Annotated in this window: 96 protein-coding genes (1 of these 96 running past the window's edge); 40 read left to right on the plus strand and 56 right to left on the minus strand. The window is 66.4% G+C overall.

The genetic code is table 11. The annotated features are described in order from the left end of the window. Positions 1-295: 295 nt before the first annotated feature. The 5 genes from ACYVJ8_RS11280 to aceE form a co-directional block, all read right to left on the minus strand. The gene (locus tag ACYVJ8_RS11280) at positions 296-1,015 is read right to left on the minus strand and encodes a hypothetical protein (RefSeq protein WP_460712397.1); all 720 of its coding nucleotides are present in this window, start codon (positions 1,013-1,015) and stop codon (positions 296-298) included. Between the two features lie 262 nt (positions 1,016-1,277). Beyond that, positions 1,278-1,835 carry a hypothetical protein gene (locus ACYVJ8_RS11285; RefSeq protein ID WP_460712399.1) on the minus strand — a complete coding sequence of 186 codons (558 nt, stop codon included), beginning with the start codon at positions 1,833-1,835 and terminating at the stop codon, positions 1,278-1,280. Between the two features lie 352 nt (positions 1,836-2,187). Further along, positions 2,188-5,361 carry a DEAD/DEAH box helicase gene (locus ACYVJ8_RS11290; protein WP_460712401.1) on the minus strand — a complete coding sequence of 1,058 codons (3,174 nt, stop codon included), beginning with the start codon at positions 5,359-5,361 and terminating at the stop codon, positions 2,188-2,190. Next, positions 5,358-6,140 (minus strand): hypothetical protein, encoded by a 783-nt coding sequence (locus ACYVJ8_RS11295; RefSeq protein WP_460712403.1) that lies wholly within the window; start codon positions 6,138-6,140, stop codon positions 5,358-5,360. The genes ACYVJ8_RS11290 and ACYVJ8_RS11295 overlap by 4 nt, the downstream gene beginning before the upstream one ends. Positions 6,141-6,365: 225 nt before the next feature. After that, positions 6,366-9,059: a pyruvate dehydrogenase (acetyl-transferring), homodimeric type gene (gene aceE / locus ACYVJ8_RS11300; RefSeq protein ID WP_460712405.1), complete on the minus strand. Its 2,694-nt coding sequence runs from the start codon at positions 9,057-9,059 to the stop codon at positions 6,366-6,368. A 546-nt stretch (positions 9,060-9,605) separates the two neighbouring features. Between aceE and ACYVJ8_RS11305 the strand changes: the two genes are divergently transcribed. From ACYVJ8_RS11305 to ACYVJ8_RS11315, 3 genes are all read left to right on the plus strand, one after another. Then, positions 9,606-10,004 (plus strand): DUF2946 family protein, encoded by a 399-nt coding sequence (locus ACYVJ8_RS11305; protein WP_460712407.1) that lies wholly within the window; start codon positions 9,606-9,608, stop codon positions 10,002-10,004. Continuing rightward, entirely contained in the window at positions 9,926-10,906 is a 981-nt protein-coding gene (locus tag ACYVJ8_RS11310) for a hypothetical protein (RefSeq protein WP_460712409.1), read from the plus strand. Before ACYVJ8_RS11305 ends, ACYVJ8_RS11310 begins: the two co-directional genes overlap by 79 nt. Positions 10,907-11,209: 303 nt before the next feature. Then, positions 11,210-11,626, plus strand: a complete 417-nt coding sequence (locus ACYVJ8_RS11315) for an endonuclease domain-containing protein (RefSeq protein ID WP_460712411.1) — start codon at positions 11,210-11,212, stop codon at positions 11,624-11,626. A 78-nt stretch (positions 11,627-11,704) separates the two neighbouring features. Here ACYVJ8_RS11315 and ACYVJ8_RS11320 read toward each other — a convergent pair whose 3' ends face one another. The 6 genes from ACYVJ8_RS11320 to ACYVJ8_RS11345 form a co-directional block, all read right to left on the minus strand. After that, a complete protein-coding gene (locus tag ACYVJ8_RS11320; RefSeq protein ID WP_460712584.1) occupies positions 11,705-13,837 on the minus strand; it encodes a copper-transporting P-type ATPase in 2,133 nt (710 codons plus the stop codon). 149 nt (positions 13,838-13,986) lie between these two features. Then, complete coding sequence (locus tag ACYVJ8_RS11325; RefSeq protein WP_460712413.1) at positions 13,987-14,385, minus strand: heavy metal-responsive transcriptional regulator; 399 nt, start codon at positions 14,383-14,385, stop codon at positions 13,987-13,989. Positions 14,386-14,631: 246 nt separating this feature from the next. Continuing rightward, positions 14,632-15,396, minus strand: coding sequence for a c-type cytochrome (locus ACYVJ8_RS11330; RefSeq protein ID WP_460712415.1), 765 nt, complete (start codon positions 15,394-15,396; stop codon positions 14,632-14,634). Positions 15,397-15,409: 13 nt separating this feature from the next. Continuing rightward, the gene (locus tag ACYVJ8_RS11335; RefSeq protein ID WP_460712417.1) at positions 15,410-16,375 is read right to left on the minus strand and encodes a copper resistance protein B; all 966 of its coding nucleotides are present in this window, start codon (positions 16,373-16,375) and stop codon (positions 15,410-15,412) included. After that, on the minus strand, positions 16,372-18,228 hold the full coding sequence (locus ACYVJ8_RS11340) for a copper resistance system multicopper oxidase (RefSeq protein WP_460712419.1): 1,857 nt from the start codon (positions 18,226-18,228) through the stop codon (positions 16,372-16,374). The genes ACYVJ8_RS11335 and ACYVJ8_RS11340 overlap by 4 nt, the downstream gene beginning before the upstream one ends. A 115-nt stretch (positions 18,229-18,343) precedes the next feature. After that, on the minus strand, positions 18,344-18,802 hold the full coding sequence (locus ACYVJ8_RS11345) for a CopL family metal-binding regulatory protein (protein WP_460712421.1): 459 nt from the start codon (positions 18,800-18,802) through the stop codon (positions 18,344-18,346). 212 nt (positions 18,803-19,014) lie between these two features. On the opposite strand from ACYVJ8_RS11345, the gene ACYVJ8_RS11350 reads away from it, so the two are divergent. From ACYVJ8_RS11350 to ACYVJ8_RS11360, 3 genes are read left to right on the plus strand one after another with little or no spacing between them, the layout of a single operon-like run. Continuing rightward, entirely contained in the window at positions 19,015-19,953 is a 939-nt protein-coding gene (locus ACYVJ8_RS11350) for a UDP-glucuronic acid decarboxylase family protein (protein ID WP_460712423.1), read from the plus strand. Position 19,954: 1 nt separating this feature from the next. Continuing rightward, entirely contained in the window at positions 19,955-20,869 is a 915-nt protein-coding gene (locus ACYVJ8_RS11355; protein ID WP_460712425.1) for a glycosyltransferase family 2 protein, read from the plus strand. Between the two features lie 31 nt (positions 20,870-20,900). Beyond that, positions 20,901-22,025, plus strand: a complete 1,125-nt coding sequence (locus ACYVJ8_RS11360; RefSeq protein WP_460712427.1) for a glycosyltransferase family 4 protein — start codon at positions 20,901-20,903, stop codon at positions 22,023-22,025. 99 nt (positions 22,026-22,124) lie between these two features. Here ACYVJ8_RS11360 and ACYVJ8_RS11365 read toward each other — a convergent pair whose 3' ends face one another. From ACYVJ8_RS11365 to rsgA, 3 genes are all read right to left on the minus strand, one after another. Next, positions 22,125-24,398, minus strand: a complete 2,274-nt coding sequence (locus ACYVJ8_RS11365) for an NADP-dependent malic enzyme (protein ID WP_460712429.1) — start codon at positions 24,396-24,398, stop codon at positions 22,125-22,127. Between the two features lie 247 nt (positions 24,399-24,645). Then, entirely contained in the window at positions 24,646-25,908 is a 1,263-nt protein-coding gene (locus ACYVJ8_RS11370) for a flavohemoglobin expression-modulating QEGLA motif protein (RefSeq protein WP_460712431.1), read from the minus strand. A 3-nt stretch (positions 25,909-25,911) separates the two neighbouring features. After that, positions 25,912-27,033: a ribosome small subunit-dependent GTPase A gene (rsgA, locus tag ACYVJ8_RS11375; RefSeq protein WP_460712433.1), complete on the minus strand. Its 1,122-nt coding sequence runs from the start codon at positions 27,031-27,033 to the stop codon at positions 25,912-25,914. A 203-nt stretch (positions 27,034-27,236) separates the two neighbouring features. Between rsgA and ACYVJ8_RS11380 the strand changes: the two genes are divergently transcribed. The 3 genes from ACYVJ8_RS11380 to ACYVJ8_RS11390 are packed head-to-tail and all read left to right on the plus strand — an operon-like array spanning position 27,237 to position 29,837. Further along, positions 27,237-28,487 (plus strand): aminotransferase class I/II-fold pyridoxal phosphate-dependent enzyme, encoded by a 1,251-nt coding sequence (locus ACYVJ8_RS11380; protein WP_460712435.1) that lies wholly within the window; start codon positions 27,237-27,239, stop codon positions 28,485-28,487. 19 nt (positions 28,488-28,506) lie between these two features. After that, complete coding sequence (locus ACYVJ8_RS11385) at positions 28,507-29,139, plus strand: SGNH/GDSL hydrolase family protein (protein WP_460712436.1); 633 nt, start codon at positions 28,507-28,509, stop codon at positions 29,137-29,139. Between the two features lie 26 nt (positions 29,140-29,165). Further along, positions 29,166-29,837, plus strand: coding sequence for a methyltransferase domain-containing protein (locus ACYVJ8_RS11390; protein ID WP_460712586.1), 672 nt, complete (start codon positions 29,166-29,168; stop codon positions 29,835-29,837). A 79-nt stretch (positions 29,838-29,916) separates the two neighbouring features. Here the strand turns inward: ACYVJ8_RS11390 and ACYVJ8_RS11395 are convergent, their stop codons facing one another. Continuing rightward, entirely contained in the window at positions 29,917-30,786 is an 870-nt protein-coding gene (locus ACYVJ8_RS11395; RefSeq protein WP_460712437.1) for a polysaccharide deacetylase family protein, read from the minus strand. Positions 30,787-30,865: 79 nt separating this feature from the next. Here ACYVJ8_RS11395 and grxD point away from each other — a divergent pair, with 79 nt between their 5' ends. Further along, a complete protein-coding gene (gene grxD, locus ACYVJ8_RS11400) occupies positions 30,866-31,795 on the plus strand; it encodes a Grx4 family monothiol glutaredoxin (RefSeq protein ID WP_460712438.1) in 930 nt (309 codons plus the stop codon). Positions 31,796-31,830: 35 nt separating this feature from the next. Here grxD and ACYVJ8_RS11405 read toward each other — a convergent pair whose 3' ends face one another. The 5 genes from ACYVJ8_RS11405 to ACYVJ8_RS11425 form a co-directional block, all read right to left on the minus strand. Continuing rightward, a complete protein-coding gene (locus ACYVJ8_RS11405; protein WP_460712439.1) occupies positions 31,831-33,216 on the minus strand; it encodes a cryptochrome/photolyase family protein in 1,386 nt (461 codons plus the stop codon). 16 nt (positions 33,217-33,232) lie between these two features. Beyond that, entirely contained in the window at positions 33,233-33,772 is a 540-nt protein-coding gene (locus ACYVJ8_RS11410; RefSeq protein WP_460712441.1) for a DUF924 family protein, read from the minus strand. A 13-nt stretch (positions 33,773-33,785) separates the two neighbouring features. Next, a complete protein-coding gene (locus tag ACYVJ8_RS11415) occupies positions 33,786-34,361 on the minus strand; it encodes a lysozyme inhibitor LprI family protein (protein WP_460712442.1) in 576 nt (191 codons plus the stop codon). An 81-nt stretch (positions 34,362-34,442) separates the two neighbouring features. Next, positions 34,443-34,850, minus strand: coding sequence for a GFA family protein (locus tag ACYVJ8_RS11420; RefSeq protein WP_460712447.1), 408 nt, complete (start codon positions 34,848-34,850; stop codon positions 34,443-34,445). Positions 34,851-34,872: 22 nt separating this feature from the next. After that, positions 34,873-35,649, minus strand: coding sequence for an AMP nucleosidase (locus ACYVJ8_RS11425; protein ID WP_460712450.1), 777 nt, complete (start codon positions 35,647-35,649; stop codon positions 34,873-34,875). Positions 35,650-35,840: 191 nt separating this feature from the next. On the opposite strand from ACYVJ8_RS11425, the gene ACYVJ8_RS11430 reads away from it, so the two are divergent. Next, positions 35,841-37,274 (plus strand): amidohydrolase, encoded by a 1,434-nt coding sequence (locus tag ACYVJ8_RS11430; RefSeq protein ID WP_460712588.1) that lies wholly within the window; start codon positions 35,841-35,843, stop codon positions 37,272-37,274. Further along, a complete protein-coding gene (locus ACYVJ8_RS11435; protein ID WP_460712452.1) occupies positions 37,271-38,575 on the plus strand; it encodes an amidohydrolase family protein in 1,305 nt (434 codons plus the stop codon). Before ACYVJ8_RS11430 ends, ACYVJ8_RS11435 begins: the two co-directional genes overlap by 4 nt. A 243-nt stretch (positions 38,576-38,818) precedes the next feature. Here the strand turns inward: ACYVJ8_RS11435 and ACYVJ8_RS11440 are convergent, their stop codons facing one another. Continuing rightward, a complete protein-coding gene (locus tag ACYVJ8_RS11440; protein ID WP_460712454.1) occupies positions 38,819-40,513 on the minus strand; it encodes a GGDEF domain-containing protein in 1,695 nt (564 codons plus the stop codon). Positions 40,514-40,619: 106 nt separating this feature from the next. Here ACYVJ8_RS11440 and ACYVJ8_RS11445 point away from each other — a divergent pair, with 106 nt between their 5' ends. The 4 genes from ACYVJ8_RS11445 (at position 40,620) to ACYVJ8_RS11460 (ending at position 43,143) form a co-directional block, all read left to right on the plus strand. After that, positions 40,620-41,015, plus strand: a complete 396-nt coding sequence (locus tag ACYVJ8_RS11445) for a DUF1761 domain-containing protein (RefSeq protein WP_460712456.1) — start codon at positions 40,620-40,622, stop codon at positions 41,013-41,015. Between the two features lie 5 nt (positions 41,016-41,020). Beyond that, positions 41,021-41,650, plus strand: a complete 630-nt coding sequence (locus ACYVJ8_RS11450) for a DsbA family protein (RefSeq protein ID WP_460712459.1) — start codon at positions 41,021-41,023, stop codon at positions 41,648-41,650. A 100-nt stretch (positions 41,651-41,750) separates the two neighbouring features. Further along, entirely contained in the window at positions 41,751-42,698 is a 948-nt protein-coding gene (locus ACYVJ8_RS11455; protein WP_460712461.1) for a DegV family protein, read from the plus strand. A gap of 100 nt (positions 42,699-42,798) precedes the next feature. Continuing rightward, complete coding sequence (locus ACYVJ8_RS11460; protein ID WP_460712463.1) at positions 42,799-43,143, plus strand: hypothetical protein; 345 nt, start codon at positions 42,799-42,801, stop codon at positions 43,141-43,143. A 34-nt stretch (positions 43,144-43,177) separates the two neighbouring features. On the opposite strand, the gene ACYVJ8_RS11465 is transcribed toward ACYVJ8_RS11460, so the two are convergent. After that, positions 43,178-43,813, minus strand: a complete 636-nt coding sequence (locus ACYVJ8_RS11465; RefSeq protein WP_460712465.1) for a LuxR C-terminal-related transcriptional regulator — start codon at positions 43,811-43,813, stop codon at positions 43,178-43,180. A 254-nt stretch (positions 43,814-44,067) separates the two neighbouring features. Between ACYVJ8_RS11465 and ACYVJ8_RS11470 the strand changes: the two genes are divergently transcribed. Beyond that, positions 44,068-45,900 (plus strand): hypothetical protein, encoded by a 1,833-nt coding sequence (locus tag ACYVJ8_RS11470; RefSeq protein ID WP_460712467.1) that lies wholly within the window; start codon positions 44,068-44,070, stop codon positions 45,898-45,900. Between the two features lie 93 nt (positions 45,901-45,993). Here ACYVJ8_RS11470 and ACYVJ8_RS11475 read toward each other — a convergent pair whose 3' ends face one another. Further along, positions 45,994-47,724: an NEW3 domain-containing protein gene (locus ACYVJ8_RS11475; RefSeq protein WP_460712469.1), complete on the minus strand. Its 1,731-nt coding sequence runs from the start codon at positions 47,722-47,724 to the stop codon at positions 45,994-45,996. Between the two features lie 276 nt (positions 47,725-48,000). On the opposite strand from ACYVJ8_RS11475, the gene ACYVJ8_RS11480 reads away from it, so the two are divergent. Beyond that, positions 48,001-48,675, plus strand: coding sequence for a Dph6-related ATP pyrophosphatase (locus ACYVJ8_RS11480; protein ID WP_460712471.1), 675 nt, complete (start codon positions 48,001-48,003; stop codon positions 48,673-48,675). A gap of 31 nt (positions 48,676-48,706) precedes the next feature. On the opposite strand, the gene ACYVJ8_RS11485 is transcribed toward ACYVJ8_RS11480, so the two are convergent. Beyond that, positions 48,707-49,120 carry a hypothetical protein gene (locus tag ACYVJ8_RS11485; protein WP_460712473.1) on the minus strand — a complete coding sequence of 138 codons (414 nt, stop codon included), beginning with the start codon at positions 49,118-49,120 and terminating at the stop codon, positions 48,707-48,709. A 150-nt stretch (positions 49,121-49,270) separates the two neighbouring features. Between ACYVJ8_RS11485 and ACYVJ8_RS11490 the strand changes: the two genes are divergently transcribed. Then, entirely contained in the window at positions 49,271-50,026 is a 756-nt protein-coding gene (locus tag ACYVJ8_RS11490) for a tetratricopeptide repeat protein (RefSeq protein WP_460712475.1), read from the plus strand. Positions 50,027-50,184: 158 nt separating this feature from the next. Here the strand turns inward: ACYVJ8_RS11490 and ppc are convergent, their stop codons facing one another. Together ppc and ACYVJ8_RS11500 are read right to left on the minus strand one after the other, a co-directional pair. Next, positions 50,185-52,935, minus strand: a complete 2,751-nt coding sequence (gene ppc, locus ACYVJ8_RS11495) for a phosphoenolpyruvate carboxylase (protein ID WP_460712477.1) — start codon at positions 52,933-52,935, stop codon at positions 50,185-50,187. A gap of 247 nt (positions 52,936-53,182) precedes the next feature. Continuing rightward, complete coding sequence (locus ACYVJ8_RS11500; protein WP_460712479.1) at positions 53,183-54,547, minus strand: glutamate--cysteine ligase; 1,365 nt, start codon at positions 54,545-54,547, stop codon at positions 53,183-53,185. A gap of 274 nt (positions 54,548-54,821) precedes the next feature. Between ACYVJ8_RS11500 and ACYVJ8_RS11505 the strand changes: the two genes are divergently transcribed. Continuing rightward, a complete protein-coding gene (locus ACYVJ8_RS11505) occupies positions 54,822-56,699 on the plus strand; it encodes a glycoside hydrolase family 13 protein (RefSeq protein ID WP_460712481.1) in 1,878 nt (625 codons plus the stop codon). Positions 56,700-56,734: 35 nt separating this feature from the next. On the opposite strand, the gene ACYVJ8_RS11510 is transcribed toward ACYVJ8_RS11505, so the two are convergent. Both ACYVJ8_RS11510 and yihA read right to left on the minus strand, forming a co-directional pair. Beyond that, entirely contained in the window at positions 56,735-57,475 is a 741-nt protein-coding gene (locus ACYVJ8_RS11510) for a tetratricopeptide repeat protein (RefSeq protein WP_460712483.1), read from the minus strand. 63 nt (positions 57,476-57,538) lie between these two features. After that, the gene (gene yihA / locus ACYVJ8_RS11515; protein ID WP_460712485.1) at positions 57,539-58,171 is read right to left on the minus strand and encodes a ribosome biogenesis GTP-binding protein YihA/YsxC; all 633 of its coding nucleotides are present in this window, start codon (positions 58,169-58,171) and stop codon (positions 57,539-57,541) included. Positions 58,172-58,344: 173 nt separating this feature from the next. On the opposite strand from yihA, the gene ACYVJ8_RS11520 reads away from it, so the two are divergent. The 4 genes from ACYVJ8_RS11520 to ACYVJ8_RS11535 all read left to right on the plus strand — a co-directional run bounded on the left by ACYVJ8_RS11520 (position 58,345) and on the right by ACYVJ8_RS11535 (position 61,560). Further along, positions 58,345-59,154 carry a c-type cytochrome gene (locus ACYVJ8_RS11520; protein WP_460712487.1) on the plus strand — a complete coding sequence of 270 codons (810 nt, stop codon included), beginning with the start codon at positions 58,345-58,347 and terminating at the stop codon, positions 59,152-59,154. Positions 59,155-59,291: 137 nt separating this feature from the next. Then, positions 59,292-59,927, plus strand: a complete 636-nt coding sequence (locus ACYVJ8_RS11525; RefSeq protein ID WP_460712489.1) for a thiol:disulfide interchange protein DsbA/DsbL — start codon at positions 59,292-59,294, stop codon at positions 59,925-59,927. A gap of 80 nt (positions 59,928-60,007) precedes the next feature. Next, positions 60,008-60,769 (plus strand): thiol:disulfide interchange protein DsbA/DsbL, encoded by a 762-nt coding sequence (locus ACYVJ8_RS11530; RefSeq protein WP_460712491.1) that lies wholly within the window; start codon positions 60,008-60,010, stop codon positions 60,767-60,769. 17 nt (positions 60,770-60,786) lie between these two features. Further along, complete coding sequence (locus ACYVJ8_RS11535) at positions 60,787-61,560, plus strand: endonuclease/exonuclease/phosphatase family protein (protein WP_460712493.1); 774 nt, start codon at positions 60,787-60,789, stop codon at positions 61,558-61,560. A 29-nt stretch (positions 61,561-61,589) separates the two neighbouring features. Here the strand turns inward: ACYVJ8_RS11535 and ACYVJ8_RS11540 are convergent, their stop codons facing one another. From ACYVJ8_RS11540 to ACYVJ8_RS11550, 3 genes are read right to left on the minus strand one after another with little or no spacing between them, the layout of a single operon-like run. Next, positions 61,590-62,861: an aspartyl/asparaginyl beta-hydroxylase domain-containing protein gene (locus ACYVJ8_RS11540; protein ID WP_460712495.1), complete on the minus strand. Its 1,272-nt coding sequence runs from the start codon at positions 62,859-62,861 to the stop codon at positions 61,590-61,592. Then, entirely contained in the window at positions 62,858-64,009 is a 1,152-nt protein-coding gene (locus ACYVJ8_RS11545) for a class I SAM-dependent methyltransferase (RefSeq protein ID WP_460712497.1), read from the minus strand. Before ACYVJ8_RS11545 ends, ACYVJ8_RS11540 begins: the two co-directional genes overlap by 4 nt. Before the next feature lie 3 nt (positions 64,010-64,012). After that, entirely contained in the window at positions 64,013-64,582 is a 570-nt protein-coding gene (locus ACYVJ8_RS11550; protein ID WP_460712499.1) for a 2OG-Fe(II) oxygenase, read from the minus strand. Positions 64,583-64,663: 81 nt separating this feature from the next. On the opposite strand from ACYVJ8_RS11550, the gene ACYVJ8_RS11555 reads away from it, so the two are divergent. Continuing rightward, positions 64,664-66,508 (plus strand): tetratricopeptide repeat-containing sulfotransferase family protein, encoded by a 1,845-nt coding sequence (locus ACYVJ8_RS11555; protein ID WP_460712501.1) that lies wholly within the window; start codon positions 64,664-64,666, stop codon positions 66,506-66,508. Positions 66,509-66,588: 80 nt separating this feature from the next. On the opposite strand, the gene ACYVJ8_RS11560 is transcribed toward ACYVJ8_RS11555, so the two are convergent. Beyond that, the gene (locus ACYVJ8_RS11560) at positions 66,589-69,519 is read right to left on the minus strand and encodes a TonB-dependent receptor domain-containing protein (protein ID WP_460712503.1); all 2,931 of its coding nucleotides are present in this window, start codon (positions 69,517-69,519) and stop codon (positions 66,589-66,591) included. 130 nt (positions 69,520-69,649) lie between these two features. After that, on the minus strand, positions 69,650-70,456 hold the full coding sequence (locus ACYVJ8_RS11565) for a sulfite exporter TauE/SafE family protein (protein ID WP_460712505.1): 807 nt from the start codon (positions 70,454-70,456) through the stop codon (positions 69,650-69,652). A gap of 204 nt (positions 70,457-70,660) precedes the next feature. Here ACYVJ8_RS11565 and ACYVJ8_RS11570 point away from each other — a divergent pair, with 204 nt between their 5' ends. Together ACYVJ8_RS11570 and ACYVJ8_RS11575 are read left to right on the plus strand one after the other, a co-directional pair. Then, complete coding sequence (locus ACYVJ8_RS11570) at positions 70,661-72,691, plus strand: lytic transglycosylase domain-containing protein (RefSeq protein WP_460712590.1); 2,031 nt, start codon at positions 70,661-70,663, stop codon at positions 72,689-72,691. 36 nt (positions 72,692-72,727) lie between these two features. Next, positions 72,728-73,954 carry a multifunctional CCA addition/repair protein gene (locus tag ACYVJ8_RS11575; RefSeq protein WP_460712507.1) on the plus strand — a complete coding sequence of 409 codons (1,227 nt, stop codon included), beginning with the start codon at positions 72,728-72,730 and terminating at the stop codon, positions 73,952-73,954. A 240-nt stretch (positions 73,955-74,194) separates the two neighbouring features. On the opposite strand, the gene ACYVJ8_RS11580 is transcribed toward ACYVJ8_RS11575, so the two are convergent. The 3 genes from ACYVJ8_RS11580 to ACYVJ8_RS11590 all read right to left on the minus strand — a co-directional run bounded on the left by ACYVJ8_RS11580 (position 74,195) and on the right by ACYVJ8_RS11590 (position 78,653). Next, complete coding sequence (locus tag ACYVJ8_RS11580) at positions 74,195-76,819, minus strand: TonB-dependent receptor plug domain-containing protein (protein WP_460712509.1); 2,625 nt, start codon at positions 76,817-76,819, stop codon at positions 74,195-74,197. Positions 76,820-77,019: 200 nt separating this feature from the next. Beyond that, complete coding sequence (locus ACYVJ8_RS11585) at positions 77,020-77,430, minus strand: VanZ family protein (RefSeq protein ID WP_460712511.1); 411 nt, start codon at positions 77,428-77,430, stop codon at positions 77,020-77,022. Then, the gene (locus ACYVJ8_RS11590; protein WP_460712513.1) at positions 77,430-78,653 is read right to left on the minus strand and encodes a class I SAM-dependent methyltransferase; all 1,224 of its coding nucleotides are present in this window, start codon (positions 78,651-78,653) and stop codon (positions 77,430-77,432) included. Before ACYVJ8_RS11590 ends, ACYVJ8_RS11585 begins: the two co-directional genes overlap by 1 nt. Before the next feature lie 55 nt (positions 78,654-78,708). Here ACYVJ8_RS11590 and ACYVJ8_RS11595 point away from each other — a divergent pair, with 55 nt between their 5' ends. Then, the gene (locus tag ACYVJ8_RS11595) at positions 78,709-79,449 is read left to right on the plus strand and encodes a pteridine reductase (RefSeq protein WP_460712515.1); all 741 of its coding nucleotides are present in this window, start codon (positions 78,709-78,711) and stop codon (positions 79,447-79,449) included. 144 nt (positions 79,450-79,593) lie between these two features. Here the strand turns inward: ACYVJ8_RS11595 and ACYVJ8_RS11600 are convergent, their stop codons facing one another. The 4 genes from ACYVJ8_RS11600 to tsaD form a co-directional block, all read right to left on the minus strand. Further along, entirely contained in the window at positions 79,594-80,421 is an 828-nt protein-coding gene (locus ACYVJ8_RS11600; protein WP_460712517.1) for a DUF6159 family protein, read from the minus strand. Positions 80,422-80,488: 67 nt separating this feature from the next. Next, on the minus strand, positions 80,489-80,971 hold the full coding sequence (gene folK / locus ACYVJ8_RS11605; protein WP_460712519.1) for a 2-amino-4-hydroxy-6-hydroxymethyldihydropteridine diphosphokinase: 483 nt from the start codon (positions 80,969-80,971) through the stop codon (positions 80,489-80,491). 8 nt (positions 80,972-80,979) lie between these two features. Next, positions 80,980-81,333, minus strand: coding sequence for a dihydroneopterin aldolase (folB, locus tag ACYVJ8_RS11610; RefSeq protein ID WP_460712521.1), 354 nt, complete (start codon positions 81,331-81,333; stop codon positions 80,980-80,982). A 38-nt stretch (positions 81,334-81,371) separates the two neighbouring features. Further along, positions 81,372-82,403, minus strand: coding sequence for a tRNA (adenosine(37)-N6)-threonylcarbamoyltransferase complex transferase subunit TsaD (tsaD, locus tag ACYVJ8_RS11615; protein WP_460712523.1), 1,032 nt, complete (start codon positions 82,401-82,403; stop codon positions 81,372-81,374). 172 nt (positions 82,404-82,575) lie between these two features. Between tsaD and rpsU the strand changes: the two genes are divergently transcribed. The 4 genes from rpsU (at position 82,576) to dnaG (ending at position 85,773) form a co-directional block, all read left to right on the plus strand. Further along, entirely contained in the window at positions 82,576-82,791 is a 216-nt protein-coding gene (rpsU, locus tag ACYVJ8_RS11620) for a 30S ribosomal protein S21 (protein WP_036170822.1), read from the plus strand. A gap of 155 nt (positions 82,792-82,946) precedes the next feature. After that, on the plus strand, positions 82,947-83,393 hold the full coding sequence (locus ACYVJ8_RS11625; protein ID WP_460712526.1) for a GatB/YqeY domain-containing protein: 447 nt from the start codon (positions 82,947-82,949) through the stop codon (positions 83,391-83,393). Positions 83,394-83,401: 8 nt separating this feature from the next. After that, on the plus strand, positions 83,402-83,926 hold the full coding sequence (locus tag ACYVJ8_RS11630) for a GNAT family N-acetyltransferase (protein ID WP_460712528.1): 525 nt from the start codon (positions 83,402-83,404) through the stop codon (positions 83,924-83,926). Between the two features lie 50 nt (positions 83,927-83,976). Next, positions 83,977-85,773: a DNA primase gene (gene dnaG, locus ACYVJ8_RS11635; RefSeq protein ID WP_460712530.1), complete on the plus strand. Its 1,797-nt coding sequence runs from the start codon at positions 83,977-83,979 to the stop codon at positions 85,771-85,773. 143 nt (positions 85,774-85,916) lie between these two features. Here dnaG and ACYVJ8_RS11640 read toward each other — a convergent pair whose 3' ends face one another. Beyond that, positions 85,917-87,647 (minus strand): phosphoethanolamine transferase, encoded by a 1,731-nt coding sequence (locus ACYVJ8_RS11640; RefSeq protein ID WP_460712532.1) that lies wholly within the window; start codon positions 87,645-87,647, stop codon positions 85,917-85,919. Next, entirely contained in the window at positions 87,644-88,426 is a 783-nt protein-coding gene (locus ACYVJ8_RS11645) for a phosphatase PAP2 family protein (RefSeq protein WP_460712534.1), read from the minus strand. Before ACYVJ8_RS11645 ends, ACYVJ8_RS11640 begins: the two co-directional genes overlap by 4 nt. A gap of 231 nt (positions 88,427-88,657) precedes the next feature. Between ACYVJ8_RS11645 and ACYVJ8_RS11650 the strand changes: the two genes are divergently transcribed. Further along, positions 88,658-89,362 (plus strand): response regulator transcription factor, encoded by a 705-nt coding sequence (locus tag ACYVJ8_RS11650; protein WP_460712536.1) that lies wholly within the window; start codon positions 88,658-88,660, stop codon positions 89,360-89,362. Next, a complete protein-coding gene (locus ACYVJ8_RS11655; RefSeq protein ID WP_460712538.1) occupies positions 89,352-90,650 on the plus strand; it encodes a sensor histidine kinase in 1,299 nt (432 codons plus the stop codon). Before ACYVJ8_RS11650 ends, ACYVJ8_RS11655 begins: the two co-directional genes overlap by 11 nt. Before the next feature lie 32 nt (positions 90,651-90,682). Here ACYVJ8_RS11655 and ACYVJ8_RS11660 read toward each other — a convergent pair whose 3' ends face one another. Genes ACYVJ8_RS11660 through ACYVJ8_RS11680 form a run of 5 tightly spaced genes read right to left on the minus strand, consistent with a single transcriptional unit; the run spans position 90,683 to position 95,449 of the window. Further along, a complete protein-coding gene (locus tag ACYVJ8_RS11660; protein WP_460712540.1) occupies positions 90,683-91,978 on the minus strand; it encodes a Xaa-Pro dipeptidase in 1,296 nt (431 codons plus the stop codon). Between the two features lie 60 nt (positions 91,979-92,038). Then, on the minus strand, positions 92,039-92,965 hold the full coding sequence (gene cyoE, locus ACYVJ8_RS11665) for a heme o synthase (RefSeq protein ID WP_460712542.1): 927 nt from the start codon (positions 92,963-92,965) through the stop codon (positions 92,039-92,041). Then, entirely contained in the window at positions 92,965-94,107 is a 1,143-nt protein-coding gene (locus tag ACYVJ8_RS11670) for a COX15/CtaA family protein (RefSeq protein ID WP_460712544.1), read from the minus strand. Before ACYVJ8_RS11670 ends, cyoE begins: the two co-directional genes overlap by 1 nt. A 12-nt stretch (positions 94,108-94,119) precedes the next feature. Beyond that, entirely contained in the window at positions 94,120-94,731 is a 612-nt protein-coding gene (locus ACYVJ8_RS11675) for a hypothetical protein (RefSeq protein WP_460712546.1), read from the minus strand. Continuing rightward, a complete protein-coding gene (locus tag ACYVJ8_RS11680) occupies positions 94,721-95,449 on the minus strand; it encodes an SURF1 family protein (protein ID WP_460712548.1) in 729 nt (242 codons plus the stop codon). Before ACYVJ8_RS11680 ends, ACYVJ8_RS11675 begins: the two co-directional genes overlap by 11 nt. 57 nt (positions 95,450-95,506) lie before the next feature. Between ACYVJ8_RS11680 and ACYVJ8_RS11685 the strand changes: the two genes are divergently transcribed. Then, the gene (locus tag ACYVJ8_RS11685; RefSeq protein WP_460712550.1) at positions 95,507-95,719 is read left to right on the plus strand and encodes a twin transmembrane helix small protein; all 213 of its coding nucleotides are present in this window, start codon (positions 95,507-95,509) and stop codon (positions 95,717-95,719) included. A 96-nt stretch (positions 95,720-95,815) separates the two neighbouring features. Here the strand turns inward: ACYVJ8_RS11685 and ACYVJ8_RS11690 are convergent, their stop codons facing one another. The 5 genes from ACYVJ8_RS11690 to coxB are packed head-to-tail and all read right to left on the minus strand — an operon-like array spanning position 95,816 to position 100,068. Then, positions 95,816-96,691: a cytochrome c oxidase subunit 3 gene (locus ACYVJ8_RS11690; RefSeq protein ID WP_460712553.1), complete on the minus strand. Its 876-nt coding sequence runs from the start codon at positions 96,689-96,691 to the stop codon at positions 95,816-95,818. 35 nt (positions 96,692-96,726) lie between these two features. Continuing rightward, positions 96,727-97,332 (minus strand): cytochrome c oxidase assembly protein, encoded by a 606-nt coding sequence (locus ACYVJ8_RS11695; RefSeq protein WP_460712555.1) that lies wholly within the window; start codon positions 97,330-97,332, stop codon positions 96,727-96,729. Then, complete coding sequence (locus tag ACYVJ8_RS11700; RefSeq protein WP_460712557.1) at positions 97,329-97,463, minus strand: hypothetical protein; 135 nt, start codon at positions 97,461-97,463, stop codon at positions 97,329-97,331. The genes ACYVJ8_RS11695 and ACYVJ8_RS11700 overlap by 4 nt, the downstream gene beginning before the upstream one ends. A 19-nt stretch (positions 97,464-97,482) precedes the next feature. Next, the gene (gene ctaD, locus ACYVJ8_RS11705; protein WP_460712559.1) at positions 97,483-99,114 is read right to left on the minus strand and encodes a cytochrome c oxidase subunit I; all 1,632 of its coding nucleotides are present in this window, start codon (positions 99,112-99,114) and stop codon (positions 97,483-97,485) included. A 21-nt stretch (positions 99,115-99,135) separates the two neighbouring features. Continuing rightward, the gene (coxB, locus tag ACYVJ8_RS11710) at positions 99,136-100,068 is read right to left on the minus strand and encodes a cytochrome c oxidase subunit II (protein ID WP_460712561.1); all 933 of its coding nucleotides are present in this window, start codon (positions 100,066-100,068) and stop codon (positions 99,136-99,138) included. Between the two features lie 447 nt (positions 100,069-100,515). Between coxB and putA the strand changes: the two genes are divergently transcribed. Continuing rightward, positions 100,516-103,737, plus strand: a complete 3,222-nt coding sequence (putA, locus tag ACYVJ8_RS11715) for a bifunctional proline dehydrogenase/L-glutamate gamma-semialdehyde dehydrogenase PutA (protein WP_460712563.1) — start codon at positions 100,516-100,518, stop codon at positions 103,735-103,737. 117 nt (positions 103,738-103,854) lie between these two features. Here putA and ACYVJ8_RS11720 read toward each other — a convergent pair whose 3' ends face one another. Further along, on the minus strand, positions 103,855-105,228 hold the full coding sequence (locus ACYVJ8_RS11720) for an OmpP1/FadL family transporter (RefSeq protein WP_460712565.1): 1,374 nt from the start codon (positions 105,226-105,228) through the stop codon (positions 103,855-103,857). A gap of 253 nt (positions 105,229-105,481) precedes the next feature. Here ACYVJ8_RS11720 and ACYVJ8_RS11725 point away from each other — a divergent pair, with 253 nt between their 5' ends. Together ACYVJ8_RS11725 and ACYVJ8_RS11730 are read left to right on the plus strand one after the other, a co-directional pair. After that, positions 105,482-106,174 carry a rhomboid family intramembrane serine protease gene (locus ACYVJ8_RS11725; RefSeq protein WP_460712592.1) on the plus strand — a complete coding sequence of 231 codons (693 nt, stop codon included), beginning with the start codon at positions 105,482-105,484 and terminating at the stop codon, positions 106,172-106,174. 96 nt (positions 106,175-106,270) lie between these two features. Continuing rightward, positions 106,271-106,588 carry a DUF1820 family protein gene (locus ACYVJ8_RS11730; protein ID WP_460712567.1) on the plus strand — a complete coding sequence of 106 codons (318 nt, stop codon included), beginning with the start codon at positions 106,271-106,273 and terminating at the stop codon, positions 106,586-106,588. Between the two features lie 28 nt (positions 106,589-106,616). Here the strand turns inward: ACYVJ8_RS11730 and ACYVJ8_RS11735 are convergent, their stop codons facing one another. From ACYVJ8_RS11735 to gpmI, 3 genes are all read right to left on the minus strand, one after another. Then, positions 106,617-107,966, minus strand: a complete 1,350-nt coding sequence (locus ACYVJ8_RS11735; protein WP_460712570.1) for a S41 family peptidase — start codon at positions 107,964-107,966, stop codon at positions 106,617-106,619. A gap of 166 nt (positions 107,967-108,132) precedes the next feature. Next, entirely contained in the window at positions 108,133-109,389 is a 1,257-nt protein-coding gene (locus ACYVJ8_RS11740) for a murein hydrolase activator EnvC family protein (protein ID WP_460712572.1), read from the minus strand. Continuing rightward, positions 109,386-111,002, minus strand: a complete 1,617-nt coding sequence (gene gpmI / locus ACYVJ8_RS11745) for a 2,3-bisphosphoglycerate-independent phosphoglycerate mutase (protein WP_460712574.1) — start codon at positions 111,000-111,002, stop codon at positions 109,386-109,388. Before gpmI ends, ACYVJ8_RS11740 begins: the two co-directional genes overlap by 4 nt. Before the next feature lie 132 nt (positions 111,003-111,134). On the opposite strand from gpmI, the gene ACYVJ8_RS11750 reads away from it, so the two are divergent. Next, positions 111,135-111,800, plus strand: a complete 666-nt coding sequence (locus ACYVJ8_RS11750) for a DUF4097 family beta strand repeat-containing protein (RefSeq protein ID WP_460712576.1) — start codon at positions 111,135-111,137, stop codon at positions 111,798-111,800. Between the two features lie 132 nt (positions 111,801-111,932). Then, on the plus strand, positions 111,933-112,826 hold the 5' portion of the coding sequence (locus tag ACYVJ8_RS11755; RefSeq protein ID WP_460712578.1) for a M28 family metallopeptidase. It continues 855 nt past the right edge of the window; only the first 894 of its 1,749 coding nucleotides appear in the window; the start codon lies at positions 111,933-111,935; its stop codon lies off the right edge, out of view.

The following is a 112,826-nucleotide window of genomic DNA, read 5'->3' on the forward strand; positions in this document are numbered from 1 at the left end:
GCCGATTCGACGGAGAACGTATCGCCCGGTTGCATGTAACGGGTGATGCGCAAGTTGCCGGATGTAGCATCTTTAGAACCGCCCATTGCTCGTACTCCTCGATCGGCGTGGGTTGCCCATTCGGGCGTCGCCTGAGACGTACTAATGCTGTCGGCGGTGCCGGCTTCGATCAACAGACCATGAATCTACTGTTTATACATCTCGCATGGCTGTCTCAACCCTGATGCATCGGTATGCCGCCCAATCTGCCTGACAGCCGGGTGGATGGCGGCGAGCTCCGCCAACTCTTGCGTCGCTAATCCCACCACGTTAGGAAATTCATAGCTTTTCTTCTCTCCACGCCCATCGTTATACCTTGCACCTTGATGTGGCTTGAGACGGCCTTATGGCATTGAATCACCATTTCCCGAGCGATGCCCTCGACAAAGTCGCAGTCCTTGGCGAACTTTTCGGGAGTTATCGCGATGCCGTCCCAGAACGCTCTAACCGGTTGGCCATCAGTGATGGTCTTTCGCGTCTGTCTGAGATACGAAGTTGTGTAAGTGCCGCCATGATGAACAAGCAGGTTTCGGTCGTGAAGAATCCTGTCGAAATTCTTCAGCTCCTTGGCAGAAAATGGAGTTATGGAAATAAGGGCCCCGAACAGGGAATTTACTTTTTGCGGCGTTCCAAAGTCGAACTTTTCAGACAAATAGAAGCCGATTCGGTGCTTCAGCTCGGTGGGGTCATTTGTAATAAGAGCAATGTCGATCGTCGTATCTTGACCCTTCTTCGCGAGATCTTTTGTAAGCGTCGGCGCAATGCTGATGAGAGATCCAAACTGATCCTTACAGAACGACTCAAAGTAGGCCGTTAGTCCAATGTACGCGAGTTCCAGAATGCTTTGCGCGCGCTGCTGATCGTAAAGACTCGCTATGTATCGCAGATCCTCAACGCGGGTCTTAAATATGGCGCCGGCTGGCACTCCGCCTGCAAAGTATTCGAGGGCGGTAACCTTGCTTGAGCGTGATCTCATGGTCTCTGTCACCTAAAAGCACGAATCTCGGAATCACTCTGGGCATTTCCCCACCAGCACTAGCTCGCTTGTCGAGCTGGCTACTCTCTCCATCCGCATTTAGCCGGCCACCATCTTCGACGCTCGGGCCGCATGTTTTCATCGATCCACGATAAAGCCTCCAGCGCGCGAGTCACGTCTTGCACACACACCCGCGCTGCGTTGCCGCCATGAAAGAGGTTGTTTCGATGCGATGGGAACCTGCCGCCTTATCACACTTCAATCACAAATTAATCACGCCAACATGATGGATATCGGCCATGGTCATCATGAAAGAGTTCCTAGCGGTGATCCGTGCGCGCCCAACAAACATTACGCACTTTTGGCGCAACTCAGTAATGTCACCTAACTGATATTTTTCTACTAACGCCACCAGTAGAGCATCGGCAAGCTCGACCCCTAGACTGCCACGTGGGCCAGCATTGAAAATCCGGACACCGTTCCAAAGATTCGTATATCTAGGAATTCCCCAGAACGCCCTAGTCGTGTCTACATGCCGCTCTCTATCAGCTGATTCTAAGGGCACAAAAAAGTCTCGTGCCGGTATCTCGCCGCGATCAGTTGAGATAAGAATTCCACTTCTTCGAAAAGGCTCTGACCCAACAACCATACGAAGAAGATTGTCCGGATTCCGCCGCATTTGAGTTCTTCGGGGCGCATCCCCGCCGACAAATCTCCTTCCACGGACATTTGCTTGATTCACATCTACTTGCGGATTTGCCACCGCCCCCGCTTGCCCCCCTCCAAGATTGAGGACAATGCGAGTTTCGTCCGCTTCCATGCGTTGCACCACATCATCGCCGAGCTCGCCCCATGGATCCTCGGTTCGCACAGCGAGAGCACAATTCTCATCGTGGGGCCTCGCACCAAAGCAAGCACCATGACCGCTCCGCGATGCCTTACGAAAGTAGCCAGGGCCTCCACATTCGGTGCAAACCAAATCGTTCCGCAATGCCGCAATTTGCGCAGCCGGAAGTCTTGCAAACTCTAGGGCGGTATAAACCTGGCCATCGATCGTGCAAAGAGCCGTATCCATTGCTCCCGCTTCCTCTTAGTTGAACCTCGTCGGCCGAGCGGGCTTTCAGAAATGCGACCGCTCCATTCCCTGTCCCAGACGCAGACGAATTCGTTGCCTATTGATCCAAACCTTCGAGTATTCGCCACACTCGCCGGTAAACCTCTCCCGGGCCGGCACCAAGTGATTGAGTCCAGAGACTCATGTCCGCTGTCCGAAGGACGCCCCTAAGCTCCGATGCGGATCTGTGCCCGTCTTCGCGTAGGCGTGCTGCTAATGGTTCTGCTGCTAAGCGAGGCACCCCCAATAGGCGCAAAGCGATTGCGTCCTCGCTCGACACTCCATAGAAGGCCTTCGATGCTAGGTTATTCAAACGAGCGAACTCATCGTCTTCCAGATCGCCGCCCGTAATCGACAGCAATGCACCTAGTCCCCAAGCGGCAGTTTGCGTTAGCTTGCCGAATAGGTTCTGCCCACAAACTGTCAATGTTGATACACCGTCACGATCTTCTCTCGCGAAATGATCGCTGGCGATCTCTGGAATGGGCCTGCCGTTTACCCAGTCCTTCAGAATACTGGCAAGTTTGTCTCCGTCGGCGCTCCTGCCGCCTGTTACCTCCTGCAGGTTCTCTCGAAGCTCGGGCACTTGGAGCAGCACTCCCATCATTCGCGGAAGCGCATCGTCTGCGTGCGCAAATAGATTGCTACTCCACGATTCGCGGCTTACGCCTTGCCCTCGCGCATTCACCATTGCAGACTTAATGCTCTGGAGGGAAAAGCCGGTGCTATCGACCAACTTGATGGGTTGATTAGGGCTAGCAAGCTCTTCCACATAACTGCGTATGCCAGCCAAGAGCCTATTCGCTATCGACGGATCGCTTGCCCGCAACTTTTCAAAGCCAAACGTGCCTCTCAGCACCTGCTCGACCTGGTCACCAAAAGAATCGGGGCGCCCCATCTCCTGATAAGTGTGCGTTAGATACTGCAAAAACGAAGACCACTCGGGCCGCAAAAAGACGATTCGCCCAAGATCATCGATCAAATCGCCAGCCTCACGGACGAGCAAAATTAGCGATGAATTGAGTTCTCCGGTCTGCCGGCTGATGAACGCACGCAGGGCATTTGAGCGAGCATCATTGGCAGCTGCCAGTGCCACAATACCAACCGCGTTCTGGTCCACTCGGCCGGCTCGACCAGCTATGTTCCAGAAGTCAGCCGACGGCATGTCTTCTTGACCAAAGCCCTTCCTGAAATATTGCGTAGCGGCCATAACAACGCCAGACACAGGAAAATTGACCCCCTGTGCAATTGTGGTCGTTGCAACGAGATAATCCAGTTCCCCGGCCTCAAAGAGCCACTCCATTAGCGACCTAGTATCGTCTGAGAGACCGGCGTGATGAACGCCAATCCCGTGCGACAGCAGCTCAATCAATGGGAAGTCTTGGCCCATCTCAAGCGACAGGAAGTCTTGCACCAGCCTGATATCAGCAGAGATCTGCGCCCTAGGTGTAGAAGTGCCTTTCAGCTTTGTGGCTAACGACCACACAAACGGAGGCGTGGAATGCATCACTATTACTGGGCCGCGCTTTGCCAGCGAGTGGGCAGCTGCGGCAGCGACGTCTCCCGGATTTGACATTTGGCTAAATGTCCCACAGTCAGCCTCTTCAACAAGCCTGATCTGGGAATCAATCGCCAAAGTAGCTCTCGTTGTATGGACGGTTTCCAACGTCAAGACGCAGCCAAAGCTATTTCTTTGGCGAGGGACACCCCTCTCCGGTCTTACGATCCCAATTACTCGATCATTGGGCTGCCAATCCACTGACAAACTTACGTCTTCGGAGTTTTGGCCGCCGAGCCATCTCGCAACATCTCTAGCGTTGCTAATAAATGGAGTGAGCAACAGAAACTGCGCGTTCTGACATTCAGAATTTATAGTCGATAAGAGGAGCTCGAGTTTTAACCCTCTACTCCCTTCTTGAAGGTTGTGCGCTTCGTCGACAACAACCAGTGTGAGTGGCCTGCCAATCTTGGCCTCCCAGTCTTGACGCAGCATTAGATCGAGCTTTTCAGGTGTAGTAACAAGCACTCTGAAGGCGGCGCCAGCGCCCGCCTTAAGCATTTCTGCTTCTACGCCATCAATTTCTAATGCAGGACTGACTTGTTCGACTATCACGCCGAGAGGATCAAAATCTCTCCTAAGTCTGCGGGCTACCTGTCGCACAAGTGTTCGAGTTGGGGCGAGGTACGCAACCCATCCTCTTTCTGAATCGTACTGATTCAATGCCTGCAGGATTCGGAACTGTGCGATAAGCGTCTTGCCGCTAGACGTTGGAAGACTTACAACTACAGCGCGACGACTTGAACCAAGCAGCCCTTGCTCCGCCAATGCTCTTCGCTGCGGCGGCAGGACATCGAAAATTGCTTTTTGTCCGCGCCCACGACCTACAAGCTCTCTCACGAAACGGGTTACGCGTGAATTAACTGCACGAGTAACTGTCCAGATCGCATTTTGTGCCAACTGCTTAGCAGTTGCGGCAAGCAGCCGAGTCAACGGTTCTAGACGAAAGTCCAGTGCAGGGCCACAAGCAGCGATAGCCCGGTCAAAGTGCATATCCAGTATTCGTTCGACTTGGTAGTTCCCATCGACCGCACCTTCGGTCACGTACAAAGCAAGGACTTCGGCTGCTCTGGCGATGTGATAAAGACACACAAGCTCAAGCGCCCCAGCCCTTGAGCTAGCAGGGCCGAGGCGACTTAAGTGTTCTGCCTCAAAAGCGGCTTGAGCGTCTCGCAGTGCTGCGATTCTCTCTAGCACCAAATCACGATCAGTCCAGCCATTCTTTCGAATGAGGCGTAGCCAGACATCAACTACCGTGCCGAAAGTACGCGCATACCAATCTTCCGAATCCAGATTTAGATTCGGCCAAGCAATCTCGCGCAAATAGCGGGCGACGTCAGCCCCTTGATCGCCAAGCACTGCGAGCGCACTTAGCCTGAGCAGTGTTTCAGCATTGCGATGACCCACAGCGCTTATAGGCAACGCGCGGTAGAGCCGGTAGGCATCGGATGCTGAGGAGCGCAGGACTTTTATTTGATCTTGATCATCTTGCCAATTGGAAGCAGAAAGCACGTCCATGACGACGGTCTCTAGCACCTGTGCAGTGCGTTCGACCAAGTCATCACTCGTAATGCCCTCTTCAGCACCAAATTCCTGCAGCACTTTAGCGCGCGTGGCGTGCCGCAACGCATCAACCCGCGAATCACCTAGCGCCTCAAGCATCCAATGGCTCATGGGATGCCACCTGTGGATAACGCTTGGGTTAGCTCAGCAATGGGACAAGGCAGGTAGAGCGCAATCAAACTGCACTGCGTGGGCCCGTCGACGATGCTCGAAAGGTGTGTGCCTCGACCGCGTAGATCCAAGACGTTCGGTTGAGTGTCACGAACTAGGACACCGAACAGAGAGATTTCTTTGTTCCCAGAGCTAATAAATACGGCGACTGCAGAGTTGAACAACTCCCTCGTTGAATCCGAGTTACACCTAACGTGCAGCCACCTCAACAATGTAAACAGCAGCCCTAGATCTTGCGCTAGCTCCTCAAGCTGATGAGTCATGCCGGTTCTGCCCGTCATTACTCCAGGAGGCGATATTCCTTGCGAGGAGCTCTTGACCTCACCCAAGACCAGCCGCACTTTTCCGTCGACTGTTATGAAGCCGATCAGGTCCGGCCCAGGGAGACTTGCCTTCGGCGTCCGCTTATCCAACGCCATGTTCCATGGCCATACGACGCCGTGGTCGAGCGAAAGCCATGCTTCAGCAAGCGCCTCGCCTGCTGCCCAATCTCGCTCTTCTTCGTATTCGGCGTTGAGAATCGCCTCAAGACTCTCAAGCGCAAACCCAGTGGTTGCCAAGCCACTCAGATGGTTCGAGAAATCCAATAACCCAGTCTTGTCATGAAGGCGCTCGGCAACACCATTAGACAAGAACTCATCGAACTCATTGCCTGCGGAGAGGCCAATGCCCGACCAGCGCGATACCCCGAGACTTTCCTCGTACTCAAGGCTCCTCATCGCGACATTCCATTGCTCTGCTGCATTTGCCCCCCTAGCAAATTGCCGTTTGCGAAACGGCCCGGCGCCCTATCTATATGCCCTCAGTATCCCAGGTTGCGACGCCCCCGCTATTCGGTTAGCCATTTCGCAGGAATCCGGAGGATAACTCATTGATTCTGCAGAAACTCGAACATTTTCAGCCCTCACGAAGGCGGCCTCTCGGCCGCCCTCCATCCAGCTTAGTCAAACCCCAACCGGATTCGGCTTCTCACTATCAATCTTGTACTGCTTGATAGCCCTCGCCACATCCTTCCCCGTCATCTTCCCTTCCGCCGCCAGCGCCGCGATGGCCGCGTGGGCGATGTAGTACCTGTCCACTTCGAAATGGCGGCGCAGGTTGGCGCGGGTGTCGCTGCGGCCGAAGCCGTCGGTACCCAGGACGGTGTACTTCGCCGGGACGTATTCGCGGATCTGGTTGGCGAAGGCGCGCACGTAATCCGTGGCGGCGATGACGGGGCCCTGGCGGCCTTCCAGCAGCTGGGTCACGTACGGCTTGCGCGGGGTCTTGGCTTCGGGGTTCATGCGGTTGAAGCGTTCCGCATCTGAGCCGTCGCGGGCCAGTTCGGTGTAGCTGGGGCAGGACCAGATGTCGGCGGTCACGCCGAAATCCTTGTCGAGCAGTTCCGCCGCGGCGATGGCTTCGCGCAGGATGGTGCCGCTGCCCATCAGTTGCACGCGCAGTTCGCCCTTCTTGGGCTTGCCGGCGTCCTTGAGCAGGTACATGCCCTTGATGATGCCCTCGGCCGCGCCTTCCGGCATGTCCGGGTGGGCGTAGTTCTCGTTCATCAGGGTGAGGTAGAAGTACTCGTCGCGCTGTTCGGCCAGCATGCGCTGCATGCCGTATTGCACGATCGTCGCCACTTCGAAGCCGAAGGTCGGGTCGTAGCTGCGGCAGTTGGGGATGGCGCTGGCCAGCAGGTGGCTGTGGCCGTCTTCGTGCTGCAGGCCTTCGCCGTTGAGCGTGGTGCGGCCGGCGGTGGCGCCGAGCAGGAAGCCGCGCGCGCGCATGTCCGCCGCCTGCCAGGCGCTGTCGCCGATGCGCTGGAAGCCGAACATCGAGTAGTAGATGTAGAACGGCAGCATCGGCAGGTCGTTGGTGCTGTAGCTGGTCGCCGCCGCCATCCAGGAGGAGAACGCGCCGCACTCGGTGATGCCTTCTTCCAGCACTTGGCCGGCGGAATCTTCGCGGTAGTACATCAGCTGGTCGCGGTCGACCGGCTTGTACTTCTGGCCGTAGGGCGCGTAGATGCCGAGCTGGCGGAACAGGCCTTCCATGCCGAAGGTGCGCGCCTCGTCGGCGACGATCGGCACGCAGCGCGGGCCGACCTGCTTGTCGCGCAGGATGATGTTGAGGGTCTGCACGAAGGACATCGTCGTGCTGATTTCGCGGTCGCCGCTGGACTTGAGCAAACGATCGAAGGTTTCCAGCGCCGGCACTTCCAGCGACTGCGTGCTCTTGCGGCGACGCTGCGGCAGGTAGCCGCCGAGGGCCTTGCGGCGCTCGTGCAGGTATTCGACTTCCGGCGAGTCCTTGCCCGGGTGGTAGAACGGCACCTGGTGGTTGTCCAGCTGCGCGTCGGTGACCGGGATGTTGAAGCGGTCGCGGAAGATCTTGATCTGCTCGTCGTCGAGCTTCTTGGTCTGGTGCGTGGGGTTCAACGCTTCGCCGGCTTGGCCCATGCCGTAGCCCTTCACCGTCTTGGCGAGGATCACGGTGGGCATGCCCTTGGTTTCGGTGGCGAGCTTGTAGGCGGCGTAGACCTTGTGCGGGTCGTGGCCGCCGCGGTTGAGGCGCCAGATGTCGTCGTCGGACATGTTGGCGACCATGGCCATGGTCTCGGGGTACTTGCCGAAGAAATGCTCGCGCGTGTACGCGCCGCCGAAGGCCTTGCAGTTCTGGTATTCGCCGTCGACGGTTTCCATCATCAGCTTGCGCAGGATGCCCTGCGTGTCGCGGGCGAGCAGCGGATCCCAGTAGCTACCCCAGACGTTCTTGATGACGTTCCAGCCGGCGCCGCGGAAGGAGCCTTCGAGTTCCTGGATGATCTTGCCGTTGCCGCGCACCGGGCCGTCCAGGCGCTGCAGGTTGCAGTTGATGACGAAGACGAGGTTGTCCAGGCCTTCGCGGCCGGCGACCGAGATGGCGCCGAGGGATTCGGGCTCGTCGGTTTCGCCGTCGCCCATGAAGCACCAGACCTTGCGGTCGGACTTGGGCATGAGGCCGCGGCCTTCCAGGTACTTCCAGTTGCGCGCCTGGTAGATGGCGCTGATCGGGCCCAGGCCCATCGACACGGTGGGCGTCTGCCAGTAGTCGGGCATCAGCCAGGGGTGCGGGTAGGAGCTGATGCCGCGGCCGTCGACTTCCATGCGGAAGTTGTCGAGCTGGTCTTCGGTGATGCGGCCTTCGAGGAAGCTGCGCGAGTAAATGCCGGGCGAGCTGTGGCCCTGGATGTAGAGCAGGTCGCCGGGGTGGTCATCGCTGGGCGCGCGCCAGAAGTGGTTGAAGCCGACGTCGTAGAGCGTGGCGGCGGACGCGAAGGACGCGATGTGGCCACCCAGGTCGCCGGGCTTGCGGTTGGCGCGCACGACCATGGCGAGCGCGTTCCAGCGGATGAGGGAGCGGATGCGCCATTCCATCGCGGCGTCGCCGGGGCTCTTGGCCTCCAGGTGCGAGGGAATGGTGTTGATGTAGTCGGTGGTGGGTTGGAAAGGCAGGTGCGCGCCGGCGCGGCGCGTGACTTCGACCATGCCGTCGAGCAGTTGGTGGGCGCGGCCTGCGCCTTCGCGGTCGATGACCGCCTGCATGGATTCGATCCATTCCTTGGTTTCGGTGGGATCGGGGTCGTTCTGCAGCAGCTCGTTCAGCCAGTTCGTCATGGGGGCTCCGCGCAGCGGCCGGCTGCGCTGTGGTTTCGTTGGATTAGAGCCGGGATTCTAGCAGGGGGGTCCAGTGGGGAGGATCGGGGTGGGTGGCGTGGATTCATGACGAAAACGGCTGCTTGGGCAAAGCCGGGTGGTGGTTACGATTTCATCGGGCGGGTGTGGGCGATGTGCGCGCGGGGTGTGCGAAGGGCGGTTGTTTTGGGTGTGCGCTTGGTTGGCTGGCGGTGAGGGTGCGGCGGCGGAGCCTCCCCTCACCCTGCGTTGCTGCGCAACGCTGTCCCTCTCCCCGCAAGCGGGGCGAGGGGGGCTTTTCCTTCTCCCCGCTTGCGGGGAGAAGGTGGCGCGCAGCGCCGGATGAGGGGCGGCCTTTTCCCTTCTCCCCGCTTGCGGGGAGAAGGTGGCGCGTAGCGCCGGATGAGGGGCGGCTTTTCTCTTCGCCCCGCTTGCGGGGAGAAGGTGGCGCGCAGCGCCGGATGAGGGGCGGCTTTTGACAGTAGTCAAGGCCAACACGCCAACCGCGCACGTAGAATGCCGCCGCCCATGCGCCACCCCCGCTTCCAACTTCGAATGAGCCTGCTGGCGTTGACCGCCGTGCTGCTGCTCGTGTTGGTACCCACGGTGGGCCGGGTGCTGTCTGCATCCGCGGACGGTGCGCGGGACGGCATCTGGGCGCAGATGTGCACGCTGGCCGGCTTGAAGCTAGTGAAGATCGCGCCGGATGACGCCGGCTCGGCCGCGCCCAAGCCCATCGGCGGCAGCGGTCACGCCGACTGCGACTACTGCCCGTTGCTCAACGCGATGGCGGCGCTGGTTCTGTGGGTCGTGTTTGCGTTTGCGCGTGCGGCCGACTCCGTCTTGCCATGGCGAAGCCCGCCGGCGCGACTCGTGCGCCGGTATCCGTGCGGGCTGGGTTCGCGCGGGCCGCCTTTGGCGTGCTGATCCGGGCGCCGTTGCATCGCCGCTTCACGGCGTTGACGGCATGCCCTGCACCATCGACTTCGATTCCCGTGCGCGCGCCTGGGCCGGCCGGCGTTCGTTCGCTGCGCCGTTTGTTCGGCGTAGGGGCGCGCACATTCGCAATTCACCGTCGCGGCTGCGTTTCGCGCTGCGCTTTCCTTCTTGGAGTTCTCATGTTTCGTTTTCGTTCGTTCTGCCTGGTGATTCTTTCCCTGCTGCCGTCGCTGGCCTTCGCGCATCACGGGCAGGATTTCCTGCTGGTCGAAAGCCCGGCCGTGCCGCATCCGCGCCAGGTCTATCTGCTCGCCAACACCCATGCCGCGCTGGAAGGCGATGCCGAGGAGCAGGCGGGTTTCGAGCCGGCCTTGCTGGTGGGCGTCACGCCGCGAGTGGCGTTCGAGCTGCACTCGCATATGGAGAAGCTTGCCGGTGAGGACTGGAACTACGAGGCCACTGCGCCGTCGTTGCATGTCCTGCTGACCGATCCGGAAAACCATCACGGCCTGAAGGTTGGGCTGAGCGCGGAGTACGAGATCGCCGCTGAGGACGATGCACCGGACAACGCCGAGGTGCGGTTGTCGTTCGAGAATGAAATCGGCGCGACGAAATGGGGCGCCAATCTGGTCGGCAGCCATGAAGAGCATGGCGAGTCGGATTGGGGCGCGGTGTTGGGGGTGCGGCGCGAGGTGCGTCCTGGCTTCGCGTTGGGACTGGAAGGTCAGAGCAGCTCCCGCCATGCCGAGGGCGCGGAGTTGCTCGCTGGCGCGTATTTCGAGCATGGGCAGACTTGGGCGCTGAAGCTGGGCCTCGGCGGGCAGCGTGAGGAAGATGGGCATGTCACGCCGGTGGCGCGGGTGGGGTTGGTGCTTCGGTTGAAGGGGTAAGCGGGCTGCATCGGCGCCGGAGCCTCGCCTCACCCTGCGTTGCTGCCGGAGCCTCCCCTCACCCTGCGTCGCTTCGCGACGCTGTCCCTCTCCCCGCAAGCGGGGCGAGGGGTTATGAGTAGCGCCTCTCTTTTCCTTCTCCCCGCTTGCGGGGAGAAGGTGGCGCGCAGCGCCGGATGAGGGGCCGCTTTTGATCGTCACTCACCGAAGCGGCATTTCCCTACAACCGGAAGAGCCGACAACCGACAAGCCGCACTGGACGACCGCATGAGCATGTCCTGACCTCAAACGGCAGGACATCCCATGCGCGGCAAGCAAGACTACTCGCGCGAGCGCGAGCTGCGGCGCAATCAGACGGAAGCCGAGCGGCATCTTTGGCGCTTTCTGCGCAATCAGCGGCTGCTCGGGTTCAAGTTCCGCCGGCAGCATCGCATCGGGCCGTTCTTCGCGGACTTCGTGTGCGCGGAGTACGGCCTGGTAGTGGAGCTGGATGGGAGCCAGCATCTCGACACCGCTGAGGCGGATGCGCGGCGGACGCGGGTGTTGGGGCGGATGGGATATCGCGTGGTGCGGGTTTGGAATGATGATGTGTTGGTTAGGACTGGGCTGGTGCTCGATGTGATTTTGATGGCGTTGCGGGAGGCGCCGCTGCGTGACGTCCCCTCACCCTGCGCCGCTGCGCGGCGCTGTCCCTCTCCCCGCAAGCGGGGCGAGGGGTGATGAGCGCTTTTCCTTCGCCCCGCTTGCGGGGAGAAGGTGCCCGAAGGGCGGATGAGGGGCCGCTTTTAGCGATGAACGCTAATGGCAGGATGCACCGGAAGACTGTGGGCGATGCTGCTCGACAGGCGCTTCCCGCACCGTCACCCGCCCCAATCGCAACGCATTGCTCACCACCGACACCGAACTCAAACTCATCGCCAGCGCGGCGATCATCGGGCTAAGCAACCATCCGAATACCGGATACAGCACGCCCGCCGCGATCGGCACGCCCAGGGCGTTGTAGAGGAACGCGAAGCCCAAGTTCTGCTTCATGTTCGCAACGGTGCTGTCGGAAATCTCGCGTGCCTGCACGATGCGGCGCAGGTCGCCCTTCACCAGCGTCACTTGCGCGCTAGACATCGCGACGTCGGTGCCGGTGCCCATGGCGATGCCGACGTCCGCCGCGGCCAGGGCTGGCGCGTCGTTGATGCCGTCGCCGGCCATCGCGACGCGGCGGCCTTCCGCCTGCAGGCGTTGTACCAGGGCGACCTTGTCCTGCGGCCGCACTTCGCCGTGCACTTCTTCGATGCCGAGCGTGTACGCCACGGCGGCGGCGGTCGCCTGCGCATCGCCCGAGGCCATGACGATGCGCAGGCCATCGGCGCGCAGGGCGTTCAAGGCCGGCAGCGTGGTCGGCTTGATCGGATCGGCTGCGGCCACCGCGCCGGCCAGGCGTCCGTCGACGGCGAGGAACATCACGCTCGCGCCTTCGCGTCGCAGTTGTTCGGCCGCGGGCAGCAGCGGTGCGGGATCGGCGCCGGCTTCGATCATCAGCGCCTGATTGCCCATCACGAGCAAGCGACCCTCAACATACCCGCGCACGCCGCGGCCGGTGATGGAGTCGAAATCCGCGGCGTCGTGCAGCGACAGGCCGCGTCGCTTGGCTTCGGCGAGGATCGCCTCGGCCAATGGATGCTCACTGCCCTGCTCCAGGCTGGCGGCCAGTTGCAGCACTTGATCGGCGGTGAAGCCTTCAGCGACTAGCGTGTCGCGATACGCGGGCCGGCCTTCGGTGAGCGTGCCGGTCTTGTCCACGATCAGCGTGTCGATGCGGCGCAGTTGCTCGATCGCTTCCGCATCGCGGAACAGCACGCCGGCATGCGCGGCGCGGCCGGTCGCGACCATGATCGACATCGGCGTGGCCAGGCCCAGCGCGCACGGGCAGGCGATGATCAGCACGGACACGGCGTTGAGCACGGCGTAGGTCCAAGACGGTTCCGGTCCGAACAGGCCCCAGGCGAAGAAGGTGATCGCCGCAACGGCGAGCACCGACAGCACGAACCAGAACGCCACCTTGTCCGCCATGCGCTGCATCGGTGCGCGCGAACGCTGTGCCTGCGCTACCAGCTGCACGATCTGCGAGAGCACGGTGGCCGAGCCGACTTGATCGGCGCGGATCACCAGGCTGCCGGTGCCATTGAGCGTCGCGCCGATCACTTTCGCGCCGGACTCCTTCGCGACCGGGATCGGTTCGCCGGTGAGCATCGATTCGTCGACGCTGGAGCGGCCTTCCAGCACGGTGCCGTCGACCGGGACCTTTTCGCCCGGGCGCACACGCAGGCGGTCGCCGACGTGCACGTGTTCCAGCGGGATGTCTTCGTCCGCGCCGCTGGCGGTGATGCGGCGCGCGGTCTTCGGGGCGAGGCCCAACAGTGCCTTGATCGCGGCCGAGGTCTTCGAGCGTGCGCGCAATTCCAGCAACTGGCCGAGCAAGGTGAGTGAGACGATCACCGCCGCCGCTTCGAAATAGACGCCGACGCGGCCGTGCTCGCGGAACGAGGCTGGGAATAGATCCGGCGCCAGCGTCGCCACCACGCTGTAGCCGAACGCGGCGCCCACGCCGATGCCGATCAGCGTCCACATGTTGGGACTGCGGTTGCGGATCGACTGCACGCAGCGCACGAAGAACGGCCAGCCCGCCCACAGCACGACCGGCGTGCTCAAGGCGAACTCCAGCCAGGTGCGCACTTCGGTCGAAAGGAAGCCGATGCGATGGCCGAGCATCGCCAGCGCGAGCACGATAAAAGTGAGCGGTAGCGTCCACCAGAAGCGATGGGTGAAGTCGCGCAGTTCGGGGTTGTCGTCGTCTTCCAGGCTCGGCATTTCCGGCTCGAGCGCCATGCCGCAGATCGGGCAGGTGCCCGGGCCGACTTGGCGGATCTGCGGATGCATCGGGCAGGTGTAGATCGTGCCGGCGGGCGCGACGGGTGCGGAGGCTGGCGATTGCGGCGCGGAGGCGTGATTGGCGCAGCAAGTGTTCGCTGGCGCTGGTGCGTCGTGGGTGTGCGTGCCATGCGAATGGCCGCCGTGCGAATGCGCGGTCATTGCGCGTCCTCCACCAGGGCGTTGAGGATCGGGCACTCGTCGAGCGCGCCATGGCCGGGGCAGGAAGCGACGAGGGTCTGCAAAGCGTCGCGCATGCGGTTGAGCTCGGCGAGCTTGGCGTCTACGTCGGCGAGCTTCTCCATCGCCGCCGTCTTCAGCGTGGCCATGTCGTCGTCGCGATGATCGGACAGCGCGAGCAGCTCACGGACCTCCGGCAGAGTGAAGCCCAGCGCCTTCGCGCGCCGCACGAAGCGCAGGCGGCGTACGTCGTGCGGGTCGTACACGCGATAGCCGGAAGCCAGGCGCTGGGCCTTGGGTAGCAGGCCTTCCTTCTCGTAGTAGCGGACGGTGTCGATGCCGACGCCGGCGCGTTGTGCTAGTTCACCGATCTTCATGGGGTTCACTTGGAGTGCTTTGCCGTGAAGCTTGCGGGCTGGACTATGGTCCAGAGTCAAGCGGTTATTGGAGCGTATACGGCTGGTTGCTGTGGGCGCTTCACGTCCCCTCACCCTGCGCCGCTGCGCGGCGCTGTCCCTCTCCCCGCAAGCGGGGCGAGGGGTGTGCTTCTCCTTCTCCCCGCTTGCGGGGAGAAGGTGCCCGAAGGGCGGATGAGGGGCAGCTTTTGACGTCACACCATGCACCTAATGCATGTGTTCGTGTTCGTCATGCGCTTCCGGCTCTGCCGGAGCAGCGGCGGGCGGCTCCTGCGCGGGTGCATGCACGTGACGCTTGCCATCGGCGTGGACGTGCGTGGTGGCCGCGCCCGCTTTATCGGAGTCGGTAGGCGGCGCTTCCCCTTCCGAATGCGCATGCTCCGCCTCGTCGTGGTCTGCGGCTTCGTCGGCTTCCGCATGGGAATGCCCGCCGGTCTCGCCACCGCCATGCGAATGACCGCCGCTGTGCGCGACCAGCGCCTGGTACTGCGCGGCGTCCAGCTTGGGCAGCTGTTGCAGGAACGCGACCAGGTTCCAGACATACGTGTCGTCCATGCTCTTGCCCCAGGCCGGCATGCCCGAGGCTTTGACGCCGTGCTTGATGGCCCAGAACGCTTCCGCGGCGGCCACCGTTTGCTGGCTCAGATTGGGCGGCGCCGGATACAAACCCTTGCTCAGCTCGGTGGGCGCCGCGCCCGGCTTCAGGTGGCAGCCGGTGCACATCGCGTCGTAGTTGCCGGCGCCTTGTGTGATTCGCGCGGGATCGCGCAGGTCCGGCACTTGCAGCTTATCGGCGCGCACAGCGATGGAACGCTCGCGCAGCGATTGCATGAGCGCGTAGACCGGACGCGTGTGCGGATCGTCGGCGCCGACGTTGTAGAGGCCGGACCAGACGAAGCCGGCGGCGCCGAGCACGGCGACACCCGACAGCACGGCCAGGGTGAACAGCGATTTGCGAGTGATGAATGGCATGTGATGTTCCCCTTTAGAACCAAATGCGCACGCCCGCGACGATGCGGGTGTCGTTGACGGTTTCGCCTTCCTCGCGGCGGAAGTCTGCCGTTCGGCCGAACGACCACTCGCGCACCACGCCGATGTACGGGGCGAATTGACGGGTGATCTCGTAACGCAGGCGCAGGCCCGCTTCGGCCGAACTCAGACCCGAGCCGATGCTGCGGCGCGCGTCGTTTTGTCCGTAGGCGTTCACCTCGACGAGCGGCTGCATGATCAGACGGTTGGTGAGCAGGGTTTCGTATTCGGCCTCCAGTCGCGCGGCGGTCTGACCGCCCTGCCCTACGTAAGCGGTGGCTTCGACTTCGAACTTGTACGGCGCCAGCCCCATCACGCCGATCGCGGCGAAGTCCTGCGATGCGCCGGGTTTGAAGTCGTGGCGCACGCCGGCGACGACGTCCCACCACGGCGTGATGGCGCGGCCGTAGAGCGCTTCGAGATCGGCGCTTTCGGTGTGGCCGTCGACGCGTTCGCCTTCGCTGCGTAGCCATAGCTTGTTGCGGTCGCGGCCGATCCAGGCCTGGCCTTCCCATTCCAGGCCGCGGCCGTCGTCCGCGTCGAAGGCTTCGAGGCGGTTGAACTGCACGAAGTTGAAGATGCCGTTGTCGTGCACCGGATGATCGTTCGGGGGTGCTTGTGCGGCGGCGCGGTCGGCGTCGGTCAGCGGAGGAATCGGTGTGACGGGTTGATCGGCGGTCGGCGGCATCGCGTGACCCATCGCGGCATGGTCGACGGGCGGTTGCTGGTGCTGCGAGTGATCCTCTTGGCTCGCGGGCTGCTGGTGCTGCGAGTGATCCGCTTTTGTCGCGGGCTTGTGATGCTGTGAATGATCCGGCTCAGTCGTCGGCATCGAGTGCTGCGAATGATCCTGTGCCGATGCGTTGAATGCCAACAGCAAGGCGGCGGCGAGCGGTGCGATCGAGAGTGCGCGCGTCTTCATTCTTCGACCCTCACGGTGCGCATCATTCCGGCTTCCATGTGATAGAGCAGATGGCAGTGGTAGGCCCAGCTGCCGAGCGCGTCGGCGCGCACGCGATAGCTGCGGCGGCTGCCCGGCGGCATGTCGATGGTGTGTTTGCGGACGTGGAAGTTGCCTTGCTCGTCTTCCAGGTCGCTCCACATGCCGTGCAGATGGATGGGGTGCGTCATCATCGTGTCGTTGACCAGCACGATGCGCAGGCGCTCGCCGTAGTTGAAGCGCAGGGGTTCCACTTCGGAGAACTTCTGTCCGTTGAAGCCCCAGGCGAAGCGTTCCATGTGGCCGGTGAGGTGCAGTTCGATGTCGCGGCCGGGGTCGCGGCCATCGGGATCGGCGAAGGTGCTCTTGAGCATGGAATAACTCAGCACCGTGCGACCGTTGTCGCGCAGGCCGATGCCGGGGTCGTCGAGCTTGGGTACGGGCGCCATGGTCTGCATGTCGACCAGCGGGTTGCCGGTCTCGCTCGCGGGATGCGTCGGCATCGCGTCGCCTTGTGCTGCATGCGCGCTGTGATCCATGCCCTGCATGTCGCCGCCCTGCATGCCCATGCTCGCGCCGCAGCCGCCCTCCATGCCTTTCATGCCCATGCTGGCGCCGCAACCGCCTTCCATGCCCTTCATGCCGGACATGTCGTGGCCCATGCCGCCGTGGCCCATGTCGGCCATGGTCAGCAGCGGGCGCGGATCCACCGCCGGCACCGGGGCGCGCAGGCCTTCGCGCACGGCGAGGGTGCCGCTGACGTAGCCGGTGCGGCCCATGTCCTGCGCGAAGATGGTGAAGGCGTCCTGGCCGCTGGGTTCGACGATGACGTCGTAAGTCTCCGCGGTGGCGATGCGGAATTCGTCGACGGTCACCGGATGCACGTATTGCCCGTCCGCGGCGACGACGGTCATCTTCAGTCCGGGAATGCGCACGTCGAAGTGCGTCATCGACGAGCCGTTGATGAAGCGCAACCGCACCTTCTCGCCGGAGCGGAACAGCGCGGTCCAGTTGCCCAGCGACGTGGTGCCGTTCATCAGGTAGGTGTAGGTGTGCGCGTTGACGTCGGACAGGTCGGTGGGCGACATGCGCATCTGGCCCCACATCTTCCGGTCGTCGAGCGTTGCTTCCATGCCCTTCTGTTTCACGTCGCGGAAGAAGTCGCCGACGGTGCGCTGGGAGTGGTTGTCGTACATCGACATCTTCTTCAAGCGCGCGAACAGCGCCGACGGATCGAGATCGGTCCAGTCGGACAGCAGCACGACGTAGTCGCGGTCGAAAGCGAACGGCTCGGGTTCGAGCGGATCGATGATGAGCGGCCCGTACAAGCCGACCTGCTCCTGGAAGGCGGAATGGCTGTGGTACCAGTAGGTCCCGCCCTGGTTCACGGTGAAGCGGTAGTGGTACGTATCGCCGGGATGGATGCCGGCGAAACTCAGACCGGGCACGCCGTCCATGTTTGCGGGCAACACGATGCCGTGCCAGTGGATCGAGGTTTCGTGGCCGTGGATGGAGCCCAAGGGCAGCGCGTTGGTGACGCGCAGGTTGACCGTGGTGCCTTCGCGCCAGCGCAACAACGGCGCGGGGATGGAGCCGTTGACGGTGACGGCGCTGCGGGTGCGGCCGGTGAAGTTCATCGGCGTCTCGCCGATGGTCAGGTCGAACTCGGTGCCCGAAAGCACGTTGGGATAGCCGGCGGACTTCAGCGCCCAACTGGCCTTGGGCCACAGGCCCAGGCTGGCGATGGCGCCACCGGCGGCCAGGCCTTGGACGAAGCGCCGGCGCGACGGCTTCGCCAAGCCATTGGCGTCGCGGCCGAAAACATCGGATGACATGGAAACTCCAGAAGTGAATGCCTACTGCGACGCGTGAGCGTCGAACGACATGCCACGCGACGGCTGTCGCCGTCATCCGGGCATGCGCTAGGGCGCCGTGGGCGCCAGGGACCGCTTAGCCGATGGGAGGTCGGATCGGGTGCGGCAAGGCGGGCGCCGCATGGCCGAGCGTCAGCGTGCGCACGCTGCGTTCATGCGCGGGCACCGCCGCGGGCAGCAGCATTGCGGGCACACCGACCTGGGCTACATGCACGCAGGCGCAGCGGCAGGTCCCGGATTTGCAGCAGTCGGGCGTGTGCCCAGGCCTGGAATGGTCCGGCTTGGACGCCTTGTCGTGCGAGGCATGCCCCATCGCCATCGGGTCCGCGGGCGACTGCATGGCCGCCGCTTCGTGATGGCCGCCGTGGCAAGGCATGGCGTCGGCCGATGCGCTGGCCGACGTCGTCGCCTCCGTGCCCAGCGGAGCTGACTCATGCTGCATCGGCATATGCGCCGACGCGGCCGCCGCCCCCGTCCCATTGAGGACGAGGCAGAGGCTGAGCAGCAGGCGCAGCAGGACGGAGCCGATGGACATGTGGCTACTTTACCCTTGGCGTGGGCGGCGGGCACCCTGAACCCACTCCAGGCTGCGCGCCGGCGCAAGCGCCCCTTAGCGCAAAGGCGACCCCGGTCCCAGCTCCATGAATAGGCCATAGCTTCTTGGCGCCGCCGCCTTCCTGCGGATGGCGCGGAACAGGCATCATCGCGGGTCGCACCGGCAAACGCGGTGCAATGAGAGAGCAGTCCATGCAAAAAATCCTGGTCACCGGAGGCGCAGGCTTCCTCGGCTCGCACCTGTGCGAGCGCCTGCTGCGCGAGGGCCACGACGTCCTGTGCGCCGATAACTTCTTTACCGGCAGCAAGCAGAACATCGCCCATCTGATGGGCAACCCGTACTTCGAGCTGATGCGTCACGACGTGACGTTTCCGCTGTACGTGGAAGTGGACCAGATCTACAACCTGGCCTGCCCGGCCTCGCCGATCCACTACCAGTTCGACCCCGTGCAGACGACCAAGACCAGCGTCCACGGCGCTATCAACATGCTAGGCCTGGCCAAGCGGCTGAAGGCGCGGATCCTGCAGGCCTCCACCAGCGAGGTGTACGGCGACCCGGAAATCCATCCGCAGACCGAGGACTACTGGGGCCGGGTCAATCCGGTCGGTATCCGCGCCTGCTACGACGAGGGCAAGCGCTGCGCGGAGACGCTGTTCTTCGACTACTACCGTCAGCACAACCTCGACATCAAGGTCGTGCGCATCTTCAACACCTACGGCCCGCGCATGCATCCCAACGACGGCCGCGTGGTGAGCAACTTCATCGTCCAGGCCCTGCGCGGCCAGGACATCACGATCTACGGCGACGGCAGCCAGACGCGCAGCTTCTGCTACGTCGACGATTTGATCGAAGGCTTCATCCGCATGATGGGCACCGAGCGCGGCTTCACCGGCCCGATCAACATCGGCAATCCCAACGAGTTCACCATGCTGGAGCTCGCCGAAGAGGTGCTGAAGCAGGTCGGCGGCCCATCCAAGCTCGCGTTCAAGCCGCTGCCGCCGGACGATCCGAAGCAGCGCCAGCCGGAGATCTCGCTGGCGCGCGACAAGCTGGGCTGGGAACCGAAGGTCCAGCTGGAAGACGGCCTGCGCGAAACCATCGCGTACTTCCGCCGCACGCTGGAGCTGTGACATGACGGCCGCCGCCAACACGACCTTCTCGGTCATCGTCACTTGCTACAACTACAAGAACTTCGTCGAAGAGGCCGTCGACAGCGCATTGGCGCAGACGCGCGCGCCGGCGCAGGTGATCGTGGTGGACGACGGCTCCACCGACGGTTCGACCGAATTGCTGCAGAAGCGCTACGGCAACGACCCGCGCGTCACCCTGCTGTGCGGGGAGAACGGCGGGCAGCTGGTGGCGTTTCAGCGCGGCGTGGCGGCGGCGCAGGGCGACGTGCTGTGCTTCCTCGACGCCGACGACCGCTGGGATGCGAATTACCTGGAAAAGATCGGCGCGGTGTACGACGCGCGCCGTGACGTCGGCTTCGTCTTCAGCGACATCGCCCTGTTCGGACAGGAGCAGCGCACGGTAGGTTTCGCCGACAAGGCCACCGACCTGGGTTACACCGCGATCAGCACCTACGTGCTGACGTACTGGTACGGCGCGCCAACCTCCGCCTTGTCGCTGCGTGCCGATTACGCGCGCCGCTGCTTGGAGCTGCCCCTCGATTACGCGCGCACCTGGCGCCTGTCGGCCGACAACTGCCTGGTCTACGGCGCCAGTGTGCTCGGCGCGCGCAAGTACTACCTGCCCACCGGCAGCGTGGGTTACCGCATCCACGGCAACAACGGCTGGTGGTCGAACCGCAGCCAGACGGCCAACTTCCTCAACCGCCTGCATTCGCGCGCATTGATCGGCCACTACGCGCGCATGGCGGGGATCGACGATTCATGCATCGAGCTGGCCAAGCTCGAATACAAGACCAAGCCGGAGCCGTCCTGGGCGGAAACCAAGCGCTACGCGACGCTGACCCTGCGTAGCGCGGCGCCGTGGTGGAAGCGCTACGAGCGCGCATTGAGCGTACTCGCCAGCCGGCGTCGCTGACGCAGCGCGCGGACGACCCGAAGGCTTACGGATGAAGCTGCTGTACACCAACTTCCACGATGGCGACGGCGGTGGGCACACGACCTATATCGTCGCGTTGGCCCGCGCGCTGGCCGCGCGGCACGAGGTGCACGTGGCGGCGCCGGCGAGCAGCCGCCTGTGGCGTGAGGCGTCGGCGCTGCCCGGCGTGCATGCGGTGGCGCAGGAATTTCCCAACGGCCTGAAGAAGATCATCGCGCGCCAGCGCGCGCGCCGCGCGCTCGCACGCCTGCTGCGCGAGCAGCGCTACGACGTGGTGCACGTGAACGGTTCGGCCGATCATCGCCTCGTGCTGTCCGCCTTGCGTGGGCTGCGCGAACGTCCGCGCATCGTGTGGACCAAGCACAACTCCAAGCCGATGCGCGGCCTCGGCCACGCGTGGCGGGCGCGGCGCACCGACCAGGCGATCGCGGTGTGCGACTACAGCCTGCGCGACCTGCAGCAATCCGCGTATCGCGGTTGCCGCCTCGCCACGGTGCACAACGGCATCGACATCGCGCATTACACGCCGTGGTCGGCCGAAGCGATGGCCGCCGAACGCGAACGCTGGGCCGATGGCGCACCGCTGCTGATCGGTAGCGTCGCCGGCACCGCGGATTACAAAGGCTGGATGGATCTGGTCGAAGCCATGGCGTTGCTGCCTGCCGATCTGCGCGCGCAGCTGCGCGTGCTGGTCGCCGGCAAGCCGCCGGGTGCGGAAAAACGCCAACGCATCGAAGCCCTTGGATTGACCGATCAAGTGGTGTTCCCGGGCCTGCTGTCGGACGTGCGGCCGGTGATCGCGGCACTCGATCTGGGCTTCGTGCTTTCGTACGACGTGGAAACGATCTCCTTCGCCTGCCGCGAAATGATGGCGATGGGCAAGCCGGTGCTGGTCAGCGACTACGCCGGCCTGCCGGAGAACATCGAGCCCGGCCGCGACGGCTGGGTGGTACCGGTGCGCAACGTTGCCGCCATCGCCGCCACGCTGCGTACGCTGCTGGAACCCGATGCCGTGGCACGACGCCGGCAACTGACCGCCATGGGCCAGGCCGCGCGTGCGCACGCGGAAGCCGAGTTCGGCCTGGACCGTTTCGTCGAACGGACCGAAGCGGTGTATCTGACTCTATTGGCCTAGACCTTTGTCATTCCCGCGAAGGCGGGAACAACAAAGTCCCTGGATTCCCGCCTTCGCGGGAATGACGAGCAAAGGCGGCGCAGCCCGCCTTCTCGGCAATTACTTGCGCGCCGCGCGAATCTGCGCGTCCACCGCCGCAATCGCGGTCATGTTGACCACGCGGCGCGGCGTCGACGCCGGGGTGAGGATGTGCGCCGGCTTGTCCAGCCCCATCAGGATCGGGCCGATGGCGACGCCGTCGGTCATCACCCGCACCATGTTGTAGGTGATGTTGGCTGCGTCGAGGTTGGGCATCACGAACAGATTCGGGCGGCCCTTCAGCGTGGTGCTCGGGAAGATGCGATGGCGCAGCTCCTCGTCCCACGCGGTGTCGGCCTGCATTTCGCCGTCCATCTCCAGCTTCGGCACGCGCTCCTTGATGATCTGGTAGACCTTGCGCATCTTCGCCGCCGACGCGTTGTCGTGGCTGCCGAAGTTGGAATGCGACAACAGCGCGACCTTGGGCTCGATGCCGAACAGCTTCATGCGATAGGTCGCCTGCAGCGTCGCCTCGGCGATCTGTTCCGCTGGCGGGTCGCACTGCACGTGCGTGTCGAGGAAGAACCACACGCCCTGGTCGTTGATCACGCCGGTCATCGCGGCGGTGCCGGTGACGCCCGGGTCGAAGTCGAACACGCTGCGCAGATAGCCCAGCTTCTTGTGGAAGCGGCCGACCAGGCCGCAGATCATCGCGTCGGCTTCGCCGCGCTCGACCATCATCGAGGCGATCAGGGTGGGACGCGAACGCATCAGGTTCTTCGCCGCTGCCGGGGTGACGCCGCGGCGTTCGGTCAGCGCGTGGTAGGTCTGCCAGTAGTCGTCGAAGCGCGGATCGGAATTGATGTTGGTCAATTCGAAATCGACGCCCGCCTGCATGCGCAGGCCCATGCGCTTGATCCGCTGCTCGATCACGTCGGGGCGACCGATCACGATCGGGTACGCCAGCTCCTCGTCGATCACCGTCTGCACGGCGCGCAGCACGGTCTCTTCCTCGCCTTCGGCGTAGACCACGCGCTGGCGGTCGGCGCGCGCGCGGTCGTAGACCGGCTTCATGATCAGGCCGGTGCGGTAGATGAACTGGCCGAGCTTTTCCTCGTACGCCTTCATGTCGAGGATCGGACGCGTCGCCATGCCCGAATCCATCGCCGCGCGCGCGACGGCCGGCGCCAGCAACACCAGCAGGCGCGGATCGAAGGGACGCGGGATCAGGTAGTCGGGGCCGAACTTGGGGATATCGCCGCCGTAGGCGCCGGCCAGGTCGGACGATTCCATGCGCGCGATCTGGGCGATGGCGCGCACGCAGGCGAGCTTCATCGACTCATTAATCTCGGTCGCGCCGACGTCGAGCGCGCCGCGGAAGATGTACGGGAAGCACAGCGCGTTGTTGACCTGGTTCGGGTAGTCCGAACGGCCGGTGGCGATGATGCAATCCGGGCGCACCTTCTTCGCGTCTTCCGGGAGGATTTCGGGATAGGGATTGGCGAGGGCGAGGATGATCGGCTTGTCGGCCATCGTCGCCACCATCTCCGGCTTCAGCACGCCGCCGGCGGAGAGGCCGAGGAACAGGTCGGCGCCGTGCATGATGTCGGCGAGCGTGCGCTTGTCGGTGTCGCGCGCGTAACGCTGCTTGTCCGGGTCCATGTGGCCGCGGCCGGTGTAGAGCACGCCGTCGCGATCCACCGCGAGGATGTTCTCCGGCTTCATGCCCAAGGCGACGAGCATGTCGAGGCAGGCGATGCCGGCCGCGCCGGCGCCCGAGGTCGCCAGTTTCACGTCGCCGATGTTCTTGCCGACGATCGCCAGTGCGTTGAGCACGGCGGAGCCCACGATAATTGCGGTGCCATGCTGGTCGTCATGGAACACCGGGATGTTCATGCGCTCGCGCAGCTTGCGCTCGACGATGAAGCACTCCGGCGCCTTGATGTCTTCCAGGTTGATGCCGCCGAAGGTCGGCTCGAGCGAGGCGATGATGTCGACAAGCTTGTCCGGGTCCTTCTCGTCGACCTCGATGTCGAACACGTCGATGCCGGCGAACTTCTGGAACAGCACGCCCTTGCCTTCCATCACCGGCTTGCCGGCGAGCGGGCCGATGTCGCCCAGGCCGAGCACGGCGGTGCCGTTGGAGATCACCGCGACCAGGTTGCCGCGCGCGGTGTAGTCGCTGGCGAATTTCGGGTCCCGGGCGATCTCTTCGCAGGCATAGGCCACGCCCGGCGAGTACGCGAGCGCGAGGTCGCGCTGGGTCACCATCGGCTTGGTCGCGGTGACCTTGATCTTCCCGCGCGGTTCCATGCGGTGGTAGTCGAGGGCGGCTTGCTTCAGGTCGTCGGACATCGGGGGCCTAGGTTCGGCGGGGCTTTGGATTGTAGCCCGGAGGGATTACGGGGGCTGGACGGGGGTCACACGGCCCCTCACTCTGCGTCGCTGCGGACGGCCCCTCACCCTGCGTCGCTGCGCGACGCTGTCCCTCTCCCCGCAAGCGGGGCGAGGGGTGGATGCAGCTCGGCGAGAGGCCTGCTTTTCCTTCTCCCCGCTTGCGGGGAGAAGGTGCCCGAAGGGCGGATGAGGGGCAGCTCTTCGCCTAAACGTCGAGAAAATCCTCACCCTGCGCCACCGCATCGAGGCGGATCCGGTTGGCGAACAGCGAGAACGCCAGCATCCCCGCCAGCCCGTTCGCGCGCACGATCCACGTCGGCAGCCAGCGCGGCGGCATGAGCACGCCCTGGTCGAACAGCGGTTCCCAGCGCTGCACGTCGCCCAGGGTCATCTTCCCGGCGAACAGGCGCCGGCACAGCAGCAGCTTGTTGGTGCGCAAGGCCCAGCGGAAGAAGGTGTGCACGCTGATCAGGCCGCGCAGGTACACGGTGTCCTTGGTGAAGGCCGCGCCACCGGTGGGCGGCACGCCGCGGAACACGCGCTGCGCCGAAGTGAAGCTGTCGGCGTCGTTCTGCCCGGCGTCGCGGAAGTAGTGGAACACCTGCAGGAAGTCGGCGCCGTCCAGCGCCATCGCCACCGCTTCGATGCGCAGGCTGATGCGCTTCATGCGCTCGATGTCGATCGCGCCGGTGATCTGTTCGGCGAAGGTCGCCAGGCCTTCCTGCGTCGCGGTGGTGCGCGGCGAAGACAGCGCCAGACTCGGCAAATGCGGCTGCTCGCGGCCGTTGAGCGCGGTCAGCGAGTGCACGAAGGCTTCGTGCTCGATCAGCTGGTGGCGGTCGTAGTCGCTGAAGGCGGCGCCGTGGCGCAGGCGGATGCGGGTCGCGCCGGCGGCGGCCTTGGCGATGAGGTCGGGATCGAGCACGACCTCGATCACGCGTTTGTCGAAGAAGTCGTCGAGCGCGGCCTGCAGTTGCAGCTGCAGGGCGGTGGCGGAAATGGCGACGCATTCGGACGGCGCCAGCAACTCGCGGTCGAGCTCGTTGGCGATGTCGATGAAGTGCCGCGCCGCTTCGCGCGTGGTCGGGCCGTTGCCGGGCAGCGGCTCGTCGGGACGGCCGAACAGGCGGATCGAATGGGTGGTGACCTCGGGCGTGCCCACGGCTTCGAGCAGTTCGGCCGCGATCGACCAGCTGCGCGCGGAATCGCACAGGTAGTGGCCGAGCGGATGATCCGGGTCGGCCTGCGCGATGATCGCGTCGAGCTCGCGGCGCGCCTCGCTGAAATCGAGCTTCTGATACTCGATCACCGGCATCGCGTAGCGGCCCTGCGCGGCTTCGTCGAGGAACCGCTTTTGCACGCTGGCCGGCCAGCTCACCTGCGCCAGCAGGCGGATGCCCTTCACGGCCTTGACCATGCGCGCGTCGAGCGCGGAGTGGTGCAGCAGATCGGGGCTCAGCTCGGTCATGGCTCAGTGCCGCCCATATTTCTCGTCCAGCCGCTTGTTGAGCGCCTTGCCCACCACTTTGTCTTCCTGCTTCTGCGCACGCCGGTTCGCGGCCTTGCCCGCCGCGGCGGTCACTTCGCCGCTGAGCTTGAGGTAATTGGCGAAGCGTTGCGGATCCAGCTTGCCCGCCTCGATCGCGGCCCGCACGGCGCAGCCGGGCTCGCGCTGATGCTTGCAGTCGCGGAAGCGGCACTGCTCGGCCAACGCTTCGATGTCGCTGAAGTTCTCGGCGACGTGCTCTTCGCCGGTCGGCTTGAGTTCGCGCATGCCGGGGGTGTCGATCAGGCAGGCGCCCGAGGCCAGCGGGATCAGCGCGCGGTACGTCGTGGTGTGGCGGCCGCGCGAATCGTGCTCGCGCACCTCGCTGGTCTTCATCTTCTCGATGCCCAGCAGGGTGTTGGTGAGCGTGGACTTGCCGGCGCCCGAGGAACCGACCAGCACCGCGGTGCGCCCCGGCTGCAGCCACGGGCCCAGCAGGCCGTTGACGCAGTCGGCGTCCTTGGCGTTGACCGCGCGCAGCTCGACGTCGATCGCGGCCAGCTCGAGCATGGCCGAGTCGCGCATCGGGTCGGCGATGTCGGTCTTGGTCAGCACTACCACCGGTTCCGCCCCGCTGCCGCGGATCAGCAGCAGGTAGCGCTCGATGCGGCGCACGTTGAAGTCGGCGTCCAGGCCGCAGACGACGAAGACGGTATCGACATTGGCCGCGATCAGCTGCTGCTTGTAGTGCTCGCCGGCGGCGGCGCGCTTGATCGCAGTGCGGCGCGGCAGCAGTTCGACGATCTTCGAATGCTTGTCGGAGCTGCCCTCGATCAGTACCCAGTCGCCCACGGCCGGACGTTCTTCCGGCGCGCTGGCGCCCTTGCGGTAGGTCGCAGGGCGCAGCCATTCGGGCAGGGATTCGACGGCGAAGCTGTGCTCGGGGCCGTCCGCGACGATATAGCCGCTGCGGTGCTGCTCGACGACCCGGGCCGGGCGGGCGTGCGGCCGCAGGACCATGGCTTCGCGCCAGGCGGATTCGGCCGGCAGGCCGTCGTCGGCCAGGGGCCAGCCGATGGCCTGCAGGGCGGTGAGTTCGGGGCTCAAACCGGGGCGTGAAGATGGGGCATGGGACCGATTCTAGTCGCCGCCCCTAGCCGCGTCTCCAGCCGCGTCGACGGCGCGGCCGGTGTCCGCCGCCACGCGCCTCGCCGCCGGGAAGCGTTTCCAACCGCGAAAACCGCGGCAGCTGCGCTGAATCGGGCGGTTTTTTCGGCTAGTCTGACCCGCCCAGTCCGATGCGCTGCACGATGTCCCTGCCCTCCGTGAAGACCCGCGAACGCCTGTCCGAAGTCCGTTACGAAATCCGCGGAGAGCTGGCCCGTCGAGCCCGTGAGCTGGAGGCCCAGGGGCGCAAGCAGATCAAGCTCAATATCGGCAACCCGGGCGCCTTCGGGTTCCGCGCGCCGGAGCATCTGCAGCGCGCGATCGCCGAGCGCATCGCCCAGACCGACCCCTACACCCACCAACAGGGCCTGCCGGCCGCGCGCGAAGCCATCGCCGCCTTCCACAAGCAGCGCGGCACGCCCAATGCGTCGCCCGAGCGGGTCTTCGTCGGCAATGGCGTGAGCGAGCTGATCGACCTGTCGCTGCGTGCGCTGCTCAACCCGGGCGACGAAGTGCTGTTGCCCTCGCCCGACTACCCGCTGTGGAGCGCGGCGACGATCCTCAACGACGGCCGCCCGGTCTACTACCAGTGCAAGCCGGAAAACGGCTTCCTGCCGGATCCGGAGGAGATCGAAGCGCTGGTCTCCGCGCGCACGCGCGCCATCGTGCTGATCAACCCGAACAACCCGACCGGCGCCGCCTACCCGCGCGAGCTGATCGAAAAGATCGTCGCGATCGCCGCGCGCCACAAGCTGCTGCTGATGTGCGACGAGATCTACGACTCGATCCTGTTCGACGAGGCGAGCTTCACCCCGGTCGCGCCGATCGCCGGCGACCTGCCCTGCCTGTCGTTCGGCGGCCTGTCCAAGGTGCACCGCGCCTGCGGCTGGCGCGTGGGCTGGGCGGTGCTGAGCGGCGATCCGCTCGCCAGCGGCGACCTGCACCACGCCATGGACCTGCTCGGTGCGTTGCGCCTCTGCGCGAACGTGCCGGGGCAGTTCGCGATCGAGGCGGCGTTGAACGGCGAGGACACCATCACCCCGCTGTGCGTCCCCGGCGGCCGTCTGTACGAAGCGCGCCGCGCGGTGACCGAAAGCGTGGCGGCCAGCCGCCATCTCGAACTGGTCGCCCCGGCCGGTGCGCTGTATGCGTTCCCGGCGGTAACCGGCGATGCCGCGATCGGTTTCGACGATCACAAGTTCGCGCTGGAGCTACTGGAAACCGAGGACGTGCTGGTGGTGCCCGGATCGAGCTTCAACGTGCCCTACCGCAATCACTTCCGCGTGACCCTGCTGCCGCAGCCGGACGATCTGCGCGAGGTGTTCCGCCGCATCGAGCGCGTGCTCGACCGCTACGCCGAGCAGGCCCAGGCCCGTCGCACCGCGGTGGCGTGACCCGTCCTACAATGCCTGCATGGACGCAGCCAACAGCGGCAGTACGCTCAGCTACCTCGCGCTCGGGGACAGTTACACCATCGGCGAAGCCGTGGCCGCGGACGGCCGCTGGCCGGTCCAGCTTGCGCGCGCACTGCGCGCGCAAGGCATCGCCGTCGGCGACCCGCGCATCATCGCCGCCACCGGCTGGACCACCGACGAGCTCGAGTGGGGCATCGATGCGGCCGAACCGCTGGGCACCTACGATTTCGTTTCGCTGCTGATCGGCGTCAACAACCAGTACCGCAACCGCAGCGCGGTGGGCTACGCCGGCGAGTTCCACACCCTGTTGCTGCGCGCCATCCAGCATGCGGGCGGGCATGCCAACCGGGTGCTGGTGCTGTCGATTCCCGACTGGGGCATCACCCCGTTCGCGGCCAATGACAAGCGCGATGCGGCGACGATCGGCAGCGAGGTCGATGCCTTCAACACCGCCGCGCGCGCCCAGTGCGAGAGGGAAGGCGTCGCCTTCGTCGACATCACGCCGATCTCGCGCGAACGCGGCGCGCAGGCGGAGATGATCGCCGAAGACGGCCTGCATCCCTCCGCGGCGATGTACACGCTGTGGACGCAGGCGGCACTACCGGTCGCGCAAAAGCTGCTGGTGCGATGAGCGACGCCGCCGTGGCGACGCGGCCGCTGCCGCGCGAACAGGTGCGCGCGATCGCGGCTGCCTTCCTTCCGCAACGACCGTGGGGCGGGTACTGGGACTATTGGTATACCCGCACCAAGCTCGGCAGCGATCCGCTCTATCCGGGCGTCTGCGATGCCTTGCGCGGCACGAGCGCGCCGGTGCTCGACCTGGGCTGCGGCCTGGGCCTGCTGGCGCATGCGTTGCGCGCGCAGGACATCGCGCTGCCGTATCGCGGCGTGGACAACGATGCGGCGAAGGTGTCGCGTGGGCAGCGTGCAGCGGTAGCGGCGGAGCTGTCCGATGTGCAGTTCGCCAGCGTCGACCTCACCCGTGAATATCCTGCCCATCGCGGCAGCGTCGTGCTGCTGGATGTTCTTCAGTTCATTCCTCCCGATGCGCAGGCACGCACATTGGATGCGGCGATCGCGATGCTGGTGCCCGGCGCGAAGCTGGTGATCCGTACCGGCCTGGCCGACGGCAGCCAGCGCGCCCATGTCACTCGCGCGGTCGACGTGATGTCACGCCTGCTGGGGTGGATGAATGCCGGGCCGTCGCGCTATCCCGATGCGGACGTGCTGCGCGCGCGCTTCGAGGCGGCTGGGCTGGTGTCTGAATTCACGCCGTTGTATGGCGATACGCCGTTCAACAACTGGCGGGTCGTCGCGACGAAGCCATGACCCTTCTCCCCGCTCAGCGGGGAGAAGGTGCCCCGAAGGGGCGGATGAGGGGCGCTCTTCGCAACGCGCCGACCACCCCTCACCCTGCGCCGCTACGCGACGCTGTCCCTCTCCCCGCAAGCGGGGCGAGGGTGAGCGCGGGAGCACTGGCTTCGAGATCCTCCGGCAGCACCGTGCCGTAACCCAGCGTATCCAGCCGCTGCAGCAGCAACGCCAGCGTTTCGACATTGCGCCCGTGCTTCGCCCCCTCGTGCAGCAGCACGATCGCCCCCGGAGCCAGGTCGCGCTCGATGCGTGCGACCACGGCTTGCGGATTCGAAGCCAATGCATCGAACCCGCGCGCACTCCAGGCCACGCGCGCCAAGCCTTGTTCGCGCAACGGTGCCGCGACGAAGGGATTGGCCATGCCGACCACGGCGCGGAACCAGCGTGGCGCTTCGCCGGTGATTGCCGTGAGCGTGGCCTGATTGCGCGCGATCTGTTCGCGCATCGCCCGCGGGCCCAGCGCCCAGAACCAGGCCTGCGGATGGCTCTGGCTGTGGTTGGCCACGGCGTGTCCGCGGGCGAGCATCTCGCGCACGAGCTCCGGGTGCTGCAGCGCCCGATCGCCGACTAGGAAAAACGTTGCGCGTGCGTGGTGACGATCCAGCAGATCGAGGATGGCCGGCGTATCCGCCGAGGGCCCATCGTCGATGGTCAGCCAGACCCGGGCATCGCCCGGCGTGGCCGGCAGTCGCCGCAATACAGGGCTGAATACGCGCGAATCGGGCTTGAGCGTGCCCCACCACACCGGCACATGCGACAGCAGCATGGCCGGCAGGCCCCATTTCCAGCCCAGCTCCCACCAGATCCAGGCCACGGCGAGCTGCGACAGCAGCAGCCAGCCGATCCAGGCATAGGGGAAGCGCGGGGGACGGTGCAACGGCGGCATAGGCGGTGATGATGCCATGCGGAACGCACCGTACCGCCCGGCGCGCGGCGGCAGGCGCGTAAAATACGGGCTTCCCTACACGTCGGATGAAGTCTCCATGTCGCTCGATCCCGCGCTGCGTTCGCGCATCGAATCCCTGTTGCAGTCGAACCAGGTCGTGCTGTTCATGAAAGGCGAGCCGCGCGCGCCGCAATGCGGCTTCTCGGCCAAGGCGGTTGCGGCGCTGTCGTCGCTGGACATCGACTACGCGCACGTCAACGTGCTCGCCGACCCGGAGATCCGCGAAGGCATCAAGGCCTACGGCGACTGGCCGACGATCCCGCAGCTGTACGTCGGCGGCGATCTGGTCGGCGGCAGCGACATCATCGAGCAGATGGTCAATTCGGGCGAACTGCACTCCCTGCTCGGCCTGCAGGCGCCCGACCGCACGCCGCCTTCGATCATCATCACGCCCGCCGCCGCGGCGATGCTGCGCGACGCGCTGACCAACGCCGGCGAAGGCTATGCCCTGCAGGTCGAGGTCGACGCGCGCTACAACGCCAAGCTGCAGCTCGCGCCGGTCGACGCGGCCGCGATCGCGATCGAACACGACGGCATCCGCGCGCAGTTCGACGTCGCCAGCGCGCGCCGCGCGCAGGGCCTGAGCATCGACTGGGTCGATGACGAACGCGGCCGTGGCCTGGTCATCGACAATCCCAACGCACCGCCGCAGGTGAAGTCGCTGTCGGTCGTGGAAGCCAATGCGCGTGCCGCGGCGGGTTCGCTCACCCTGGTGGACGTGCGTCCGGCCGACGAACGCGCGCTCGCCGCCGTGAACGTGCCGTTCTCGGTGTTCGACGGCGAAGGCCTGTCGCATCTGGAGAATCTGCCGAAGGACACGCCGCTGGCGTTCCTGTGCCATCACGGCGGCCGCAGCGCACAGGCGGCGGAGCACTTCCGCGGCCTTGGCTTCAGCGATGTGTCGAATGTCGAAGGCGGCATCGAGGCGTGGGCGCTGGAAGCGGACTCGCACGTCGCGCGTTATTGAGCGAGCGCATCACGTAGGGCGGGCTTGAGCCCGCCCTACCGCTTCGCGAATGCAGCGAGCGCCGCCTGCCGGCTCGCTGCCAGATCCACCATCGGCTTCACGTAACCGCTCGGAATCGCGCCCGTCCATGGCGCATGCCGCTGCGCGGGCGGCAGGTGCGCGAGTTCCGGCACCCAGCGCGCGATGTAATCGCCCTGCGGATCGAACTTCTGCGCCTGCAGCACCGGATTGAATACGCGGTGATACGGCGCGGCGTCCGCGCCGGTGCCGGCGACCCATTGCCAGCCCAGCGAATTGTTGGCCAGATCGGCATCCACCAGGGTGTCCCAGAACCAATGCGCGCCCTCACGCCAATGCACGCGCAGGTTCTTGCACAGGAAGCTGGCCACGATCATGCGTACGCGGTTGTGCATCCAGCCGCTGGACCACAGCTCGCGCATGCCCGCATCGACGATCGGAATGCCGGTGCGGCCTTGCTGCCAGGCCTGCAACTGTCGCTTCGTCGGTTTCGCCCAGGGGAAATCGTCGAAACGCGGACTGAAGTTGTCGTCGCTCGTGTGCGGGAAGTGGTGCAGCACGTGATGGGCGAATTCGCGCCAGCCCAGTTCGCGCACATGGGCGTCGCGATCGGCGACGGCATCCGCGCCATCGAGCAGGCGCACGACACGCCACGGCGCGATCTCCCCGAAGTGCAGGTGCGGCGAGAGTCGCGACGTGCCCCGTAGATCCGGCCGGTCGCGCTCCGCCGCGTAGCCATCGAGTGCGTTGGCGACGAAGGCGCTCGCCGCGGCCTGCGCGCCCGTTTCGCCTGGCGTCCATTCGTTCCAGAAATTCACATCCCAGCCCGGTGAAGGCGCGAGCCCGAGCGCGTCGATCGCGATGGCTTCCTGCAGCGACGGTGGCATCGGCAAACGCTGCGGTGCTTCCTGCTCCGTCGGCAAGCGCCATTGCGCCAGCGCGGTTCTCCAGAACGGCGTGAACACGCGATAAGGATCGCCGGCTTTGCTTTGCACCTGCCACGGCTCGAATAACAAGGCCGCGTTATGGCTCTCCGCGCGCAGGCCTTGTTGGCGCAGCACACGCTTGATCGCGGTATCGCGCGCTTCGATCGCCGGTTCGTAGCGCCGATTCCAGAACACCGCCTCCGCGCCTGCGTCCGCGACGAGGCGCTGCAGGGTCGGGAGTGTCGCGCCAGTGAACACCTGCAGACGCGAGCCGCGCGCCGTCACAGCATCCGCGAGGGCGTGCAACGAACGCTGCCGCCACGCTTCCGACGCCGCACCGGGCCTCCATGCGCCTTCCTCTTCGGGCGCATGGAGGTACACCGGCACCGGCTCGAACCCCGCACGCAGCGCCGCCTGCAAGGCCGGGTTGTCCGCCAAGCGCAGATCGTTGCGGAACCAGACGAGCGCGCGCGCCATGCGGCCGTGCCGGCGCTCAGCCGGAGAAGCCGCCTTCGGCGAGATAGGCGTGCTCCTCGCTCGTGCTGTCGCGACCCAGCGCCGAATTACGATGCGGGAAGCGGCCGAAGCGGCGAATGATGTCGTAGTGCAGCCTGGCCCAGCGATCGCCGTCCCCCGGCAGGCGCGCGTACAACTCCAGCGAGCGCTCCTGGTCGGCCAGCGCTTCGGAATGCTGGAACGGCAGATAGAAAAAGCTGCGCAGATTGAGCTCCACCTGAGTATCGAAGCCGAGCGTCAGCGCGCGATCCGCGTAATGCCGCGCCAAGCCATCGGTGGCGAACGCGTGCCCACTGCGGCGGAACACGTTGCGCGGGATCTGGTCGAGCAGCAGCACCAGCGCGAGGGCGCCTTCGGCGTCGTCCAGCCAGTGTTCGAACTCGCGCCGTGCCGCGAGCAGGTGCGCTTCCAGAAAGCGCGTGCGGCATTCGGCATCGAACGCATCGCCGCCGCCGAACCAGCGCTTCGGACCGGCATCGCGCCAGAAGCCGACGATGTCGCTGGGCATGACGCTCATTACGGCCTCTCCTTCAATCGAGCGCATCGGCATCATCGTCGCCGAGCTGGGTTTCCAGTTCCGCGATCCATGCGGCGGTGATGCTCTCCAGCGTGACCGCGTGGATCAGCGGCTGGATCGAGCCGCCAGAGTACGACTGCGCGATGAAGCGAGCGTAACGCTCGCGGAAGGACAACCAGGCCAGATGCACCTGCTCGAACGCGGCGAGGTTCTCGCCATCGAGCTGCTTGCGCAGATGCACGACCGCATCGTCGAGGCGCGCGTCCACGCGCTGGAAATCGGACACGGCCTGTGCGGTCATGTCGTCGTGCACGAGCAGCGCATCGCTGCGCCGCGCCACTTCACCGGCCTGGCTGACGTAGCGACCGGCGATCTTCACTGCCGCTTCGGCCTTGCCGATCAGGCGGTTCTCGAACAAGCGCAATTCCTCCAGGCTGGTGCTGGCCTGCTCCAGGCCCTGCTTCAGGGTCAGCAGCTTCTGGTTGCGCTCGATCGCTTCGGTGGTCTTGCGCCGTTCCAGGCGCCGCTGGATGAAGTACAACCCCCAGGTAATCGCGGCCCCGATCAACAGATAGACGATCTTTTCCATGCCTCTCCCTCTTGAGGACGCAGTGTGCCGGAAGGGGGTCGCAGGGGGTGCGACTACGCCCCCCGGCACGACGGAAATCGCCTACAAATGCCGTGTTTCGGCCGGGGTTTCCATCCAGTTGTTGTTGCGGCCGTCGCAGTAACGCACCGGCGCCGCGAGCAGTTCTTCCGGAGTGACGTCATCCAGGCAGGCGACCTGGATCGAGACATAGTGGCCGCCCACTTCCGGGATGTAGCCGCGGCCGAAGGGGCGCACGCCGCAGGTCTTGCAGAACAGCCAGTGCGCGCTCTGCGTGCCGAAGGAATAGTCGGCGATAGCCGCTTCGTCGGTCAGCAGGCGGAATCCCTCCGGCGTCGTCATCGCGCTCCAGTTGCGCGTCTTGGTGCAGATCGAGCAGTTGCACTTGCCGGTGCCCTCGCTCAGATCGAGATCGGCTTCGAAACGGATGGCGCCGCAGTGGCAGCTGCCGTGGTAGGTCTTCTTCGACATGGATCTTCCTTGAGTGGAGTGTTTATTCGTCGAACCGCAGATGCTTCACCGACTTGCCGTGCCGGCGGATCAGGCGCAGCGCCTCGATGCCGACCTGGATGTGGTTGTCGACGTAATCGGCGCTGACGCGGGCGTCGGAGGCCTCGGTCTTCACGCCTTCGGGAATCATCGGCTGATCGGACACCAGCAGCAGCGCACCGCAAGGAATGCGGTTGGCGAAGCCGGCGGCGAACACGGTCGCGGTCTCCATGTCGATCGCCATGCAGCGCAGCTTGCGCAGGTATTCCTTGAAGTTCTCGTCGTGTTCCCAGACGCGGCGGTTGGTGGTGTAGACGGTGCCGGTCCAGTAGTCGTGGCCCATGTCGCGGATCATGGTCGAGACCGCGCGCTGCAACGCGAAGGCGGGCAAGGCCGGCACTTCCGGCGGCAGGTAATCGTTGGAGGTGCCTTCGCCGCGGATCGCCGCGATCGGCAGGACCAGGTCGCCGAGCTGGTTCTTCTTCTTCAGGCCGCCGCACTTGCCCAGGAACAGCACCGCCTTGGGCATGATCGCGGTGAGCAGATCCATCATCGTCGCGGCGTTGGGGCTGCCCATGCCGAAGTTGATCATGGTGATGCCGTCGGCGGTGGCGCTGGGCATCGGACGGTCCAGGCCCACCACCTGCGCGCCGGTGAGGCGGGCGAAGGTGTGCAGGTAGCCGCCGAAATTGGTCAGCAGGATGTGTTCGCCGAACTGCTCCAGCGGCACGCCGGTATAACGCGGCAGCCAGTTGCCGACGATCTGTTCTTTGTCTTTCATGGGGGCCCCTTCTTGGGTCTTGTTGTGGTCTGTCGTTGGTTTGCCAATTCTGTCATGCCGACCATGACCATCGTCAGGGTTGGCGTGCGCGGCGCGGGAACGCTACGGTGCCGGTTTCCATGACTTTCCGCACGCCGGCTCAGGACGAGCGGCTTTCTTTTCTCAGGGGAACTCCAATGTCCTTACGACCCATGTGGGCCGGCAGCGTACTGACGCTGCTGGTCGGCGTTGCGCAGGCTGCCCAGCCTGCGGGCGCGCCGAAGCAGACCCGCTTTACCCAGGATCCGTATCCGAGCACCTATCAGGCCATCGCCTCCGCGCCGGTGCTGATCCAGCACGCGACCGTGCTCGACGGCACCGGCCGCCGCCTGGACGACGCCGACGTGCTGATGCGCGACGGCCGGATCGTCGCCGTCGGCACCGCGCTGGAAGCGCCGGCCGACGCGGTGCGCGTCGACGGCACCGGCAAGTGGGTGACGCCGGGCATCATCGACGTGCATTCGCACCTGGGCGTGTATCCGAGCCCGGGCGTGAGCGCGCATAGCGACGGCAACGAGGCAACCTCGCCGGTGACGCCGAACGTGTGGGCCGAGCATTCGATCTGGCCGCAGGACCCCGGCTTCGCCACCGCATTGGCCGGCGGCATCACTTCGCTGCAGATACTGCCGGGTTCGGCGAACCTGATCGGCGGCCGCGGCGTCACCCTCAAGAACGTGCCGGCAACGACCTACCAGGCGATGAAGTTCCCCGGCGCGCCGTGGGGCCTGAAGATGGCCTGCGGCGAGAACCCCAAGCGCGTGTACGGCCAGAAGGGCGGCCCGTCGACGCGCATGGCCAATGTCGCCGGCTACCGCGCGGCGTTCATCGACGCCAGCGAGTACCTGCGCAAGAACGCGCCGAAGAGCACGAAGCCGAAGAAGCGCCACTGGTGGCAGAGCGCGTCGAGCAACGGCAACGGCGCCGACAGCGAGAAGGACACCGGCGGCAAGCGCGATCTCAAGCTGGACACGCTCGCCGGCGCGATCAACGGCGACATCCGCGTGCACATCCACTGCTATCGCGCCGACGAGATGGCGACGATGCTCGACCTGGCCAAGGAATTCGGCTTCAAGATCGCCGCCTTCCACCACGGCGTGGAAGCCTACAAGCTCGCCGACCGCCTCGCCGCCGAGGGCGTGTGCGGCGCACTGTGGGCCGACTGGTGGGGCTTCAAGATGGAGGCCTTCGACGGCATCCAGGAGAACATCGCCCTGGTCGATCGTCCCGCCAACAGTTGCGCGATCGTGCACTCCGATTCGGAAGAAGGCATCCAGCGCCTGAACCAGGAAGCAGCGAAGGTGATGGCGCACGCCCAACTTGCCGGCATGGACATCGCGCCGGAGCGCGCGATCCGCTGGCTCACGCAGAACCCGGCCAAGGCGCTGGGCATCCTCGACCAGACCGGTACGCTGGAGAACGGCAAGATGGCCGACGTGGTGGTATGGAACCGCAGTCCCTTCAGCGTCTATGCGAAGGCCGAGCAGGTCTACATCGACGGCGCGCGCATCTACGACCGCAACGATGCGACGCGGCAGCCGAAGTCCGACTTCATGCTGGGCCAGGGCGTGACGGGAGGTGTGCGATGAAACGCTCCGCATTGAAGGCGCTCGCCGCCGCACTGCTGATGTCGATGGGCGTCGGCGCGCAGGCGCAAGACGTGCTGATCAAGAACGCCACCGTGCACACCGCCACCGCGCAGGGCACGCTGCAGAACAGCGACGTGCTGGTCAGCGGCGGCGTGATCCGCGCGGTAGGCAAGGGCCTGCTCGCCACGCCGAACGCGCAGGTGATCGACGCACAGGGCCGGCCGCTGACGCCGACGCTGTTCGGCGGCATCACCGAAATCGGCCTCGAAGAAGTCTCCGGCGAGAAGGCGACGGTAGACGCCGCAGTGGCGCTGGGCGCGGCCACCAAGCAGATGTCGGTGCGTCCGGAGTTCGACGTCACCCTCGCCTACAACCCGGATTCGGTGCTGCTTCCGGTGGAGCGCATCGAAGGCATCGGCTGGACGCTGCTGGGTGCGAACGCCACCGAAGGCGGCTCGATCATCGGCGGCCAGGGCGGCGTGGTCCGGCTCGACGGCAGTCCGGATCCGATCGGGCCGCGCGTGCTGTTCGTCAACCTGGGCAGCGATGCGTCGGGCCTGACCGGCAATTCGCGCGCGGCGCAGTGGATGCTGCTGGACCAGCTGATCGATGAAGTGCGCGGCCGCATCGCGCCGACGTCGAACATGGCCCTGCTCACGCCCGCCGGCCGCGCGGCCCTGGCCACGTACATCGACGGCGGCGGCCGCGTCATGGTCAGCGTGCACCGCGCCGCCGACATCCGTCAGCTGTTGCGCTGGTCGGCGAAGCACAAGGTGCGCGTCGCCATCGAAGGCGGCACCGAGGCATGGAAGCTCGGCCCGCAACTCGCCGCGGCGAAGGTGCCGGTGTTCGTCAATCCGCTCGCCAACCTGCCGGCCAACTTCGACGAGATCAACGCGACGATGGAGAACGCGGCACGACTGCGTGCCGCGGGCGTGACGGTGAGCTTCGCGCAGGACGGCGATGCCTCCCACAACGCACGCAAGATCCGACAGATGGCAGGCAACGCGGTCGCCAATGGCTTGCCATGGGAAGACGGACTGGCGGGGCTGACGCGCGTTCCTGCCGAGACCTTCGGCGTCAGCGACCGCCTCGGGACCATCGCGGTGGGCAAGCGCGCCGATCTGGTGCTGTGGAGCGGCGATCCGCTGGAAGTGAGCACGGTGGCGATGCAGGTGTGGCTGGATGGCCGCGCGATTTCGATGCGCAGCCGCCAGACCGAACTGCGCGACCGCTACATGCGCGCGGCGACACCGGCGCAGGCGGGCGGGATGCCGCGGGCGTATTCGCAAGGCGAGTAAGCAGTTCTCAAAAAAACGCGCCCAAGATGTGTGGGAGGGCAGGCGGTGCCGGTGGGTAGGCGCGACTGTCGGCGGCATGGATGCCGCTGACCAAGCCTCCATGGACGGATTCACGGCGTGTCGCGCCTGCCCACCGGTGCCGCCTGCCCGCGCCGAGAAGACAACAGCAACTCGCTGCGCTCGCCTCCCCTCATCTGCCCTTCGGGCATCTTCTCCCCGCAAGCGGGGAGAAGAAAAAGCAGGCTACGGCACCACCGCGCTCCGCCGCTCCGCATCGTCACGGCTGTCCAGCACCACTACGCGATTGCGGCCTTCGTGCTTGGCCCGGTACATCGCCGCATCCGCGCGCTGCAGCAGCGACGACGTGCTGTCCATCGCCTGGCACTCGACCACGCCGATGCTCAGGGTCAGATTCACCGGCGCGTTCTGCACCGTCTCGCAGCGCGCCGCCACCTGGATGCGAATGCGCTCGGCCAGATCGCGCGCATGCCTCCGGGCCGAGCCCGGCAGCAGCAGCAGGAACTCCTCGCCACCGATGCGGCCCAGCTCCTGCTCGGGCTGCATTTCCGCGCGGATCGCCACCGTCACCGCGCACAGGCAGGCGTCGCCGATCGCGTGTCCATGGGTGTCGTTGATGCGCTTGAAGTGGTCGAGGTCGAGAAACAGCACCGACAGCGGCACGCGGCGATGGCGGCTGTCGACGATCGCCCGATCGAGCCGGCGCATCATGCCCGCGCGGTTCAGCACTCGCGTCAATGCGTCGTGCTCCGCATCCTGCTGAGCCGCATCGCGCTCGCGTTGGAACGTGCGCATGCGGTGCGCCAGGCCCAGCACCAGCACGACCGCCGAAAATGCCTGCATCAACGGCAGGCCATATTCCAGCCAGGGAGCGAGCGGTTGACCCGCGCCGAGTTGCAGCGCGCGAGCGGTGGTGACGCTGACCAACGGCACCCAGGCGATCAACACGAAGCCGGCGTGGCGTCCGCCGCGCGACCACACCACCGCCAGCGTGACGATCGCGAGCAGATTGGCCAGCAGCAGCAGCCCGTTGCCGATCGGCGGAAACCACGCATTGCCGGACGAACCCGGCAGCAGCCCCGAAGCGACCAGCGCCACCAGCAACAGGCCCGGCAGCAGCGCACCCACCACCCACAGCGCGCGACTCAGCCGCGGTGCACGCGGCCGCAGTTCAGCGAAATCGAGCAGGAAGTACACCGTCACGATCGTCGAGCTCGTCGCGACGAACCAGATGCCCGGCGCGCCGAACCGTGCCAGCCAGGAGAGCAGGCCCAGCGCGTAGGCATCGCCGTAGGCCAGCAGCACGTACAGCATCTGCAACGCCATCGTCGCGGCGAACAGCAAGTACACGCGTTCGCGCAATTGCAGCCAGAACAGCAGCGTCACCAGCGAGACGCCGATGAGGATGCCCAAGCTCAGCCACAGCACGCGCACGTGGCCGTAATCCTCGACCGCGAACTCGCGCGGCGAGCGCACCGCAACCTGCAACGGATAGCGCGCGTCTTCGACACCGATATAGACCGGCTGCGTGGTGTCGAGCCACATGAACGCGAGCGCGCGGCGGGAGTGCCCACTGCGGACTTCGGTATCGAAGATCGAGCCGCGCCGCGGCCGATAGTCGGGCGGCGCCAGCACGGTGAGGCGGGCGCTGTAAGGGTGATAGACAAGCAGCAGGCGCGCTTCACCGACCGGCAGGGCATGCACCCGCCACCAGCCGCGGCCCTGCTGCGCACCGGCCAGCTGATGCGGCTCCGCCGTCGCGCTCCAGGCGCTTTCGGGCTGTCGGCGGATGTCCTGGGGCGCCACCGCCGCGTCCTGCAATCGTTCGATGCGAGCGACCCCATTGGCCGCATGCGCCTGCACGGCGGTTGGCAACGCCAGCCACGCGAACAGGCACATCGCCAGCCATGCTGCCCTCATGCCCTGTCTCCTGGCTGTACTGCAGTGTCCGTCCGGGCGGATGACATCGCAAGCCTGCGTGTGGCCTTATGCTGACCCTTCATCGGGGGATGGAAGGGGGATAGACATGTCGATGGACATCAATTGGCTGGCGGTGGTCGCCGCGGCCGTTTCGGCTTTCGCGCTCGGCGGTATCTGGTATGGGCCGCTGTTCAAGAACGCGTGGTGCCGTGAAGCCGGCGTCGATCCCTATTCGAAACCGCCGCACCCGGCACGGGTCTTCGGCAGCGCCTTCGTCCTGGCCCTGATCGCGGCCGTGGCGTTCGCCTGCCTGCTCGGCCACGCCCCGTCGCTGGCGCTGGGCCTGCATCACGGTGCGCTGGTCGGCTTCGCCTTCGTGGCCACCAGCTTCGGCATCAACTACGCCTTCGCGCAACGCAGCCTCAAGCTGTGGCTGATCGATGGCGGCTACCACCTGCTGCAGTTCGTCCTGTACGGCGCGATTCTGGGCCTGTGGCATTGAGCGCCATGCCGATCCGCTGGTACTTCGACTTCATCTCGCCGTTCTCCTATCTGCACTGGCAGAAGGTGCGAGCCCTGCCGGAAGCCGTCACGCCGGTGCCGATCGTGTTCGGCGCCGTGCTCGGTGCATGCGGGCAGAAGGGGCCAGCGGAGATCCCGGGCAAGCGCGAGTTCACCTATCGCCACGTGCTCTGGCAGGCGCGGCAGGAAGGCGTGAGCCTGCGGTTTCCGCCTGCGCATCCGTTCAATCCGCTCGCCGCGCTGCGCCTGTGCGTGGCGGCGGGCGCCACGCCGCAGTCGGTCGATGCCCTCTTCGACTGGATCTGGAAAGAAGGCCAGCCGGGCGACAGCTGGGAGGCACTGGCCCCGGTAGCGGCCGCGTTGGGTATCGACCGCGATGCCGCGCAGGGCGACGTCGCCAAGGCACAACTACGCGCCAATACCGAGGCCGCGATCGCGGCCGGCGTGTATGGCGTGCCCACCCTCGCCTTCGACGGCGCGCCCTTCAACGGCACGCTGTTCTGGGGCAACGACGCGCACGACTTCGCCCTTGCTGCACTGCGCAACCCGGCGCTGCTGGAGGACGCGGAAATGCAGCGCGTCAGCCAGCTGCCCGTGGGACTGCAGCGGCGCTGAAACGCCACAAGTCGCAACTCCCTTCATGCGCTAAAGCCCGTGCTCGGGCGTATGCTGCGCGGACTTTGATCAAAAAAGCGCCGCCACAGGGGAGGCCTTGATGCGCATCGGGATCGTCGTCGACTCGCCGTGCGACCTGCCGGAAAGCTATCTGCAGGCGCACAACATCTCCATTCTTCCGACCACCGTGCGCATGGGCTCGGCCGTGCTGGCCGATTACCGCAACCCGGAAGCGGCGCTGCAGTTCCTGCAGACCCACCTGGCCGAACGCGGCTGGGAAGCCGAGAGCAGCCCGTTTTCGGTCGAGCAGATCCGCGAGCTGTTCCTAAGCAAGCTGGTCATCGATTACGACTTCGTGTTCTGCCTGACGATCACCAAGACCCGCAGCCAGATCTTCGAAAACGCACAGCAGGCGAGCTTCGCGATTCTCAACGAATACAAGGAGCCGCGCGCGGCAGCGGGCAACCACTCGCCGTTCGCGTTGCGCGTGATCGATACGCAGAATCTGTTCGCCGCGCAGGGCGTGATGGCGGTGGAAGCCGTGCGCCTGCGCGATGCCGGCGAAGGCTCGCCGAAGATCCGCGCGCGCCTGGAGAACCTGGCTCTGCACACCCAGGGCTTCCTGATCCCGCGCGACCTCAACTACATGCGCGAGCGCACGCGCGTGCGCGGCGACCGCAGCGTGAGCTTTCTCGCCGCCAAGCTCGGCACCGCCTTCGACATCAAGCCGATCCTGCACTGCAACCGCGGCGAGACCGGCCCGGTCGGCAAGGTCAAGAGTTTCGAGAGCGCCGCGCAGAAGCTGTTCGACCACGCGATATCGCGCGTGGAGAAGCGCGAGCTGCTGACCCCGACGATGTGCGTCAGCTACGGCGGCGTCCTCGAAGAACTACGCGAGCTGCCCGGCTACACCTCGCTGCGCCAGGTCTGCGCCGCCCACAACATCGAGTTGTTCGAGACGGTGATGAGCCTGACCAGCATGGTCAACATCGGCAGGGGCGGCCTGGCCCTGGGCTATGCGGCCGAGACGCCACGGATCGAACTCTGACCGCGCGCTTGCCGGCCGGCAACGCGCGCGTCGCAATTCACAGTCGCGAAATAAAAGCGCGCCTAAGCTGCGATGAGACTCCAAGACAGGGACATCCGGGATGGCAACGCGCTACTACATCAGTCTGCCCGAGCCGACACTCGCACGCGGTAGCGATCCGGCCTTCTCGTTCCAAGCACATGGAGCCGAGGAATTCGCCGCGCAGCTGCAGGATGCGCTACGCACGACCTCGCTGTTCGATCGCTGGCGTAAACGCCAGGAAGACCCCGAGGGCGTCAACCCGGCCTATGGCGCGACCGATCCGGAGGCTTCCGTGCACGGCCAGCAGGACGACCTGCACGTCGTGCTGATCGTCACCAGTACGATTCCGGGCAACGTGCTCAAACATCGCCTGCGCTTGCTCGCCGGCAGCGGCTGGGAACTGCGCGACGTCACCGCGGCGTGAGGGTGGTGAAGCGGGAGTAGATGAGGCGCACGCACTAAACCAGCGAAGACTCGTCCACCTGCGCCTTGCGCTGTTCCGGCCGATGCAACGCCAGCAGCGCCACGCGGCCGCTGATGCCTTCGCGTTCGAAGACCTGGTGCAGATGGCTCTTCACCGTCTCGGGGCTGATCCCGAGACGGCGGCCGATCTGCTTGTTGCTCATGCCCATCGCGGCCCAGTGCACGATCTCGCGCTGGCGTTCGGTGAGATGGCCCAGGTTGCTGACCGGGGCTGGCGCGCGCCGTTCGGCGGCAAGGGCGCGGGCGAGCAGGCCGCTGTCGACGGCGAACAACCCCGATTCCACTGCACGCAGCGCGCGCAGTAGCACGTCGGGGGGCGCCATTTTCTCCAGACAGCCGCATGCACCCAGGCGCGCGCAGCTGCGCAGGCTGCCGACGTCCGGATTGCGGTAGCAGTAGATCCGCGGCGATTGCTCGTCGGGAGCGGACATGCGCGCGGTGCGCAGGTCGTCGCCGTCCAAGAGCCAGATCGCCGCCCGGGTCACCGGGGGCGCGCCATCTACGGTGAAGAAGCCGCTCCATTCGAGTTCGCCGCGCGGTGCAAGCACGCGCTGCAGGTGCGCGGCCCAACGCCGGTCGCGACCAAATGCTAGGACCGGCAGACCCGACATGGGACCTCCCCCCGCGGCGCGCGTCACGCGCACCTGTGTGGATGACAACGCATGCGGGGAGGCAAGGCGGCCACCCGATCGGGCGTCCCCCGCACGGGGCGTGTACCCGTGCGGGCGATTCCTCTGAATCAGGGGCGAGGAGGACGCTCCGGGGACCGCAGGCCGCACCCGGCTGTGGCCCTGCGCCTACCCCGCATCCGCGAAGGAGGTCTTTCATGTCCCCAAAAATTCCTAGCCGTCCCCGGCCTCATTGGATGAGCGCAGCCCTGGGGACCGTCTTTGGCGCCACCATCGTCGGCGCCAGCCTATTCACCATCGCATACGCCATCGGCTCATTCGACACGCCCTTGGAGCTCGACGGCAATGCCGTCGACAGCAGCGTATTGAGCGGCACCGACTGGAACGCCGAGTACACCGCAGGCCGCCTTTCCGGGTCCGGCGGCGCGTTCATCGACGATCCGATTCTGTCCTCGGCCGATCCCATCTTCACCGGCGGCGGTTCCAAGGACGACAACGACGTCACCGGCTGGAAAAACACTATCGGTTCGGTCCCCGACAAGGACAACATCAACACCGCCTATGCGCGGGCAATGACCGACACCAACGGCCACCAGCTCATCTATTTCGGTGCTGACCGCTTCGACGACTCCGGCGATGCACAGATGGGCTTCTGGTTCTTCCAGAACGAGGTCAAGCCCAGCGGCGCCGGCTTCACCGGCACGCATACCGACAAGGATCTGCTGATCCAGGTCGGCTACGACAACGGCGGCGCCCACGCGGTCATCCGCATCCTGAAGTGGCAGAGCGACGGCACCGGCACCTACGGTTCGCCGAAGAAAGTGCTCAAGGAACTGGGCATCGGCGACGGCGCCGGCGTGGTCTGCAATGTCGCAACCCCTGGCGAACCCGCACCTCCGGGCGCGGCCTGCGTGACCACCAACAGCAGCGACATCACCGTGGCATGGCCGTACTCGTCCAAGACATCGGGCGGCGCCACCACCACGACGGTCCCGACGCATCACTTCATCGAAGGCGTCGTCGACGTTACCGCGCTGGTCGGCAACGTGTGCATCACCAGTTTCATGGCGACCACTCGCTCCTCCGGCCAGACCGTGACTTCGCAGCTGAAGGACTTCGCGCTGGGCAACCTCAACACCTGCAGCATCACGGTGAGCAAGGCCTGCGACGCGTCGAAGAAGGGTTACGACGCGGCGACCGACACGTTCAAGACCGAACACGTCATCACCATCACCAACGATGGCGGCGGCAAGGTCTACGACGTGCAGTTCCAGGACAACTCCGTCAACAACACCACGATGTGCAACATCATCAAGATCGGCGGCGGCCCGGCTATCTCGGTGCCCATTTCCTCGGCTTCGGCCTGGAACAATGCGGTGAGCGAGCTGGCAGGCAACAACACGTCGGTGGATGTGCGCATCCTGTGCCTGTCGGAGGCGGGCTTCGCCAACCAGGTGACGGTGCGCGCGAGTTCGGCGGCAGGAGGTACGCCAATACCCGCCAACACGGACGACTCGGATACCGAGGACGCGGATAACGTCGCGGCCTGCGCTGTCGACATCGAACCTGCGGTCGATCTGACCAAGGACTGCAAGGGCCTGTCGCTGGTGGAAGGCAATGACGGGAAACTCGCGGCCAAGGTCTGCGCGACGATCAACGTGAGCAACCCGATCGCCTCGGGCCAGTTCCTGGACGTCACCGAGTTCAAGAACTATCCGGGAACCGGCGGTGTCTCCGGCACGGGTGCGAGCGTCCTGGCGGCGTTCACCACGGCCAACGCGGCACTGGGACAGATCCCGGATCCGAACGATCCGAGCAAGTTCAAGTACCCGGGCCATACCGGAGCGGTGCTGCCCAACGACGGCGTGCCGGTGTCGTTCGACATCTGCTACACGCCGACTGCCGCGGACAGCGGCGCGGGCAACCAGGACGGCACGCTGGATCCGAGCAAGGTGAAGTACAGCGACACGGTGCAGGTGAAGGGCACCGGCCGACTGGGGAACAAGTCCGTCCATGACGAGGACGACGCGTTCTGCAAGCTGTGTCCGGAATGTCCGGACTGCGGCTGAAGCTACAAGGCCTGAAAACAAGGGCCGATAAGACAAAGGGTGGCAGGCCAGGCCTGCCACCCTTTTTTATTCGCGACAACGCCGTCAGGCGAATCAGCGCACGCTGAAGCTCGAAGTCGCCGTGGCGCTGCCGCCGCTGCCGGTCGCATCGGCGCGCAACTGATACGTGCCGATGGCGGTCTTGGCCTTGCCGGTCTTGTAACTGGCACGGGCCACGCCATCGCTGCCGCTGGTGGCACTCACGGTCGTACTTGCGCCGCCCGGCAAGGTGATCACGAAGCGGACGCTCGCACCGGCCACCGGCGCGCCGGCGTTCGACACGCGTGCTGTCATCGCCACGGTCTCGGCGCGCACGTAGCTGGTCTTGTCGGTGCTGACGGTTTCGCTCAAGGACGAGGCCGCGACCGAATAGGTCGAGCCCGCATTGGCCGTGTGCACGCTGCCCGCACTGCTGCTGGCGCCGGCGCCGACACCGTAATTGCCCGCGGTAGCGGTCGCCGGCGAGGTCACCGCCAGCGTGGTCGTCCCCGAGGCGCCCGCGCTGAGCGTCAGGCTCGATGCGCCAAGCGCGCCGCTCCAGCCAGTGGGAACGCTGCGCGCCAGCGAGAAGGTGGTCGCCGCACAGCCGCCGCTGTCCTTGTTGCTCACGGTCAGCGTGTAGTTGTTGGCGCTGCCCGCCGCCACCGCAGCGGTCGGACCGGCAAGCGTCAGCACCGGCGCGGCGCGCGTGCAGGTCGTTTGCGCCGCACCCACGTTCACGTCGACAACCGCACCCGCCGCATTGGCGGAGACCAGGGTGATGGTGACGCCGGCCGTCGGATCGCTGTAGCTACGGCCGACACCTAGCGCGCCGTCGATCATGTCGTAGGCGTCGTTGCTGTTGCTGTTGGGCGTCATGTCGAGCAGCAGGCTGGTCGCGAAGGCGCTGCTGGTGACCGTGCCGGTGTGGATCAGCACACCCTGGGTCAGATTGCCCGGGTCCTCGATCAAGCTCGCGTCGAAGCCTGTCGGCTGACGGTATTCCACGTAGTACCAGGTCTTCTGGCCGGTGACCGGATCGGTGCTCTTGAGGATCTTCAGCCCTTTCACACCGGTAGTGGCGGTGCTGATCGGCTCGATCGTGTAGCGGCCGCTGCTGGCGACGGTGGTCAGGCTCGGCATGCCCGCCGCATTGAACCAGCCCAGGCGCTCCTTCTGGAAGGCATTGAAGTGGGCGCCACGGTTGCCCATGGTGTCGGCCTGATCGTTGTACGACTGCTGGCTGCAGCTCGTGCCCAGCGTGACCGCGCCGCAATCGAGCGCATCGGAATGGAACAGGCCGAAGCGATGGCCGATCTCATGCGCGATCACCTTGAAGGTGCGCGCGCCGTTGACGAAGACGAGGTTCTCGCCGCGATCGCCGCGATTGTTCGCGCCCGACCAGAAGCAGGCGCCGACATACGGGAACTGATAGATCACGAAGCCGTAGCTGGACAGGTCCACGCCGGCGCGCGCCGCGGCGGCGTTCGCCTCACGCGCGATGCCCGCTTCGTCGCACGTGGTCGAGTCGAGCGGCAGCGTGTAATAGCCGTAGGTGTCGCCGGTGAGAAAGGTCTTTTGATAAGACGCTTCCCAGAAGAAATCGCTGACCTGCCCGAACACCAGCGTGCTCGCGTCCGTGCGGCTGATGGGCTGGGAAGGATTGTCCTGGAAGTTCACCAGGATCACGGCGGTCTTCAGCTCACCGGTGGTCGCTGCGCGAGCCGTGGGCGCGACGAGCAGCAAGCACGCCAGGGAGAAGAGGCTCAGGAAGGCGGCACGCACAGCCGCGGCAGGGAAGTACATCGATCTAGACCTCGGAGGGGGACGAACAACCGCGTCCTGCGTCGCCGAGATCACCCGAGGGCGGCACGGCCATGGCGGCCGGCACGTCCCGTGTCGACCCGCACAGCGACTTCCCTCGAGCCGCTGTGCGGGGCGCATGTTGCTTATTCAGATGAACCGGTTCCGATACCGGGTCCACAGTTCGCCGATGCGCTGGACAAAACTTCGCCAGCGGATTTTCGCGATCGAAGCTATCCCCTGTTCAGGCTTTTCCGCGCGCCCAGGTAAGCTGCGCGCATGATCCCCATCCTCCTTTCCTGGAGCGGCGGCAAGGACGCGGCCTGGACCCTCCATGCACTGCGCCGCCGCCCCGACGTCACCGTCGTCGGCCTGCTGACCACCGTGACCGACGGCTACGACCGCATCGCCATGCACGGCATCCGCCGCGACATCCTGCTGGCGCAGGCGGCGGCGACCGGGCTGCCGTTGATCGAGGCGCGTATTCCGCAGCAGTGCGATAACGCGCAGTACGAGGCCGCGTTCGCCGCCGCGCTGGCGGAGGCGAAGACGCGCTGGCCCGGGCTGGACACGATCGCCTTCGGCGACTTGTTCCTCGAAGACGTACGCGCCTGGCGCGAAGCGCTGTGCGCGCGGCTGGGCTGGCGTGTCGACACGCCGCTGTTCGGCGCGGACACCACGGCCCTGGCGAGGGAGATGATCGCGGGCGGATTGCGCGCGACCCTGTGCTGCGTCGACACCACGCAACTCGCGGCCGGCTTCAGCGGCCGCGAGTTCGATGCGTCTTTGCTGGACGAGCTGCCCGCCGCGGTCGATCCCTGCGGTGAGCGCGGCGAGTTCCACACCTGCGTGCACGCCGGTCCGATGTTTACGCACGCGCTCGACCTGCAAACGGGCGAGCGCGTGCTGCGCGAGGAACGTTTCGCCTACACCGATCTGGCGCTGGCATCGTGATGCCAGCGCCGACGCGTTTGCCGCATGAACTTCAGCGCGGCTGCGGCACGCAGTGGTCGATGTCCATCAGGAAGCCCGGCGCGCACTGATCGCTGCTACGAACGATCGTGCGGCACAGGCCGCTGACCGGTTCGCAACCATAGCCCGAAGCCGCGCAGTCGTTGCGCTCACCGGCGCTATTGACGCTCAGCGTGGGCGTCTCGCAATAGGCATGCACCATGCTGCCGCCCTTGCGCGTCCAGGCCGCCAATTGCGACTGCAGATTCGCGTTCTCCTGGCGGAGCTGCTGGTTCTTCTCGCGTTCCTTTTCCCACTGCTGCTTGTAGTCGATCGCCATGGCGCCCACATTCGGCGCCATCATCGGCTTCACCTGGCTCACGTTCTGTGCGGCGAGCGGCGCGGACACCATCAAGGCCAGCAAGGCCCAGCGCGAAAGCTGCTTCATGATTTTCCCCAGTGGCATGTAGGCCGCCCCTCCGGCGGCGTAGCGGAGCATAGCGTCCATGGACGCCGATCACGCTTAACGCTGCCTAGCCGGTCGTGGGCACGGCTACACTCTACGGCCGGCGCGGGGAGCGCACTTCCGGGGATTCACATGCCCATCCTGGGTATCGGTCTGCACGTCATCATCGCCATCTTCTTCGCCATGCATGCCATGCGCACGGGGCAGGATCGGTATTGGCTGATGATCCTGTTCGCGTTCCCCGGCGTAGGCAGCCTGGTGTACGCACTGATGGTGTGGCTGCCGGAGATGCGCCATACGCGCCACGGGCATGCGCTGGTGCGCGGCGTGAAGCAGGTACTCGACCCGACCCGTGAGTTGCGCGCGGCGCAGGAAGCCTTCGAGGAGTCGGCGACCACCGGAAACCGCCTGCGCCTGGCCGATGCCCTGCTGGCGTCGTACCGCGCCTCCGAAGCCGTGCCGCAATACCAGGCCGCGCTGCGCGGTATCCACAGCGACGATCCGGACATCCAGGTGCGCCTGGCCCGTGCGCTGCTCGAATCCGGTCACGCCACGGCGGCGCGCGAAGTGCTCGACGAAGTCATCGGCAAGCGCCCCGACTTCCGCTCGCAGGACGGCCACATTACCTACGCGCGCGCCGTCGCCGCCGAGGGCAATCGCGCGAAGGCGCGCGAGGAATTCGAAACCCTGCTCGGCTACGCCAGCGGCTTCCAGGCCCATGTGCGCTACGCCGAAGTGCTGCAAGGCTGGGGGGAGACCGACAAGGCGCGCGGGCTGTGCGAGCAGGTGCTGTCGCGCGCCAAGCGCATGCCGGGGTATGCGCGACAGCTCAACAAGCCGGAGCTGGATCGGCTTAAGCAGTTGTCGGTGCAGTTGGCTAGGGGTTGAGTCGCTACGACGGCCCCTCACCCTGCGTCGCTGCGCGACGCTGTCCCTCTCCCCGCAAGCGGGGCGAGGGATCAAGCAATGCCCTTCTCCCCGCCTGCGGGGAGAAGGTGGCGCGAAGCGCCGGATGAGGGGGAGCGAGCGCGGCGAGCTGCTTTGAACTAGCCGGTGTTCTGAATCCCCGCCGCAATCCCATTCACCGTCGCGATCAGCGACTGCAGCATCGCCTCATCCTCGCTGCCGCCCGCGCGCCAGCGTGCGAGCAGATCGACCTGCAGCAGGCTGATCGGATCGACATACGGATTACGCAGGCGGATCGACTGACGCAAGCGCGGATCGTCCGCCAGCAGTTCACGGCTGCCCTTGATCGCGAACACCGCATCGCGCGTGCGCTCGAATTCCGCCGCGATGCCGGAATAGAAGCGTGAGTGCAACTCGCCGGCCAGCAGCGAGTAGCGCTCGAAGATGCCCAGATCGGACTTGGCCAGCACCATCTCGACGTCATCGACGAGCGTGCTGAAGAACGGCCAGTCGCGCGCCATCTCCGCCAACGCCTCGCGGCCGTGACGCTGCAGCGCGACCTGCAGCGCCGTGCCCACGCCATACCACGCGGTCAGGCCGGAGCGGTTCTGCGCCCAGGCGAACACCCATGGGATCGCGCGCAGCGAGGCGATGCCCGGCGGACGCGTCACGCCTTCGCCGCCGGCGCGCTTGCTAGGGCGCGAACCGATCCGCAGGCGCTCGATCACGTCGATAGGGGTGGCCGCACGGAAATACGCCGGAAAATCCAAGTCGTCGTGTACCAGCGCGCGGTAATGCGCGCGCGCGTCGTGAGCGAGTTCGGCCGCGATCGCGCGCCAGCGCTGCTCGCGCGGCTCGGCCACGCGCGGACGCAGGGTCGCGCGTAACACTGCGCCGGTCGCCTGTTCCAGATTGCGCAGCGCGATCGCGCGGATGCCGTATTTGCGATGGATCACTTCGCCCTGCTCGGTGAGGCGCAGGTAACCGTCGACCGAACCGCGCGGCATCGCGATCACCGCGCGCTCGGTCTTGCCGCCACCGCGGCTGATCGAGCCGCCGCGACCGTGGAAGAACGCGATCTGCACGCCGCTGTCGCGCGCCAGCTGCGTCAATGCCACCTGCGTTTGCTGCAAGGCCCAGCGCGATGCGAGCAGGCCACCGTCTTTGGCGCTGTCCGAATACCCCAGCATCACCACCTGGCGGTTGCCGCGCGTCGCCAGATGCGCGCGATATACCGGGTCGGCGAACAACGCCCGCAGCGTGTCCGCCGCCGCATCGAGATCGTCGACGGTTTCGAACAGTGGGGCGATGTCGAGCGGAACCTCGCCGTCCTGATGACATCCGCCCAGGCGCGCCAACGCCAGCACCGACAGCGCATCGGCCGCGCTGCGGCTCATGCTGATGATGTAAGGGCCGAAGGCGCGTGTCCCGTAGCGCGGGCGCAGCCGCGCGATCGCCTGGAACACGTCGAGCGTCGACTGCGACGTCGCGTTGCCGGCGGCGCCGGGGACTTCTTCACCGCGCACGAGGCGATGCAGGCGCTGCGCGCGTTCCTCGACACTGCGCGACGCCCAGGCGTCGTCGCCGAGCAGCGCTGCGATCGCCGCATCGTGCGTCGCCGAATCCTGGCGCAGGTCGAGGCCGGCCAAGTGGAAGCCGAAGCAGGCGATCCGGCGCCGCAAGCGACGCACCGCGAAGCCGCCGGCATGTTCGCCGCGGTGTTCGCGCAGGCTGTCGGCGATCAGCGCGATGTCGGCGTCGAACTCGGCGGCATCCTGATAGCCCTCGGGCTCCTCGTGCTGCGTGGCCCACAGCCGCTCGAAGATGAAGGTCAGCAGCTTGCGGTACGGCATGTCCGCGTGCCGAGGCTTGAGCTTGGCCGCGGCGGCGGGCATGCGTTCGCGGTAGTGATCGATGCGTGCCAGCACCGCGGCGCTTACACCGACACGCGTGAGCGACTGGCTCAGCGCCTCGCCCAGCGACAGCAGATCGCGCCGGTACGCGGCAAGCACCAGCGCGCGCTGGCCGGCCAGCGTCGCCGCGATCGTGTCGGCGCCGACGTTTGGATTGCCGTCCATGTCGCCGCCGACCCAGCTGCCGAAGCCGAGCACGTCGGGCACCGTGCCCTCGCCATAGGCATCACGCAGCGCGTCTTCGAACACTTCGTAGAACACGGGCAGCGCGCGGTACAGCACTTCCGACAGGTAGTAGCCGACGTGCTGAAATTCGTCGGCGACGCTCGGTTTCTCCGCCGGGCCTTCCGCGGTCTGCCAACTGGTCGTCAGTGCGAGACGGATACGCTCGCGATCGGCACGACGTTCCGCCGGTGTGCGGCCGCGATCGATGTCGGCGACCAGGCAGGTGACGATCTCGCGCTCCTTCTTCAGCAGCGCGCGGCGCACGGCTTCGGTCGGGTGAGCGGTGAACACGGGTTCGACGTGCAGGCGTTGCAGCAAGGCGAACAGCTCCTCGCGGCTGACGCCCTGTCGTGCCAAGTCGCGCAGCACGTCGCGCAATCCACCGGGCTGCGGCGAAGCCTCGGCGCGCTCGTAATCGCGACGGCGGCGGATGCGGTGCACACGCTCGGCCAGATTCACGGCCTGGAAGTAGGTGGAAAACGCGCGCACCAGGTCGTTGGCGTGTTCCAGCTCGATGCCTGCCAAGGCCTGCGCGAGTTCGATCGCCGGCGCCTGGCGTTCGCGGCGATTAATGGCGGCACGGCGCAGGCGCTCGACGGCTTCGAGGAATTCCGGCGAGCGCTGCTCGGCCAGGATGTCGCCGACCAGCGCACCCAGCATGTTGACGTCCTCGCGCAGCAAGGTGTCGGTGGGGGCGAATTCGACGGTGCGGAGAGGCATGGCCAGCATGGCCGCGGCGGCAAGCAGGTTCATGCAGCCGAGTCTAGGACTGAATCATGCTGCGTGGCAGCATGATTTCAGGTGTAACCAAAACTCCTTCTCCCCGCTTGCGGGGAGAAGGTGGCGCGAAGCGCCGGATGAGGGGGAGCGAGCGCAGCGAGTTGCTTGTGCCTTTGCACAACAACAGCAACAGCAGCTCGCTGCGCTCGCTCCCCTCACCCGCCCTTCGGGCACCCTCTCCCCGCAAGCGGGGAGAGGGATATCCCGCATGTGGTGCGGCTCAGTACGCGAACTCGCGGAACACCCGATCGATATCGCCCTGCCACTCGCCATGGAACAGCGCCAGCTTGCGCTCGGCCGGCGTTTCATTGGCTTCGGCGAATTCGATCAGCGGTTCGAGGAAGCGGCTTTCGTCGGTGCCGTTGCGGTTGAAGCGCGCGCGGCGCTGCAGGCCGGCGACTGAAATCTTCAGCGCTTCCAAGGCGAGGTCGCGCACGCTGCCGCCGCGGAAGGGCAACTTCAACGCATGCTTGGGCACCCCGTCGCGCAAGGCGTTGCGCTCGGCCAGACTGAAGTCCTTGACCAGATCCCACGCGGCATCGAGCGAAGCATCGTCGTACAGCAGGCCGACCCAGAAGGCCGGCAAGGCACACAGGCGATTCCACGGGCCACCGTCCGCGCCGCGCATTTCCAGGTACTTCTTCAGCCTCACTTCCGGGAAGGCCGTGGTCATGTGGTCGGACCAGTCGCGCAAGGTCGGCAATGTGCCGGGCAGCACGTCGAGTTCGCCCTTGAGGAACTTGCGGAACGACTTGCCGCTGGCGTCCACGTACTCGCCGTCGCGATACGAGAAGTACATCGGCACGTCGAGCAGGTAATCGACGTAGCGCTCGAAGCCGAAGCCGTCTTCGAACACGAAGTCGAGCATGCCGGTGCGATCCGGATCGGTGTCGGTCCAAATGTGCGAGCGGTAGGAGAGATAGCCGTTGGGCTTGCCCTCGGTGAAGGGCGAATCGGCGAACAGCGCGGTCGCGATCGGCTGCAGCGCCAGCGACACGCGGAACTTCTTCACCATGTCGGCTTCATCGCTGAAGTCGAGATTGACCTGCACCGTGCAGGTGCGGGTCATCATGTCCAGGCCGAGGTCGCCGCGCTTGGGCATGTAGGCGCGCATGATCTTGTAGCGCCCCTTGGGCATCCACGGCATCTCCTCGCGCTTCCACTTGGGCTGGAAGCCCATGCCGAGGAAACCCAGCTGCAATTCCTGCGCGACGCTCTTGACCTCGTCGAGGTGCGCGTTGGTTTCGCGGCAGGTCTCGTGGATGTTTTCCAGCGGCGCGCCGGAGAGTTCGAGCTGGCCCGCGGGCTCCAGCGTGACCGAGGCGCCGTCGCGGGTCAGGGCGATGGTGCGGCCATGTTCCTGCACCGGCTCCCAGCCGAAGCGCGTAAGCCCAGTGAGCAGCGCCTCGATGCCGCGCTCGCCATCGAAGGTCGGCGGGCGCAGGTCGTCCACGCGGAAGCCGAACTTCTCGTGCTCCGTACCGATACGCCAGTCCGTACGCGGCTTGCTGCCGCCGGCGATGTATTCGACCAGTTCGCGGCGATCGGTGATCGGAGATTCGGCGACGTTGCTCGGGCTCGACATGGGGTGCCGTCTTCTTCCGTGGGCTTGGGGCGTGGGCGATATGGGGCCTGTGCCCCCGCATCGCAATCCAGGCAGGATAGCCCGCCCTCATGACGCGATTGTCTGCCCTGCCGCCTTGGCTGTGTTCCAGCCTTGCCGTTACGTCGGCGCGCGGGAAGCGGATCGGTGCACCGGCGCTGACTACGTTTTCATCACCTCTGTGGCACCAGCCGCAGGCACGCAGCTGCATAGAATCGGTGCGCGCCGATCCGGCGCGGCCAGCCGGGGATTGGGCATGAGGCAAGTGTTCGCGTTGTGCTTGGCATTGCTCTTCAGCACCGGCGCCGCCGCCCGCGGCTATGCGATCCAACACCTGGAACCGGCCAGCTGGTGGGTCGGCATGCAACACGATCGGGTCGAATTGCTGGTGCATGGCCCCGGAATCGCCGCGTTGGCGCCGCGCGTGGATTGGCCCGGCGTCACCGTGGCGGAGGTCGCCAAGGTCGACAACCCGAACTACCTGTTCGTCACCCTCGCCATCGCGCCCGATGCGAAGGTGGGCCGTTTCGCCATCGACTTCATGGACGGCGACCGCATCGCCGTGCGCCATCCGTGGCGACTCGATGCGCGCGAGAAGGATTCGGCGCGACGGCACGGCTTCGATGCCGCCGACGCGATCTACCTGATCACGCCCGATCGCTTCGCCAATGCCGATCCAGGCAACGACAGCGCTGCCGGCATGCAGGAGCATGCGGACCGCGCCAATGCGAACGGCCGCCATGGCGGCGACATCGCCGGCCTTCGCAAGCATCTGAAGTACGTCGCCGGGCTCGGCTTCACCCAGATCTGGCCAACGCCTCTGCTGGAAAACAACCAGCCTGCGTACTCGTACCACGGTTACGCGATCACCGACCTTTACCGCACCGATCCGCGTTTCGGCAGCAACGAGGACTACCGCGCGCTGTCGCACGAGGCGCGCGCGCAGGGCCTGGGCCTGATCATGGACGTGGTGCTCAACCACGTCGGCTCGGAGCATTGGTGGATGCGCGATCCGCCCACGGCCGATTGGTTCAACCACGCCGATCGCTACGTCGAGACCAACCACCGCCGCACCGCGGCGCAGGATCCGCACGCCGCGCCGGCGGACAAGGCCTTGTTCACCGAGGGCTGGTTCGTGAAGTCGATGCCCGACCTCAACCAGCGCAATCCGCACCTGGCGCGCTATCTGATCCAGAACTCGCTGTGGTGGATCGAATACGCCGGGCTGTCGGGCATCCGCGAGGACACCTTCGGCTATGCCGATGCCGACTTCCTCAGCGCCTGGGGCAAGGCGGTGCTGGACGAGTATCCGGACTTCGCCATGGTCGGCGAGGAATGGAGCGCGAATCCGGCGATCGTCGCGCACTGGCAGCGCGGCAAGCGCAATCCCGACGGCCACGTGCCGTACATGCCGAGCATGATGGATTTCCCCCTGCACATCGCGCTGCGCACCGCGTTGTTGCAGCCGGAGGGATGGGACTACGGCTGGGTCGGGCTGTACGAGATGCTGGCCAATGATTTCCTGTATGCGGATCCGGGCCGACTGGTGGTGTTCGCCGAAAACCACGACACGCCGCGCGCGCTAGCGCATCTCAACGGCGACGTCGCGCTGTGGAAGATGGCCATCGCCTACACCGCGACGGTGCGTGGCACGCCGCAGTTCTACTACGGCTCGGAAGTGCTGCTGCAGGGCCCGCGCGAACGCAACGACGGCGAATTGCGCGCGGACATGCCCGGCGGCTGGAAGGGCGACAAGGCCGATGCCTTCACCGGCAAGGGGCTGACCGCGGCGCAGCGCGACGCGCAGGACTACGTGCGCACGCTGTTCAACTGGCGCAAGCGCACGCCGGTGGTGCAGAACGGGAAGCTGCAGCATTTCGCGCCGGCGAACGGGGTCTACGTGTACTTCCGCTACGACCCCGCGTCTGGCGAAGGCGTGCCGGGCAAAGGCCCGCGCACGGTGATGATCGCGCTGAACAAGAACCCGACGACGACGACACTGTCGCTGGATCGCTTCGCCGACTTCATCCACCCCGGCAGCCGCGGCCGCAACGTCATCAGTGGCGAGACGAAGGCGCTGGGGGCTTCGCTGGAACTGCCGGGCAAGGCCGCGACGATCATCGAGATCGAGTGATCGCGCGGGCCGGGATACAGGCGTAGATACCAGGGCTAGCGCAGGGTTTTTTGCGGCGCTGCCTTGGCGCGCTGCTGTGCGATGTATTCCAGTTCGTTTTGCGCGCCGCGATCGTCCGGGTCGAGCGCCAGGCATTGCTTGAACTTGGCTTCCGCCGCATCCAGGTCGCCCTGCTCGATCAGCACGAAACCGATGCCGCGCTTGGCGCGTGAGAGATCGCGAACGCGTTCTTCTTTACGGGAAAATTCGGCCGCATCCTCGGCGGCCTCATATTGGCTGCGCGCCAGGTCCCACTCGTGCCGGGTCTGGTGAATGTTGCCAAGTTCGGACAAGTACTGCGAGTTGCGCGGGGTCAGGTACAGCGCGCGCTCCAGTTCGGCCTTGGCGGCGTCGAGCTGGTTCAGCTCGTACAGCGCGTACGCTTTCATGTAGTGCGCATCCGCCCAGAGCACCCTGAGGGTCGTCGCGTTTGCGTGGACATGACGCCCTTCGTCCGCATCCGCAGCCGCGCCCACCAGGTACAGCAAGTCTTCCTCCGGAGTACGCGTCACGTACCAGCGCGTGCGGCCCTCCGGATACTTCTTCGCGTAGTAGTCCAGGGTCTGATCGATCAGCGCGATGGCTTCGTCATGGCGCCCGTTGCCGATCAGCTGCTGCGCCTCGGTCAAGCGTTGCAGCTGCGCGGCCTCGCCGGCGTCCTTCGCCTTTTCACCCGTGGCGGCGACGGCAAAAGACACGCCGAGCAACAACACCAACACCCATCTGATCGCACGCATTCCCTTTCTCCTGGTCCAGGTCCGATTGCGCGAACGCGGCACGGCGGCGGTCGGGGTTGCGGGCTACAGCTCCAACCAACGTCCCAACACCGCCCGCGCCTCTTCCACGCCTTGCTTCGACTCGCCCGAGTACGTCTGCACGCTCACGGTGTCGCCGAAGGCGCGCGACAGCTCCATGCGCACCGCCTGGAGGGTATTGGCGGCCGCGCCGCGGCTGAGCTTGTCGGCCTTGGTCAGCAGGACGTGGGCCGGGATGTCGCGGCGGACGGCGTAGCCGAGCATCTGCCGGTCGTAGTCCTTGAGCGGGTGGCGGATGTCCATCACCACCACCAGCCCGCGCAGGGCCTGGCGGGTGGCGAAGTAGCTTTCGATGAAGGCCTGCCAGTGCGCTTGCAGTTCCTGCGGGACCTTGGCGTAGCCGTACCCGGGCAGGTCGACCAGGTACTTGGCGCCCGGTTCGGGCTGGGCGTTGGTCGGGGCGAAGTCGAAGAAGACCAGCTGCTGGGTCCGGCCGGGGGTCTTGGAGACCCGGGCCAGGGCGTTCTGCTGGCAGATGGCGTTGAGGGCGCTGGACTTGCCGGCATTGGAGCGTCCGGCGAAGGCGACCTCGAAGCCGCCATCGGCGGGGAGCTGTCTGGGATTGTGTGCCGCGAGCAAATAGCGGGCGCGGGCGAAGGGGTTCGGGGCGGTGGCCATGCCGAAAGGATGGCATAGGCCGCAAGTCGGGAGGCGGAACCCCTCCATCGCGTTGACCGTCCCGCGCCCCGCAACGATAATTTCGCGGTTTCGTCCTTCGACAAGCTCAGGGTCCTTCGACAGGCTCAGGATGAGCGGAAGAGGGACATTTCCCAGTTTTGGAGCCCAGCCTCATGCGCCACGCCCGCGTCTTCGGCATGGTCGGCGTCACTGCCGCCGTCCTCGCCATCCCGCTCATCCTGAGCCTGTCGAAGGACGCCTTCGCCCAAGCCACGGTCACCCCGGTGCCGGACAACGCACCCGTGCAGACCGCGCCGCTGGTCGAAAAGCCGGCGACATGGGGCGACGCCAAGGCCGGCGCCGCCAAGGCCGGCACCTGCGCCGCCTGCCATGGCCTGGACGGCAACCCGACCGATCCGCAGTACCCGCGCCTGGCCGGCATGCCGGAGCGCTACATCGCGCACCAGATCGCCCTGTTCAAGAGCGGCGAGCGCAACACCGGCATGGCCGCGGTGATGAAGCCGTTCGCCGACCAGCTGACTGCGCAGGACGCCCGCGATCTGGGCGCTCACTTCGCCATGCAGAAGGCCGCTTCGGGCGTCGCCGACGACACCGTGATCACGGCCGGTCCGAACAAGGACAAGAAGTTCTACGAGGTCGGCCAGCAGCTGTTCCACAGCGGCGACAAGGCCCGCGGCATCCCGGCGTGCATGGCGTGCCATGGCCCGGTCGGCGCCGGCAACCCGGGCCCGGCCTACCCGGCCGTCGCCGGCCAGCAGGCCGCCTACGTGCAGCGTCGCCTGGAGGAATACCGCGCCGGTACCACCACGCAGAAGGACCCGCACCTGTTCAACATGATGGCCACCGTTGCCGGCAAGCTCACCGACGAAGAGATCGGCTCGCTCGCCAGCTACGTCCAGGGCCTGCACCCGCGCGCCGACGAAGTCGCCGCGGAAGCCGCGCCGGCCCCCGCCGCGCACTGAAGCTGAACTTCACCACGTTGCGCACGGTCGAACCGGGCGCACGGGTGTTCAAATAACGCCGACCGTGCTCGTCACGGTCGGCGTTTTTGTTTGCCCCGCTTGTCGGGGCTCCTTTCCCTCCAATCCGATTCCGGCCTATGCGCTTCCGCCTCAGTCTGCTGCTCGCCCTGCTCCTCCCCGTCGCCGCCGTCGCCGCTCCGCCCGCGCCCGTCGAGGGGAAGGATTACGAAGTCATCACCAATGGCGCGCCCTACGACCCCGTCGCCGGCCGCGTCGAGGTGGTGGAAGTGTTCGGCTACACCTGCCCGCACTGCGCGCACTTCGAACCGGCCGTGCAGGCGTGGAAGGCGAAGCTGCCCAAGGACGTGAAGTTCACCCCGGTGGCGGCGCCGTTCGGCGGCCAGTGGATGCCCTTCGCGCGCGCATATTTCGCGGCGAAGGCACTGGGCATCGCCGATCGCTCGCACGAAGCGGTGTTCCGCGCGCTGCACGAGGACGGCACGCTGCCGCGCAATCCCAGCGACGACGAACTGGCGCAGTTCTACACGCAGTTCGGCGTGCAGCCGGCGCGCTTCCTGGCCACGCTCAACAGCCCGGACGTCGACGCGCAAATGGAGCGCGCGTATGGCTTCCTGGAGCGCAGCGGCGTCGAAGGCACGCCGACGATGATCGTCGCCGGCAAGTACCGCATTACCGCGCCCCAGGCCGACGTGCTGCGCGTGGTCGATCAGCTGGTGGCGCGCGAACGCGCCGCGGCCAAGGCGCGGCGCTGACGCCGCCCTCGCGGCTCTGGCCGGTATCCTTGCCGGCCAGAGCGCAGAACAGCGCTTCCATTCACGCGGAGAAAGTCTCGATGCGCCTGCGCCCGGCTTTGTTGGTGTCCACCCTGCTGCTCGCCGGCTTGGCCGCCTGTTCGCGCTCATCCGCGGTGCCGGCAGTCGCGGCTTCGGGCGGCGCAGCACCGGCCGCCACGACCGCGGTCGCGAACGCACCGACACCCGCCGAGCCTACGCCCGCGGCCAAGCCCGACGTGCCGGTCGGCCCCGCGCCGGTCGCGGGTATCGATTACGCCGACATCGCCGGCGGCCAGACCTACGCACCCGCCGACGGCCGCATCGAAGTGGCAGAAGTCTTCAGCTACACCTGCCCGCACTGCGCGCACTTCGAACCGATGCTGCTGGAATGGCGCGCCCGGCAACCCGCGGACGTGAAGTTCGTGCCGGTGGCCGGCTTCTTCGGCGCTAATCCGGAGCCGTTCACGCGTGCGTTCTACGCGGCCGAAGCGGCGGGCGTGCGCAACAAGAGCCATGAGGCGCTGTTCAACGCCATCCATGTCGATGCCACCCTGGATGCGATGCGCGCCACGCCGCAGACCGTCGCCGCGTTTTATGGCCGCTTCGGTGTGGATCCCACGAAGTTGGCCGCGGCGATGACCAGCCCGGCCACCAACGAAGCGATCAGGCACGCGAACGCTTTCATCCTGAAATCGGGTGTCGACGGCACGCCCGGGATAGTGGTGGCGGGCAAGTACCGCGTGACCGGCAAGACCATGGAAGACATGTTGCGCATCGCTACGCATCTGGTCGCGAAGGAGCGCGCGGCGCGCGGCGGCTGAGCCGGCGTCCTCGGGCCATGCAGGCGTCTACCGGCCACCGGCGGCTCAAGCTGCTCAGCGCCAACATCCAGGCAGGTTCCAGCACGCGCCGCTACAGCGACTACGCCACGCGCAGTTGGTCGCACGTGCTGCCGCTGGGCAACAAGCACGGCAGCCTCGATGCGATCGCACGGCTCGCCGGCGAGCATGACATCGTCGGCCTCAACGAGAGCGATCCCGGCAGCCTGCGCTCGGGCTTCACCAACCAGACCCATTACCTCGCGCAGCGCGGCGGCTTCCACTACTGGAGCCATCAGCCCAATCGCCGTGTCGGCGGCGTCGCCTCCAGCGCGAACGGCCTGCTGAGCAAGCTGGAACCGGTCGAAGTCGTCGATCACGCATTACCGGGGCGCATCGCCGGCCGCGGCGTGCTGCTCGCGCGCTTCGGCGACGACGACGAGGCGCTCACCATCGCCATCGCGCATCTGTCGCTCGGCGCGCAGTCGCGCGCCTCGCAGCTCGCCTTCATCGCCGAGCTGCTGTACGACCACCCGCATGCTGTGCTGATGGGCGACTTCAACTGCGATATCGACCGGCCGGAAATGGCGGCGCTGTTCCGGCGCACGCGCCTGCAACCGCCGGCGCACGTCGTGCCGACTTTCCCGAGCTGGCGCCCGCAGCGCGCGATCGATCACATCCTGCTCGGCGACGGCCTCACCCGCCACCACGCGCGCGCGATGCCGGCGGCGCAGTCGGATCATCTGGCGCTGTCGCTGGAGCTGGATGTGCCGGAGCGCGCGATCCGAACCTGAGGGGCTCGGATTGCTTGAAGCGGGTGCGTTTAAACCTGGCCGCGATTGAAGTCGCCGATGCCTTCCACGATCGCGGTCATCGCCTGGCGCTCGGGCAAGGTCAGATGCGGATTCCATGCGTCCATCAGCAGGATCACCCGCGTGTCGTCGCTGCGATTCCAGGCTTCGTGCAGCCAGGTATCGTCGAAGGCGATGCATTCGCCTTCGCGCCAGGCATGCACCTGGTCGCCGACGCGCAGCGCGCAATCGCGCGGCACCAGCAACGGCAGGTGCACCACCGCGCGGATGTTGGTGACGCCGTGGTGGGGAAGGATGTGCGTTCCGGGCGAAAGCACTGAAAAACATACTTCCGGTGCGTGCTCCGCAATACGCAGTAGTGGCAAGCCTTCCAGTGCATGCGAGGTGGCCGGACTGCGGCGATGGTTGTCCGCGAACGCGCGTCCGTGGCGGTAGAAGAAGAAGGCATCCCAGTGCGGCGCCGTGTTTTCGCCTTGCAGATACTCGCTGAGGTCGGCTTCGGCCGGCGCGTCCAGGAAGGGCGTCAGCGCGCGCGGATCCTCGAGCACGGCACGCGCTTCCTTGCGAATGTCCGCCCAACCGGCTTCCAGCGCGGGGATCCAGTCGAAATCCCGAGTGGAGAAATACGGCGTGGCCGGCAGGTCGGGAAAGAACAGAAACTTCGGCTTCTGCGCGGCATCGGCGGGAGCGATGGGCTCGAGTTCGAAATAGCCGCGCAAGGCGCGTTCGACGCGGCGCATTGCCTGGTTGCCGTGCTGCTCCACCAGCGGATCGAGCAGATAGGCCAACAATTCCGGGCGCGACGCTTTCACGAATACGGCGGCATGCGCGACCTGCGCTCGCAACGGCGGCGGCGTGCTCGCTTCGTCGAGCCATTTCTCTTCGAGTTGGGCACGACTGAGGGCGCGGAAGTACGCACGCATCGCGCCGAGCCGGTCTCCCGCCCGCTCCATCAGCCGGCCCAACTGCAGATAGGCCATGTAGAAACCAGGCGCGATGCGCACGGCGTACAGCAGCGCCTGGCGCGCCTCGTCGGCATAGCCCGCCGCCTCGGCGGCCACGGCGAGATGCGCGAGCAACGTGGCATTGCCCGGTTCGTTGCGGCAGGCCTGCTGCAGATGATTCAGCGCGACATCCGCACGCCCGCCCGCCAAGGCATCGCGCGCGATGAAGACGCGCGCCTCGGATGACTCGCCCTGCTCCAGCACTTGCCGATACGCCGCCAGCGCGCGCGGATCACCCGCCTGCGCCCAGCTTCGCGCTTGTGCAAGCAGGGTGCTCATGCTCGGCCTTCCGGCTTGCGTGCCTCGACGAACAGCGAATAGTGGCGATCGCCGTACTTCGCCCCGGCGACCTCGCTGTTCGCGTCGACCTGCAACTCCTCATGGCGGCTGGCATTGAACTGCGACTGTTCGATGTCCGTGAAGCCGGCGCGTTGCAACGCCCGGCGCAGCGTCGCGAAGTCGTAGCCGAACTTGTGCGCCTGGAACAGCCACGCCGGATCCGGTCCCGCGCCGGCGTAAGCGAGAAAGTCTTCCAGCCGCGTGGTCTGACCATCGCCGGCGCCCCAATGCTCGATCCGGTGTTCGAAGAACGCCGCGTCGTCGCGCTGATAGGCCTCGATGCATTGCGCGATGTCCGGCACCACGATGCGCACGACGCCGCCGGGCTCCAGGACGCGCAACAGCTCGCTCAGGAAAGGCATCACATCGTTGGGATAGAACAGGTGTTCGAGCAGATGCGACAGGAAGATCAGCCGCACGCTGCCCTCGGCGAACGGCAGCCCCCACAGCACATTGGTTGCCAGCGGCGCCGGGTGCACGTCCAGGTTGATCCATCCGGGCAGCAGGCACGGACCGCAACCGATATGCAGCTTCAGGCCGCGCGCGTCCTGGCCGACGTCGAGCGCCTGCAACTGTGCCTGCAGATAAGGCGTGCGTCGCTCCGCCAACTCCCCGCGCAGCGTGGCGACGGAAGTTCGCAGGGCCTCGAGCCGCGCCGCCAAGCCGATGCCGTCGCGCTGTCGCAACGCCGATTCGGCATGCGGACCGAAACCGGCGACGTCGCAGCCCAACTCGTAAACGGCCTGGGCCAGCGCGGCGAGGTGTTCGCGGCTGCGCGCATGCGCGGCTTCGATGTCGGCCTCACCGGAGTCGTCGCGAACGGTCAGCGCACCGATTTGTTGCAGGTAGGCCACGGCGCGCGCGGCGAAGGCACGCGCACCTTCGGGCAAGGTCCCCAATGCCGTATCCACTTCCACCGGTTGGGCGAATTGCGCCAACCAGCCGATGAGTCCGGGCTGATCGGTGACGAAAGGCGCCGCCGATGTGCCGGTATGGATGAGCATGCGTCCCTGCTGGAAGCGCACGGCCGCGTCGGCGGAAAACACCAGGCGGGTCGATGCGGAACGATCGTTTTCCACAGTCAGCACTGCTCAGAACAGGAAATAGGTGGACAGGATGTACTTGTCGTTGCTCAGCGGCGCGCGTCCGGCGTGCTGGAACATCCAGTAAGGCGGGAACATCAGCAGCCGGCCCGCCTTGGGCTTCACCTCCAGCCCCATGTCGACGAAGGCGGTTTCGCCGCCCTCGGCGACGTCGTTGAGATACCAGAGGAACACCAGGTAGCGATTGCTGACCTCGCCCAGCGAATCGAAATGCGGCTGGAACTGCTCCTGGCCGCCGGGCTGATAACGCTTGATGATGAATTCGCTGGTGTGCTGCGTCGCCGGCACCGGAATGGTCAGGCCGACGGTCTCCACGTAGCGCGCCAGATAGGCATGCATGTTCGCCAGCAGCATCGCGCGAAAATTGGCGTCGGACAGTGCGCTGATGTCGAGCTCGGTCCAGCGGCTGTCCTCCAGGCCGCCGCGCACGCCTTCGCCGTTGCGGCGATGGAAGCGCGACAAGGCATGGAACGACTCGATCATTCGCTGGCACAGGGCGCCAGGCAGCGCATCGTCATACACCTGCACGAAACGGTCGAGGGACGCGGCAATCGGCACGCTGGAATTCCTGGTCATGGCGGCGGCGCGGAAGTGCGCTCGGACAGGGCAAATACTACGGTCGTCGGGCATCATAAAGGCATGTCCGTACCCCACGACGCCAGCCAGGACGCACTCCGCGAAGCGCTGCGGAATCTTCAGCGCGGCGACGCCCGATCCGCCGGCGAGATGGCGCAGCGTGCGCTGCTCGGCGCACCGGACGACGCCGGCTGGATCGGCATCCGCGCCGTGGCGCTCAGCGCGCAGGGCCAGGCCGGCGAGGCACTGCCGCTTTACCAGCGCCTGGTCGCGCTCCAACCCCAGCAGGCGACGCATTGGTCGAACCTGGGCAACTGTCTGTGCGAACTCGGCCGCGCACTCGAAGCGCGCGAACCGCTGGAGCGCGCCCTTGCCCTTGGCGCGCGCGATGCGGCCGTCCACTTCGCCATGGCCCGCGCCCTTGCTGCCGCTGGAGAATTGCGCCCGGCGCTCGCTCATGCGGAACAGGCACTGGCGCGCGATCCGGGCGACTTCGAGTTTCGCCTACTGCGCGCGCAGCTCCTGGGCGGCCTGGACGAATGGAACGCTGCACACGGCGAGGTCGATGCCTTGCTGCGGCAACCGCTGGACGCAGCCCAGCGTTGCGAACTGGGCTATCTGTTGTCGCGCGGCGGCAGCCATGACGCAGCGGAGCGCGTGTTCGCAGAGGTCCTTCGCGACGACCCTGGGCAGACCGATGCGCGCATCGGCGCCGTGCTTGCCCTGGAACGGCTGAACCGGCTGGACGCCGCGCTGCGCGAACGCGCGACGCTGGAATCGCAGCTGGATGCATCGGCGCGCGAACGCCTGAGCGACAAGCTGCTGCAGCTGGATGCGCGACTGGCCGGACGACAGAACGACCCTGCGGCGGCGCGCGCGAAGCTGGAGGCGCTGCTGTCCCGTCCCGATCTGGACATCACGACGCGGATCAGCTTCGGGTTCGATCTGGGCGCAGCTCTCGCGAAAACGGGCGATGTCGATGGCGCAATGAAGGCCTTCGCTGAAGCACACGCGCTGCGCTTTGCACAGGCGACCGCCCTGCATCCGGCATTGGCGCTGCGGTCGGATCTGTATGGCGTGATGGACGAACCTCTGCCCGATCCTGCCCCGCCAGCCCTGCGGTTTGCGGACGAACGTCGCGATCCGGTGTTCGTCGTCGGTTTTCCGCGCTCCGGCACGACGCTGCTGGAGCAATTGCTGGACGCGCATAGCGAGCTGGCCTCCTTCGACGAGCAACCGTTCGTGCAGGGGTTGGCTCAAGGCCTTTACACGCGGGCCGATACGATCCAGGCCGCGTTGCGCACGCTGGATGCATCGAGCCGCCAGCAGCTGCGCGAGCGCTACTTCGCTGACGTTGATGGCGTCCTGCCCGCGCCACTGGGCGTCGGCGCACGTCCCGTCGACAAGAACCCGCTCAATCTTTTGCGGCTGCCGCTGCTGCCGCACTTCTTCCCGGATGCGCGGGTGATCCTTGCCGTGCGCCATCCCTGCGACGTGGTGCTGAGCTGCTACATGCAGCATTTCGGCTCGCCTGCGTTCGCGGTGGTATTCGACACGCTCGAGTCCTGCGCCGAGCTGTACGACCGCGTGTTCGACTATTGGTTGCGTACGCGCGACGCAATCGGCCTTCCGCTGCATGTGCTCCGTTACGAGGATCTCGTGGCATCCACGGAAGCGGAGGCGCGACGCCTGATGGCCTTCCTGGACTTGCCGTGGCAAGACGATCTCCTGCGCTTCACCCAGCGCGCGCGCGAGCGCGCCATCGGGACGCCGAGTTATGCGCAGGTGGTGGAACCGGTGAACCCTAAAGCGGTCGGTCGCTGGCTCGCGTATCGCCGCCATTTCAGCGAGCGAACGCTCGAACGGCTGCGCCCCTGGATCGAGCGCTTCGGGTACGAAGCCATCTAGTCGCCGCGCATAGCGCAACTGCAAAACAAAAAAAGCCGCGCAGCTTTCGCTGCGCGGCTTTTGATTTACACCCGGCCGAATTACTTGAAGTTGGCCGTGAAGTTCACCCAGTAGTAGCGGCCCACCGTGTCGAACGTCTGCGGGTCGGTATTACCGTCGGCGGTGTTGTTCTGGTACATGATCGGCGGCTTCTTGTCGAACGCATTGTCGACGCCGACGCGCACCATCATGTCCCACGGCAACTTATAGCCGAACTCGATGTTGTGGTACGTCTGCGCACCGAAGGTCAGCAAGCAACCCTCGCTACCCGGCGAGATCGCACGGTCCGCGCAGGGAACGGTGTCCACGCCGGGCTTGGAGCCGATCTTGAAGCCGTGCACGTAGCGAGTCGTCCACTGCGCGTCGAAGTTGCCCAGGTTCCAACCCAACACGCCGATACCGCGCCAGCGGCTGTAGTTGCCGAGGCCACCATTGGCCGAACCCAAGTAGGTGCCCGCGTTGTGCTGCTCGGCCGTGACGACGCCGTTGAAGATCGTCTTCACGTCGTACTGCGCCAGGTACGTGGTGTCCAGGCTGGCGCGGATCTTGCCCCACGGGGTCTCGGTCTTGTAGCGGAAGCCGATGTCGATGCCCTTCGTGTCCGTCTCACCCACGTTGGCGGACGCGTCGAACAGGCGGATCGGGTCGCCACTGGCCGGGTCGCGCGAGAACAACGAGCAGAACGGCGACGGATTGGCGATGGTGCTGTTGAAGCACTGGTTGAGGATGGTGAAGGTACCGAAGGTACCGATCGTGTCGTCCAGGTGCACCTTCCACGCATCGATGGTGGTCGAGAAGCCCGGCAGCCATTCCGGCTCGTACACCGCACCGATGGTGAAGACGCTGCCTTCTTCCGGCTTCAGATCCGGGTTGCCGCCGAGGAAGGCCGACAGCTGCGTATCCGGCGCGCGGTAGCTACCGTCGTTGGGCACGTTGATACAAGCCGGGTTGCCGTTAAGCGGACCGGTGTAGCCCACGCACGGATCGGTATAGCCTGCCGAGAAGGCGAACAGGCCGCTGTACAGGTCGGTGACCGTCGGCGCGCGGAACACCTGCGCATAGGTGCTGCGCAGCAGCAGGTTGTCGATCGGACGCCATTCCACGCCCAGCTTGCTGTTGGTCGTGTTGCCGAAGCTGTTGTAGCGCGAGTAGCGGGTACCCAGCGTCACATTGAGCGACTTGGCGAACGGTGCATCGGCCAGGATCGGGATCAGGACTTCGCCGTAGACTTCCTTGGTCTCGGTGTAGCCGGAGGTACGCGAGGCGCAGGCTTCACTGGAGATCTCGCAGGTGAACTCCGCATCGGGGTTCAGGGTGGAGAGCGAGTCGGGGGTGAAGTTCAGGCTGACCCGACGCCACTCGAGACCCACGGCAGCCTTGACCGTGCCGGCGGGCAGATCGAACAGGTCGCCGGCGAAGTTCGCCTGCGCACCCTTCATCACCTGCACCTTGTGCGTATGCGAGGCGACCGTGATGGCGGCCAACGCGTCGCGCGCCGCCTGGCCTACAGGCGTGCTCAGGTCGTACGGGACGCCGAAGAAGTTCAGCGGCACGCAGTTCGGGATGATGTCGGTGGGGGTACCACAGCGCGGCACGCCGCCGGCATCGATGAACGACGGGCCCAGGCCATCCTGCAGCTTGGACGACTGGATGTAGCCGGTGGTGGACAGGTCCTGGGTGATGCGGCCATAGCTGGCACCGGCATCCCACGACCAGGAGCTGTCGCCGAAGTTGCCCTTCAGGCCGCCGTTGAACTGGTTGACCTCGGTGTTGAACGCGAAGCGGCGATTGCCCAGGTCGGACAGGCGCAGACGGCTGTCGGTGATGTCGACGCCGAACGGGTTGTAGATGTTGTCGGCGGAGATGACGACGTTGTCGTTGCCCGGACGGCCGTCGTACGGCAGCGGCGCGATCTGGCTGGCGGAGCGGGTGCGATTGACGAACGCGTCGAGGTACGCCGTCACGCCCTCGGTAACGTCATAGTTGCCGGTGACGAAGAAGCCCGCGCGTTCCTGCGGGGTCAGTTCGACGTTGCCGACGGCCTGGTAGTTGAAGAGGTCGGCGCCGGTGAAGCAGCGGAAATCCGAAGGCGACGTGCCCGCGGTGCCCGCGATGTGGGTGAGACCGGCGTTGTCGGCCAGATCACCGTCGCCGTTGCAGTCCAGACCAGCGACGCTTTCCGGCACGGTGTAGCGGCCAGTGGTGGTACGGCTGGAACCACCAATGTTGACCGCGCCCGCATACAGCGTCAGCGCGTTCTTCGAGAAGTCGCGATCGGCTGCGCTGACTTCCTTCTGCTTGTGGTAGTTGATGCCGAGGATGAAGCTGCCGCGGTCGCCGCTCAGGCCCAACGTGCCGTTGATGCCGTAACGCTCGCCGTCGTCCTGGTCGCTGATGCCGTAGTCGACGCTCACCTGCGAGCCGTCGAAGTTGCGGCGCAGGATGAAGTTGACCACGCCGCCCACGGCGTCGGAGCCATAGATCGCCGAGGCGCCGTCCTTGAGGATTTCGACGCGCTCGACCATGGACATCGGGATCGAGTTGACGTCGTTGGTGACGATGCGGCGGCCGTTGATCAGGATCAGCGTGCGCACTTCGGTCAGGCCGCGCAGCGAGACGGTGGCTGCACCGGTACCGCTGGGGTTCGGGCCGCCGGGGCCGCTACCGCCGTTGTTGACCGACGGGTTGGTCGCGGCACCCGCCATCGCGGGGACCGACTGGATGAAGGCACCGATCGTCTGCGCACCGGTCGAGTCGATCGCCTGACGATCGATCTGGAACACGGGGCTCGAGGTTTCGATGTCGGTGCGCTTGATGCGCGAACCGGTCACCGTGATGGTGTCGAGGGTGGTGGCCTTCTGGCCCTGCTCGGGGGCCGGTGCAGCGTCCTGAGCGGCCGCGAGGCCGGGCAGGCTGATCAGTAGCGACAACTGGATGGCTTTCGCCAGAGGTTGGTGGCGCAGCGCTTGCATGATTCTCTCTCCTGGAATTCTTTTGGGGGCGCGCGGTGGGCCGCGTCTAAGGTGCGGCCTCGGAGTTGTAAACAATTAGTGAAGCGGCCACAAGCGGCAAGAAGTCACGCCTGCGATGGCATGACCTCCGTCACGAATTGCCGACGGCCAATGCGATAGCCACGGCAGCCAAAAAAGCCGCGAACACCCGCCGCAAAGTGGCCGGATCCAGGCGGTGCGCGAGGCGCATGCCGTAGGGGGCGGCAAGCACCGAGGTCGCTGCGACCCCGATCGCGCCAGGCAAATACACGTAGCCCAGAGAGAATTGCGGCAGTGCACCATGCGGTGCGTGCAGGACATATCCGACCGCACTGGCGAAGCCGATCGCCACCCCGCAGGCCGAGGAGGTTCCGACCGCGCGCACCGGCTGCACGCCGCGCCAGACCAGCAGCGGCACGGTCATGCTGCCACCGCCGATGCCGACCACGGCCGACACCGCGCCGATCAATACGCCGGCGGCGGTCATCGGCACGCCGTGCGGAGCGACGGTCGCCGTGGCCTCCGCGCCGGCACGCGTGCGGCCGAACGCGAGCTGCGCGGCCGCCAGCAGGCAGTAGCCTGCAACGATCCAGCGCAGCACATCGCCATTGATGCGGACGGCGACGCCGCTGCCCAGCCAGCCGCCGATAAGCAGCCCGGGCACCATCCAGCGCACGGTCGGCCACAACACACTGCCACGGCTGTTGTGCGCGCGCGCCGAAGCCGCCGCGGTCAACACGATGCTTGCCAGCGAGCTCGCCAGCGCCGCATGCATAGCCGCCTCCTTCGGCACGCCGACGCTGGGAAGCAACCACGCCAGCGCAGCGACGAGCACGAGCCCACCGCCCACGCCCAACAGCCCCGCGAGGATGCCGGCGACGGCGCCCAGCGCCAGGAACAACAACAGCGAAACGAGCATGGACACTCCAGCGGCGGGCGAAATGCCGCGATCGTAGCGTGTGCGACGAGAGGCGATGCCACGCGCGCGCGACGCGCCATTGCCGACGCACGCGACCGCATCTACGCCGACGACGGTCTATTCATCTAGCTCGGCTATAGTCCCCCGATGCTCCCCCGCATCCTCGTCACCGCACTGGTGGCGGCCGTGGCCGGCACCCTGCCCATGGTGTCCGGTCCATCGTCGCTGCACTGGAATACCCAGGCCCAGGCCTCGCCATTGGCAGCCGCCATCGTGGCCGCCGACCCGCAACTGCTGCGCGTGCAGGCCGCCATCGAAGCGGCCGAACGTGGCGACTTCGATTCCACGCAATTCGGCGATCTCGTCCGCCACCCGCTGTATGTGTGGATCGAATACGCCAACCTGCGCCACAACATCGACGATGTCGGCGAAGCGCAGGCGCAATCCTTCTTGAGCCGCTACGACGGCCAGGCCGCTGCGGCCGCGTTCCGCGAAATCTGGATCGCGCAAACCTCGCGGCGCGAAGACTGGGCGGCGTTGCTGGCCGCCTGGCGTCCCGCAGTCGGCAGGAGCGTCGACTTGCGCTGCGCCGAACTGCGCGCGCGCCAGGCGCTGGGACGCGACGACGCGCAATGGAGCGCCGATGCGCAGGCGTTGTGGCGCGACTCCGGCAAGCCCCTGCCCCCCAACTGCGATCCCGTGTTCGACTCGCTTGCCGCTAAAGGCGGTCTGACCCCCGAACTGCGCTGGGAGCGCATCGACAAAGCCGGGGCCGAATGGCAGCCCGGTGCGATGCGCGCCGCCGCACGCGGCCTGCCCGCAGAAGACGCGACACTCGCCAACGAGTACGCGACTTTCCTCGACGCGATCAATCCGCGCGCATTACAGTGGCCCAGGACCGAACGCAGCCGGCGCATGGCGTCGTACGGCCTGGCCCGTCTCGCCACGTCGGTGCCTCTGGCGGCCGAAGCGCAACTGCCGCAGTACGCCGATGCGCTCGGCTTCACCGACGAAGACCGCAGCCGCGTGCTGTACCAGATCGCGCTGTGGACCGTCGCCTCGTACGAACCCGAATCGGCGCGACGCCTCGAGGCCGTGCCGGCCAGCGCCTACGACGAACGCCTGCACGAGTGGCGTGCGCGCGAGGCGATGTCGCGTTCCGACTGGCCTGCCGCGCTCGCTGCGATCCGCAAGATGAGCGACAAGCAGCGCAGCGATTCGCGCTGGCAATATTTCGAAGCACGCCTGTCCGAGATCACCGGCGACAAGGCGGCCGCGCAACGCCTGTATCGCGAAGCCGCCAACAAGCCCGAGTACCACGGCTTCCTCGCCGCCGACCGGATCGGCGCTTCGTACACGCTATGTCCGTGGATGCCGAACGACACCGGAGCTCAGCGCGCGACCGTGGCCGCCGATCCCGCGCTGGTGCGCGCGCTCGACCTGTATCGCATCGACCGCCGCGGCTGGGCGACGCGCGAATGGGACGACGCGCTCAGCCGCTTCGACGACACCCAGCGCCGGCTCGCGATCGAAGTCGCGCAGTCGCACGGCTGGTTTGATCGCGCCGTGTTCGCCTTGGGCAAGACGCCATCGGGCGAAGCGCGGCCGGAAGAATTGCGGCTGTACACGCTGCGCTTCCCGCTGCATCACGACGCCCGCATCCGCCGCGAGGCCGCGAACAACCGGCTCGACCCGGCCTGGGTGGCGGGCGAGATTCGCGCCGAAAGCGTGTTCGACCCGCGCGCGCGTTCCGGCGCCAACGCGATGGGTCTGATGCAGATACTGCCCGGCACCGGCGCCACGGTCGCGCGCGATCTCGGCCTGAGCTGGGGTGGCGCCGATTCGCTCTACGACCCGGACACCAATATCACCCTCGGCAGCGCGTATCTGCGCCAGTTGCTCGACAAGTACGGCGGGCAGCCCTATCAGGCCATCGCCGGTTACAACGCCGGTCCCACGCCGCTGGAGCGCTGGCAATCGCAGCGCCCGGGCATGGATCCGGATTTCTGGGTCGAAACCATCAGCTACAAAGAGACGCGCGATTACGTCGCGCGGGTGATGGCATTCAGCGTGCTCTACGACTGGCGGCTCAAGGGCACTGCGTTGAGCCTCACCGAACGCATGCGCGGACGCCTGGACGGCCCGCGCAAGAAGTTCGTCTGTCCGCTCGCGGTGGCACCCGCGCCGTCGGTCGCGCCGACCACGCCGCCAGCGAAGAAGCGCCCGCGACGCTGATAATCCGACCGCGGACAACCGCTTACACTTCGGCAGATGAAAACTTTCCTCGTCGGCGGTGCCGTCCGTGATCGCTTGCTTGGCCTCGGCCATGGCGATCGCGACTTCGTCGTGGTCGGCGCGACGCCGGGGGCGATGGAAGCGGCCGGCTTCAAGGCGGTCGGCCGCGACTTCCCCGTGTTCCTGCATCCGGACACGGGCGAGGAGTACGCCTTGGCGCGGACCGAGCGCAAGTCCGGCCGCGGCTATCGCGGATTCGTCGTCGACGCAGATCCGTCGGTCACGCTCGAGGAAGACCTGCAGCGCCGCGACTTCACGATCAACGCGATCGCGCAGGACGAAGGCGGCAACCTCATCGATCCCTACGGCGGTCAGCGCGACCTCGAGGCGCGCGTCCTGCGCCATGTCAGTCCTGCATTCGCCGAAGATCCTTTGCGTGTGTTGCGCGCCGCGCGCTTCATGGCGCGTTTCGCCCAACTGGGTTTCACCGTCGCACCCGAGACGATGGCGCTGATGGGCGAGATGGTCGCCAGCGGCGAGCTGGAAGAGCTCACTCCCGAACGGGTGTGGCAGGAACTGCGCCGCGCCATCACCAGCCAGACGCCTTCGGCGTTCCTGCGCATCCTGCACGACTGCGGCGCCCTCGCCGTGGTGCTGCCGGAAGTGGACGCGCTCTACGGCGTACCGCAGCGCGCGGAGTTCCATCCGGAAGTCGATACCGGTGTGCACGTCGAACTCGTCTGCGACATGGCCGCACGCCTGGCGCCGGGCGACGAACTGGTCGGCTTCGCTGCGCTCACCCACGACCTGGGCAAGGCACTGACGCCCGAAGCGGTGCTGCCCCGGCACATCGGCCACGAGGAGGCTGGCATCGCGCCGCTGCGCGCGCTGTGCGAACGGCTCAAGGTGCCGGTCGAACATCGCCAGCTCGCCGAATGCGTGTGCCGCGACCATCTCAACGTGCACCGCATGGAAGAGCTGCGCGCTTCCACCGTGTACGAACTGATCGCGCGCTGCGACGGCTTCCGCCGCCCTGAACGCATCGTCCGCGTCACCATTGCCTGCGAAGCGGACAAGCGCGGACGCGCGGGCATGTCGGAGCTGGAGTACCCCGCGGGCGCCCTGCTGCGCGAAGCGCACGCCGCGGCGATGACCGTGCGCGCGGCGGACCTGCCCGGCGACCTGCAAGGACCTGCCCTGGGCGAAGCGGTGCGCCAGGCACGCATCGTGGCGATTGCGTCGGCGACCGGGAAGAAGCTCTGAGCTGATCTGCTGATGATCTCCCTCTCCCCGCTTGCGGGGAGAGGTGCCCCGAAGGGGCGGTGAGGGGGAGCGAGCGCAGCGAGTTGCTTTGGCTGTTGCTTCCGACGCGAGCCGGAGCAAAAGCAACTCGCTACGCTCGCCCCCCTCATCTGCCCTTCGGGCATCTTCTCCCCGCAAGCGGAGAGAAGAAAAAAAACGGGCGACCTGAGCCGCCCGTTTTTCCAACCTTGTCGCGTCGGATCAGAACTCGAAGCCCACCTTCACATACCACTCGCCGCCGTTGAAGCCATACGGCGAGGACAGTGGGTACTGCGCGCCCAGGAAGTTCAGCACGTCGTTGGTCTGCTTGTCCGGGTAGGTGTCGAAGATGTTGTTGCCGCCGACGGTGAGATGCGCCTTGTCCTGGAACAGGTTGAAGGTCACCGCCAGGTCGAACAGCCACTTCGCATCGAACGTCGCGGTTTCGCCGAAGGTCACGTCTTCCCAACCGTCGTAGCGGTTCGCGCGCGCGGTCAGGTCGAAGCTCCACGGCGAGCGCCAGTCGAAGGTCAGCACGGTGCGGTTGTTCGGCAGCTGGTTCTCCAGGTCGGCGACGCGTTCGCTGCCGATGACCGGGGCGCCGTCGAACGGGTTGATGTCGACGCTGTCGACTTCCTGCTTGTTCCAGCTATGGCGGGCGTCGAAGGTACCCGTACCCCAGTCGCCGAAGTCGGCCTTGTAGATCGCCACCAGGTCGATGCCCTGCACCGTGCTGTCGAAGCCGTTGGTGAAGTACGACACCTGGCCCGGCAGCGCGGACAGCGGGATGCCGGCATTGATCAATGCCTGCTCTTCCGGCGAGCCCGGGGCGATGCTGATGTTGCGCAGCGCGATGCGGTCATCGACCTTGATGTTGTAGTAGTCGACGGTGAGGCTGAAGTTGCTGCTCGGCGTGTATACGACGCCCGCCGAGTAGGACATCGACTCCTCAGCCTTCAGCGGCACGGCGCCCAGCGCGATCGCCGCGGGACTGTTCACCGGGAACGTGCCCTGCGGGATCAGATTGCCGTTGGCATCGGCCGTCGTGGTGACGTCGAGCGTATTGATCTGGCCCGGCGTCGGCGCGCGGAAGCCGGTGTTCACCGTGGCGCGCACGGCGAATGTATCGGTCGCCTGGAAGCGGCCTGACACCTTCCAGTCGAAGGTGCTGTCGAAGGCCGAGGAATCCTCGAACCGTCCGGCCAGACCGACCGTGAGCTTTTCGACCACATCGGCTTCGAGGTCGATGTACGCGGCGCGGCTGAACTGGCTGAAGTCGCCCGTAGCGCCCGGTGCGTCGCCCTGGAAGCCATCCGAGCCGAAACCGAACACCGCGGCACCCGGACCGACTTGCCACGATGCGAAATCGCCTTCGCCGATCTTGTAGGTTTCCTCGCGCCACTCGCCACCGAACGCGACGTTGATCGGCGAGGCGAAGACGTCGTTCTCCCACGCGAAGGAGAAGTCGGCGTTGGCGCCGCGTTCCAGCTGGGTCAGGATGCCCGGCTCGAAGGCGATGGGGCTGAGCCTGCCCAGGCTGGGATTGATCGAATTGATCAGCTGGTAGTACACGCGGTTTTCGCCCTGACGCAGGCTGACATCCCAGTTCAAGCCGTTGCCGAACTTGCCCTTGGCGCCGAACACGCCTTCGTAGTCCATCAGGTCCGCGGCGATCGTCGGCGTGTAGCCGCCCGGAAATTGCGTGTAGATCGGATTGAGCGCGACGTAGCCGGAGGGGCTGGTGCCGCTGGCCGTGAAGTAGTCCGCCGGATTCAAGCCTTGGCCGATGATGTTATTGATCAAGGCCTGGTCCACGGCGTCCGGCTGGCCGTCGCCGTTGCCGTCCACCATCAGCGTGCTGCGCGGCGATACACCCGCTACACCCACCGGCTCACGGTAGAAGAAGCTCGAGTCGAACTTCGAATCGGAGTAGCTGCCGAAGCCGTACAGGCTGACGTTTTCGCTCAGCGGCAACTCGGCGTTGAAGAACGTGCGCAGGCCCTTGCCGTTGGGATCGCCCCAGCGCTGGCCCAAGCCTTCGAACGGCACCGAGCCGGGACGCGCGGCCTCGACTTGGGCCGCGGTCGCACGCGGTACGCCGCGCGAGGTGAAGTCGCTTTCGAAGTACTCGGCCGTGAGGTTGAAGAAGCCGTCTTCGGTCAGCGGCAGGCCGAGGTTGAACGAGGTGCGCCACTTGTCGCCGTCGCCCTTGAAGGTCGAGCCGTACTGGGCATCGATGCGGACGCCTTCGGCGTTGTCGTTGAGGATGATGTTGACCACGCCGGCGATGGCGTCCGAACCGTACTGCGCCGACGAACCGTCGCGCAGCACTTCGACGCGCGAGATCGCGGCCGAGGGAATCAGGCCGTAGTCGACGGCCTGCGAGCCCTGGTTGACCGTGCCGAACGGCTCGGCCTGCAGATTGACCAGCGCCGAACGGTGGCGACGCTTGCCGTTGATCAGCACCAGCGTCTGATCAGGCGGCAGGTTGCGCAGATTGGCCGGGCGGATGAAGGCCGTGCCGTCCGCGATCGGGAAGCGTTGGGTGTTGAACGAAGGCGCCACGACCGAGAGCTGGTCGGTGAAGTCGGCCGAGGCCTGGCGTTCGAGATTGGCGGGACGGAAGACGTCGATCGGCGAGAGCGACTGGGTCGGCGAGCGGCCCTGCACGCGCGTACCGGTGACCACCAACTGGTCGAGTTCGACGGGTTTCTTGGCGGGTTGATCGCCCGGTGCTGCGCTCTGCGGCGCTGGCGTGGTCTCTTGGGCGAAGGCGGGCACTGCGAAGCCGGCGGCCAGCGAGGCTACGACGGCCAGCGCCAGACGATTGCGGTGGATGGCGGGCATGCTCGGAATTCCTTGAGTGGTGGGCAAGGGCTCCCCCTGCGAGCCCAGACCGGAGCTTCAGGAATTTTTAACTTTTGTGCAATCAGGTCGGATGCATTGCCGAATCTGTCTTGGGGGTACACCCGACGTCCGTCACAAAGCACCACCCCGCGCCTCCCGCGTGCGCAGGCATCGTGCGCTGCACAAGAGAAAGTGCGGACTCAGTTCCAGCGCGCGTCCAGGCGCTGCAGCCAACGGGCCGCAGGCGTGAACCCCAGTAGCAAGCCGAGCACCACTCCCGTGGCATTGCTCGCCGCGTCGACCGGATCGGCCATACGCGTGGTGGTCAGCGCAGCCTGGGCGAACTCCATCGCGATCCCCAACAGGATCAGCCCCACGCCGGCCACCCATTGCGTGCGCCGCTGTGCGAACAGCAGCACCGCGCCGAGGGCCAGGGTGCCGTAGCTCAGCAGATGCTCGACCTTGTCGAAGTTGCGCGGCACCGACATCGGTGGCGGCGGCGTCAACGAGAAGACGATGACCAGCACGATCGCCAGCACCCACAACCCCAGCCACAGGCGCGGCCGTCGGAAATCGCGCAGCGCCGGATGCGCAGACCGCTGCGACGCCATCACAGGCGGAAGCTCAGATCGCCGGCCATGAACGCCACGCCGAACTCCACGTCCTTGGCGAAGCCCATCACCTGGAAGCGTTCGCCCATCTCGCTCGGCAAGGTGAGCTTCTTCACTTCGTTGCGGCGCCGCTGTTGCTCGGCGGGGTCGTGCATGCGTTCGATGCGTTCGAGCACACCGGCCATGCCGTTGCCGAGCAGGAAGCTGGCCTGCGAGCAGTAACCGGCGAAGTCGAATCCCGCGGCGACACCAGCTTCGGCCAGTGCGGTGAAGTCGACCGACGCGGTGAGATCCTGCAACCCAGGCCACAGCAGCGGGTTCTCATGCATGCGATGGCGGTAATACGCGCGCAACGTGCCGTCGCTGCGATCGGCTTGATAGAACTCGCCGCGCGGATGACCGTAATCCACGAACAGCATCGCGCCGCGGCGCATCCCGCCCAAAACGGCCTGGATCCAGTACGGCAACTGCGGCAGCACCTCGGAGCGATAACCCTCTTCGAACGTGCGCCCGAGGCTGCGCTCGATATGGCGCACGGCGTTGCCGAGGAAGGCATCGGCCGGCCGCAGCGTGCGCGCGAAGGCGTCGCCTTCGGCCACGACGTGCTCCTCGTATACCTCGCCCTCGCGGATCGCGAAGCGCGGCGTCGGCAGCGCATCGATGACCTCATTGGCGAACAGCACACCGCTCCATTCGTCCGGCAGCGGACCGTTCAACCATTCCACCAGTTCGAACAAGGGCGGCGGCAGGTGTTCCTGCAGGCGTTCGCGCTGACGTTCGCGCAGGTCGGCGCTGGGCTCGAGGATCAGGTAGCGGTCGGGCAGCGCGTCGAGTTCGAGCAGGCGCTTGAGCGCGACCTCGGCAAAGGCGCCGCTGCCGCCGCCCAGTTCGAAGAACAGCGCACTGGGACCCAGCTGCTGCAGCACCGGCGCGACGCTCTCGGCCACGCAGGCGGCGAAGATCGGTCCGATTTCCGGCGCAGTGACGAAATCGCCCGCCTCGCCGAACTTGCGCGCGCCCGCGCTGTAGTAGCCCAGCCCCGGTGCGTACAGCGCCAGCTCCATGAAGCGGGAGAACGGGATCGCGCCGGCGTTGCCCGCAATCTCCTGGCGGATGTAGGCGGACAGGCGCTCGCTATGGGCGAGCGCATCGGCGTCGGGCGCAGGCAGCGCGGTCACGGAACCGGAAGTCGTAGCGCCCGGAGTCATCGATTCTGAAGTCATGCGGCATTATCTCCCGCGGCACGTGCACACAACCGCCTTCGAAGGATCTCCGGCCATGACAGCCCCCCGCCCCGTCGCCCTGGTCACCGGCAGCGCCCGCCGCCTCGGCGCGGCGATCGCGCGCGCCCTGCACGCCGCCGGTTACGACCTGGCGCTGCATTGCCGGCATTCGCGCGGGGACATGGATGCGCTGGCGGCGGAGCTGGAGCGGGCGCGCCCGGGCAGCACCTTCGTACAGCAGGCCGAGCTGGCCGACTTCGACCGCCTGCCGGAACTGGTCGCCTACACCATCGGCCGCTTCGGCCGGCTCGATGCGCTGGTGAACAACGCGTCGAGCTTCACGCCGACGCCAATCGGATCGGTGACGCCGGCGCAATGGGATGCGCTGTTCGCCAGCAACGCGCGCGCGCCGTTCTTCCTCGCCCAGGCGGCCGCGCCGCATCTGGCTGCCACCCGCGGCGCGATCGTGAATCTCGCCGACATCTACGGCGAGCGTCCCCTGCGCGAGCACACGGTGTATTGCATGGCCAAGGCGGCACTGCTGATGCTGACCAAGTCGCTGGCGCTGGAGCTCGGCCCGGCCGTGCGCGTCAACGCCGTTTCGCCGGGCGCGATCCTGTGGCCGGAAGAAGGCAGCAACGACGCCAAGCAGCAGGCTCTGCTCGCGCGCACGCCGCTCGCGCGCACGGGGAAACCGGAAGAGGTTGCCGAAGCCGTACGCTGGCTGCTACAGGACGCGCAGTACAGCACCGGGCAGGTGCTGCATCTGGATGGCGGGCGCTTACTGGATGTCTGATTTTCCTTCTCCCCGCTTGCGGGGAGAAGGTGCCCGATGGGCGGATGAGGGGCGCTTTTGCTTGGTGCTCGTCACGTCCCCTCACCCTGCGTTGCTTACGCAACGCTGTCCCTCTCCCCGCAAGCGGGGCGAGGGATAAATCGCTTACTTGGGCTGGAACGCGTGTTCCAGCTGCAAACCGCGGAACGCCGCCGGCGCTTCGCCCTGCGTCGCAAAGCGATAAAGCGCCGCGGAATAGATGCCGCTCAGCGCCGCCTGGTACACGCCCAGCAACAGCAGCGCGATCACGAACACCACGCCGACGCCGATCGCCAGCACCATCGATACCTGCGCCGCCACGTAGGCCAGCAGCGCGCCGATCAGGATGATGCCGAAGCTGAGCAAGCCGAAGAACACGCCGATGCCGACGTTGCCGATCGCGTTCTCGCCCCAGGTGCGCTTGAGCAGGCTGGCGCTCTGCTTCAGGGCATCGATCGGACCGACGTTCTGGCTGACCAGCACCGGCACGACCAGGAAGGTCGCCAGCGTCCACGCCGCGCCCAGGCCGCTGCCGAGGATGCGCATCAGCAGGTTGTCGTCGTCCTTCATGCGCTTAAGCACCAGACCCACCGTCGCGGCGATGGCGGCGTAGCCCAGGATCGCGGGCAGCCGTGCCTTCGCGGCATTGAAGCCGTCGGCCAGTGTGGGATCGCCACCGTCGAGGCGGATCATCGCCGCACCGACCAGCGCGCAATTGCAGAACAAGATCACCGCGTACTGGCAGAAGTAGAAGGCGAACACCACCAGGGCGCCGACCAGGTTGAAGCCATCGGTGAACAGGCGCAGCGCCCACACCGGCAACAGGAACGTCGCCAGCACCACCAATGTCAGCAGACCCGAGATGATCGGGAACAGCATCAGTTCCTTGTCGGAGCGCAACACCGCGGCACTCGCCTTGGCCAGCTCCCAACTGCGCGAAAACCTGTCGAACATCATCCCTTCCCCTATGAATGCCTCATGGCAAGCCCGCATCGTGGGACGGGAAGATGAAGCACGCAAGTCAGAGGGCGACGACGTCCATGGGCGTCCGACGATCGGCATGGCCGTCCCACAGTTCGGCCAGCGTGTAAGTGGTGCCCGGCACGACCACGTCTGGCGCGATCTCGGCCAGGGGCCGCAGCACGAAGGCGTGCTTCAACTCGTGGCGCGGAATCTGCAAATGCCCGTCGCCCTGCAGCATCAGGTCGTCGAACAGCACGATGTCGATGTCAAGCGTGCGATCGCCGAAGCGCGGTCCGCTGCGATCGCGGCCGTGGGCGTCTTCCAGGGCGTGCAGCCAGGCGTTCAGGGCGAACGGATCCAGCGAGGTTTCCACGATCGCGGCCGCGTTGAGGAAGTCGCCGCCGTCGAAGCCCACTGCGCGCGTTCGGTAGACCTTCGACAGCACGATCTCGCCGAAGTGCTTGCGCAGCGCGGCGATGGCTTCGCGCAGATGCCGCTCCGGCTCGCGGTTGCTGCCGAGGCTTAGATAGGCCTTGCTCATCGCGAAGCTCAGACCTTGCTGCGTTCGATGATCACCCCGACCGCGCGCGCGCCGCGCACCGCGCCGGGCTTGCTCAGCTTCACGCGCACATGCTGCACGCCGAACTCGTCGAGGATGATCGCCGCCACCCGCTCGGCCAGCGTTTCCACCAGGCCGAAGTCCGATTGCGTGACGTATTCGATCAGGCGCTTGCTCACCGCCTTGTAGTTCAGCGTGTCCTCGATCGCATCGCTCGCCGCGGGCACGCGGTTGTCGAAACTCATCTCGACGTCGAACAGCAGCGGCTGGCGGATGCGGCGCTCCCAGTCGTAGATGCCGATCAGCGCCTCGATCTCGAGGGCTTCGATGAAGACTTTGTCCATTCGCTCGCGGATTCGTAAACGACGGTGGGGCGCAAACGCTACGCGACTTCCGGCAGCGAGGCCATGTCCCAGCGCGGCGTCACCCGCACCGAAGCGTCGCTGTGCTGGCCGGCCTGCAGACGCAGTGCGCCGGCGAAGGCGATCATCGCGCCGTTGTCGGTGCAGAACACCGGCCGCGGGAAGCTCACGCGGCCGCCGCGCTTTTCGGCCATCGCCTGCAACTTCGCGCGCAGGCGCTTGTTGGCGCCGACGCCGCCGGCGATCACCAGCGTGTCGAAGCCGGTGGCGTCTAGCGCGCGTTCGCACTTGATCGCCAGGGTGTCGACCACGGCGTCCTCGAAGGCACGGGCGATATCGGTGCGGGTCTGCGCGCTCTTGTCGCTATCGCGCCAGGCCAGCAGCACCTGGGTCTTCAGGCCGCTGAAGCTGAAGTCCAGGCCGGGGCGATCGGTCATCGGCCGGGCGAACTTGAACACGCCCGGCCGACCTTGTTCGGCCAGCGCCGCCAGCTGCGGGCCGCCGGGGTACGGCAGGTCCATCAGCTTGGCGGTCTTGTCGAAGGCCTCGCCGGCGGCGTCGTCGAGCGTCTCACCGAGCAGGCGGTAGCGGCCGATGGCGTCGACCGCCACGAGCTGGGTGTGGCCACCCGACACCAGCAGGGCGACGAAGGGGGGCTGGGTGCTGGCGTCCTCCATCAACGGAGCGAGCAGATGCCCTTCCATGTGGTGGACGCCGATCGCCGGGACATCCAGCGCCCAGGCCAGGGAGCGGGCCACGCCGGCCCCGACCAGCAGCGCGCCGACCAGGCCCGGCCCGGCGGTATAGGCCACGCCATCGATGTCGGCGACCGTCAGCTCGCACTCGGCCAGGGTCTGGCGGATCAGGGGCAGCAGCTTGCGCACGTGGTCGCGGCTGGCCAGTTCGGGCACCACCCCGCCGTATTCCGCGTGCAGGGCGATCTGGCTATAGACGGCGTGGGCGCGCAGGCCGGCTTCACCGCCGCCGGCGCCGGTGCTGTAGACGGCGACGCCGGTTTCGTCGCAGCTGGTTTCGATGCCGAGGACGTTCATGGTGGAGAATATGGGGGCGATGCGGAGAAAACCGGCAGGCCACGCCGGAAAAGCGCGCCCACCAAAGGCGCGTTCACCGGAGCGGGCGAAGAGGTTGCATGCCGCCGGCCTGCGCCGCTATCATACGCGGCTCTCCGGGTCTGCCCGGGTTGGTCCCTTAACGAGATTACGTATGCCCAGCGTCAAAGTCCGCGAAAACGAGCCCTTCGAGTTTGCGCTCCGCCGCTTCAAGCGCACCTGCGAAAAGGCCGGCGTCCTGGCCGAGACCCGCAAGCGCGAGTTCTACGAGAAGCCGACGCAGGAACGCAAGCGCAAGGCTGCCGCCGCGGTGAAGCGTCAGGCGCGCCGCACCTCGCGCGACGTCACCAAGCGTCAGCGCCTGTACTGATTGCCTGGCGGGTCGGGCCTTAAGCCCTGTCCCGCTGCAGTCGACGCAGAAGCCGGCCGCGCTCAGCGCTGCCGGCTTTTTGCATTTCTAGTCGCCGGGGCCAGGCCCGATTCGAGGCCGCCGCCCCGCCCGTCTTCCAGATTCAGGAGATTTCCATGTCCCTCAAGCAACGCCTCACCGACGACATGAAGGCCGCCATGAAGAGCGGCGACAAGGACACCCTCGGCGTGATCCGCCTGATCAACGCCGCGATCAAGCAGCGAGAAGTCGACGAGCGTATCGAGCTGGACGATGCCGGCGTGATCGCCGTGCTGGAGAAGGGGGTCAAGCAGCGCAAGGACTCGATCAGCCAGTACGAGGGCGCCGGCCGCGAGGATCTGGCCGCGATCGAGCGCGCCGAAATGGTTGTGATCGAACGCTATCTGCCCGCCAAGATGGGCGAAGCCGAGGTCGTGGCGGCCATCGACGCCGCCATCGCCGAGACGGGCGCCAAGGGCCCCGCCGACATGGGCAAGCTGATGGGCGTGCTCAAGCCCAAGCTGGCCGGCCAGGCCGACATGGGCCAGGTCTCGGTCCTGGTGAAGCAGCGCCTCGCCGGCTGATCCACCCGATGCCCGTTGCCATTGCCACGAACCGCCCGGGCGTCACCCTGCGCCCGGCTACGCGCGACGACGTGCCGCTGATCCTCGCCTTCATCCGCGAGCTGGCCGAATACGAGCGCGAACCCGACGCCGTGCAGGCCGACGAGGCGACTCTCGCCGCCAACCTGTTCGGCGAGCATCCGGGCGCGGAGGTGGTGATTGCGGAAGCCGATGGCAAACCCGCCGGCTTCGCCCTGTTCTTCCACAACTTCTCGACCTGGCTGGGCCGCCGCGGCCTGTACCTGGAAGACCTGTTCGTGCGCCCGGAATTCCGCGGCCGCGGCGTCGGCCAGGTGCTGATGGCGTATCTGGCCAAGCTCGCAGTCGAACGCGGCTGCGGCCGCTTCGAATGGTGGGTATTGGACTGGAACACGCCGGCGCTGGATTTCTACCGCCGCCTCGGCGCCGCGCCGATGGACGAATGGACCGTGCAACGCATGACCGGCGACGCGTTGCAGGCGCTGGCGGCGAGCTTCGACGCGCCGCGCGGGTGAACCACGTCCGCATGGGAAGGCGGCGGCTTTCCATGGGACGATAGAACTCCATGGCACGCATCCCCGACGCCTTCATCGACGACTTGCTCGCGCGATCCGACATCGTCGAGATCATCGGCGCGCGCGTGCCTTTGAAGCGCCAGGGCAAGGAATATTCGGCGCGCTGCCCGTTCCATGACGAACGCTCGCCGTCGTTCACCGTGTCGCCGACCAAGCAGTTCTATCACTGCTTCGGCTGCGGCGCGCACGGCACGGCGATCTCGTTCCTGATGAATTACGACCGCCTCGAGTTCCTCGACGCGGTCGAAGAACTGGCCAAGCGCGTCGGCATCGAAGTGCCGCGCGATACGCAGCAGCGCAACGTCAACCCGGAGACGAACGATCTCTACAGCGCGGTGGAAGCCGCGGCGAAGTTCTTCCGTAAACAGCTAGGCACGAGCGCGAAGGCGCAGACCTATCTCGACGGCCGCGACGTCAGCGCCGCGATCCGCGAGCAGTTCATGATCGGCTACGCGCCGGACGGCTTCAGCGGCCTCAAGGATGCGCTCGGCACCGACGAGCGCCGCATGCGCTTGCTCGAACGTGGCGGTCTGTTCTCGAAGAACGAACGCGGCCATGTCTACGACAAGTTCCGCGACCGGGTGATGTTCCCGATCTTCGACCGGCGCGGCCGTGTGATCGCCTTCGGCGGCCGCGTGCTGGAAAAGGACGACTCGCCCAAGTACCTCAACTCGCCGGAAACGCCGCTGTTCCACAAGGGCCGCGAGCTTTACGGCCTGTGGCAGGTGCGACAGGTGCAGCAGAAGATCGAACGCCTGATCGTGGTCGAGGGCTACATGGACGTGGTCGCGCTGTTCCAGCACGGCGTGACCCAGGCCGTGGCCACGCTCGGCACCGCGACCACGCCGGACCACGCCGAGCTGCTGTTCCGCAATGCGCCCGACGTGTTCTTCTGCTTCGACGGCGACCGTGCTGGCCGCAACGCGGCGTGGAAGGCGGTGGAATCGGTGTTGCCACGAATGAAGGACGGACGCCAGGCGTTCTTCCTGTTCCTGCCCGACGGCGAGGATCCCGACACCCTGGTCCGCAGCGAAGGCAACGACGGCTTCGAGACGCGCCTGCGCAACGCCACTCCGCTGTCGCAGTTCTTCTTCGACTCGCTCAGCGCCGACGTCAATCTGGGCACGCTCGAAGGCAAGGGCCGCCTGGCCGAACGCGCCAAGCCGTTTCTCGCACAGATTCCCGACGGCGCCTTCGGCGACCTGATGAAGCAGCGCCTCACCGAGCTCACCGGTGTAGGCGCGCGCACCAGCACGCCGGAAACGCACGTGCCCGCGCAGCGTGCTAACGCGCGCATGGGCGCGCCGCAGGCGAACAAGCCTTCACTCGTACGCACCGCGATCACGCTGCTACTGCAGCAACCGGACGTCGCGCTGACGGTGCCCTCCTCACTGCATTTCGCCTCGCTCGAACAACCCGGCGTGGAGCTGCTGGTGGAAATGATCGAACTGGTGCAGCAGCGCCCCGATATTTCCACCGGCCTGATCCTCGAACATTTCACCGACCGGCCCGAGGCTGCCGCGTTGACGCGACTGGCCATGGCGCCTGCCGTCGAATCGACGGCGGCGACGCAGGCGGACGAACGTGTTTTCGAGGATGTAGAGATGCGCAGGCAGACCTTTCTCGACACGATCGCACGCCTCGACGCGCAAGCGGTGCGGCAGCGCATCGGTCAGTTGGAAGCGCGCGTGCGCGAAGGTGGCTTTGCGGTGCTGAGTCAGGCCGATAAAGCCGAGCTGCTGGAATTGCAGGGCGTTGCGCGCCGGCAGGATATGGGCGCGATCTGAGTTCGCCCCCGGTTCACTGGCTTCTATCGTTCCGCAGAACTTCCGAGCATCTGCGATGAAGGCCGTAGATTTCCGGTCCCGCATAACGCAAACGGCCCGCAGCAATGCGGGCCGTTTGTCTTCGCAGTTGCCCTGCTTGTTCATCACCCCTGCGGACTTGCACCTCGGCCTACCACTTCGGCCACCGCCCCGCCCTCGCAGCGCGAGAACAGGTCAAGGCCCGCGCGGTACTCCGGTGTACGCACCTGCATCAGCCCGAGCACCGAAGAGAACAGGTTGTCCTGACTGACGGCGTCGGCGCTGCGTGTTTTCAGGCAAGCCGTATCGACACCGCGCGAAGCGGCGAATTGCGGCGACAGCCAGACCAGCAGCGGCACGCGCGTCTGTGTCTCCGGCGCGATCGCATACGGCACGCCGTGGAGGTACAAACCGTTTTCGCCCAGCGATTCGCCATGATCGGAAAGATAGATCATGGCGGTGTCGCGCCCGCTCTGTTCCTGCAGGAAGCGCAGAGTACGGGCGAGGAAATCATCGGTGTACAGCACCGCATTGTCGTAGGCGTTGACGATCTGCTCGCGACTGCACTGGTTGAGGTCGGAGGTGTCGCAGGTCGGCGCAAAGCGGCGCAGTCGCGTCGGATAGCGCGCGTAGTACGCAGGTCCGTGATTGCCCAACTGATGCAGCACCACGACCTGGTCGCCCGGGTTGGCGTCGATGCGCTCGGCCAGCCCGTGGAGCATCGCTTCGTCCAGGCAGCCTTCCTTCGTGCACGCGCCCGGCACCTGGCCGTGTTCGAACGACTCGAACGTCAGGCCCTCGCACACGCCCTTGCAACCGGTCTGGTTGTCGCGCCACAGCGTGCGGATGCCGGCGTGCTCGAGCACGTGCAACAGCGATTCGGAATGCGCGATGCGGTCCTTGTCGTAGTTGGCGCGGCCGTACATCGAGAACATGCAGGGCAGCGAGATCTCGGTGGCCGAGCCGCACGCGGTCATATCGCGGAAGTTGATCGGCCCATCCGCGCCCTGCGCCAGGGCGGCGAGCTGCGGTGTGGTCTGGCGTGCATAGCCGTTCAGGCCCCAGTTCTGCGCGCGCACGGTTTCGCCGACGACGATGACGAGCAGGCGCGGCTTCGCGTCCACCGGGCGGCCCACCACCTTCGCCTGCGTGCCGATGGGCTCGCGCGGGCGGTTGCGATCCTTGTGCGCATCGCGTGCGACCTGGACCAGCGAGACCAGATAGTTGCCCGGCGTGACCAGATAGCGCAGTTCGCGATGGTTGCGCATCAGCGCGGACACGCTCTGGAACGATGCCAACAGCGCCCCGGCCGCGAGCAACACGGCGAGCAGCAGGAACGCCACGCGAACCCCCACCGCCCGCAGCAACGGACGCCGCTTCAGGCGCAGCCGCCACAACAGCACCGCCGGCAGCACGCCGTACAACAGCAGCGATGGCACGGCGGCGACGGAGATCAGCTCGTGCGATTCCTTGCCGTCGGTATGCAAGATATTGCGCAGCATGTCGGCATCGAAATACACCGTGTAGGACGACATGAAGTAGGCCGCGGCCGCGCTCGCCAGCAACAGCACCGTCAGCAGCGGCTTGGCGGTCCAGCGGTTCAACAGCAGTCCGAGCAGTACCGAATGCAGCGCCACGATGGCGACGAACAGGCTGACGGCCGTCAGCGCGCCCTTGCCGCCCTGCAGCGCGCCCGTCGCGGCGACGGCGCGGAAGAAGGTCTGGTTGCAGGCGATCGCGAAGTAGACGCTCGCCGCGGCGATCAGCGTTTCGACGCTGATCTCGGGACGCAGGCGCAGGGCTTCGCGGAGCAGGCGCTGCACGCGCCCGACGGGAGAAACTTCGATGACACTCATGGCGACGGCGAGGTAGAGATCGCGCCGCCCAGCGACGGCGAAGCGGCGGATGCGGACGATAGCGACGTGCGCACGCCCAGCAGACGGAAGGTCACCACCGCGCACGTCCAGCAGATGGCTGCGGCGGCGATGTCATGCGAGAGGAAGTGCGCGCCGCGTAACTGCTGCGCGATGCCGAACAGCAGGCCGACACCGAGTCCGACCGCCAGTCCCCACCAGCGCCACTGCGGCCGCACCATCGCGAGGAAGAAGTACAGGGCGAGCCACGCGTAGCCGCCGCTGGCGTGACCTGCGGGAAAGCACATGCCGCGCGCGAGGCCGGCGGATTTCGCTTCGAACAGGCCGAAGTAGACGCGGGTGCCGCCATAACGAGCCAGATCCCAAGGACAGTCCACATTCGACCACGACTTGACCCACGAGACCAGCAAGGTCGAGGCCGCGACGGCGACCAGGAGATATAGCAGCGGCCGGCGCAGCGATTGCGCGCTACGCCGGAAACGCGCCACCAGCCATGCGGCCAGCACAGTCAGCCAGGCCCCGATACTCAGGTCACGGCCGAATTGATGAATGACGTTCTGGGTAAGCCAGGCATGGCGCAGCGACCAGGCATGGCCTTCCAGCGCGTAGAGCCGGTCGGCCAGCCAGAGATCTCCGTGCAGCGCGGTCCAGACGACGAAGAACAGTAGGAGCAGCGCGGTGGCCTGCAGTCCTTGGAATCGCGCGGCGCGCAGAGACGACGGCACGCGCGGGATCGCGGGGACGGGAACGGATTTCGCCATGCGGATTGGACTGCGCAGACCGGATTGCCAGGGCTGCGGCATGGTCCGGTCCGGCGTGTCGGAGCGCGGTCGGAGCCGTATTCGCTAAGCGTTAACCGGTGCGACGGGGTTCACATTTGTCGCGGGTGCTATCGTCGCGACACCCTTGGCGGCCCGTTCGACGGTGTTCCGACGTCGGGACCCGCAGGCTGAACAGCCGGCGGAGCCGGCCAAGCCCGATGGAACCGATGCATGCGCGTGCTGGTCGTGGAAGACAACCGGAACCTGGTCGCGAACCTGTTCGAATATTTCGAGGCGCGCGGCTATTCACTCGACGCCGCCCCCGATGGCCCCACGGGACTGCATCTGGCATTGACCCAGGACTACGACGCAATCGTGCTCGACTGGACGCTGCCGCGCATGGACGGCCGCGAAGTGCTTGCGCGCCTGCGCGATGCCGGGCGTTCGGTGCCGGTGCTGATGCTTACCGCACGTGCCGAACTCGACGACAAGGTCAGCGGCTTCCGCAGCGGCGCCGACGACTACCTCACCAAGCCCTTCGACCTGCCCGAACTCGAAGTCAGGCTGGAAGCGCTGGCGGCCCGTGCCACCGGTCGCGGCCGGCGCGTGCTCGAGGTCGCCGACCTGCGCTACGACCTGTCCACACTGGAGGTGACGCGCAGCGGCCGCACCCTGCACTTGTACCCCGCCTGCCGCAAGCTGCTGGAACTGCTGATGCAGGCCAGCCCCGCCGCGGTGTCGCGTGAACGCCTCGAACGCGGCCTGTGGGGCGACAGCCCACCCGACGGCGACATGCTGCGCTCGCATGTGTACGAACTGCGCCGCAGCGTCGACGGACCGTTCGCGCAAAAGCTCATCCACACGTTGCCGCGCGTCGGCTATCGGCTGGCCGCGGCCGAGCACGACGACGGCACCGAGGATCGCGATGAAGCCTGAAACGGACGCCCCGCGCCGGTTGCGCAGCCTGCGCACGCGGATCCTGCTGGCGCTGCTGACCTATGTAGTGCTGCTGGCGGGCGTGGTGATCGCGCAAGGCAACCTCGTCCACGAGCGCGCCGAGCGCCTGGTGTGGCGCGCGATGCTCAATTCCGAACTCGATCACGCCGTCGAACGCATGCGCACCGAGCCCGGCTACCACTGGGTGAACACCAACACGCTGGCGCTGTATCAAGACGGCGATCTCGCACTGCCGCCGCCGCTGCGCGGAATGGGCCCGGGGTTGCACGACGACGTCGCCATCGGCGACCGCGTCTACGTCGTGATGGCACGCCGCACCGACGGTCGCATGCTCCTGCTGGCGCTCGACGTCACCGACTTCGAGCGGCGCGAGGTGCACACGGCCGTGAACGTCGTCGGCGCGGCGCTGGTCCTGACGATCGCGCTCGGATTGGTCGTGGCCTGGATGGCGAACCGAATGGTGCGTCCGCTCAGCCGCATGGCCGAGCAGATCGGCGGCCTGCGCCCGGACCAGCCCACCCAGCACATCGATATCCGCGAGTCCTCCAGCTCGGAACTGCACGTGATCGCCGACGCGCTCAACGATTACCTGCACCGCAACGCACGCTTCGTCGAGCGCGAGCGCGCCTTCATCGACACCGCCAGCCATGAACTGCGCACGCCGGTCGCGGTGATCTCCGGTTCCGCCGACCTGGCGCTGCAGCAGCCGGGTCTGCCGCCCCCCGCTCAGCATCAGCTGTCGCGCATCCGCCGTACATCTCGCGATGTGGAGCAACTGATTTCGCTTTTGCTGGTGCTCGCCAAGGATCCGGCCCGACTCGCGCAGTCGAGCGAGCCGGTAGCGCTGGACGAGTGGTTACCGCAGATCGTCGAGGATCATCGCCATCTCACGCGGGACAAGGCGCTCACCATCGCGCTTGCGCCACTGCCGCACATCGAGATCGTCGCGCCGCTGCCGATCGTGCAGGCCGCCATCGGAAATCTGCTGCGCAATGCGATCGAGCACAGCGACCGCGGCGAAATTCGTATCCGCCTGGAAGGCCCGGCTACGGTGGTGATCGAAGACCCTGGGCACGGCATGACGCCGGAAGAAATCAGTGCGATCTATGCGCGCATGGCACGCGGCGCCGACAGCGATCGCGACCGCGGCGGCGGCATCGGCCTGGAACTGATTTCCCGCCTGTGCGAGCACTTGGGCTGGCGGTTGAGCCTGGCCTCGGATGAGGGCAGCGGGACGACGACGACGCTGACGTTCGCAGCAAGCTGATGTCCGACGCGCCGAACGGCGCGTCGACAAAATCACTTCCCGCGCGAGTCCTTCACCACATCGCCGCCCTTCATCACGAAGGGAACCGACTCCAGCAGCGTCACGTCCTGGGTCGGATCGCCGGGTATCGCGATCAGGTCGGCGAAGCGGCCTGCTTCGAGCACACCGCGATCTTCACGGCCGAGCGCTTGCGCGGCATTCACCGTCGCCGCCTGGATCGCCTCGGTGGGCGTCATCCCGTACTTCACCATCCAGCGGAACTGCTTGCCGTTGTCGCCGTGCGGATAGACGCCAGCATCGCTGCCGAAGATCATTTTCGCGCCGGCGGCGTGCGCCTTGCGGAAGTTCTCGCGCTGCACGTCGGCGATCTCGCGGTCCTTGCGCAGGTTGTCTTCGAGCACGCCGTTCTTCTTGCCTTCGGCCTGGGTGTACTCGGTGTTGTAGATGTCCATCGACAGCCAGGCGCCGCGCTGCTTGGCCAGCTTGATGCCTTCGTCGTCGATCAGGCTGGCGTGTTCGATGGTGTCGACGCCGGCGCGGATCGCGTCCTTGATGCCCGGTGCGCCGTGCGCGTGCGCGGCGACCTTGAGGCTGGCCATGTGCGCCTCATCCACTATCGCCTTCATTTCCTCGAGCGTGAGCTGCTGCGCGCCCGGCTCGTCGCCGTGCGAGAACACGCCGCCGGTCGCGCAGATCTTGATCACCTGGGCGCCGTACTTGCGCAGCGTGCGCACGACTTTGCGGCCCTCTTCCGGGCTGTCGATGTTGTACGGAGCCTTCTCGTCCATGGACGGCGGGAAGAAGGTGGAATCGCAGTGCCCGCCGGTCGCGCCGACCGCGTAGGTCGCGGTGATCACGCGCGGGCCGACGACCTTGCCCTGGTCGATCGCCTGGCGCAGACCGACGTCGTTCCAGGCATCGGCGCCGACGTTGCGCACGGTGGTGAAGCCCGCCTGCAGCGTCTTCAATGCATGCGGCACGGTCAGCACCGACCAGAAGCGGTCGCCGTATTGCAGGCCGGTGTAGCCGCCGTAGCTGGGATCGCTGTCCAGATGCACGTGCATGTCGATCAGACCGGGCAGCAGGGTCATGTCGCCCAGGTCGTAACGCGGAGTATCGGTGGAGACGACGCCGTTGTCCTTGCCCTGCAGCACCTGCTTGATGTGACCGTCTTCGATCTGCACCGTTACGTCGTGGAGCATGCGGCCGCTGCGCACGTCGAGCAGGCGCGCGGCGGTCACGACGGCGTTGCCGTGGTCGAGCGCGTAGGCGCTTCCGATCGGCAGCAGGCACAGCAAGGACAGCGTCAGGGTGCGCAGCTTGGGCATTTCCGGTGACCTCGTGAGGTGGCGGCCGGCGTCAGCCGGCGCTATGGAATGCGGCCGGCATCAGCCGACCTTCTGGAATTCGAGCGGCGACAGCGGCTCCAGCCACGGCAGCAGCCAATGGTCTACGAGCAGGAAGGCGAACAGCGCCATCAGGTAGACGATGGAGTAGCTGAAGACCTTCATCGCGTACAGTTCGTCCGGCGGGTCCATCAGTTTCCACGCATGCCAGATGAAGACCGTGCCAAGCACCAGCGCGCCGCCGAGATAGAACAGTCCGCTCATGCCCGCTGCGTAGGGCAGCACGGTCACGACCACCAGCAACACGGTGTAGAACAGGATCTGCCAGCGCGTGTACTGCACGCCGTGCGTCACCGGCAGCATCGGCACCATGGCCTTGCGGTAGTCCTCGCGGCGGAAGATCGCTAGCGCCCAGAAGTGCGGCGGCGTCCACACGAAGATGATCAGCACCAGCAACAACGCGTGCGGCCAGTCCCATTCGCCGCGCATGCCGGTGATCGAGGCCCAGCCCAGCAAGGGCGGCGCGGCGCCGGCGATGCCGCCGATCACGATGTTCTGTGGCGTCGCGCGTTTGAGGAACACCGTGTAGACCACGGCGTAGCCGATCAGCGAGGCGAACGTCAGCAATGCGGTGATGACGTTGACCCACAGCACCAGGACCAGCATCGACAGCGCACCCAGCGCCAGCGCAAACAACAAGGCCTGCCGCGGCGTGATCTGGCCGGCGACGATCGGTCGCCACGAGGTGCGCGCCATCTTCGCGTCGATGCGCGCATCCAGCAGCTGGTTGATCGCGGCGGCGCTCGACGCGGCCAGCCAGATGCCGAGGAAGCCGAGCAGCCCGAGCCGTGTCTCCTCGAGCGTCGGTAGCCCATCGATCGCGAGCAACATACCCACCAGCGCGGTGAACACGATCAACGCGACCACGCGCGGCTTGGTCAGGTCGAAGTATTGGCGCAGCGTGGTCATCAGTGCTCCGGCACGCGCAGACGCGCGAGCAGCGAGACCAACAGGAACAACAGCAGCGCCGCGCCGGCGTTGTGCAGTACGGCCACAACCAGCGGCAGACCGAGCTTCACGTTGGCGATGCCGAGGCCGACCTGCGCCAGCACCAGCACCACCAGCGCCCCGCCCCAACCGCGCATGCCGGGCGTGCGCAGCAGCTTCAGCGCGAACCACAGCAGGTAAACGAAGACCACGAAGGCCATCATTCGATGCGCCATCTGGATGGCGATGCGCGACTGGCCGTCGAGGATGCCGCCTTCGTAATCGACGCCGACGCCGCGCCAGAGGACGAAGCCTTCGCGGAAATCGTGCGGCGGCCACCACTGGCCCACGCACTGCGGGAAGTCATTGCCGCAGGCGAGCGCGGCGTAGTTGGCGCTGGTCCAGCCGCCCAGTGCGATCTGCAAGGCAAGGAGCGCCAGACCGATCATGACCCAGCGGCGCATCGTGCGCGCCTCGGCGAGCCGGATCGGCTGGTCGGTCGCCCGCCAGGCCATCCACGCCAGCAGCGAGAACGTGGTGAGGCCACCGAGCAGATGCCCCATCACCACGATGGGCTTCAGCAGCCAGGTCACGGTCCACATGCCCAGCAGCGCTTGAAAGATGATCACTGCCAGGGTGAGTACGGCGACGCGGCTGAAGTCGCTATTGCTCCAGCGCCACGCGGACGCCAGCAGTATCGCTTCGCCCAGCACCGCCAGCATCGATGCCGGACCGTGCAGACCGCGCATGTACAGCGGGATCGCAATCGCCACCAGTGCGGCAGCAACGATCACCGGCCATGCCATGCGCGCGCGTTTGCGCGCCGCCAGCAGCGCCAGCGTCAGCACCAGCACGCCCAGCAAGGCCGCGATCATGCGGTGCACCTGTTCGCGCCAGGCCTTGTGCGTCTCGAACGGGCGGATCGCGCTCGCGGCGTGTTCGCTGACTTCCTGCGCGGCGGCAGGCCAGGTGGCGCGGCCGTAGCAGGTCGGCCAGTCGGGGCAGCTCAGGCCGGCGTTGGACAGACGCACGAACGCGCCGAACACGATCACGCCCAGTGCGAGGGCGACGGCGAGCCAGGCGATGCGATGGAAGTTGCGGGTCGGTTTGGTCAGGGCGGTCATGCGCGGCGTGCCTTACTTCAGCTTCAGCAGCTTGGCCAGGTCGGAGCGCAGGTCGCCCGGGTCGGCGCCGGCAGCGTAGCGCAGAATCACGAAACCGTTCGGATCGATCACATAGACCGGTACGCCACGGCCGCCCTTCCAGGTCACGGCATCGACGCGCGGCAGCTGCGTGCGCAATGCGGCATCGGGCTGCAGCAGGCGCAGGTTCGCCAGTGCCGATGTGCCTGCCGGCTGCGCGCACGGCGTGGCTGCGCACAGCCACAGCACGTCGACGCGCGATGCGTCGCGGCCGAGCAGTTCCCACACGGTGTGGATGTCGTGCGCGGCCTGGGTGCACTCGGCGCCGCAGTCGGCCGGCGGGGCCAGTGCGATGCGCCAGGTGCGGTTGATCGGATTCCACTTGTATTCGCTGCCGTCCAGCAGCTTCGGCGTGGTCGCGCGCAGGTCGGCCGGCGGCTGCAGCAGCTCGCCCTTGTTCTTCATGCCCGCGGGGCGCCAACCGGAAAAGCGCAGCACGCCGGCGAAGATCAGGCTGCCGAAGAACAGCGCGAAGATCGCCAGCAGCATCATCCGGTTGCGATTGCGCGTGGCGCGGTCGGGCGTGGCGGAGTTTCTATCGGTCATGGCGGGATTTGCGGAACGTAAGAATCAAGGCCGTGACCAGCACGGCGGTAGCCAGCGCGAACCACTGCAGCGAATAGCCGCGATGGCGTTCAGGCGGCAGGGTGTTGGCGAGCAGTTGCAGGTCGCGGGGATAGCCCAGCGGCATTGCGGGATCCAGGCGCAGGACGCGCGGTGCCAATGGCCGGGGCAACTGCAACGTCCGCGAAATCACCTCGGTATCGATGCGCGTGAGCACCCAGCCGTCGCCTTGCCGGGCGATGCCGACGCCGATCGCGAGTCCAGCCGAAGGAGGCGCCGTGAGCAGGCCGCGCACTTCGACATTGCCTTGCGGCAGGGCGATCGCAGGCATCGCACGATTGGCGGGCAACGGCAGCCAGCCCAAGTCCACCAACAGCGGCGCCGCACCGTGCTCGGGAAGGAACACGCGGTAGGCGTGCACGCCAGGGCGACCATCGCGTTGCTGATTGTCCAGCCAGAGCGGCCCAATGGCGGCAAATTGGCCGCGGCCCGCGCTCCAGTCGTAGTCGTGGGTGTGCGGCCGATCGGCGGCCTGCGAAAGCGGTTGCGGCTTGCGTTCCTTCAGCACCTGCGCCACCGCATCGAGCATCGCTTGCTTCTCGACCGCGCGCTGCGCCTGCCAGACGCCGAGCCGCGCGAACAGCGCGATCGTCAGAATGGCCAGCGTCCAGCCGACTACCAGGGTGCGGCGACGGCTCACGCGCGGCTTCCCCGCGGCTGCGATAATGCGTCTGCAGCTGCGCTCGGGAGCATCGTCATGAAGACCCTGATAATCATCGCCGTCCTGATCCTCATTCTCTGGAACCTCGGTGCCGGCCTGTATTACATGATGGTCGACAAGGGCGAGAGCAAGCGCACAGTGAACGCGCTAACCCGTCGCGTCGCGCTATCCATCGCGCTCATCATCGGCGTGGTCATCGCCGCCAAGATGGGCTGGATCGAATTCCACGGCATCGGCCGCAATCCATAACCCCCTGTCGCGCCGCTGTACGCGCGGCGCGACCACAAAAGCAAAAGGCCCGGGACCGCGGCTTTTCAGCCTCAGCCCGGGCCTTCGCGTGTCGTCTTACAGCACGTAGACGAACAGGAACAGGCCCAGCCACACCACGTCGACGAAGTGCCAGTACCAGGCCACCGCTTCGAAGGCGAAGTGGTGTTCCTTGTTGAAATGCCCGCGCGCGCAGCGCAGCCAGATGATCGCCAGCATGATCGTGCCGAGCGTCACGTGCGCGCCGTGGAAGCCGGTGAGCATGAAGAAGGTCGAGCCGTAGATGCCCGAGCCCAGGGTCAGGTTGAAGTGCTTGTACGCCTCGATGTACTCGCTGCCCTGGAAGTACAGGAACAGCGCGCCCAGCAGCACGGTGGCGCCGAGGAAGGTCAGCAGCGTCTTGCGGGCACCGACCTTGAGCGCGTGGTGCGCGATGGTGACGGTCACGCCCGAGGACAGCAGGATCATGGTGTTGAGCAGCGGCAGGCCCCAGGCCGGCACGGTCTGGAAGGAACCGCCGACGCCCGCCGGGCCGTTGGTCGGCCAGCCGGCGGTGTAGCCGTTCCACAGCAGCGCGTTGGTCATCACGCCGTCGCCTTCGCCCGACAGCCACGGCAACGCGTACTGGCGCGCGTAGAACAGGGCGCCGAAGAACGCGGCGAAGAACATCACTTCGGAGAAGATGAACCACACCATGCCCATGCGGAACGAGGTGTCGACCTGCTTGTTGTAGTTGCCCTTGATCGACTCGCGGATCACGTCGCCGAACCAGCCGAACAGCACGCCGGCCAGCAGCGCGATGCCGAAGAAGAACACCGGCTTGCCCCAGTGGATGGCGTTGAACCAGCTGGCCAGGCCGACCATGGTGGTGAACAGCGCGATCGAGCCGAGGAACGGCCAGCGGCTGCTGTGCGGCACGAAGTAATGGTGGGCGTCTGCGTGTGCTTGTGCCATGGCAGGTGTTCCGTCAGGTGCTGTGCGAAGAAGATTCAGGGCGCTGCGTGCGAGGCGGCGGTGGTGCCCGCCAGCTTCGACGTCAGCACGTCGTTTTTGTAGAAGGTGTACGACAGGGTGATCGTGTTCACGTCAGCCGGCAGGTTGGGATCGACGATGAAGCGCACGGGCATGTCGCGCGTCTCGCCGGCCTGCAGGGTCTGGGCGGTAAAGCAGAAGCACTCGGTCTTGTTGAAGTAGCCCGACGCGCGGGCCGGGGCCACCGACGGCACCGCGCTGCCGACGATGGCGCGCGCGCTGGTGTTGGTGGCCCTGTAGGTCGCCTCGTACTGCTCGCCCGGACGCACGCTCAGGGTCACCTGGTTCGGAGCGAACTGCCACGGCAGCTTCGAATTGACGCCGCCGTCGAACTGCACGGTGATCACGCGCGTCTCGGGCGTCTTGGCGCCGTGCTCGGCCGCGTTGGCGGCCGTGCGCTCCAGGCGGATGCCCAGCACTTTCTCGCAGGCGATGCGGTACAGCGGGATCAGGCTGAAGCTGAAGCCGAAGGCGGCGATCGCCACCAGCACCATCTTGGTGATGCCGCTGGTCGGCTTGCGTGCGGCGTTGTTGCCTGCGCCGTTCACTTCTGCGCCGCTCATTTCGACAGCCCCACCATCGCGATGAAGCCGGCATAGACGACCACCGCGATCAGCGCGATCCACAGCGCCGTGCGACGCGCGCGCTTGCGGCGCGCGTCGGCATCCTGCGGCGAGAGCTGTTGCGGGTTCATCGCAGCCGACTCGTGCGCCTTAGTGCGTGATGTCGCCGTGGGCGAGATCGCCGTCGCGAATCACCGGCGGCACGCTGAAGGTGTGGTGCGGCGCCGGGCTCGGCACGGTCCACTCCAGGCCACGGGCGCCTTCCCACGCGCGCGCATTGGCCTTGGCGCCGTTACGCAGCGAGTGCCACAGGATCAGGGCCATCATGAACGGCGTCAGGAACATGCCGAAGGCACCGATCGAGCTGACGAAGTTCCAGTCCGCGAACACCACGTTGTAGTCCGGGATGCGGCGCGGCATGCCGGCCAGGCCCAGGAAGTGCTGCGGGAAGAACAGCAGGTTGACGAAGACCATCGTCCACCAGAAATGGACCTTGGCGAAGCCCTCGTTGACCATGCGGCCCGTCCACTTCGGCCACCAGTAGTACACGCCGGCGATGATGCCGAACAGCGCGCCGGTGACGAGCACGTAGTGGAAGTGCGCGACGACGAAGTAGGTGTCGTGGTACTGGAAGTCCGCCGGCACGATCGCGAGCATCAGGCCGGAGAAGCCGCCGATGGTGAACAGGATCACGAAGGCGATCGCCCACAGCATCGGCGATTCGAACGAGATCGAGCCGCGCCACATCGTGGTGACCCAGTTGAACACCTTCACGCCGGTCGGCACCGCGATGAGCATGGTGGCGAACATGAAGTAGATCTCGCCACCGAGCGGCATGCCGACGGTGAACATGTGGTGCGCCCACACGATGAACGAGAGGAACGCGATCGAGGCGGTCGCGTACACCATCGCCTGGTAGCCGAACAGCGGCTTGCGGCTGAAGGTCGGGATGATCTCGGAAGCCACGCCGAAGGCGGGCAGGATCATGATGTAGACCTCGGGGTGACCGAAGAACCAGAAGATGTGCTGGAACATCACCGGGTCACCGCCGCCGGCGGCGTTGAAGAACGAAGTGCCGGCGTACTTGTCGGTCAGCAGCATCGTCACCGCGCCGGCGAGCACCGGCATCACCGCGATCAGCAGGAACGCCGTGATCAGCCAGGTCCAGCAGAAGATCGGCATCTTCAGCAGGTCCACGCCCGGGGCGCGCATGTTGAGGATGGTGGCGATGATGTTGATCGCGCCCATGATCGAGCTGATGCCCATCATGTGGATGGCGAAGATCGCGAAGGCCACGTTGTTGCCGCCCTGCAGCGACAGCGGCGGATACAGCGTCCAGCCGCCGGCCGGCGCGCCGCCCGGCATGAACAGGGTCATGAGCAGCAGGGTGAAGGCGAACGGCAGGATCCAGAAGGACCAGTTGTTCATGCGCGGCAGCGCCATGTCGGGCGCGCCGACCTGCAGCGGGACCATCCAGTTGCCCAGGCCGACGAAGGCCGGCATCACGCCGCCGAAGATCATGACCAGCGCGTGCACGGTGGTCATCTGGTTGAAGAACTCGGGATTGACGAACTGCAGGCCCGGCTTCATCAGTTCTGCGCGGATGATCACCGACATGCCAGCGCCGATGACAAACATCACGAACGAGAACACCAGGTACAGCGTGCCGATGTCCTTGTGATTGGTCGAGAAGAACCAGCGCTCGATGAAGCCCTGCTTGTGCTCGTGGGCGTGGTCGTCGTGGTGCACGGGCGCGTGCGTGGCTTCGTAATGCGTCGACATGGTCGTGCCTCGGTATTCGGATCAGCCGGCGACCGCAGGAGCGGCCGGGGCTTGGGTGGCGGCAGCGGCGGGCGCTGCCTGCGCGGGCGCGGCTTCGGCCGGCTTCTCAGCCGGTGCGGGAGCGGCCGGAGCGGTCGGCGCCGGAGGCGCGTTCTTGGCCTTCTGTCCGGCCAGCCACGCGGTGTACTCGTCCTTGGGCAGCACGCGCACGACGATCGGCATGAAGCCGTGGTCCTTGCCGCACAGCTCGGCGCACTGGCCGCGGTAGACGCCCGGCTCGGTCACTTCGGCCCAGGCCTCGTTGACGATGCCCGGGATCGCGTCCTGCTTCCAGCCCAGCGCCGGCACCCACCAGGCGTGGATGACGTCGTCCGCGGTGATCACGAAGCGCACCTTGGTGTTGACCGGCAACACCAGGGCGTTGTCGACGTCGAGCAGGTAGTTCGGATGGTTGGCGGTACGCGCGTCGACGTGGCTCTGGCGGATCTCGTCGCTCTTGCGGTCCAGGCGGCTGGTGAAGCTGACGCCTTCGCCCAGGTATTCGTACTTCCACATCCACTGGTAACCGGTGACCTTCACGGTCATCTTCGATTCGCGGGTGTCGTACATGTTGATCAGCTTGCTGGTGGCCGGGAAGGCCATCAGGACCAGCAGCACGATCGGGATCACCGTCCAGATGATTTCCAGCTTGGTGCTGTGGGTGAAGTCCTTGTCCGGCACCGCGCCCTTGGAATGGCGGAACTTGAACATGGCGACGAACATGGCGCCGAACACCAGGATGCCGATGCCCACGCAGATCCACAGCGACAGCATGTGCGCCGAATAGGCGTTGTGCGCCAGCGGCGTGGCGCCTTCGCCCATGTTGAGCTGCCAGCGGTGCGGCGCATGGCTCCATGTATCGCTGGCGGCCTGGGCGAAGGCGAGCAGGGGAGCGGCCATCGCGGCCACGCCCATTGCCCACTTTCCCGCGGTCCGAAGCTTGCTACGACCGGCTTTCATCAGTTCGAGCCCCGAAAAGATCAGTTGATTCGTGATGTCGCTCCGCGGGCTGCCTCGGTCGGCGCCGCTTCGATGGCGAAGCGGCATCGGCTCCGGCGGGGAGCCGCGCGGAACGAGGTGGCTGGCAGGTTCGGACCGGAGAGGTCGGAACCCATCACGCCGGAGGCATGCCCTTAGGGCGGGAGCTTCGCGGACGCTACGGAATAACTGCGAAATGGTAGCGACCGGGCCGCGGTCGGGCAACCCGCAGTGCAGGCCCCGACCGAAGGGTTCAGCGCGAAAAAGCGGCAAATCCGCCACAAAACCGCGTCCGCGACATGACGATTCCGACTGCCGGCGGGCCGCGCGCGCCGGTGCGCAGGCTCTAGACTATGCGGCTTCCCCACCGCAGTTGCGGACCCGATGAACCCAGTCACCACCGCCACCGCCCCGGCGGGCGCCGTTTCGCCCGCGCCCGACCTGATCAGCCCCGAAATCCCCGCCCCGCCGCCCGGCCCCCGCGCCGCGATCACCGCCGGCTGGGTACGCGACGAGGCCGCCCACGTCCGCCACCTGCTCGAACTGGCGCGCCTGCCGGAGACCGAGCGCCTGCAGGCGCAGGCCACCGCGGCCGACCTGGTGCGCCGCGTGCGCGCCCGGGCCAAGGACCAGGGCGCGATCGAGGCCTTCATGCGCCAGTACGACCTGGGCAGCGAGGAAGGCGTGCTGCTGATGTGCGTGGCCGAGGCCCTGCTGCGCATTCCGGACGAAGACACCGCCGACAAGCTGATCCGCGACAAGCTGGGCGATGCGGACTGGAAGAAGCACATGGGCCAGTCCGATTCCGTGCTGGTTAACGCCTCGACCTGGGGCCTGATGCTGACCGGCCACCTGGTGGACCTGGCCGACGAGACCAAGCGCGACGTGCACAGCGCCTTCAAGCGCCTGCTCGGTCGCGTCGGCGAGCCGGTCATCCGCCTGGCCGTGCGCCAGGCGATGAAGATCATGGGCCACCAGTTCGTCATGGGCCGCACCATCGGCGAGGCACTCGCGCGGTCGCAGAAGGGCGACAACGCCAACTACCGCTATTCGTTCGACATGCTCGGCGAGGGCGCGCTGACCACCAAGGACGCACTGCGTTACCTGCAGGCTTACCGCGACGCGATCCACGCGATCGGCAAGAGCGGCAACCACACGAGCAAGGAGGTCTTCGGCGTGCCGTCGATCTCGGTGAAGCTCTCCGCGCTGCATCCACGCTACGAGCATGCCAAGCGCGAACGCGTCTTCGCCGAACTCACCCCGCGCGTGCTGGAGCTGGCGCAACTGGCCAAGTCCTACGGCATCGGCTTCACCATCGATGCCGAGGAGTCCGACCGCCTGGAGCTGTCGCTGGACGTGATCGCCGCCGCCTACGCGGATGCGTCGCTGGACGGCTGGGAAGGCTACGGATTGGCCATCCAGGCCTACCAGAAGCGCGCGCCGGAAGTGATCGATTTCATCGCCGATCTCGCCCGCAAGCACGGCCGTCGCATTCCCGTGCGCCTGGTCAAGGGCGCGTACTGGGATAGCGAAGTCAAGCGCGCGCAGGTCGACGGCCAGCTCGGCTATCCGGTGTTCACGCGCAAGCCCAACACCGACGTGTCCTACCTCGCCAACGCACGCAAGATGCTGGAAGCAAGCGACGCGGTCTATCCGATGTTCGCCACCCACAACGCGCACACGATCGCGTCGATCTGGCAGCGCGCGAAGTCGATGGGCCGCGAGCGGCACTTCGAATTCCAGAAGCTGCACGGCATGGGCGATGACCTCTACGCCGAAGTGATTCCGGCCGGTCGCCTGGGCGTGCCGTGCCGCGTGTACGCGCCGGTCGGTTCGCATGAGGACCTGCTGCCGTACCTGGTCCGCCGTCTGCTCGAAAACGGCGCCAACTCCAGCTTCGTCAATCGCATCACCGACGAAGACGTCGCCATCGACGACCTGGTCCGCGATCCGGTCGAGACCGTTTCCGCATTCGAATCCATCGCGCATCCGCGCATCCCGCAGCCGGTCGACGTGTACCGCAGCTTCGGCATAGACAGGAGCAACTCCATGGGCGTGAACCTCGCCAACGACGACCAACTGCGCACGCTCGCCGAGCAGATCAACGCGGCCGCGAAGCAGGAATGGCGCGCCACGCCGCTGGTGCCGGGCGCCAAGGTCACCGGCGCGAACATTGCCGTAACCAACCCAGCCGACCGCCGCGAGACCGTCGGCCAGTGGCAGCCCGCCGACAGCGCGACCGTCGAGAAGGCGCTGCAGAACGCCGTCGTCGCACACGAGACCTGGAACACCACGCCGGCCGCTTCGCGCGCCGCGATCCTCGAAAACGCCGCCAACCTGCTCGAACAGCGCATGCCGCAGTACATCGCGCTGTGCACCAAGGAAGCCGGCAAGACCATCCCCGACGGCGTGGCCGAAGTGCGCGAAGCGGTGGATTTCCTGCGCTACTACGCCGCGCAGGCGCGCGCGCTGTTCAAGCCCGAAGCGCTACCCGGCCCGACCGGCGAATCCAACACGCTGCAGCTCTCCGGCCGCGGCGTGTTCGTGTGCATCTCGCCGTGGAACTTCCCGCTGGCGATCTTCCTCGGCCAGATTTCCGCGGCGCTCGCCGCCGGCAACAGCGTGCTCGCCAAGCCCGCCGAGCAGACCAACCTGATCGGCTACTACGCGATCAAGCTGCTGCACGAAGCGGGCGTGCCCGAAGCCGTGGTGCAGTTCCTGCCCGGCGACGGCGCCACCGTCGGCGCGGCGCTGACCCGCGATCCGCGCGTGGCCGGCGTGGCGTTCACCGGTTCCACCGATACCGCGCGCGCGATCAACCGCGCACTGGCCGCACGCGATGCCGCGATCGGCGTGCTGATCGCCGAGACCGGCGGCCAGAACGCGCTGATCGCGGACTCCTCGTCGCTGCCGGAACAGGTGGTGAAGGATGCGATCTCCTCGGCGTTCACTTCGGCCGGCCAGCGCTGCTCGGCCGCGCGCGTGCTGTTCGTGCAGGACGACATCGCCGACAAGGTGACGCACATGCTGGGCGGCGCGATGGCCGAACTGAAGGTCGGTGACCCGGGCCTGCTCTCGACCGACGTGGGGCCGGTGATCGATGAGGACGCGCTGAAGATGCTGCGCGACCACGCCGAGCGCATGGACCGCGAAGCGAATAAGATCGCCGAAGTCGCACTGGACGCCGAAGCCGCGCACGGCAGCTTCTTCGCCCCGCGCGCCTACGCGATCGGCTCCATCGATGTGCTGCACAAGGAAATCTTCGGCCCGGTGCTGCACGTGGTGCGCTGGAAGGCGGATCAGCTCGACGCGGTGATCGACGCGATCAACGGCACCGGCTACGGCCTGACCCTGGGCATCCACTCGCGCATCGACGAAACCGTCGAGAAGATCGCCTCGCGCATCAAGGTCGGCAACTGCTACGTCAACCGCAACCAGATCGGCGCGGTGGTCGGCGTGCAGCCCTTTGGCGGGCAGAACCTGTCCGGCACCGGTCCCAAGGCCGGTGGCCCGCACTACCTGCCGCGCTTCGCCACCGAGAAGACCATCACCATCAACACGACGGCGGCCGGCGGCAATGCCTCACTGCTGACACTGGGCGACTGATGTCGCCCACGGCGCCGCCGCGGCGCGAGCGGTGGCGACGATGCTGGATCGCCACGGCGCAGCAAAGAAAAAGCCCCGCAAATGCGGGGCTTTTTCGTGCAGCGGTGAAGCGCAGGATCAGAACTTGAACTGCGCGGCGACGCCGTACAGGTCCGCCGAGCCTTCGGCTTCGCCGGTGATGCGCGAGCCGCTCGACGAGACCACGTCGAGCTTCGGGTTGTCGACGTCGATGCGCTGGTAGGCGGCGTCGACGCTGAACGCATCCGAGATCTGCCAGGTCAGGCCGATCGAGTACAGCGTGCGATCGTTGTCGGGCAGGCGCGGGGTACGGGTTTCGTCGTGGGTCGGGGTCTCGTCCTGGCCGTAGCCGGCGCGAACGGTGAACGCGTCGTTGATATCCCACTCGGCACCGATCGAATAGAACTCGGTGTCCTTCCAATTGAACGCTTCGGCGCCCAGCGAGGTGCCGTTGCTACGACGCACGTCGACGGTGCGCAGCGACGACCAATCGGTCGCCTGCCAGTCGGCGAGGAGGCGGATGTTGTCGTTGATGTCGTAGCGGATGCTGACCGTGTCGATGCTCGGCGTGGTCAGATCGGCGCCGCCGGGGCCGTCGGCGAAGTTCGCCGCGCGCGGGCCCAGACCGGCCTGGACCGAACCCGGCATGGTGAAGTCGATCTTGCCCTCGATCTCCTGATCGATTTCCGAGCGGTGCGAGTAGCCGATCGTCAGCGCGTCGGTCGGGTGCCATTCCGCACCGACCAGCCAACCGATGCCGGTGCTGTCGCCGTCGATGCTGATAGCGCCGTCCTGGGCCTGCGGGTGGAACGGGAAGGCCGGGTTGAAGCAGTTCAGCGGGTTGCCCGAGCCGGTGCACAGCGCGGTGCCGAAGTCGATGGCCTTGGTCAGCGTGGCGTCGGCGCGCTCGTAGATGAAGCCGGCGCCGACCGAGAAGCGGTCGTGCAGCTTGACCGAAGCGGACAGGGTGAAGTCGACGGTTTTCACTTCCGACTTCAGTGCGTGGTAGCGGCCAACCCAGCCTTCGTCGTACTCGGTCTTCAGACCGAACGGCGCGCCGATGCTGGCGCCGATGGTGAGGCCTTCGAGGGCGCCGTGCAGCGGGAACACCGCGGCGATGTTCGGCACCGGGGTGAGGTCGCCGGCGTCGCCGCCGTCGCCACCGGTCAGGGCCGGCGCGGCCGGACCGAATGCAGCAGCAGCGTGGCCGGTCGCGTGGACCTTGAAGCTCAGATCGATCGCGGTGACGTCGGCACGCACGGTGGTCTTGTCGAAGTTCGACATCGACGCCGGGTTGCCGGTCACGACGGTGGCGTCGTCGTTGTAGACCGCGCTGCCCGCATTGGAACGACCCAGGTTCTTGACGCTGGCTTCACGCAGCTGGAAGCCGCTGGCGAACGCGCTTCCGCTGGCCAGCACGCCGGCGATGCCCAGCGCCAGCATGCTGACGGTGATGCGATTTGCATGATTCATGTGTGTACTCTCTCCAATCGACGGAATGTAGACGGCAATGTTTTCTTGAAGTCTTCTTCTTGGTCGTCTGCGCGGCGCCGGCCAGGCCGTTGCCGTCGCGCGCCGAGACCCCTCCCGACGTACGACACCGTATGCACTATAGCGTGGGTATTAACCGGATGCTAACAATGCCCGGACGCCTCGGTCGCCTGTCCGACGGCTGGCAAGAGCGAGCGCCGGACGCGCCACCGGGCGGGGAAAATCGGCCGTGAGCGTGTTCGTTTCCTTGCCCTCGCGCGAGCGCACGCCGCGACGCTGGGCGGTCGCGGTGCTGTTCGTGCTGTTGTGGGCCTGCTTCCTGGCTTACGCGGTGCTGCCCAACCCGCAGCAGCAGCGGCTCATGCTCGATTGGGGCGCCTTGTCGGGCGGCCTGGCCGCGCCTCAGGACTGGCTGCAATGGCTACGTGATGGCCGCGTGTTGCGGCTGTTTACCGCCCTGTTCCTGCATGCGGATTGGGCGCACCTGCTCGGCAACCTGGTCTTTCTGCTGATCTTCGGACTGTCGGCCGAGCGGGCGATGGGGCCATGGCGCTTGCTCGCCCTGTTCCTGCTCGGCGGCGCGGCCGCCAACCTGGCCGCGGCGATCATGATCGGCACGCCCGACCGGCTGATCATCGGGGCCAGTGGCGCGGTCTCGGCCCTGATCGGCGCCTATCTCGCCCTTTTCCCGGGGGCGAAGCTGGGTCTGGTCGTTCCGCTCGGCTTGTTCCTCCAGTTCGTGAAGGTGCCGGCCGCGTTGCTGATCGGCGTGTGGGCATTGCTGCAGTTGGTCTTCACCTTCACCGGTCCGGCATTCGGCGCCGTGGCCTGGTCGGCGCACCTGGCGGGCTTCGCCTTTGGCGGCGCCTTCGCGTTGATCGCCAAGGCAGGAATCGCGCGGCGGATGCGGCGGCGGCGCGGTTTCTGACGAGAGTCGGAACGGGGAGTGGTCGAATCTTGTGACCCGCACTCCCCGACCCCATCGTGACTACTGCCGTCACCCTTGCTCTGGTTCGTTGCCCCCATGAAGCCGCTCTACAAGATCACCTTCTTCAACGCCGGCAAGATCTACGAGCTGTACGCGCGCAAGATCGGAAGCGGCACGCTGTGGGGATTCACCGAAGTCGCCGAACTGGTCTTCGATGTCCATGAGGGCGTGGTGATCGATCCCACCGAAGATCGCCTGCGCGACGAGTTCGGCAATACGCGCGTGCTGCATCTGCCGATGCAGAGCATCGTGCGCATCGAGGAAGTGGAGAAGAAGGGCCAGTCGGCGATCCGCGACGCGGTGACCGGCGAGAAGGTCGTCACGCCGTTTCCGATGCCGGCCAAGCCGCGGTAACGCGGCTCCCGGTCGCTGCGATTTCCGGTCAGCGCTTCGTCGCGGACTGCGGCGCGCTGGCTACCGGCTTCTTCAGTTCCGCCAGTGCCGCGGTGATGGGCCCATCGCCCTCGAGCACCTCACCGGCGTTCGAGCCCGGCAGGTCGTCTTCCTCACCGCTCAGATGACCGCGCAGGCTCGCCTCGGTGTAGTCGGGCTTGCCGCCATTGGCGGCGTCCTTTCCTGCATGCAGCTCGACGTCGGGCACGATGCCCAGCGCCTGGATCGACTTGCCGCTGGGCGTGAAATAGCGCGCGGTGGTGAGCTTCACCGAATCGCCGTTGTCCAGCGGCAACACGGTCTGCACCGAGCCCTTGCCGAAGGTGCGGCTGCCGACGATGCGCGCGCGCTTGTTGTCGCGCAAGGCACCGGCGAGCACTTCCGACGCGCTCGCCGAACCCGCGTCGACCAGCACGACCACTGGCGCGGCACCGCTGCGATCGCCCGGCGTGGCGCTGAATTCGGCATCGCTGATCGGCACGCGTCCGCGCGTGCTGACGATCTTGCCCTTCTCCAGCAGGCTGTCGGCGATCTGCACCGCCGAGGTCAGTAGACCGCCGGGATTGCTGCGCAGGTCGATCACCAGCCCGCGCAGCTTGCCACCCGACTGTTCGCGCAGCGAATCGAGCCGGCGATCGAAATCGGCCGCGGTGTCGGCCTGGAACGAGGCAATGCGCAGATAGCCATAGCCGGGTTCGAGCATGCGGCTCTTCACGCTGACGATGCGAATCGTCTCGCGCGTAAGCGTGACGTCGAACGGCTTGGGCTTGTCCTCGCGCACGATGGTGAGCGTGACCTTGCTGCCTGGATCGCCGCGCAGCGGACCGGAGGTGTCGCCTTCGTCGGGCTTGAACACCTTGCCGTCGATCGCAGTGATGATGTCGCCGGCCTTGATGCCGGCGCGTGCGGCCGGCGTGTCGTCGATCGGGGCGATGACGCGCAAGGTGCCGTCGGGCTGGCGCTGCAGTTCGACGCCGACGCCGCCGTAGGAACCGCGCGAGGCTTCGTCGAACTGCTCGGCCGTATCGTGTTCCATGTAGACGCTGTGCGGATCCAGATCGAACAGCAGGCCGCGGATCGCCGACTGCATGAGCTTCTTGTCGTCGATCGGCTCGACGTAGGCTTCCTTCACCGCGTTGTAGACGGCCACGTAGCGGCGGATCTCGTCCAGCGGGATCTTGGAGGCACTGGTGTCCTCGACGTCGGGGGCCTCGATCGGCGCGGGATTGCTGCCGCGCGCGGGCTGTTGCTGCGCGAAGGCGGAGGTCGTCGCCAGCGCCAATGCGAGCGGAAGGAGGCGCAGGGAGGCGCGATGGAGGCGCGCGCGGCGAACAGGCATGGACAGGTACTCCGATTGGACGTCGTTCTTTGAATCGCGGTTTAGACCGCGGGCCGCGGCGCAGGTTCGGGTCGCAGCACGCCGGGATTATGGGCACAACCCGGCGCGGATTCGGCGAAGGAAACATTAAGCGGCGCCCTTCGGCGCCCTGCGCTTTGCGCTCGGTTCAGCGCAGCCAGGTTTTGGGATTCACCGGTTGGCCGTTGCGGCGCAGTTCGAAGTACAAGGCCGGGCGCCCATGGCCGCCGGAACTGCCCACGGTGGCCACGGTATCGCCGCGCTTCACGGCCGCGCCCACGTCCTTGAGCAGGGCGTCGTTATGCGCGTACAGGCTCATGTAGCCGTTGCCGTGGTCGATGATCAGCAACAGCCCGTAGCCGGTCATCCACTCGGCATACACCACAGTGCCGTCGGCTACCGCCTTGATCGGCGCCCCGGCGTTCGCCGCGATCAGCAGGCCCTGGCTGGCGCGGCCGTCGGGCATGGTGCCGCCGTAGCCGGCCAGCAAGGCGCCCGACAGCGGCCAACCCAGGCCCCCGACTTGCAGCGGCGCGGCGCTCGCCACGATCGGCGGGCGTGCGGTCGCGCGCTGGCCGGTCGCGGCCGCGCGTTTGGCATCGCGCGCCGCTTTCGCGGCGGCGGCGCGACGTTCGGCTTCGGCGCGCGCCGCGGCCGCGCGCAGCTGCTTCAGTACTTGCTCGAGCCCTTTCGCATCGCGGCCCAATGCCTGCTCGCGGGCGCGCTGATCCTGGTACTTCTCATCCAACTGCGCCAGCAGCGCGGCGCGCGACTGGCGATCCTGTTGCAGTTGCCCCAGCTGTTGCCGCTGCTGCTGACGCGTGCGGCCCAGGTCGGCGCGGCGCGCCACGATGTCCGCCTCCAGTGCGTCCAGCTCGCGCAGTTGCGTGGAGAGCTCGGCAATGCGCCGAGTGCGATCGGCCGACACATAGCGCTGATAGGTCAGCGCACGCTGGGCATCGGCGACGCGGTCCTGCGACAGCAGCGCTTTCAGCGGCGCGGCTTCGCCCTGGGCGTAGGCGGCCCGCAACAGGCGCGCGAGTTCCTCGCGACGGCCATCCAACGAGGTCTGCATCTGCGCGCGCTGTTGCTGTAGCGCGCTGAGCGATTGCTGATCGCGCGCGAGCCGCGATTCGGTGTCGCGCAGCACACGGTTGGAGCGACCCACCTTCTCGTCGGCAGCGCGCAGCTGCTGGGTCACGTCGCCGCGCTGGCCTTCGATCTGGCGGCGCTCGGCGGCGACCTGCGCCAGCTCGCGCTTGACGTTTTCCAGCTTGCGCTCGGTTTCGCCTCGGCTCTTCACCGTTTCCTGCGCGATCGCGGGCGCCGCCAGCACCGCAAGCGCGGTCGCCAGGACGATGGCCTTGACCAGCGCCGGAATGCTGGCGAGGACGCGTGAACTCATCCGGCGAGCAGCGTTTCCGCCTGCGCCACGCTGGCGAGCGTGTCTTCCGCCAGCAGACTGGTGCCGCTCATCTCGGGCGGGCGCGGCAGATCGAGCAGATCGAGGATGGTCGGTGCGACGTCGCGCAGGGCGCCGCCGCTGCGCAGCGTCGCCGTGCGCGGCCCCATGTAGACGAAGGGCACCGGGCCGACCGTGTGCGAGGTATGCGGCTGTCCGGTCTCCGGGTCGCGCATCATTTCGACGTTGCCGTGATCCGCCGTGACCAGCAGTGCGCCGCCGACTTCACGCACCGCCTGGGCGATCGCGCCGATCGCGATATCCACGGCTTCGGCGGCCTTGATCGCCGCGGCAAGAATGCCGCTATGGCCGACCATGTCCGGATTGGCGATGTTGCAGATGGCGACGTCGATGTCGCCGGAGCGGATGGCCGCGACGAGTTTTTCCGTGACTTCGGGGCAGCTCATCTCCGGCTGCAGGTCGTAGGTGGCGACCTTGGGGCTCGGCACGAGCACGCGGCTTTCGCCCGGGTACGGATCTTCGCGACCGCCGCTGAAGAAAAACGTCACGTGCGCGTACTTTTCGGTTTCGGCTATGCGCAGCTGCTTGAGGCCGTTGGCGGCCAGCACCTCGCCCAGCGTATTGCGCAGATCGTCGGGGCCGAAGGCCACCGGCGCCGGCAGCCTCGCGTCGTATTCGGTCAGGCAGACGAAGCGCGACAGCCGCGGGCGACGCGCCTCGAAGCCGTCGAACGCAGGAGACACGAACGCAGAGGTCAATTGGCGCGCACGATCGGCGCGGAAGTTCATGAACACGATCGCGTCGCCGTCGTGCACGCCGCGATACGGCGCAGCGTGCCCACGTATGACGGTGGGCACGACGAATTCATCGTTCTCGCCACGTGCATAAGCCTCGCGCAACGCGGTGAGCGCATCGGGGGCGTAGTGTTCGGCGGTCGCTTCGACGATCGCATCCCAGGCGCGGCGCTGGCGGTCCCAGCGCTTGTCGCGATCCATGGCGTAGTAGCGGCCACTCACCGTCGCGATGCGTGCGTTGCCGGCCTTCGCGCAGGCGGCTTCGAGCAGTTCCAGGCTGGGCTGCGCCGATCGCGGCGGCATGTCGCGGCCGTCGAGGAAGGCATGCACCGCGACGCGCGGCACGCCTTCGCGGCGGGCGAGTTCGAGCATCGCGAAGATGTGATTCTCGTGGCTGTGCACGCCGCCGGGCGAAAGCAGGCCCATGAGGTGCAGCGTTGCGTCGTTGTCCTTGGCGGCGGCGCAGGCGGCGCGCAGCTCAGGGTTGGCGAAGAAACTGCCGTCTTCGATCGCCGCGTCGATCCGGGTGAGGTCCTGGTAGACGATGCGGCCGGCACCGAGGTTCATGTGGCCGACCTCGGAATTGCCCATCTGCCCGTCCGGCAAGCCGACGAAGCGGCCTTCGGTGTGGATCAGCGTGTGCGGATTCTGCTCGACCAGGGCGTGCCAGTTGGGCAGGCTCGCCTGGGCGAGGGCGTTGTCGATCGGATCTTCACGATGGCCCCAGCCGTCGAGGATCAGGAGGACGACGGGTTTTGCAGCCGCGGGCTGAGAGCGCGGATTCGACGGCACGATCGGCATTCCGGTGACTTCGGGCAGGGGCGGATTGTAGCGGAGCGGGGTATTTAACCGCTTCCGGCCGTGTAGACCGGGCCAGTTAAACCGGGAGCCAGCCCGGTGCATCCAAGCCGATAGTCCTCCAAGGAGTCCACCATGACCCGTACCCGCCTCGCCCTTGCCCTGCTGGTCGCTTTTGCTTCCGTTCCGGCGTTTGCTGCGGACCCCGACGTGTCCAAGGTCAACGGCAGCATCACCGTCGACAATGGCCAGCATTACGGCTCGCTCGATACCGTCAACGGCAGCATCGAGATCGGCTCCGACGCCCGCGTCGCCAGTGCCGAAACCGTGAACGGCGGCATCGAGGTGGGGGCCCGCACGCAGACCGGCTCGCTCGAGACCGTCAACGGCGGCATTCAGATCGAAGAAGGCGTCACCACCGGCGCCGTCAGTACGGTCAACGGCGGCATCTTCGTCGGCCGCGGCGGCAAAGTCGGTGGCAAAGTGGAAACCGTCAACGGCGCGATCGGCCTGGTCGGTACCGAGGTCAGCGGCGATGTCGAAACCGTCAACGGCGACGTCACGGTCGGCGCCAATTCGCACGTCCGCGGCGGCCTGCACTACACCAAGCCGAGCACCTCGTTCTTCCATATCGGCAAGCAGCGCATCCCGCGCGTGATCATTGGTCCGAACGCGCAGGTGGACGGTCCGCTGCGCTTCGAGCGCGAAGTGACGCTGTACGTGCATTCCACCGCCAAAACCGGGCCGATCAGCGGCGCAACGGCGATCCGCTTCGACACGCCGCAGCCGCCGGAGCGTTGATCGGCTAATCGATACCGCCACACGTACGGACTTCACGTTTAGACCGATCTTTCACGGAAGCCGGCAATATCGGCACGGTCCGCGCCCTGCGGGCCGTGCCTAGAATGGGTCTCCGATGGGTTAGGAGACCCCATGAAGCCGCTTTCTCTGTCCCGCGCGCCCATCGCCGCCATGGCGATCGCCGCCGTGTTGGCCGCCGGCTGCAAACCACACCCATCCCAGCAGGACGCGCGCAACGGCAAGGCGGCGACGCCGGAAACGCCGAACGCCGTGCATCCCGGCATCGACGCCGACGATTTCGCCCAGCACGTTCGCACCCTCGCCTCCGATGCGTTCGAAGGCCGTGCGCCCGGCAGCGTGGGCGAGGACCGCTCGGTGGGTTACATCGAAGCGCAGTTCAAGCGCCTGGGCCTCAAGCCCGGCAACGGCGACAGCTACTTCCAGACCGTGCCGATGGTGGAAACCATTGCCGAAGAGAACGTGGCGCTGCAGTTGAACGTGGCCGGGCAGCCCCGCGCGCTCCGCTTCGGCACCGACATCGTCGTCGGCACCCGCACGGGCAAGCCGGAAGTGAAGCTGGACGGCAGCGATCTCGTCTTCGTCGGTTACGGCGTCAACGCGCCCGAGCTGGGCTGGAACGATTACGCCGGCGTCGACGTCAAGGGCAAGACGGTGGTGATGTTCGTCAACGACCCCGGCTTCCATCAGCAGGATCCGACGCTGTTTGAAGGCAATCGGATGACCTATTACGGGCGCTGGACGTACAAGTTCGAGGAAGCGGCGCGTCAGGGCGCGGCCGCAGCGCTGATCATCCACGACACCGAGGGCGCGTCCTACGGCTGGGAAGTGGTGAAGAACTCCTGGAGCGGAGCCCAGTTCGACCTGCGCGCGGCCGACGATCCCTCACCGCGGGTGCAGGTGCAGGGATGGATCAGCGGGGAAGCCGCGCGTTCGGTGTTCTCTGCGCTGGGGCGCAACCTGGATGCGTTGTACGCCGCCGCCGGCAGGCGCGGTTTCAAGGCGATC

This window comes from Lysobacter terrae, assembly GCF_054782215.1.

Bases quoted from the DNA above. Each gene is read 5' to 3' on its own strand.
- ACYVJ8_RS11280 (WP_460712397.1), bottom strand. From the start codon at position 1,015: ATGAGATCACGCTCAAGCAAGGTTACCGCCCTCGAATACTTTGCAGGC.
- ACYVJ8_RS11285 (WP_460712399.1), bottom strand. From the start codon at position 1,835: ATGGAAGCGGACGAAACTCGCATTGTCCTCAATCTTGGAGGGGGGCAA.
- ACYVJ8_RS11290 (WP_460712401.1), bottom strand. From the start codon at position 5,361: ATGAGCCATTGGATGCTTGAGGCGCTAGGTGATTCGCGGGTTGATGCG.
- ACYVJ8_RS11295 (WP_460712403.1), bottom strand. From the start codon at position 6,140: ATGAGGAGCCTTGAGTACGAGGAAAGTCTCGGGGTATCGCGCTGGTCG.
- aceE (WP_460712405.1), bottom strand. From the start codon at position 9,059: ATGACGAACTGGCTGAACGAGCTGCTGCAGAACGACCCCGATCCCACC.
- ACYVJ8_RS11305 (WP_460712407.1), top strand. From the start codon at position 9,606: ATGCGCCACCCCCGCTTCCAACTTCGAATGAGCCTGCTGGCGTTGACC.
- ACYVJ8_RS11310 (WP_460712409.1), top strand. From the start codon at position 9,926: ATGGCGAAGCCCGCCGGCGCGACTCGTGCGCCGGTATCCGTGCGGGCT.
- ACYVJ8_RS11315 (WP_460712411.1), top strand. From the start codon at position 11,210: ATGCGCGGCAAGCAAGACTACTCGCGCGAGCGCGAGCTGCGGCGCAAT.
- ACYVJ8_RS11320 (WP_460712584.1), bottom strand. From the start codon at position 13,837: ATGCATCCGCAGATCCGCCAAGTCGGCCCGGGCACCTGCCCGATCTGC.
- ACYVJ8_RS11325 (WP_460712413.1), bottom strand. From the start codon at position 14,385: ATGAAGATCGGTGAACTAGCACAACGCGCCGGCGTCGGCATCGACACC.
- ACYVJ8_RS11330 (WP_460712415.1), bottom strand. From the start codon at position 15,396: ATGCCATTCATCACTCGCAAATCGCTGTTCACCCTGGCCGTGCTGTCG.
- ACYVJ8_RS11335 (WP_460712417.1), bottom strand. From the start codon at position 16,375: ATGAAGACGCGCGCACTCTCGATCGCACCGCTCGCCGCCGCCTTGCTG.
- ACYVJ8_RS11340 (WP_460712419.1), bottom strand. From the start codon at position 18,228: ATGTCATCCGATGTTTTCGGCCGCGACGCCAATGGCTTGGCGAAGCCG.
- ACYVJ8_RS11345 (WP_460712421.1), bottom strand. From the start codon at position 18,802: ATGTCCATCGGCTCCGTCCTGCTGCGCCTGCTGCTCAGCCTCTGCCTC.
- ACYVJ8_RS11350 (WP_460712423.1), top strand. From the start codon at position 19,015: ATGCAAAAAATCCTGGTCACCGGAGGCGCAGGCTTCCTCGGCTCGCAC.
- ACYVJ8_RS11355 (WP_460712425.1), top strand. From the start codon at position 19,955: ATGACGGCCGCCGCCAACACGACCTTCTCGGTCATCGTCACTTGCTAC.
- ACYVJ8_RS11360 (WP_460712427.1), top strand. From the start codon at position 20,901: ATGAAGCTGCTGTACACCAACTTCCACGATGGCGACGGCGGTGGGCAC.
- ACYVJ8_RS11365 (WP_460712429.1), bottom strand. From the start codon at position 24,398: ATGTCCGACGACCTGAAGCAAGCCGCCCTCGACTACCACCGCATGGAA.
- ACYVJ8_RS11370 (WP_460712431.1), bottom strand. From the start codon at position 25,908: ATGACCGAGCTGAGCCCCGATCTGCTGCACCACTCCGCGCTCGACGCG.
- ACYVJ8_RS11380 (WP_460712435.1), top strand. From the start codon at position 27,237: ATGTCCCTGCCCTCCGTGAAGACCCGCGAACGCCTGTCCGAAGTCCGT.
- ACYVJ8_RS11385 (WP_460712436.1), top strand. From the start codon at position 28,507: ATGGACGCAGCCAACAGCGGCAGTACGCTCAGCTACCTCGCGCTCGGG.
- ACYVJ8_RS11395 (WP_460712437.1), bottom strand. From the start codon at position 30,786: ATGGCATCATCACCGCCTATGCCGCCGTTGCACCGTCCCCCGCGCTTC.
- grxD (WP_460712438.1), top strand. From the start codon at position 30,866: ATGTCGCTCGATCCCGCGCTGCGTTCGCGCATCGAATCCCTGTTGCAG.
- ACYVJ8_RS11405 (WP_460712439.1), bottom strand. From the start codon at position 33,216: ATGGCGCGCGCGCTCGTCTGGTTCCGCAACGATCTGCGCTTGGCGGAC.
- ACYVJ8_RS11410 (WP_460712441.1), bottom strand. From the start codon at position 33,772: ATGAGCGTCATGCCCAGCGACATCGTCGGCTTCTGGCGCGATGCCGGT.
- ACYVJ8_RS11415 (WP_460712442.1), bottom strand. From the start codon at position 34,361: ATGGAAAAGATCGTCTATCTGTTGATCGGGGCCGCGATTACCTGGGGG.
- ACYVJ8_RS11420 (WP_460712447.1), bottom strand. From the start codon at position 34,850: ATGTCGAAGAAGACCTACCACGGCAGCTGCCACTGCGGCGCCATCCGT.
- ACYVJ8_RS11425 (WP_460712450.1), bottom strand. From the start codon at position 35,649: ATGAAAGACAAAGAACAGATCGTCGGCAACTGGCTGCCGCGTTATACC.
- ACYVJ8_RS11430 (WP_460712588.1), top strand. From the start codon at position 35,841: ATGTGGGCCGGCAGCGTACTGACGCTGCTGGTCGGCGTTGCGCAGGCT.
- ACYVJ8_RS11435 (WP_460712452.1), top strand. From the start codon at position 37,271: ATGAAACGCTCCGCATTGAAGGCGCTCGCCGCCGCACTGCTGATGTCG.
- ACYVJ8_RS11440 (WP_460712454.1), bottom strand. From the start codon at position 40,513: ATGAGGGCAGCATGGCTGGCGATGTGCCTGTTCGCGTGGCTGGCGTTG.
- ACYVJ8_RS11445 (WP_460712456.1), top strand. From the start codon at position 40,620: ATGTCGATGGACATCAATTGGCTGGCGGTGGTCGCCGCGGCCGTTTCG.
- ACYVJ8_RS11450 (WP_460712459.1), top strand. From the start codon at position 41,021: ATGCCGATCCGCTGGTACTTCGACTTCATCTCGCCGTTCTCCTATCTG.
- ACYVJ8_RS11455 (WP_460712461.1), top strand. From the start codon at position 41,751: ATGCGCATCGGGATCGTCGTCGACTCGCCGTGCGACCTGCCGGAAAGC.
- ACYVJ8_RS11460 (WP_460712463.1), top strand. From the start codon at position 42,799: ATGGCAACGCGCTACTACATCAGTCTGCCCGAGCCGACACTCGCACGC.
- ACYVJ8_RS11465 (WP_460712465.1), bottom strand. From the start codon at position 43,813: ATGTCGGGTCTGCCGGTCCTAGCATTTGGTCGCGACCGGCGTTGGGCC.
- ACYVJ8_RS11470 (WP_460712467.1), top strand. From the start codon at position 44,068: ATGAGCGCAGCCCTGGGGACCGTCTTTGGCGCCACCATCGTCGGCGCC.
- ACYVJ8_RS11475 (WP_460712469.1), bottom strand. From the start codon at position 47,724: ATGTACTTCCCTGCCGCGGCTGTGCGTGCCGCCTTCCTGAGCCTCTTC.
- ACYVJ8_RS11480 (WP_460712471.1), top strand. From the start codon at position 48,001: ATGATCCCCATCCTCCTTTCCTGGAGCGGCGGCAAGGACGCGGCCTGG.
- ACYVJ8_RS11485 (WP_460712473.1), bottom strand. From the start codon at position 49,120: ATGAAGCAGCTTTCGCGCTGGGCCTTGCTGGCCTTGATGGTGTCCGCG.
- ACYVJ8_RS11490 (WP_460712475.1), top strand. From the start codon at position 49,271: ATGCCCATCCTGGGTATCGGTCTGCACGTCATCATCGCCATCTTCTTC.
- ppc (WP_460712477.1), bottom strand. From the start codon at position 52,935: ATGAACCTGCTTGCCGCCGCGGCCATGCTGGCCATGCCTCTCCGCACC.
- ACYVJ8_RS11500 (WP_460712479.1), bottom strand. From the start codon at position 54,547: ATGTCGAGCCCGAGCAACGTCGCCGAATCTCCGATCACCGATCGCCGC.
- ACYVJ8_RS11505 (WP_460712481.1), top strand. From the start codon at position 54,822: ATGAGGCAAGTGTTCGCGTTGTGCTTGGCATTGCTCTTCAGCACCGGC.
- ACYVJ8_RS11510 (WP_460712483.1), bottom strand. From the start codon at position 57,475: ATGCGTGCGATCAGATGGGTGTTGGTGTTGTTGCTCGGCGTGTCTTTT.
- yihA (WP_460712485.1), bottom strand. From the start codon at position 58,171: ATGGCCACCGCCCCGAACCCCTTCGCCCGCGCCCGCTATTTGCTCGCG.
- ACYVJ8_RS11520 (WP_460712487.1), top strand. From the start codon at position 58,345: ATGCGCCACGCCCGCGTCTTCGGCATGGTCGGCGTCACTGCCGCCGTC.
- ACYVJ8_RS11525 (WP_460712489.1), top strand. From the start codon at position 59,292: ATGCGCTTCCGCCTCAGTCTGCTGCTCGCCCTGCTCCTCCCCGTCGCC.
- ACYVJ8_RS11530 (WP_460712491.1), top strand. From the start codon at position 60,008: ATGCGCCTGCGCCCGGCTTTGTTGGTGTCCACCCTGCTGCTCGCCGGC.
- ACYVJ8_RS11535 (WP_460712493.1), top strand. From the start codon at position 60,787: ATGCAGGCGTCTACCGGCCACCGGCGGCTCAAGCTGCTCAGCGCCAAC.
- ACYVJ8_RS11540 (WP_460712495.1), bottom strand. From the start codon at position 62,861: ATGAGCACCCTGCTTGCACAAGCGCGAAGCTGGGCGCAGGCGGGTGAT.
- ACYVJ8_RS11555 (WP_460712501.1), top strand. From the start codon at position 64,664: ATGTCCGTACCCCACGACGCCAGCCAGGACGCACTCCGCGAAGCGCTG.
- ACYVJ8_RS11560 (WP_460712503.1), bottom strand. From the start codon at position 69,519: ATGCAAGCGCTGCGCCACCAACCTCTGGCGAAAGCCATCCAGTTGTCG.
- ACYVJ8_RS11565 (WP_460712505.1), bottom strand. From the start codon at position 70,456: ATGCTCGTTTCGCTGTTGTTGTTCCTGGCGCTGGGCGCCGTCGCCGGC.
- ACYVJ8_RS11570 (WP_460712590.1), top strand. From the start codon at position 70,661: ATGGTGTCCGGTCCATCGTCGCTGCACTGGAATACCCAGGCCCAGGCC.
- ACYVJ8_RS11575 (WP_460712507.1), top strand. From the start codon at position 72,728: ATGAAAACTTTCCTCGTCGGCGGTGCCGTCCGTGATCGCTTGCTTGGC.
- ACYVJ8_RS11580 (WP_460712509.1), bottom strand. From the start codon at position 76,819: ATGCCCGCCATCCACCGCAATCGTCTGGCGCTGGCCGTCGTAGCCTCG.
- ACYVJ8_RS11585 (WP_460712511.1), bottom strand. From the start codon at position 77,430: ATGGCGTCGCAGCGGTCTGCGCATCCGGCGCTGCGCGATTTCCGACGG.
- ACYVJ8_RS11590 (WP_460712513.1), bottom strand. From the start codon at position 78,653: ATGACTTCAGAATCGATGACTCCGGGCGCTACGACTTCCGGTTCCGTG.
- ACYVJ8_RS11595 (WP_460712515.1), top strand. From the start codon at position 78,709: ATGACAGCCCCCCGCCCCGTCGCCCTGGTCACCGGCAGCGCCCGCCGC.
- ACYVJ8_RS11600 (WP_460712517.1), bottom strand. From the start codon at position 80,421: ATGTTCGACAGGTTTTCGCGCAGTTGGGAGCTGGCCAAGGCGAGTGCC.
- folK (WP_460712519.1), bottom strand. From the start codon at position 80,971: ATGAGCAAGGCCTATCTAAGCCTCGGCAGCAACCGCGAGCCGGAGCGG.
- folB (WP_460712521.1), bottom strand. From the start codon at position 81,333: ATGGACAAAGTCTTCATCGAAGCCCTCGAGATCGAGGCGCTGATCGGC.
- tsaD (WP_460712523.1), bottom strand. From the start codon at position 82,403: ATGAACGTCCTCGGCATCGAAACCAGCTGCGACGAAACCGGCGTCGCC.
- rpsU (WP_036170822.1), top strand. From the start codon at position 82,576: ATGCCCAGCGTCAAAGTCCGCGAAAACGAGCCCTTCGAGTTTGCGCTC.
- ACYVJ8_RS11625 (WP_460712526.1), top strand. From the start codon at position 82,947: ATGTCCCTCAAGCAACGCCTCACCGACGACATGAAGGCCGCCATGAAG.
- ACYVJ8_RS11630 (WP_460712528.1), top strand. From the start codon at position 83,402: ATGCCCGTTGCCATTGCCACGAACCGCCCGGGCGTCACCCTGCGCCCG.
- dnaG (WP_460712530.1), top strand. From the start codon at position 83,977: ATGGCACGCATCCCCGACGCCTTCATCGACGACTTGCTCGCGCGATCC.
- ACYVJ8_RS11640 (WP_460712532.1), bottom strand. From the start codon at position 87,647: ATGAGTGTCATCGAAGTTTCTCCCGTCGGGCGCGTGCAGCGCCTGCTC.
- ACYVJ8_RS11645 (WP_460712534.1), bottom strand. From the start codon at position 88,426: ATGGCGAAATCCGTTCCCGTCCCCGCGATCCCGCGCGTGCCGTCGTCT.
- ACYVJ8_RS11650 (WP_460712536.1), top strand. From the start codon at position 88,658: ATGCGCGTGCTGGTCGTGGAAGACAACCGGAACCTGGTCGCGAACCTG.
- ACYVJ8_RS11655 (WP_460712538.1), top strand. From the start codon at position 89,352: ATGAAGCCTGAAACGGACGCCCCGCGCCGGTTGCGCAGCCTGCGCACG.
- ACYVJ8_RS11660 (WP_460712540.1), bottom strand. From the start codon at position 91,978: ATGCCCAAGCTGCGCACCCTGACGCTGTCCTTGCTGTGCCTGCTGCCG.
- cyoE (WP_460712542.1), bottom strand. From the start codon at position 92,965: ATGACCACGCTGCGCCAATACTTCGACCTGACCAAGCCGCGCGTGGTC.
- ACYVJ8_RS11670 (WP_460712544.1), bottom strand. From the start codon at position 94,107: ATGACCGCCCTGACCAAACCGACCCGCAACTTCCATCGCATCGCCTGG.
- ACYVJ8_RS11675 (WP_460712546.1), bottom strand. From the start codon at position 94,731: ATGACCGATAGAAACTCCGCCACGCCCGACCGCGCCACGCGCAATCGC.
- ACYVJ8_RS11685 (WP_460712550.1), top strand. From the start codon at position 95,507: ATGAAGACCCTGATAATCATCGCCGTCCTGATCCTCATTCTCTGGAAC.
- ACYVJ8_RS11690 (WP_460712553.1), bottom strand. From the start codon at position 96,691: ATGGCACAAGCACACGCAGACGCCCACCATTACTTCGTGCCGCACAGC.
- ACYVJ8_RS11695 (WP_460712555.1), bottom strand. From the start codon at position 97,332: ATGAGCGGCGCAGAAGTGAACGGCGCAGGCAACAACGCCGCACGCAAG.
- ACYVJ8_RS11700 (WP_460712557.1), bottom strand. From the start codon at position 97,463: ATGAACCCGCAACAGCTCTCGCCGCAGGATGCCGACGCGCGCCGCAAG.
- ctaD (WP_460712559.1), bottom strand. From the start codon at position 99,114: ATGTCGACGCATTACGAAGCCACGCACGCGCCCGTGCACCACGACGAC.
- coxB (WP_460712561.1), bottom strand. From the start codon at position 100,068: ATGGGCGTGGCCGCGATGGCCGCTCCCCTGCTCGCCTTCGCCCAGGCC.
- putA (WP_460712563.1), top strand. From the start codon at position 100,516: ATGAACCCAGTCACCACCGCCACCGCCCCGGCGGGCGCCGTTTCGCCC.
- ACYVJ8_RS11720 (WP_460712565.1), bottom strand. From the start codon at position 105,228: ATGAATCATGCAAATCGCATCACCGTCAGCATGCTGGCGCTGGGCATC.
- ACYVJ8_RS11730 (WP_460712567.1), top strand. From the start codon at position 106,271: ATGAAGCCGCTCTACAAGATCACCTTCTTCAACGCCGGCAAGATCTAC.
- ACYVJ8_RS11735 (WP_460712570.1), bottom strand. From the start codon at position 107,966: ATGCCTGTTCGCCGCGCGCGCCTCCATCGCGCCTCCCTGCGCCTCCTT.
- ACYVJ8_RS11740 (WP_460712572.1), bottom strand. From the start codon at position 109,389: ATGAGTTCACGCGTCCTCGCCAGCATTCCGGCGCTGGTCAAGGCCATC.
- gpmI (WP_460712574.1), bottom strand. From the start codon at position 111,002: ATGCCGATCGTGCCGTCGAATCCGCGCTCTCAGCCCGCGGCTGCAAAA.
- ACYVJ8_RS11750 (WP_460712576.1), top strand. From the start codon at position 111,135: ATGACCCGTACCCGCCTCGCCCTTGCCCTGCTGGTCGCTTTTGCTTCC.